The sequence below is a fragment of the Algoriphagus sp. A40 genome (genome assembly GCF_002002735.1).
Taxonomy (GTDB): domain Bacteria; phylum Bacteroidota; class Bacteroidia; order Cytophagales; family Cyclobacteriaceae; genus Algoriphagus.
In genome coordinates this window covers 1-115,343 of record NZ_MUNY01000039.1, presented here as the reverse complement: position 1 = coordinate 115,343, position 115,343 = coordinate 1, and the positions used below count along the sequence as shown (strand labels likewise).

Annotated in this window: 109 protein-coding genes, 1 tRNA gene, 1 other RNA gene and 1 riboswitch; of the genes, 52 read left to right on the top strand and 59 right to left on the bottom strand. The window is 43.5% G+C overall.

Annotated features, from left to right (window positions below):
* Positions 1-409: 409 nt before the first annotated feature.
* The 10 genes from B0E43_RS26360 to B0E43_RS26315 all read right to left on the bottom strand — a co-directional run bounded on the left by B0E43_RS26360 (position 410) and on the right by B0E43_RS26315 (position 10,109).
* Positions 410-991 carry a hypothetical protein gene (locus B0E43_RS26360; protein WP_077347331.1) on the bottom strand — a complete coding sequence of 194 codons (582 nt, stop codon included), beginning with the start codon at positions 989-991 and terminating at the stop codon, positions 410-412.
* A gap of 192 nt (positions 992-1,183) precedes the next feature.
* A complete protein-coding gene (locus B0E43_RS26355) occupies positions 1,184-1,486 on the bottom strand; it encodes a helix-turn-helix domain-containing protein (protein WP_077347329.1) in 303 nt (100 codons plus the stop codon).
* Between the two features lie 2 nt (positions 1,487-1,488).
* Positions 1,489-1,830 (bottom strand): type II toxin-antitoxin system RelE/ParE family toxin, encoded by a 342-nt coding sequence (locus B0E43_RS26350; protein WP_077347327.1) that lies wholly within the window; start codon positions 1,828-1,830, stop codon positions 1,489-1,491.
* 195 nt (positions 1,831-2,025) lie between these two features.
* Positions 2,026-3,057: a YncE family protein gene (locus tag B0E43_RS26345; RefSeq protein ID WP_077347325.1), complete on the bottom strand. Its 1,032-nt coding sequence runs from the start codon at positions 3,055-3,057 to the stop codon at positions 2,026-2,028.
* 308 nt (positions 3,058-3,365) lie between these two features.
* On the bottom strand, positions 3,366-3,857 hold the full coding sequence (gene tssD, locus B0E43_RS26340; protein ID WP_077347323.1) for a type VI secretion system tube protein TssD: 492 nt from the start codon (positions 3,855-3,857) through the stop codon (positions 3,366-3,368).
* 285 nt (positions 3,858-4,142) lie between these two features.
* On the bottom strand, positions 4,143-5,429 hold the full coding sequence (locus B0E43_RS26335; RefSeq protein WP_077347321.1) for a metallophosphoesterase: 1,287 nt from the start codon (positions 5,427-5,429) through the stop codon (positions 4,143-4,145).
* A gap of 315 nt (positions 5,430-5,744) precedes the next feature.
* Positions 5,745-6,125 (bottom strand): PH domain-containing protein, encoded by a 381-nt coding sequence (locus B0E43_RS26330; protein ID WP_077347319.1) that lies wholly within the window; start codon positions 6,123-6,125, stop codon positions 5,745-5,747.
* Positions 6,126-6,403: 278 nt separating this feature from the next.
* Entirely contained in the window at positions 6,404-6,991 is a 588-nt protein-coding gene (locus B0E43_RS26325) for a hypothetical protein (protein ID WP_077347317.1), read from the bottom strand.
* A 134-nt stretch (positions 6,992-7,125) separates the two neighbouring features.
* Entirely contained in the window at positions 7,126-9,429 is a 2,304-nt protein-coding gene (locus B0E43_RS26320; protein WP_077347315.1) for a DEAD/DEAH box helicase, read from the bottom strand.
* The gene (locus B0E43_RS26315) at positions 9,426-10,109 is read right to left on the bottom strand and encodes a hypothetical protein (protein WP_077347313.1); all 684 of its coding nucleotides are present in this window, start codon (positions 10,107-10,109) and stop codon (positions 9,426-9,428) included. Before B0E43_RS26315 ends, B0E43_RS26320 begins: the two co-directional genes overlap by 4 nt.
* 469 nt (positions 10,110-10,578) lie before the next feature.
* Between B0E43_RS26315 and B0E43_RS26310 the strand changes: the two genes are divergently transcribed.
* The gene (locus B0E43_RS26310; protein WP_077347409.1) at positions 10,579-10,926 is read left to right on the top strand and encodes an MmcQ/YjbR family DNA-binding protein; all 348 of its coding nucleotides are present in this window, start codon (positions 10,579-10,581) and stop codon (positions 10,924-10,926) included.
* 276 nt (positions 10,927-11,202) lie between these two features.
* Complete coding sequence (locus tag B0E43_RS26305) at positions 11,203-12,162, top strand: ABC transporter ATP-binding protein (protein ID WP_077347407.1); 960 nt, start codon at positions 11,203-11,205, stop codon at positions 12,160-12,162.
* Between the two features lie 519 nt (positions 12,163-12,681).
* Here B0E43_RS26305 and B0E43_RS26300 read toward each other — a convergent pair.
* The 3 genes from B0E43_RS26300 to B0E43_RS26290 are packed head-to-tail and all read right to left on the bottom strand — an operon-like array spanning position 12,682 to position 16,353.
* On the bottom strand, positions 12,682-13,206 hold the full coding sequence (locus B0E43_RS26300) for a peptidylprolyl isomerase (RefSeq protein WP_077347311.1): 525 nt from the start codon (positions 13,204-13,206) through the stop codon (positions 12,682-12,684).
* Positions 13,207-13,220: 14 nt separating this feature from the next.
* A complete protein-coding gene (locus B0E43_RS26295; RefSeq protein ID WP_077347309.1) occupies positions 13,221-13,952 on the bottom strand; it encodes a methyltransferase domain-containing protein in 732 nt (243 codons plus the stop codon).
* Positions 13,939-16,353 carry a YfhO family protein gene (locus B0E43_RS26290; protein ID WP_077347307.1) on the bottom strand — a complete coding sequence of 805 codons (2,415 nt, stop codon included), beginning with the start codon at positions 16,351-16,353 and terminating at the stop codon, positions 13,939-13,941. Before B0E43_RS26290 ends, B0E43_RS26295 begins: the two co-directional genes overlap by 14 nt.
* A gap of 398 nt (positions 16,354-16,751) precedes the next feature.
* Between B0E43_RS26290 and ffh the strand changes: the two genes are divergently transcribed.
* Positions 16,752-18,092: a signal recognition particle protein gene (gene ffh, locus B0E43_RS26285; RefSeq protein ID WP_077347305.1), complete on the top strand. Its 1,341-nt coding sequence runs from the start codon at positions 16,752-16,754 to the stop codon at positions 18,090-18,092.
* Positions 18,093-18,399: 307 nt separating this feature from the next.
* Here ffh and B0E43_RS26280 read toward each other — a convergent pair whose 3' ends face one another.
* Both B0E43_RS26280 and B0E43_RS26275 read right to left on the bottom strand, forming a co-directional pair.
* Positions 18,400-19,506, bottom strand: coding sequence for an Ig-like domain-containing protein (locus B0E43_RS26280; RefSeq protein ID WP_077347303.1), 1,107 nt, complete (start codon positions 19,504-19,506; stop codon positions 18,400-18,402).
* A complete protein-coding gene (locus B0E43_RS26275; protein WP_077347301.1) occupies positions 19,506-20,624 on the bottom strand; it encodes a hypothetical protein in 1,119 nt (372 codons plus the stop codon). Before B0E43_RS26275 ends, B0E43_RS26280 begins: the two co-directional genes overlap by 1 nt.
* A gap of 313 nt (positions 20,625-20,937) precedes the next feature.
* Here B0E43_RS26275 and B0E43_RS26270 point away from each other — a divergent pair, with 313 nt between their 5' ends.
* Entirely contained in the window at positions 20,938-21,789 is an 852-nt protein-coding gene (locus B0E43_RS26270) for a sugar phosphate isomerase/epimerase (RefSeq protein ID WP_077347299.1), read from the top strand.
* Positions 21,790-21,857: 68 nt separating this feature from the next.
* Here B0E43_RS26270 and B0E43_RS26265 read toward each other — a convergent pair whose 3' ends face one another.
* Positions 21,858-22,562 carry an SGNH/GDSL hydrolase family protein gene (locus B0E43_RS26265; RefSeq protein WP_077347297.1) on the bottom strand — a complete coding sequence of 235 codons (705 nt, stop codon included), beginning with the start codon at positions 22,560-22,562 and terminating at the stop codon, positions 21,858-21,860.
* Positions 22,563-22,724: 162 nt separating this feature from the next.
* Positions 22,725-23,201, bottom strand: a complete 477-nt coding sequence (locus tag B0E43_RS26260; protein ID WP_077347295.1) for a nucleoside deaminase — start codon at positions 23,199-23,201, stop codon at positions 22,725-22,727.
* 142 nt (positions 23,202-23,343) lie between these two features.
* Between B0E43_RS26260 and B0E43_RS26255 the strand changes: the two genes are divergently transcribed.
* Entirely contained in the window at positions 23,344-23,820 is a 477-nt protein-coding gene (locus B0E43_RS26255) for a hypothetical protein (protein WP_077347293.1), read from the top strand.
* Positions 23,821-23,988: 168 nt separating this feature from the next.
* Here B0E43_RS26255 and B0E43_RS26250 read toward each other — a convergent pair whose 3' ends face one another.
* Together B0E43_RS26250 and B0E43_RS26245 are read right to left on the bottom strand one after the other, a co-directional pair.
* Complete coding sequence (locus B0E43_RS26250; protein ID WP_077347291.1) at positions 23,989-24,732, bottom strand: LytTR family DNA-binding domain-containing protein; 744 nt, start codon at positions 24,730-24,732, stop codon at positions 23,989-23,991.
* Positions 24,729-25,814, bottom strand: a complete 1,086-nt coding sequence (locus tag B0E43_RS26245) for a sensor histidine kinase (RefSeq protein WP_077347289.1) — start codon at positions 25,812-25,814, stop codon at positions 24,729-24,731. The genes B0E43_RS26250 and B0E43_RS26245 overlap by 4 nt, the downstream gene beginning before the upstream one ends.
* A 258-nt stretch (positions 25,815-26,072) precedes the next feature.
* On the opposite strand from B0E43_RS26245, the gene B0E43_RS26240 reads away from it, so the two are divergent.
* Complete coding sequence (locus B0E43_RS26240) at positions 26,073-28,607, top strand: TonB-dependent receptor domain-containing protein (protein ID WP_077347287.1); 2,535 nt, start codon at positions 26,073-26,075, stop codon at positions 28,605-28,607.
* Between the two features lie 258 nt (positions 28,608-28,865).
* Here B0E43_RS26240 and B0E43_RS26235 read toward each other — a convergent pair whose 3' ends face one another.
* The 3 genes from B0E43_RS26235 to B0E43_RS26225 all read right to left on the bottom strand — a co-directional run bounded on the left by B0E43_RS26235 (position 28,866) and on the right by B0E43_RS26225 (position 31,695).
* Positions 28,866-29,846, bottom strand: a complete 981-nt coding sequence (locus B0E43_RS26235; protein WP_077347285.1) for a pyruvate dehydrogenase complex E1 component subunit beta — start codon at positions 29,844-29,846, stop codon at positions 28,866-28,868.
* A gap of 86 nt (positions 29,847-29,932) precedes the next feature.
* Entirely contained in the window at positions 29,933-31,303 is a 1,371-nt protein-coding gene (locus B0E43_RS26230) for an NAD-dependent succinate-semialdehyde dehydrogenase (protein ID WP_077347283.1), read from the bottom strand.
* Positions 31,300-31,695 carry a rhodanese-like domain-containing protein gene (locus B0E43_RS26225; RefSeq protein ID WP_077347281.1) on the bottom strand — a complete coding sequence of 132 codons (396 nt, stop codon included), beginning with the start codon at positions 31,693-31,695 and terminating at the stop codon, positions 31,300-31,302. Before B0E43_RS26225 ends, B0E43_RS26230 begins: the two co-directional genes overlap by 4 nt.
* A gap of 69 nt (positions 31,696-31,764) precedes the next feature.
* Between B0E43_RS26225 and B0E43_RS26220 the strand changes: the two genes are divergently transcribed.
* The gene (locus tag B0E43_RS26220; RefSeq protein WP_077347279.1) at positions 31,765-32,268 is read left to right on the top strand and encodes a metallophosphoesterase; all 504 of its coding nucleotides are present in this window, start codon (positions 31,765-31,767) and stop codon (positions 32,266-32,268) included.
* Positions 32,269-32,313: 45 nt separating this feature from the next.
* Here the strand turns inward: B0E43_RS26220 and B0E43_RS26215 are convergent, their stop codons facing one another.
* The gene (locus tag B0E43_RS26215; RefSeq protein ID WP_168171893.1) at positions 32,314-32,457 is read right to left on the bottom strand and encodes a hypothetical protein; all 144 of its coding nucleotides are present in this window, start codon (positions 32,455-32,457) and stop codon (positions 32,314-32,316) included.
* Between the two features lie 166 nt (positions 32,458-32,623).
* Here B0E43_RS26215 and hisS point away from each other — a divergent pair, with 166 nt between their 5' ends.
* Entirely contained in the window at positions 32,624-33,985 is a 1,362-nt protein-coding gene (gene hisS / locus B0E43_RS26210; RefSeq protein WP_077347277.1) for a histidine--tRNA ligase, read from the top strand.
* Here the strand turns inward: hisS and B0E43_RS26205 are convergent.
* Complete coding sequence (locus B0E43_RS26205) at positions 33,982-34,263, bottom strand: hypothetical protein (protein ID WP_077347275.1); 282 nt, start codon at positions 34,261-34,263, stop codon at positions 33,982-33,984. The two genes, hisS and B0E43_RS26205, sit on opposite strands and share 4 nt — an antisense overlap.
* A 191-nt stretch (positions 34,264-34,454) precedes the next feature.
* On the opposite strand from B0E43_RS26205, the gene B0E43_RS26200 reads away from it, so the two are divergent.
* Together B0E43_RS26200 and B0E43_RS26195 are read left to right on the top strand one after the other, a co-directional pair.
* Entirely contained in the window at positions 34,455-34,790 is a 336-nt protein-coding gene (locus B0E43_RS26200) for a YbaB/EbfC family nucleoid-associated protein (RefSeq protein WP_077347273.1), read from the top strand.
* On the top strand, positions 34,787-35,788 hold the full coding sequence (locus tag B0E43_RS26195) for a glycosyltransferase family 2 protein (protein WP_077347271.1): 1,002 nt from the start codon (positions 34,787-34,789) through the stop codon (positions 35,786-35,788). The genes B0E43_RS26200 and B0E43_RS26195 overlap by 4 nt, the downstream gene beginning before the upstream one ends.
* Here the strand turns inward: B0E43_RS26195 and B0E43_RS26190 are convergent.
* Positions 35,785-36,003 carry a PspC family transcriptional regulator gene (locus tag B0E43_RS26190; RefSeq protein ID WP_077347269.1) on the bottom strand — a complete coding sequence of 73 codons (219 nt, stop codon included), beginning with the start codon at positions 36,001-36,003 and terminating at the stop codon, positions 35,785-35,787. The two genes, B0E43_RS26195 and B0E43_RS26190, sit on opposite strands and share 4 nt — an antisense overlap.
* 139 nt (positions 36,004-36,142) lie before the next feature.
* On the opposite strand from B0E43_RS26190, the gene B0E43_RS26185 reads away from it, so the two are divergent.
* The 4 genes from B0E43_RS26185 to B0E43_RS26170 all read left to right on the top strand — a co-directional run bounded on the left by B0E43_RS26185 (position 36,143) and on the right by B0E43_RS26170 (position 47,045).
* Positions 36,143-37,849 carry a hypothetical protein gene (locus B0E43_RS26185; protein ID WP_168171892.1) on the top strand — a complete coding sequence of 569 codons (1,707 nt, stop codon included), beginning with the start codon at positions 36,143-36,145 and terminating at the stop codon, positions 37,847-37,849.
* 470 nt (positions 37,850-38,319) lie between these two features.
* Positions 38,320-41,601, top strand: a complete 3,282-nt coding sequence (locus B0E43_RS26180; protein ID WP_077347265.1) for a TonB-dependent receptor — start codon at positions 38,320-38,322, stop codon at positions 41,599-41,601.
* 51 nt (positions 41,602-41,652) lie between these two features.
* Positions 41,653-43,386 (top strand): RagB/SusD family nutrient uptake outer membrane protein, encoded by a 1,734-nt coding sequence (locus B0E43_RS26175; protein WP_077347263.1) that lies wholly within the window; start codon positions 41,653-41,655, stop codon positions 43,384-43,386.
* Positions 43,387-43,520: 134 nt separating this feature from the next.
* Positions 43,521-47,045: a VCBS repeat-containing protein gene (locus B0E43_RS26170; protein WP_077347261.1), complete on the top strand. Its 3,525-nt coding sequence runs from the start codon at positions 43,521-43,523 to the stop codon at positions 47,043-47,045.
* On the opposite strand, the gene B0E43_RS26165 is transcribed toward B0E43_RS26170, so the two are convergent.
* A complete protein-coding gene (locus B0E43_RS26165) occupies positions 47,046-47,807 on the bottom strand; it encodes a creatininase family protein (RefSeq protein ID WP_077347259.1) in 762 nt (253 codons plus the stop codon).
* An 87-nt stretch (positions 47,808-47,894) separates the two neighbouring features.
* On the opposite strand from B0E43_RS26165, the gene B0E43_RS26160 reads away from it, so the two are divergent.
* The 4 genes from B0E43_RS26160 (at position 47,895) to B0E43_RS26145 (ending at position 51,736) form a co-directional block, all read left to right on the top strand.
* Positions 47,895-48,881, top strand: coding sequence for an isoaspartyl peptidase/L-asparaginase family protein (locus tag B0E43_RS26160; RefSeq protein ID WP_077347257.1), 987 nt, complete (start codon positions 47,895-47,897; stop codon positions 48,879-48,881).
* On the top strand, positions 48,878-49,615 hold the full coding sequence (locus B0E43_RS26155) for a copper homeostasis protein CutC (protein WP_077347255.1): 738 nt from the start codon (positions 48,878-48,880) through the stop codon (positions 49,613-49,615). Before B0E43_RS26160 ends, B0E43_RS26155 begins: the two co-directional genes overlap by 4 nt.
* Before the next feature lie 5 nt (positions 49,616-49,620).
* Positions 49,621-51,159: a VCBS repeat-containing protein gene (locus B0E43_RS26150; protein ID WP_077347253.1), complete on the top strand. Its 1,539-nt coding sequence runs from the start codon at positions 49,621-49,623 to the stop codon at positions 51,157-51,159.
* A 118-nt stretch (positions 51,160-51,277) separates the two neighbouring features.
* Positions 51,278-51,736 (top strand): CBS domain-containing protein, encoded by a 459-nt coding sequence (locus B0E43_RS26145; RefSeq protein ID WP_077347251.1) that lies wholly within the window; start codon positions 51,278-51,280, stop codon positions 51,734-51,736.
* An 81-nt stretch (positions 51,737-51,817) separates the two neighbouring features.
* On the opposite strand, the gene B0E43_RS26140 is transcribed toward B0E43_RS26145, so the two are convergent.
* The 4 genes from B0E43_RS26140 to B0E43_RS26125 all read right to left on the bottom strand — a co-directional run bounded on the left by B0E43_RS26140 (position 51,818) and on the right by B0E43_RS26125 (position 55,615).
* Positions 51,818-52,984 carry a PLP-dependent aspartate aminotransferase family protein gene (locus tag B0E43_RS26140; protein WP_077347405.1) on the bottom strand — a complete coding sequence of 389 codons (1,167 nt, stop codon included), beginning with the start codon at positions 52,982-52,984 and terminating at the stop codon, positions 51,818-51,820.
* Positions 52,985-53,083: 99 nt separating this feature from the next.
* Positions 53,084-53,187: riboswitch (SAM riboswitch) on the bottom strand.
* Positions 53,188-53,248: 61 nt separating this feature from the next.
* Positions 53,249-53,809: an aminoacyl-tRNA hydrolase gene (gene pth, locus B0E43_RS26135; protein ID WP_077347249.1), complete on the bottom strand. Its 561-nt coding sequence runs from the start codon at positions 53,807-53,809 to the stop codon at positions 53,249-53,251.
* A gap of 282 nt (positions 53,810-54,091) precedes the next feature.
* Positions 54,092-54,664, bottom strand: coding sequence for a 50S ribosomal protein L25/general stress protein Ctc (locus B0E43_RS26130; RefSeq protein WP_077347247.1), 573 nt, complete (start codon positions 54,662-54,664; stop codon positions 54,092-54,094).
* 24 nt (positions 54,665-54,688) lie between these two features.
* Entirely contained in the window at positions 54,689-55,615 is a 927-nt protein-coding gene (locus tag B0E43_RS26125; RefSeq protein ID WP_077347403.1) for a ribose-phosphate pyrophosphokinase, read from the bottom strand.
* A gap of 207 nt (positions 55,616-55,822) precedes the next feature.
* Between B0E43_RS26125 and B0E43_RS26120 the strand changes: the two genes are divergently transcribed.
* Together B0E43_RS26120 and B0E43_RS26115 are read left to right on the top strand one after the other, a co-directional pair.
* Positions 55,823-58,855: a hypothetical protein gene (locus tag B0E43_RS26120; RefSeq protein ID WP_077347245.1), complete on the top strand. Its 3,033-nt coding sequence runs from the start codon at positions 55,823-55,825 to the stop codon at positions 58,853-58,855.
* Between the two features lie 116 nt (positions 58,856-58,971).
* A complete protein-coding gene (locus B0E43_RS26115) occupies positions 58,972-61,701 on the top strand; it encodes a M14 metallopeptidase family protein (protein ID WP_077347243.1) in 2,730 nt (909 codons plus the stop codon).
* Between the two features lie 72 nt (positions 61,702-61,773).
* Here B0E43_RS26115 and B0E43_RS26110 read toward each other — a convergent pair whose 3' ends face one another.
* The gene (locus tag B0E43_RS26110) at positions 61,774-62,640 is read right to left on the bottom strand and encodes a dienelactone hydrolase family protein (protein WP_077347241.1); all 867 of its coding nucleotides are present in this window, start codon (positions 62,638-62,640) and stop codon (positions 61,774-61,776) included.
* Positions 62,641-62,725: 85 nt separating this feature from the next.
* On the opposite strand from B0E43_RS26110, the gene B0E43_RS26105 reads away from it, so the two are divergent.
* Complete coding sequence (locus B0E43_RS26105) at positions 62,726-63,487, top strand: EcsC family protein (RefSeq protein ID WP_077347239.1); 762 nt, start codon at positions 62,726-62,728, stop codon at positions 63,485-63,487.
* 28 nt (positions 63,488-63,515) lie between these two features.
* On the opposite strand, the gene B0E43_RS26100 is transcribed toward B0E43_RS26105, so the two are convergent.
* Positions 63,516-63,588: transfer RNA gene (locus tag B0E43_RS26100), tRNA-Gln, on the bottom strand.
* A 212-nt stretch (positions 63,589-63,800) separates the two neighbouring features.
* On the opposite strand from B0E43_RS26100, the gene B0E43_RS26095 reads away from it, so the two are divergent.
* Entirely contained in the window at positions 63,801-64,151 is a 351-nt protein-coding gene (locus B0E43_RS26095) for a hypothetical protein (protein ID WP_371454467.1), read from the top strand.
* Between the two features lie 54 nt (positions 64,152-64,205).
* Here B0E43_RS26095 and rplI read toward each other — a convergent pair whose 3' ends face one another.
* From rplI to B0E43_RS26075, 4 genes are all read right to left on the bottom strand, one after another.
* Positions 64,206-64,649: a 50S ribosomal protein L9 gene (gene rplI, locus B0E43_RS26090; protein WP_077347235.1), complete on the bottom strand. Its 444-nt coding sequence runs from the start codon at positions 64,647-64,649 to the stop codon at positions 64,206-64,208.
* Between the two features lie 39 nt (positions 64,650-64,688).
* The gene (gene rpsR, locus B0E43_RS26085; RefSeq protein ID WP_077347233.1) at positions 64,689-64,940 is read right to left on the bottom strand and encodes a 30S ribosomal protein S18; all 252 of its coding nucleotides are present in this window, start codon (positions 64,938-64,940) and stop codon (positions 64,689-64,691) included.
* Positions 64,940-65,308: a 30S ribosomal protein S6 gene (gene rpsF / locus B0E43_RS26080; protein WP_077347231.1), complete on the bottom strand. Its 369-nt coding sequence runs from the start codon at positions 65,306-65,308 to the stop codon at positions 64,940-64,942. Before rpsF ends, rpsR begins: the two co-directional genes overlap by 1 nt.
* A 150-nt stretch (positions 65,309-65,458) precedes the next feature.
* A complete protein-coding gene (locus B0E43_RS26075) occupies positions 65,459-66,388 on the bottom strand; it encodes a hypothetical protein (RefSeq protein ID WP_077347229.1) in 930 nt (309 codons plus the stop codon).
* A 2-nt stretch (positions 66,389-66,390) separates the two neighbouring features.
* Between B0E43_RS26075 and B0E43_RS26070 the strand changes: the two genes are divergently transcribed.
* Positions 66,391-67,014 (top strand): SAM-dependent methyltransferase, encoded by a 624-nt coding sequence (locus tag B0E43_RS26070; protein ID WP_371454464.1) that lies wholly within the window; start codon positions 66,391-66,393, stop codon positions 67,012-67,014.
* On the opposite strand, the gene B0E43_RS26065 is transcribed toward B0E43_RS26070, so the two are convergent.
* Positions 66,997-67,776: an O-methyltransferase gene (locus tag B0E43_RS26065; RefSeq protein WP_139352661.1), complete on the bottom strand. Its 780-nt coding sequence runs from the start codon at positions 67,774-67,776 to the stop codon at positions 66,997-66,999. The two genes, B0E43_RS26070 and B0E43_RS26065, sit on opposite strands and share 18 nt — an antisense overlap.
* A gap of 1 nt (position 67,777) precedes the next feature.
* Entirely contained in the window at positions 67,778-68,164 is a 387-nt protein-coding gene (gene apaG, locus B0E43_RS26060) for a Co2+/Mg2+ efflux protein ApaG (protein WP_077347225.1), read from the bottom strand.
* A gap of 64 nt (positions 68,165-68,228) precedes the next feature.
* Between apaG and ung the strand changes: the two genes are divergently transcribed.
* The gene (gene ung / locus B0E43_RS26055; RefSeq protein ID WP_077347223.1) at positions 68,229-68,891 is read left to right on the top strand and encodes a uracil-DNA glycosylase; all 663 of its coding nucleotides are present in this window, start codon (positions 68,229-68,231) and stop codon (positions 68,889-68,891) included.
* Between the two features lie 60 nt (positions 68,892-68,951).
* Here the strand turns inward: ung and lepB are convergent, their stop codons facing one another.
* The 7 genes from lepB to B0E43_RS26020 form a co-directional block, all read right to left on the bottom strand.
* Complete coding sequence (gene lepB, locus B0E43_RS26050; RefSeq protein WP_077347221.1) at positions 68,952-70,028, bottom strand: signal peptidase I; 1,077 nt, start codon at positions 70,026-70,028, stop codon at positions 68,952-68,954.
* Between the two features lie 15 nt (positions 70,029-70,043).
* A complete protein-coding gene (gene dapB, locus B0E43_RS26045) occupies positions 70,044-70,766 on the bottom strand; it encodes a 4-hydroxy-tetrahydrodipicolinate reductase (RefSeq protein ID WP_077347219.1) in 723 nt (240 codons plus the stop codon).
* Positions 70,766-71,383 carry a DUF5683 domain-containing protein gene (locus tag B0E43_RS26040; RefSeq protein WP_254423362.1) on the bottom strand — a complete coding sequence of 206 codons (618 nt, stop codon included), beginning with the start codon at positions 71,381-71,383 and terminating at the stop codon, positions 70,766-70,768. The genes dapB and B0E43_RS26040 overlap by 1 nt, the downstream gene beginning before the upstream one ends.
* A 4-nt stretch (positions 71,384-71,387) precedes the next feature.
* Entirely contained in the window at positions 71,388-72,299 is a 912-nt protein-coding gene (locus B0E43_RS26035; protein ID WP_077347217.1) for a ParB/RepB/Spo0J family partition protein, read from the bottom strand.
* Between the two features lie 2 nt (positions 72,300-72,301).
* Complete coding sequence (locus tag B0E43_RS26030) at positions 72,302-73,084, bottom strand: ParA family protein (RefSeq protein ID WP_077347215.1); 783 nt, start codon at positions 73,082-73,084, stop codon at positions 72,302-72,304.
* Between the two features lie 200 nt (positions 73,085-73,284).
* Positions 73,285-75,075 carry a membrane protein insertase YidC gene (yidC, locus tag B0E43_RS26025; RefSeq protein ID WP_077347213.1) on the bottom strand — a complete coding sequence of 597 codons (1,791 nt, stop codon included), beginning with the start codon at positions 75,073-75,075 and terminating at the stop codon, positions 73,285-73,287.
* A 39-nt stretch (positions 75,076-75,114) separates the two neighbouring features.
* The gene (locus tag B0E43_RS26020; RefSeq protein WP_077347397.1) at positions 75,115-76,734 is read right to left on the bottom strand and encodes a CTP synthase; all 1,620 of its coding nucleotides are present in this window, start codon (positions 76,732-76,734) and stop codon (positions 75,115-75,117) included.
* Positions 76,735-77,051: 317 nt separating this feature from the next.
* Here B0E43_RS26020 and B0E43_RS26015 point away from each other — a divergent pair, with 317 nt between their 5' ends.
* A complete protein-coding gene (locus tag B0E43_RS26015; RefSeq protein ID WP_077347211.1) occupies positions 77,052-77,837 on the top strand; it encodes a hypothetical protein in 786 nt (261 codons plus the stop codon).
* A 122-nt stretch (positions 77,838-77,959) separates the two neighbouring features.
* On the top strand, positions 77,960-78,364 hold the full coding sequence (locus tag B0E43_RS26010; RefSeq protein WP_077347209.1) for a hypothetical protein: 405 nt from the start codon (positions 77,960-77,962) through the stop codon (positions 78,362-78,364).
* A gap of 463 nt (positions 78,365-78,827) precedes the next feature.
* Here B0E43_RS26010 and B0E43_RS26005 read toward each other — a convergent pair whose 3' ends face one another.
* Positions 78,828-79,403 (bottom strand): RNA polymerase sigma factor, encoded by a 576-nt coding sequence (locus tag B0E43_RS26005; RefSeq protein ID WP_077347205.1) that lies wholly within the window; start codon positions 79,401-79,403, stop codon positions 78,828-78,830.
* Between the two features lie 112 nt (positions 79,404-79,515).
* Between B0E43_RS26005 and B0E43_RS26000 the strand changes: the two genes are divergently transcribed.
* From B0E43_RS26000 to B0E43_RS25985, 4 genes are all read left to right on the top strand, one after another.
* Positions 79,516-79,851, top strand: a complete 336-nt coding sequence (locus B0E43_RS26000) for a DUF6249 domain-containing protein (RefSeq protein ID WP_077347395.1) — start codon at positions 79,516-79,518, stop codon at positions 79,849-79,851.
* 119 nt (positions 79,852-79,970) lie between these two features.
* Positions 79,971-80,444 (top strand): hypothetical protein, encoded by a 474-nt coding sequence (locus B0E43_RS25995; protein ID WP_077347203.1) that lies wholly within the window; start codon positions 79,971-79,973, stop codon positions 80,442-80,444.
* Positions 80,441-81,889: a CCA tRNA nucleotidyltransferase gene (locus tag B0E43_RS25990; protein WP_077347201.1), complete on the top strand. Its 1,449-nt coding sequence runs from the start codon at positions 80,441-80,443 to the stop codon at positions 81,887-81,889. Before B0E43_RS25995 ends, B0E43_RS25990 begins: the two co-directional genes overlap by 4 nt.
* A 2-nt stretch (positions 81,890-81,891) precedes the next feature.
* Entirely contained in the window at positions 81,892-82,599 is a 708-nt protein-coding gene (locus B0E43_RS25985; protein WP_077347199.1) for a lipopolysaccharide assembly protein LapB, read from the top strand.
* A 593-nt stretch (positions 82,600-83,192) separates the two neighbouring features.
* On the opposite strand, the gene B0E43_RS25980 is transcribed toward B0E43_RS25985, so the two are convergent.
* The 5 genes from B0E43_RS25980 to ffs all read right to left on the bottom strand — a co-directional run bounded on the left by B0E43_RS25980 (position 83,193) and on the right by ffs (position 86,502).
* Complete coding sequence (locus B0E43_RS25980; RefSeq protein ID WP_077347195.1) at positions 83,193-84,572, bottom strand: S41 family peptidase; 1,380 nt, start codon at positions 84,570-84,572, stop codon at positions 83,193-83,195.
* 73 nt (positions 84,573-84,645) lie between these two features.
* Positions 84,646-85,356, bottom strand: a complete 711-nt coding sequence (locus tag B0E43_RS25975; protein ID WP_077347193.1) for a cell division ATP-binding protein FtsE — start codon at positions 85,354-85,356, stop codon at positions 84,646-84,648.
* Between the two features lie 3 nt (positions 85,357-85,359).
* A complete protein-coding gene (locus tag B0E43_RS25970) occupies positions 85,360-85,563 on the bottom strand; it encodes a fructose-6-phosphate aldolase (protein ID WP_077347191.1) in 204 nt (67 codons plus the stop codon).
* A gap of 55 nt (positions 85,564-85,618) precedes the next feature.
* Positions 85,619-86,278 (bottom strand): fructose-6-phosphate aldolase, encoded by a 660-nt coding sequence (fsa, locus tag B0E43_RS25965; protein WP_077347189.1) that lies wholly within the window; start codon positions 86,276-86,278, stop codon positions 85,619-85,621.
* A gap of 137 nt (positions 86,279-86,415) precedes the next feature.
* Positions 86,416-86,502: signal recognition particle sRNA small type (gene ffs / locus B0E43_RS25960), an RNA gene on the bottom strand.
* Between the two features lie 138 nt (positions 86,503-86,640).
* Between ffs and B0E43_RS25955 the strand changes: the two genes are divergently transcribed.
* A complete protein-coding gene (locus B0E43_RS25955; protein ID WP_077347187.1) occupies positions 86,641-88,281 on the top strand; it encodes a M28 family metallopeptidase in 1,641 nt (546 codons plus the stop codon).
* 97 nt (positions 88,282-88,378) lie between these two features.
* Here the strand turns inward: B0E43_RS25955 and B0E43_RS25950 are convergent, their stop codons facing one another.
* Positions 88,379-88,939, bottom strand: a complete 561-nt coding sequence (locus B0E43_RS25950; protein WP_077347185.1) for a pentapeptide repeat-containing protein — start codon at positions 88,937-88,939, stop codon at positions 88,379-88,381.
* A gap of 84 nt (positions 88,940-89,023) precedes the next feature.
* Positions 89,024-89,833, bottom strand: coding sequence for a creatininase family protein (locus B0E43_RS25945; RefSeq protein WP_077347183.1), 810 nt, complete (start codon positions 89,831-89,833; stop codon positions 89,024-89,026).
* Between the two features lie 224 nt (positions 89,834-90,057).
* On the opposite strand from B0E43_RS25945, the gene B0E43_RS25940 reads away from it, so the two are divergent.
* Together B0E43_RS25940 and B0E43_RS25935 are read left to right on the top strand one after the other, a co-directional pair.
* Complete coding sequence (locus B0E43_RS25940; protein WP_371454453.1) at positions 90,058-90,780, top strand: ferritin-like domain-containing protein; 723 nt, start codon at positions 90,058-90,060, stop codon at positions 90,778-90,780.
* A 35-nt stretch (positions 90,781-90,815) separates the two neighbouring features.
* Positions 90,816-91,637 (top strand): ferritin-like domain-containing protein, encoded by an 822-nt coding sequence (locus B0E43_RS25935; RefSeq protein WP_077347181.1) that lies wholly within the window; start codon positions 90,816-90,818, stop codon positions 91,635-91,637.
* A gap of 249 nt (positions 91,638-91,886) precedes the next feature.
* Here the strand turns inward: B0E43_RS25935 and B0E43_RS25930 are convergent, their stop codons facing one another.
* The gene (locus B0E43_RS25930; protein WP_077347179.1) at positions 91,887-92,417 is read right to left on the bottom strand and encodes a GNAT family N-acetyltransferase; all 531 of its coding nucleotides are present in this window, start codon (positions 92,415-92,417) and stop codon (positions 91,887-91,889) included.
* 110 nt (positions 92,418-92,527) lie between these two features.
* Entirely contained in the window at positions 92,528-93,718 is a 1,191-nt protein-coding gene (gene dinB, locus B0E43_RS25925; protein ID WP_077347177.1) for a DNA polymerase IV, read from the bottom strand.
* Between the two features lie 204 nt (positions 93,719-93,922).
* On the opposite strand from dinB, the gene B0E43_RS25920 reads away from it, so the two are divergent.
* The 4 genes from B0E43_RS25920 to B0E43_RS25905 all read left to right on the top strand — a co-directional run bounded on the left by B0E43_RS25920 (position 93,923) and on the right by B0E43_RS25905 (position 95,924).
* Complete coding sequence (locus B0E43_RS25920) at positions 93,923-94,129, top strand: hypothetical protein (RefSeq protein WP_077347175.1); 207 nt, start codon at positions 93,923-93,925, stop codon at positions 94,127-94,129.
* 2 nt (positions 94,130-94,131) lie between these two features.
* Entirely contained in the window at positions 94,132-94,542 is a 411-nt protein-coding gene (locus B0E43_RS25915; protein ID WP_077347173.1) for a type II toxin-antitoxin system VapC family toxin, read from the top strand.
* Positions 94,543-94,587: 45 nt separating this feature from the next.
* Entirely contained in the window at positions 94,588-95,283 is a 696-nt protein-coding gene (locus B0E43_RS25910) for a LexA family transcriptional regulator (RefSeq protein WP_077347171.1), read from the top strand.
* A gap of 176 nt (positions 95,284-95,459) precedes the next feature.
* A complete protein-coding gene (locus tag B0E43_RS25905; protein WP_077347169.1) occupies positions 95,460-95,924 on the top strand; it encodes a methylated-DNA--[protein]-cysteine S-methyltransferase in 465 nt (154 codons plus the stop codon).
* Between the two features lie 74 nt (positions 95,925-95,998).
* On the opposite strand, the gene B0E43_RS25900 is transcribed toward B0E43_RS25905, so the two are convergent.
* Positions 95,999-96,511 (bottom strand): RidA family protein, encoded by a 513-nt coding sequence (locus B0E43_RS25900; protein WP_077347167.1) that lies wholly within the window; start codon positions 96,509-96,511, stop codon positions 95,999-96,001.
* 75 nt (positions 96,512-96,586) lie between these two features.
* On the opposite strand from B0E43_RS25900, the gene B0E43_RS25895 reads away from it, so the two are divergent.
* Both B0E43_RS25895 and B0E43_RS25890 read left to right on the top strand, forming a co-directional pair.
* Positions 96,587-97,048, top strand: coding sequence for a GNAT family N-acetyltransferase (locus B0E43_RS25895; RefSeq protein WP_077347165.1), 462 nt, complete (start codon positions 96,587-96,589; stop codon positions 97,046-97,048).
* A 104-nt stretch (positions 97,049-97,152) separates the two neighbouring features.
* Positions 97,153-97,977 carry a universal stress protein gene (locus tag B0E43_RS25890; protein ID WP_077347163.1) on the top strand — a complete coding sequence of 275 codons (825 nt, stop codon included), beginning with the start codon at positions 97,153-97,155 and terminating at the stop codon, positions 97,975-97,977.
* Here B0E43_RS25890 and B0E43_RS25885 read toward each other — a convergent pair whose 3' ends face one another.
* The gene (locus B0E43_RS25885; RefSeq protein WP_077347391.1) at positions 97,978-98,901 is read right to left on the bottom strand and encodes a hypothetical protein; all 924 of its coding nucleotides are present in this window, start codon (positions 98,899-98,901) and stop codon (positions 97,978-97,980) included.
* Positions 98,902-99,405: 504 nt separating this feature from the next.
* Here B0E43_RS25885 and B0E43_RS25880 point away from each other — a divergent pair.
* The 5 genes from B0E43_RS25880 to B0E43_RS25860 all read left to right on the top strand — a co-directional run bounded on the left by B0E43_RS25880 (position 99,406) and on the right by B0E43_RS25860 (position 105,855).
* Entirely contained in the window at positions 99,406-100,947 is a 1,542-nt protein-coding gene (locus B0E43_RS25880; protein WP_077347161.1) for a bifunctional GNAT family N-acetyltransferase/carbon-nitrogen hydrolase family protein, read from the top strand.
* Positions 100,929-101,504 carry an HAD family hydrolase gene (locus tag B0E43_RS25875; protein ID WP_077347159.1) on the top strand — a complete coding sequence of 192 codons (576 nt, stop codon included), beginning with the start codon at positions 100,929-100,931 and terminating at the stop codon, positions 101,502-101,504. Before B0E43_RS25880 ends, B0E43_RS25875 begins: the two co-directional genes overlap by 19 nt.
* Positions 101,501-102,346 (top strand): 3-deoxy-8-phosphooctulonate synthase, encoded by an 846-nt coding sequence (gene kdsA, locus B0E43_RS25870; protein ID WP_077347157.1) that lies wholly within the window; start codon positions 101,501-101,503, stop codon positions 102,344-102,346. The genes B0E43_RS25875 and kdsA overlap by 4 nt, the downstream gene beginning before the upstream one ends.
* A gap of 12 nt (positions 102,347-102,358) precedes the next feature.
* Positions 102,359-104,008 carry a murein L,D-transpeptidase gene (locus B0E43_RS25865; protein ID WP_077347155.1) on the top strand — a complete coding sequence of 550 codons (1,650 nt, stop codon included), beginning with the start codon at positions 102,359-102,361 and terminating at the stop codon, positions 104,006-104,008.
* 203 nt (positions 104,009-104,211) lie between these two features.
* Positions 104,212-105,855: a murein L,D-transpeptidase gene (locus tag B0E43_RS25860; RefSeq protein ID WP_168171891.1), complete on the top strand. Its 1,644-nt coding sequence runs from the start codon at positions 104,212-104,214 to the stop codon at positions 105,853-105,855.
* A gap of 3 nt (positions 105,856-105,858) precedes the next feature.
* Here B0E43_RS25860 and B0E43_RS25855 read toward each other — a convergent pair whose 3' ends face one another.
* Entirely contained in the window at positions 105,859-106,548 is a 690-nt protein-coding gene (locus tag B0E43_RS25855; protein WP_077347151.1) for a murein L,D-transpeptidase catalytic domain family protein, read from the bottom strand.
* 306 nt (positions 106,549-106,854) lie between these two features.
* Between B0E43_RS25855 and B0E43_RS25850 the strand changes: the two genes are divergently transcribed.
* From B0E43_RS25850 to B0E43_RS25825, 6 genes are all read left to right on the top strand, one after another.
* The gene (locus B0E43_RS25850) at positions 106,855-107,265 is read left to right on the top strand and encodes a 6-carboxytetrahydropterin synthase (protein ID WP_077347147.1); all 411 of its coding nucleotides are present in this window, start codon (positions 106,855-106,857) and stop codon (positions 107,263-107,265) included.
* Complete coding sequence (folE, locus tag B0E43_RS25845; RefSeq protein WP_077347145.1) at positions 107,225-107,929, top strand: GTP cyclohydrolase I FolE; 705 nt, start codon at positions 107,225-107,227, stop codon at positions 107,927-107,929. Before B0E43_RS25850 ends, folE begins: the two co-directional genes overlap by 41 nt.
* A 112-nt stretch (positions 107,930-108,041) precedes the next feature.
* Positions 108,042-108,722: an SDR family NAD(P)-dependent oxidoreductase gene (locus B0E43_RS25840; RefSeq protein ID WP_077347143.1), complete on the top strand. Its 681-nt coding sequence runs from the start codon at positions 108,042-108,044 to the stop codon at positions 108,720-108,722.
* 71 nt (positions 108,723-108,793) lie between these two features.
* A complete protein-coding gene (locus tag B0E43_RS25835; RefSeq protein ID WP_077347141.1) occupies positions 108,794-109,057 on the top strand; it encodes a hypothetical protein in 264 nt (87 codons plus the stop codon).
* Between the two features lie 18 nt (positions 109,058-109,075).
* Positions 109,076-109,519: a hypothetical protein gene (locus B0E43_RS25830; RefSeq protein WP_077347139.1), complete on the top strand. Its 444-nt coding sequence runs from the start codon at positions 109,076-109,078 to the stop codon at positions 109,517-109,519.
* A gap of 101 nt (positions 109,520-109,620) precedes the next feature.
* The gene (locus B0E43_RS25825) at positions 109,621-110,625 is read left to right on the top strand and encodes a phosphotriesterase (RefSeq protein WP_077347137.1); all 1,005 of its coding nucleotides are present in this window, start codon (positions 109,621-109,623) and stop codon (positions 110,623-110,625) included.
* 60 nt (positions 110,626-110,685) lie between these two features.
* On the opposite strand, the gene B0E43_RS25820 is transcribed toward B0E43_RS25825, so the two are convergent.
* The gene (locus B0E43_RS25820) at positions 110,686-112,407 is read right to left on the bottom strand and encodes a M28 family peptidase (protein WP_077347135.1); all 1,722 of its coding nucleotides are present in this window, start codon (positions 112,405-112,407) and stop codon (positions 110,686-110,688) included.
* Between the two features lie 360 nt (positions 112,408-112,767).
* Here B0E43_RS25820 and guaA point away from each other — a divergent pair, with 360 nt between their 5' ends.
* Together guaA and B0E43_RS25810 are read left to right on the top strand one after the other, a co-directional pair.
* Positions 112,768-114,297 carry a glutamine-hydrolyzing GMP synthase gene (gene guaA, locus B0E43_RS25815; RefSeq protein ID WP_077347131.1) on the top strand — a complete coding sequence of 510 codons (1,530 nt, stop codon included), beginning with the start codon at positions 112,768-112,770 and terminating at the stop codon, positions 114,295-114,297.
* Positions 114,298-114,583: 286 nt separating this feature from the next.
* Complete coding sequence (locus B0E43_RS25810) at positions 114,584-115,108, top strand: AraC family transcriptional regulator (protein WP_168171890.1); 525 nt, start codon at positions 114,584-114,586, stop codon at positions 115,106-115,108.
* The last annotated feature ends 235 nt before the right edge of the window (positions 115,109-115,343 follow it).

The window sequence follows — 115,343 nt, the reverse complement described above, 5'->3', positions numbered from 1 at the left end:
CTTCCAGGGGAAATACAGGAAGTGGATAAATGAATAGAAAAAGACGGGAATTGAGCCCTCCGTTTAAGTACCCAACGGAGGGTTAGCTGATAAAGGCCTTGCTGTGAGATACAAGCATCCCCCAGACTGTCCGGCAGAATCTGCGGTCAGTGACCAAAAAGTCGGAAGGGGTTATGTTGTTGGAGGTAAGCATCGGTAAAACCAAAGTAGGCAATGTAATCTCAAATGCCAAACCTTTGACAAATAGGAAGGGGGAAAGGTTCCATTTTAGTGTTCAGTCTCAGTAGGCCGTGATCAGTCTCAGTGATCTGTGGCAGTCGTTTTGGTAAGTGGGAAAAGGTAAGTCGTGAGAAGTAAGTAGTTGAAATATGTCTGGTAATAACTAAAATACATTGCCTTGTCGGTTTGTCTACCTTTCTTTTCCCAAAAGCTGAAAAGAAATCCAAATAACCGCTGCCAAAAGCAAAAAATCAGTCGCATGGGCAATTTCCACTTTCCGGAGAATCCTGCCTACTGGAAAGGAGATTCCTGAAAAAGAGAGTAAAATGCCAGCTGGCCAAGTGACCTTTTTACGGTAAGCAAGGACGATTCCCAGGATCAACAGGGAAAGCGGGAATGCCGGGCCGCTTTGATACAGGACTAGGTTGAACTGGAGGGGGAAAATTTCGGATGCTTCCACTCCTGCTTTTTCTGAAAGATCAAACGTCTCAATAAACAAGCCTTCCATGGCAAAAGCTGCTCCTCCGAAAGTTCCATAAAGGGCATAAAGCAAGCCCAGTTTGGAGTAAATGGGCATCTGCTCGGCGAGCATTCCAAACAAACCCATCCAACCCAAGGCCCAAAAGACCATGGAGAAAAACATCCAGGTGGCAGAATTGACTGAATAGGTGCCCGCATCTATCCAGAAAAAAGTGGAAAGGGCAAAACAAAGCTGTCCTAGAATCAGGCAGATCAGTTGGAATCGGAGGGGAATTGAGGTGGTTTTGGGCATGAGTTAAGTGCTAAGTTGTTAGCTCATTAGATGCCCAATTGACTGGGGAGGTTACAGAGAGGGATCAGGTTTCAGTGATCAGGGTTCAGCTTGCAGTGTTCAGTCTCAGTTGTTTTGGTAAGTGGTTAATGGTAAGTCGTGAGGGGAGGAGGGGTCAACTTTCAGGGATCAGTCTCAGTGATTAATGTTCTGTTAAGCAAGCTCTACATTGAAATTCACTTTTGCACCTAAAGCCTCAAACACTTTTAGGATTGTCTCAAAGCGAGCATTTTTTACACTGTTTTCTATTTTAGAGATTTGCGCTTTTTGTACCCCAACAAGTTCTCCTAATTGTTCTTGAGTCATATTGCGTTCTTGCCGAGCCTTTTTTATAGCTTGTCCTAACAGGTCAATTCGCAACTCATTCTCGAAAGCGTCACGTTTCTTAGTCCCAGGTTTGCCAATATGCTTGTCAATCATTTTGTCAAGCGGCACTGTTTTGAATTTGTCTGCCATGATTAGGTGTTTTTATGCTCTAAATACTGTTTTCTGATGTCTTCGGCCTTTTTGATTTCCTTTGGTGGAGTCTTCTGGGTCTTTTTCAATATCCCGTGAGTTGCAACGACTAAAGTATCTTTTCCTCCAATTTTGTCCCAAAAGGCAAATAGTCTGTAAGCTTTACCATTGTAGAGAGTTCTGAATTCCCAAATCGAGTCATTTAGTTTCTTGAACAATTCGTTGTCGTCAACGAATTGTGATTTTTTTAAATTGTAATAAATCTTTTCTCTGACTTTGGAGTCAAGATCCTCTAAAAACTTAACAGCTTCTTCAAGTAATTCAATCTCAAAGGAAGGCTTCATCCACAGTTTTTTATCGAAAATAAATATTTCCCAATTAGGAAACAAATGCTTTTACCTTCCCTTTTCGAATGGTCAATAGTTTGGTGTATTTAAGCTTGCCTAAGAACCTCTGATTGCATTAATCTGCCGTAGAGGTTAAGGAGGCTGAGAAAGGCTGCTGTTTTCGATATCTGCTTACTGCAAACCCATTGAAATTTATTTCGCACTAAACCAATCCATCCCATCTGGGTTCTGAAGGTCGGGTATTTCTTTGATCACCGTCATCGTGTTGGTGTCAATCACGACCAGCTTGTTGCCGGCGCTTACCGTATAGTATGCCCGGGGACGAACCGGATCGATGAAGATGCCTTCACCACCGGCACCCACGTCAATTCGTTTCACCTCCTTGCGTGTAGCCACATCCCAGACACGCAGCTCGTTGCCCTGAAGCTCATTCATCAAGACATATTTTCCGTCTTTTGTAAACTTAATGCGGTTGTTCAATCCGCCTTCAAACGAAATGGAGCCAACCAGTTTTTTCTCCCGCACGTTGATGATCGATATTTTTTTCGCATTCATGTGCAGGGTCCAAAACTCCTTCCCGTCGGGTGAAAGCGCCATGCCTTCCATGCGGGTGTCACCGGGAAAAGTAGTGAACGTCAAATTTTTCTGGCCTCTTTCATTGCTTACCCGATCGATAATGGCAATCACTTGGCCATTGCTGCTTGCGGTGAAGATCCGCTGTTCGTCGGGAGTGACGAGGAGTAGGTGCGAACCTCCGGGGAGTCCGATGACCTCGTCAAACTTCTTTGTGACCGGATCATAGCGTGAGATCAAGCGGTTGGTCTCATGGCCCACATAAAGATGACTGCCTGCGAAAGTAATGGCATGCCGGTCTCCAAATGCGCTGATGTCAATGGGCTCCACCCGCTTTTGCGCCATCACATCTACCACTGTGATTCCGGGAAGATTGGATCCGATGTACACATACCGCCCGTCGGTGGCCAGTTCATGAAGATTTCCTCCTGCCGGAATACGCGCCACGATTTCAAGCGTTTCGGGATCGATAATCACCAGGCGGCCCCCAGCTTTCTCTCCCACAAGCAAGGCTTCTCTGGGTGTGGGGCCAAAGCTTACTACAGGTGAATCCGGATCAACTGCCCTGCTTCCTCCTTGGGCAAGTAGGGGTTGTACTTCAAAAAGGAAAAGGCTGATCAGGAGCAGTAAAAGACTACTGGTTTTTTGCATGACAGGATTATTGGAAAGCAGTAGTTAGGAAAACTACCTCCAGGGATTGTCCTGTGCTGTCTTGAGTCTTAGGGAGGAACCAGTGATCAGTTTCAGCTCCAGTGGAGGGAATCAGTGATCAGTCGCAGTGATCAGTCGATTTAGTAAGTGGTAAAAATGTAAGTCGTGAGTGGTGTAGGGTGTGTCAGACTGAGCACCTGAGTAACGTGAGTTACGAAGTCGAAGTCAGTAATAAGTCGCAGTGTTCAGTCTGGTCAAAGGATATTGGGCCAAGTTGCCGTGTGGGCAAATCCCACCCAGCGTCAGTATTACCAGTGATCCTCTGCAGTTTTATTTCCAAGATGCCAGTGGAATTCAATTTTTTCATACACAAAGGATATTTCTTCGGTACGCTCATATCTTGTGAGTTCTGGGTTTTTGTTATTCAGCATGGCACTTTTTATTCCCACCATTCTCGCATTGGTTAAGGTGATGCTGTACGAAAGCACTTCCTTCCCTGCGCCACCAACTGTTCCCAGCTTGTTTTGGCTAAAATTTTTCAGTTCTACCGTGGTAAGTAGTTCATTATCGATTAATGCCTGAAAAAGACTGATGGTGCTCTGGTCAATTTCCTTCCATACAATCAGGGGTTGATGCTGTCGTTTACCTGTAGCCATTCCACTCGACGAATCATAAGGCGACTGAATTTCGTGGTTGTAGGCAATAATTTCTATCCACCCCTCCCGGCCTTTTTGGATACTTCCTCCTTTAAATTGCCCCTGATTTTGCCCTTTTACTACGAGGTAACTGCTAAGTGCCATAAAAAATGAGTTTATTCTATTAAGTTAAAAAAGGTGTCCTCAAAAAAAGCATCCTTTGCAATAATAATTTCTCAAGCTTCTGTTCTCTGTACTTTAGGTCAGGCTGTTTTTGATTATGGGAAGTTTAATGAATCCCTGTCCTAACCATTATTTGACTACTCCGAGAAGGGTAATTAATGGATCAAATGTCTTTGACTCCCCACTTCGGCGGGCAAGCAGCTCAAACCGACACAGGTTGGAGTTTGGTTTAATTTCTTGGACTCTTGAATTCCTGAAAATTTCATGCTACTTCCTCTTCAGCGTCAATACCGTAATCTCCGGCCAGATCCCAACCCGACCAGGGAAGGCCAAAAATCCAAAACCCCGGTTCACATGCAGGTAGCGGCCGAGTTCCTCATACAGTCCTGCCCATTTGGGGTAGCGGAGGGAGACGGGGCTCCATTTGATGAGTCCGGGAATTTCGATCCCAAACTGCATTCCATGGGTATGACCACTGAGCGTAAGATGAATATGGTGAGCAAAGGACTTTACTTCCTCGTCAAAGTGGGAAGGATCGTGGCTCATCAAGATTTTAAAACTCTGAGCACTTAGATTGGCCGCCGCTTTCGCCAAGTCTCCATATTGCGCAAAACCTTTCCCCCAGTTCTCCACCCCGATCAGGTCTATGCTGGCTCTGGCCCCTTCGACTCCGCTCCCTTCGACTCCCTGCCTACCGGACAGGCAGGCGCTCAGGGCAGGCTTTTGGAGTTGGATGCTTTCATTGCGCAGCAGCTTGAAGCCCAGTTCGTCCTGAATCTGAAACAAGCGCTGCAGGTTTGCCGCCTTGGCTTCCTTGCTCGGCCAGTCCATATAGTCGCCGTAGTCATGGTTGCCCAGGATGGAGTACTTGCCCATCGGTGCCTTCAGCTTTTTGAAAGTGTCTATCCAGGGTTCCATTTCCTGGGAGTGGTTGTTTACCAGATCTCCGGTAAAGAGGATGATGTCTGAATTTTGCTGATTGATCAGGTCAATGCCGTACTCCAGCTTCTTTTTATTGTCAAAGCTCCCGGAATGGATATCCGAGATCTGGGTGATGGTAAAGCCGTCAAACTCCTCCGGCAGGTCGTCGAATTCCAGCGTGTGGTTGACTACCCGGTAGCGGTATTTCCCGATCAATACGCCATGCAGAATTCCCAGAAAGGGTATGGCGGAAAGCACCAAGGCAGTTTGGCTTATGAATTTTCTGCGTTCGGGCAAAAAGTCCCCCTCGCGGGTTTCGCTAATGGATTGAAAGATCCCGGTAAAAAAGCGGAAAATATCTTCCCCAAAAAGGAAGGTTAAAATAATCAGTTTGGGAAGGATGGAAAGGACCAAAAGGGAAATAAGCCTACCGAAATTTAAGCCGACGCTGCCTCGGTCAAAGGTCAGGAAGACAAAGACGGTAAACAGGTAGATGGCGATGGAAAAGATCCAATATCCAGCCTTAATCCAGGTTTGGGCCGGAAACAGCGTCTTGAAAGCTTGGTAGGAATACCAGTCAATCAAACCTAAAAAGAGCAGGAAGACGAGAATGCGAAAGAGAATTAGAACCACTGGAGCGGGAGCTTATGAAGAGGGAAACTGAAAGGGTGAATCGGAATTTCGGGCTAAAATATCTGAACGGGAAGGCTGAAAGCAAGTTGGGAATTCTGGAAAAAGTAGGCAGACGCTTTGGGCAGTACACAGATTAATCGTGTCAGGCTGACCCTTCGAACTACCCAACTCTCGTTGGTCAGGTGCTCAGGATGCCAGGATTCGAAGCCGGATTTCAGTGATTAATCTCATGAGGCAGAGAACGGCCGGAGGGAAGAAGTTTACAATAGAACCTTCGGGAAAAATCAGAAAGCTGTTTAGTCGCCAGTAGATAGCCTATTTAGCCACATAGTAGGCGAGGACTTTCTGAACCTGATAGACATTGACTGACTTGGTAAACTGCTTGACGATGCTGGGTTCCTGCTCGGATGAAATCCAGATTTTCAGTTCCGCATCCAGTTCAAAAGTTCCGGCAGTTTCGACACTGAATCGGCTGATACTCTTGTAAGGAATGGATTTGTATTCGGTTTTGGATCCGGTGATTCCCTGTTTATTGACCAGGATCAGGCGTCGGTTGGTAAAGAGAAAGGTGTCACGGATCAGCTTAAAGCCCATTTCTATGTCTTCCCCCTCGATCAAGAGTGGTTCAAAAGTTTTCTTCAATTCCGCGACGTTTACTTCGCCGGCATTTCCGATCAGTGCAGAAAAAAGACCCATGGTTTGTTTGGTTTATGTTTTTAGTAAAATACGCAGGATCAGATAATTGAAGCTGATTTTTTCGGAAAATTAGGGAGAAGGAAAATTGCCAATTTGCAATTGGATTATATCCTTGGAATCTCTTTTCATAAACTGAGGCAAATTTCAAATTTGCTAGAATATGAAGGTGTAGTTACAAACTACACCTAGTCCTAACTATATTCCTTCTACTCCCAGAGGGGAGTGGAATTGCAAATCCCACCCAGTCCGAGGTATAGATTACGCCGAGAAGGGTATAGTTAAAACTTGTCTTCGTCATTATTGTCTATAAATCGCAACGCATCAACTGGTACTTTATGAATATAACCGCTTTCGTTTTCAACTAACGCAACTGTTTTGCTAATCCAACCTCTATTTCCACCTGTCAAAAATGGGTCGTCTGCAAATGTGTGAAAATAGCCGTCATAACCATCTATGTCAGCAACATCAAATTTGTGTCTTGAAACACGAACTTTTCTTAATTCAGCTCTCATTGATTTGTTTAAAATTAAAGTGTGGTTTACGGACTCAACAATTTGAGATTTTGGGAAAGTCCAGTCAGGATATTTTGCACTTAGAGCTTTAAAAACCTCATTGGGAATTCTTGTCCCACTAAAACCATCGTGTCCTCGACCACTTTTGTTAATAGAAAATATTTCGTTTTCTTTTTTGTAAACGTGAATGTGATACTCTCCTGTTGGATTATGAGGTTGGTGTTTTATTACTGAATATTGTCCAACAAGTTTGGTCCCTTTGTGTTTGGCTTCCAGCAAAAGCTCCTCACTTGATCCTTCCAAGTCGTGAATGATAAAGTAATAATTGTCTATTTTATCAATTTCAATTTTCATAGTCTGTCAATTAATTACGCCCAATGGTTTCGGGATATGCGTTAGGGCAGAGAGCTAAGCTGCAATGTTCGAGCAAAAGTATTCTAAAGGAGAATTACGAAATGGTAAGGATAGGGGAGATATTGTCAGTATATTTAACTTAAAAATCTCAATACTGAAAATTTGTTTATTTCAGGAACACGATTTATTGATTCTTTAAATACAATCGCTTCTGATGTTATTGACTCAATATGATTATCAAGAAGTTCAATGTCTTCGAACGACAATCCGTATCTGAGCATCCATATATGTCTTTCATTTTCGGTACCGAACTTTATAAATTTGGCTAATGATAAAGATTCTGGATTATTAGTCTTCTCATAATATTTATATAAAGCAGTATAAAAGACATCGCTAAGCTTGAATCCGATAAGTTTGTCGATATAGTCATAAGTGTCATACATTATAAAGTCGTAATCTACATCTTTTGCCTTTACTCCGTTTAAATAACTATATACATTTATTTTCTTATCGGGAAGATCTTTAAATTCCGTATAAAATGATGCTTCTATGTGGTCTGTACTTCTACCAGCCCGTTCCAAAGTTAATCGTTCTCTTGATTTACTTGCATAAGAATAGCGATACCAGCATATATTTTTAAAAGTTCTTCCGTAAACTCTCCACAATATTATTTTTATTGCCGTATTAAATACATTTTGTTCTCCTCTTTCTAACGCTCTTCCTAAATATACCGAATAAAGATTCTGAAATCTTGTATATAAATCTAATCTATTAGCTGAGTCGCTATTAATTTCATCAAGCGGAATTAAAGTGCCACGAATAAAAATTGCCTTAAGAATTCCTTCTATTACTTCATCTATTTCAATAGATGTGAGTTTGGCAATGTCTTTCTCTGTCAAATTGAACTCATCAGAAAAGGTGTCGTTTAAAATAGCTTCTTTAAAATCATTATAATCGTCATCATGTTGCTCATTTTTTTCCAAAGCTGACACATTATCAAGTTCTTCATCTTGATTTATAATATTTCTGAGGACAGTCATCCGACTTGGATTACTGACGATAACGTAACCGAAATCAAATTTAGATTCAAGAGTTGATCGCCCAGCTCTTCCAATAAGGTTTTTGACAGATAATGGCTTACTTCCTTCCAGCCTGTCTAGGAATACAACGTCAAATGGCATGTTAATGCCTTGCTCTAGGGTTGATGTTGCAAAGCAAATACGACACAATCCTTCCTTTGTAAATTCTTCAATTATAACCCTTGTTTGTAATGGCAAAGATCCATGATGTATTACAATTCCTCTTTTTAATAGCGATAGCATTTGTGAGAAATGATTCTTATTTGCAATCGTATCACCTCCAGTAAACTCCTTTAATTGTTCAATGTATGACTCAATTCTGTCATTATTAATTTCGTTACATAGATCAATATATTTACTAAAATCGTTTAAAAAGGACTTATTGTATATTTTTGACTTCGAAACATACAATAAAACACTACCACCTTCCTTAATGGTTTTTTCAATAGGGTCAAATTCACATTTTTGTTTTTTTGTACCCATGATGGTCTTGTCTATCCCAAAGTGAAAGAAATTCCAGTCATCATCAGTTGTGAGAAATAATTGACCAACATTTTTTTGTGTATATTGAATTGAGTTTGCAGTTTCTTTATTGAAATGGTTCTTTTCAATTTGTGATTCTGGATTCTTGACAAATGGATGAGCAAAAACAAATTTTGAGCTGGGATAGGCTTTATAACATCGTCTAACGATACTATCAAAATAGAGACCTCTTTTCGAATCTTCGTTGCTTAGTTGAGCTTCATCAAATAAGAACAATTCGACATTGAACTTTTCTTTTTGTTTGAAAAGTTCTCTGCACCGCTCAGGAGTAACAATAAATACATTTCTTTTAGCTCTGAGTGTATTTATGCTATCAATAAAGGTTAAAACGTTTACAGACTTTTCTTGAATGAGGTTATTTAACTTTAGGAAGTATTCATTTATAAGTGCCCTAGAAGGAACCACGACAACAACATCGTTGGATGTACTCAGTATTTGGTTCATGAACACATAGGACTTCCCCGTGCTTGTTGGTGCAGAAAAGCTAAAACAGTTATTGCTATTTATTCCTTTTACAATACTTGCTTGTACAGGTGTGTAATTATGATTGTATACTTCTTTTAGATGTCTTTTATATTGAGTAAAAACGACATCTTTCAAAGAATTTCTTTCTGTATTTTTATAAAAGACTCCCATGAAATTTAAAATGGAGTCTTTGTAGTTTCCAAAGTAATCAGGGTGATAAAGTTGTAAATAAGATAAAACTTCCATGTCGGACACTGAAACTGGTCCCTTTTTATAGAGTTGATCAAGTACATAATTAAATACTATGTTGATATCTTTACCAACAATAATCTGTTTTATTAGATTAGTCATATGTTAACTGCTACACAAATTATTTCATTATAAGACATTAGAGCCTTGTATTCCTCGTTTTCTTGTATGTTCCTGACTAGAAGTTCTGTGTCTGTATTTTTTGATGCAAATGCAGCTACATAACCTTTCTTCTTATTTATTACATTACTCAAGGAAATCTCGCAACAAAACTTATCAATGTCTTGTAAATCTCCAATATCACTCTCTTCACTGATAAATCTTACGATCTGTTTAAAGGCACTACCATAGGCATTTTGAGCGGCAAGATATTTAGCCTCTCCAAATAGTAAGATATTTGATTTATTCTTTGAATAAAAATCAAAACCTGGATTACCGCTTTTCTGTTTTTTGATTAATTCTGCCAGCGGTATGTCTGAATATTTTAACTCATTTATAATCGATAACCGAGCAAGTTCTGAAATAACATATTCACCTGAGTCACTGGTTATTTTATCATCGCTGGATTTGATTATATTTTCACTAATATATTTTACAGTTGCTTCGGCCCTTACTTGAAAACTTCCTCTAACATAATCTTTGTCAAAGGCGTTTATCCAACTTAAATCTGCAAGCGAAGTAAAAACCTCTCTTAATGTTAGTTCAATATCATTTGGATTAATCCGAATAAAGGTAATATGATCCGCAATTTTTAGGTGATCAACTATACTATATCCTGCCATAGATTTATATTCTGTTTAGAGGTGAGGTAGCTACCCTTGTATTTAGCTGGTTTATTCCCTTCATTTTTTGAATGTTATTTGTCAAAATGAGACTATTAAGAGCAAGGCTTAAGGGTTTTACCAATCAAAATTGCTTGCCATCCCTCTGTTCCAAAATCTTTAGTCAAGATAGGTTTCGACTAGCCTTTTACCAAACCATTCTTCTAGTTTTCTGCATTTATTTTAATTTGAGTTTCGTTTGGATTAATTTTCTTTTTGGAAATCTGGAATAATTAGCAGATTGCTTCGGTGTTTGCGATGACAACAGGAGCAGTTTGCTTTGTCCCTGCGGTCCTCGCAATGACGTTCCTGGGGGATTGCTTCGTCCTTGCAGTCCTCGCAATGACGTTCCAGAAAGAGATTGCTTCGTCCCTCTGGTCCTCGCAATGACGCTAAATCCGAAATCAGAAATCCGACATCCGAAATCCAAATGACTTTAGAATACTTCCGCGACTATTGCCTCTCCCTTCCGCATGTGACGGAAGACACACCCTTTGATGCAGACACTTTGGCCTTTCGGGTGGGAGGGAAGATTTTTGCACTGTTGGGGATGGAGGCTTTCGCCTATGTGAACCTCAAATGCGATCCCGAGCGGGCCATTGAGTTGAGAGAGCAGTATCCTGGAATCACCCCAGGCTATCATATGAATAAAACACTCTGGAACTCGGTCTCTGTAAAGGGAAATGTTCCCGATCCGCTTATTTTGGAACTCGCCCGCCATAGCTATGAGCTGATTAGGGATTCCTTGCCGAAGAAGGTAAGGGAGAGTTTGCAGTGATGGAGAAGTACGATTTACGAAATACGATTTACGAGGTGGCTGGCCGTGTTGTCAGGCTGAGCGGAGTCGAAGCCCCTTTGTTTTCAGATTTACGATTTACAAGGCATCGGGGGAGTTGCAGCACTTGACTGCGGGTGAACTTTGCGTCCTTCCAACTTCCCAACTTCCCAACTTCCCAACTTCCCACTTCCTAACTTCCAATTTTTCAATTAATATCGAACAACGAACGTCGAACATCGAATGTCGAATGTCGAATTTCAAATCTCGAATCCAAAAATGCCCTACTTCTCCATCCGCAAAGTTTCCAAGTCTTACGATTCGCATATTGCACTTCAGGAATTTTCCCTGGAACTGGAGCGTGGAGAGCTGATCGCCATCGTGGGGGAAAGCGGTTCGGGGAAAAGCACCTTGCTCCGCATCGCCGCCGGACTGATGACTCAGAGTAGCGGGGAAGTTTGGTTGGGAGATCAGCAGATCCAGAATCCCAAGCAAAAGTTGGTGCCCGGATACGATGAGATCAAGCTGATTCATCAGGATTATCAGTTGTATCCCAATGCTACGGTGGCGGAGAATATCGCACGGCCTTTGTTGAATTTTGATCCGAAATACCGACAGCAGCGCATAAAAAAACTGATGGAGCAGTTGGGTTTGGAGAATTACAGCGAGCGCTTTCCCCGACAGTTGAGCGGGGGGCAGCAGCAAAAGGTGGCAATTGCTCAGGCTTTGGCTGTGGAACCGGAGGTGTTGCTGCTGGATGAACCTTTTAGCCACCTGGATACCATCCAAAAGCACAAGTTGATCTTTGAGCTGAAGGAACTCCTGCATGAGTCCGGCACCACCGTGATCTTTGTAACCCATGACCTAGATGATGCACTGCGATTGACCGATTCCATTTTGATCCTGCAAAAAGGAAAAGTCGTCCAAAAAGGAAACTCACAGAATCTCTGCGAGCATCCTAAGACACGTTATGTGGCAAGACTTTTTTCCCCGATCAATCTGATTCCGGATCGTTTTGACAGCTATATCCGTCCGGCGGATGTAAGGCTCCGCACTAAGGGAGAACTCCTGGGTCATGTGATCGATCAGCGCTTTTTGGTGCATTACAATTCACTTTTGGTCCGCTTGAAAATCGGTGGGCAAGTTTGGGAAGTCGATGATCCTTTTCGCAAGTATCACGTCGGAGATCGGGTTTACCTGCATTTTGACGAGGAAAGGGTGTTGGTTTTGAAGAATTAGGTTGGAAAAAGCTCCGAAGGAGCCTAACCATTCATGACCCTGTACGAAGTGCAGGGAAGCCATTGAATCTCCTTCCTTTGAGCCCTGAAAGGGTGAAACTTCAAAGTATCGCCCTTTCAGGGCTCCTTTTTTTATTGTGTGACTTTACCCCCGGCTACACCGGGGGTTATGAATTGTTTCGATCCTTTGGATCTAAGACTGCCAAACTTTTACCTACAAATCGACTACTTCAATTAATTTACCTACTGGTGTCATTGCGGACATTCACATTGAAATTTATAAAATCCTCCTAACCCTCCGCCGCGGCGGAGGGAATCGCGTCAATTCAATCTTCAAGAGTTTATTCTTAAAGGTTGCGGCCATAAGTGAAGTGCACTCATAAAAAAAGTGCCCGAGGCCAAAACCCCAAACACTTTTCAAATTCAAGAACTTTAATTTTATATTTCAAGGCTAGGCTAGAGCCAAATTCATAAACACTGGGAGCCACCTCGTAAATCGTAAATCGTCCTTCGTAAATCTCTATTCATGTGCTCCATGCTCCCCGTGCACGTGTCCATGTTGGAGTTCTTCCTTGGTCGCTTCACGCACTTCTATAACTTTTCCCTCAAAGTGCAGATCAAATCCCACCAGGGGATGATTGAAGTCCAGCAACAGGTTTTCACCCAGATCTTTCAGGACTTTTGCCTGCATGCTATATCCGTTTTCATCCATCAGCGGAAGGAAATTGCCTTCTTCCAGCATCTCCGCAGAAAAGCCTCTTTCGCCAGAAAACTGGGTCTTTGGCAATGAAATCACCAATTCATCGTCCGGTTCGCCATACGCATCCACCATGGTGATGGTGAAGGAAAAATCCCCGCCATCCTCTTTTCCTGCCAGCAGTTCCTCAAACTTTTCAGGCAATCCACTTTGTCCAAAAAGGAAGTAGAAAGGATCTTCCTCGTCACGGATTTCCACACTGAAAGGGCTCGACTCGATGCCGTCTTCGTCTTTGCTCACTTTGAGTTCGTAGGTCAGTCCTACCACTGCATTTTCCTGGATTTTCATAGTTCCGGTTTTGATTATTTGGTTAGGCCATATTTCAGGCGAATGCGCATGCGTTCTTTCAGTACCGTCCACTTGCTGCGGGGCGTGGAGGTTTTGAGGGGTTTTGCTGCGCGAAAGATAAAGTACTGGTAGTCTTTTTCAGCAAAGAAGAGAGGATAGGTTTCCATCTTTTCCAGGTAAAAGCCAGTAGCCGAAATGGTTTTTACCAAGTCCCCGGTGTCCAAAGGTTGATCAATGACCTGAAGTTTTTGGGGTTCGTTTTCAATCATCCACTGCAAATACCGAGGTGCCGGAATGTGGATGAAAATCACTGAATCGGCGTGGGTATGCTTGCTGATATTCTGGAAAAGGCGAAGATGTTGCTCAACGGGAATGTGCTCCAGCACGTCAGGGAAGACGAAGAAATCGAAGGTCTTGCCTTTCTTTTCAAAGTCCGACATGTCCGAAACTTCAAAGCTCAGGTTAGTTTGGGATTTCCAGAGAACCTTGGCTTTCTCGATACTTTCCGGGGAAATATCCACCGCCAAGACTTCCCCATTTGGAACTTGAGTGGCCAAGAGATGGGAAACTGTCCCGATACCACAGCCTACTTCGAGGATCCTGTGGTTATCCTGCAAACCGGCAGCTTTCACCTTGTCCAAGATGCTCAGGTGCCGGGAGTTGATGCCGGTCTTCTGCTGTTTTTCGGCAAACTTATCGTAGAAACTGACGACCTGCTCTTTTTGCTCTGACTTAGGCGCTTGCATTGGATTCTTTGTAAGTGAAATAAACTCCGGCAAATAGCGTAACCAAGATAAGATATTGGAAAATCACCATCGGAGTCTTGGTCGCATAGTAGCTGGAGGGTGCAAAGGTAAAGACAACTTCGTGATCTCCGGCCGGAATTTCCAGTCCGCGGAGCAGATAATTCACCCGAAGAATCGGAGCTTCCTTACCGTCAATGGTGGCAGTCCAGCCTTTTGGATAGTGGATTTCAGAGAAAACAGCCAAGCCGCCCTGTGTCATGGAAGCCTGGTACTTCATTTCATTTGGAGAGGTAGAAGTCAAGGTGACCTGTCCCGAACCGGCAGGGATTTGTCCGAATTCCTGAGAATTCAATGTTGCCTGAGTTTTGGTGTTGATTTCTCCCAGCCGCTCGATTTCTTCGTTGTTGGTGCCTACGGGCAGGATTTCAGCGGGCACCCAAGCCGCTCCGTTGGCCATCGGGTTTTCAAATACCCCATTTGCCTCTGTTCCGGCGATCAGGTATTTGGTGTTCAGCATGTTCATAACGCCGGTTCCCTCCCAGTCAAAAGTTCCTTCCTGTGCCTTGGCGATAAAAGCTTCCAGTTCGGGTTGAAGTTGGTTTTCCACCAAGTCCTGGTAGCGTCGGAGTTTGGCGCCATGGTAACCACCCAAGCTGTTGAAGCGATAGGCAGTGCGGGCACCTTGAGTCAATCCTTCAGAAAGCGGCAATACTCGGAAATAGCCTTGGTCTGATGCAATGGACTTTTCGGCGGGAGTTTCTGCGAAAAACTGTCTGGAGGGATTGCCCTGAAAAGACTCATTGTTCAGGTACCTTCTGTTGATCGTCCAGATGTCCAGCGTGATCAAAGCGATCAAAGCAAGCCCAAGAATGAGGTCGGAGATTTTTCCTTTCAGGTGAAAATAGATCAATCCAACCGCGACAGCGACAAAGGCAAAACTTTTCCAGGCAGAAGCGGAAAGCATGGCCTTTCGGTCTGCTTTAATTGCCGAGATAAGCCATTCAGGCAAACCTGCGTCCCCTGCACCTTCGAAGCGGAAGAACGCTCCGGAAGCCACGGCAAGGATCAGCGTCAAACCGCCCACAATTCCACCCGCATAAAGCAGGGGTTTTAGGTCGTTCTTTTTTACCAGTCTTTCCAAGGAAATCATCCCCAAAACCGGGATTGCAAAAAGCGTCATTCCCAAGGCCATGGATACCGCCCGGAATTTGTTGTAGCCGGGCAAAATATCAAATAGCAGGTAGTTGAACCAGGCCAGGTTTTTTCCCCAACTGAGCATAACTGAAAGAACGATGATGACACCAAATGTGATCAGGCTTTCTTTTGGCGCAGCCCAAATCCCCAAAACAGCCAGAAATACCAAGATAACACTGCCATAGATCGGACCGCCTGTGAAGGGCTGATCTCCCCAGTAAGTCGGCGCACCCTGCAAAAATCCGTTGATCTGCGCTGCATCGATTCCCTGTGCGCGGAGTGCTTTTTCGGATGCCGAATCTTTAGAAAGCGGTGTATTACTGCCTCCCCCGTAGAAATCTGGAATGATCAGCGTCAGGGTTTCAAGTTTGCCATTGGACCAGCCAAAGGCGTAATCTCGGTCCAGCCCGGAGGATTTTGTTTCAAGAGTTGTATTGCCGCGGGTAGAGTAGGGACTGTATTCGAGAGCTGTGGCAAGTCTGCCGAGATTTCCTCCGACGGCCAATATCGCTCCGAGAACCAGGAATCCGATGGTTTTGGATAAGCCGGGAATTCCTTCCTTTTTCCAGTCAAAAACCATCCGAACCAACACATAAATCACCGAAATGATCAGCGTGTAATAGGTGATCTGCAGGTGGTTGAATTTCAGTTGGAGCAAAAGGCCCAAAGCCAACAGGGCTGCTCCGAGGATTCTTTTTCGCTCAAAGGCCAGGTGAATTCCTGCCAAAATCAAAGGAATCAGGCAGACCGCCCATATTTTGGCATTGTGTCCGGCTTCGAGAGAAAGCAGGTTGTAGGTATTGAAGGAGAACGCAATAGCGCCTCCGATGGCGAAAACAGGTCTGACTCCAAAGCTCAAAAGCAAAATGTACATGCCCAGCATTCCGAAAAAGAGCCCGTTGATCGGATGGGGAAGTCCCAAGGTCAAGGCCGAAATCAGGGCGTTGGTGATGTCGCCGGGAAACTCCAGACTGATGAAATAAGCTGGCATTCCACCAAACATGCTGTTGGTCCAGAGAGCCTGTTCGCCTGTATTTGCCCGGTGATCCAAGACGGCCTTAGCCGAACCTTCCCACTGAAGGATATCGCCCTGAAAGATGATTTTCCCGTCGAAAACCATCGGGGAGAAATACAGGACCACAATGAGATAGAAAAGAAGAATTCCCAGCAGATGGGGAAGAAGGTCTTTCTGAAAATTGAGCTTCATGAATCGGTTTCGAAATTAAGGCTGCAAAATAGGGATTTCGGGGGAAAGAGCGAGAGGATATGATTTAGGTTAGTTCTCACAGATGCACAATTGGCGCAAGTCTTCAGACTTGTGCTTATCTATATGCAGTCTTCAGACTGCCATTAATTTAAATCCGAAATGAAAAAGCAGTCAAGAGACTACATAATTATAGGTCCAAGTCTGAAGACTTGAACCAAGGGGGTTTCCTGCAGACCTGACTGCCGTCAGGCAAGTTACTCGCAGAATAAGTAGCTGATTTTGTATGAATTTAAATGCTTCGGTCTTCGGTCTTCGGTCTTCCTTCTTTTTTCGCACACATTCACCTTCTCAAAAACCCTTTAATTCATTACTTTTGCACCCTATAGATACCGAGCCGAATGTTTGATAATTTAAGTTTAAAGCTTGACCGGGCTTTCAAAACACTGAAAGGAACCGGAAAAATCACCGAAATCAACGTAGCATCCACCGTAAAGGAGATCAGAAGAGCCCTGATTGATGCCGACGTCAACTATAAAGTAGCCAAGGAAGTTACCGACAAGATCAAGGACGAGGCCATGGGCCGGGACGTTTTGATCTCCGTATCTCCGGGTCAACTCCTTATAAAAATCACCCAAGAGGAGCTGACCAAACTCATGGGAGGTTCCAAAGTCGACATCAAACTTAGCGGTGATCCATCCGTGATTTTGATTGCTGGTTTGCAGGGTTCGGGTAAAACCACCTTCACCGGTAAGTTGGGTAGTTTGCTGAAAAGACAGGGACGCCAGGTTTTATTGGTGGCCTGCGATATTTATAGACCTGCTGCGATTGACCAGTTGAAGGTTTTGGGAGAGCAAATCGGTGTGGAAGTCTATGCCGAACCTGAAAACAAGAATGCCCTTCAGATCGCCAACAATGCGATTGCCTATGCGAAAAAGACTGGTAAAAAGACTGTCGTAGTCGATACTGCGGGTCGTTTGGCAGTAGATGATCAGATGATGAAGGAGATTGAGGAACTGAAAAAGGCCCTTAATCCTTCGGAAACACTTTTTGTGGTCGATTCGATGACCGGTCAGGATGCGGTGAATACTGCAAAGACCTTTGACGAAAGACTAAACTTTGACGGAGTCGTCCTGACCAAACTCGATGGGGATACCCGAGGTGGTGCTGCAATTTCCATCCGTCACGTAGTCAACAAGCCGATCAAGTTTATCTCCACTGGAGAGAAGATGGAAAATCTGGATGTCTTCCATCCGGATCGTATGGCCCAGCGAATCCTCGGAATGGGTGACGTGATTTCACTCGTGGAGCGTGCGCAGCAGTCTTTTGACGAGGATGAAGCCAAGCGTATCAATTCCAAGATCCGTCAGAACAACTTTAACTTTGATGATTTCCTTTCTCAGCTTGAGCAGGTGAAAAAGATGGGAAATATCAAAGACCTGATCGGAATGATCCCGGGAATGGGCAAAGCAATGAAGGGCATGGATATCGACGACGATTCATTTAAACCAATCGAAGCGATCATCCGCAGTATGACTCCAAAAGAGCGTCAGCAGCCTGATATCATTGACGGAAGAAGAAGAAAGCGAATTGCTGATGGTTCGGGAAGAACGATCGTCGAGGTCAATAACCTGATGAAGCAATTTGACGACATGAGAAAGCTCATGAAGCAGATGAACAAAATGGGTGGAGCAAAACAGGCGATGAGCCGTATGATGCCTCCGGGAGCTGGAAAAAGATAAGGAGATTTCCGGTTTCGGATTTCCGATTTGAATGACCCAGTCAGAGATGGCTGGGTTATTTTTTTAAAGGGATTTCAAATCCTATGACCCGGTTTGGTTCAAGTCTTCAGACTTGGACCAATCTAATTGCAGTCTTCAGACTTCTTTGCTAGGAAGATCAGTCACGGAGAATTGAATTCTGGTGTTTTCGATCGGATTGCAAATCCTAGAAACCAAATTCGAGATAACAAATCTCGAATAGCTGGGGATAAAAAGAGGTCCAAGTCAGGAGACTTGAACCAAGGCAGTCATCTTCCATCTTCACTTTTCATTCTTTAATCTCAAATTCCAGCCTTTTGAAGTCCGTTTCGATCGCTGGTTTTGATGGGTTAGAGAGGTCTGTTTCGAACAGTCGGTTTAAATTATTCCCGGCAAGATCTTCTAGCCTGCTTTCTATTTCAAGAACATACTTGCCTTTTTTCCAATCAGTGTCTGGAGTAAATCGAATGCTTTTTTCTTCAATTCCAATATTCCATTTACCGGGAACCTTCTGGTCATTAAGGTCTCTTATCCTAAAAACTTCCCGGAGTAGGCTGTAATCCAAAGCTTCTGAAAAGTCAATTTCAACTGCCTCAATTGTTCCGGCCTTTGGAGCACCAACAATCCAGGAAGTGGGAACTGGAGAGATACTGTCCCGGGCGGTGACGGTAAAGTCTTTGGTATAGCTTTCATTCAAGCTCTCTCCCGATTTACTTTTCCATTTCTCAGAGATGATGAGGTGATAGGATTCGCCCATTTCCAGAGGAGCGCCCATTTCAAGATTTGGAACCAGGTCTCTTTTGATCCTTCCGGGATCCAGCCAAAGGGTAAGCAGAGTCTGGTCCTCGTTCCAAAGCTCAGGCTGAAGATCCAAAAATGCCCCTTTCAAGGTGTCCAATTTACTATTCAAAAGGGTCACGTGGGCAGTAGATTCGCCTTCCCGCATGGGCTTGGAAAACTTGATGAAAAACTTCAATTGGTTTTCGGGAAGTATATCTTGGGTAGGATAAATTTCCAATACCGACAGGTTTGTCTCACCTTCTGTTAGTTGGGGAATGGAAACATTTCCAATGCTTACGTCCTTGTACCTGATCTCGTAGCTCAGTCCTCTGGTGAATGGAATCAGTGGTGAAAACAGAATCCCATTGTCCTCCTCTCGGAGTTCTCCCAAGACCGGAGGATTATTTTCCCCACTTGCCAAATGAATGCTCAGTTGAGCTAAATCAGGACTATCCAGGATATCTGAGGGTACAATTAAACCAATGGCCCGATCATTTTCCCAGATAATGGAAATCTCGCTTTCAGAGGCTGATGAGCAGGAAAGCAAAAAAAATGCACTAAAAAAAATCAGGCTGTGGACTAGGGACAGCCTGATTGGAAATGATTTGGAGTTCATTATTTCAGCAAATTCCCGGATTTTTCAGTACTCCACAAATCCAGTGAACCATTGGATTTGCGCTGCAAGATCACCATCGTATCGTCATTCATCTTGTCCAACTGCAATACATTGGTCATCGGCATGGATACGAAATCAACTCCATCTGTGGCAAAATTTGCGGTGACAGGTTCGGTAAGTGATCCTTCGAAATTCTCAATATCATTAAAATCAACACGGAATACCGGTCTGTTGGAGTTGGCCATCACCAAAAAGGATTTACCGTCCTTTTCCATATTCACCAAATCCAAAGGTTGGTTTCCACTGCCCATTTCTGCTATGGTTCTTCCTTTGACGTGAGTTCCTGCTTTCAATTCATCCATGGGAAAAAGTACCAATGGCGTGCACGTATAGCTCGCAACCAGATATTCTTTTCCATTCACCTGGGCTGTGGTGAAAGTCTTAATTGGCGAGGTCGTTTCATATTTGCCATGAGCCGCGTGGAAGATTTCCAACGAGGCAAAATCCTGCTTATCGGTAAATGGGAAAGGAATACTTCGGAAAGTGGAGCTGAATTCCTGATTTGAAAGCCCGCTTACCAGCAACTTGCCGTTAGCATATCCCAAATCAGAGATAGAGGAAATCCGCAGCGGTCTTCCTCTTCCGTCTTTCGCATCCTCGGCGGGAGAGTTATTCAGCACCACCACATCAAATTCTACATCTTTCAGCGAAACAGGTGCAATAGTTTCTCCTTCAATACTTAGGAGGACTGGAGTGCCATCGCCGGATTGAACAGCCAGATAAACTTTCTTGGAAATAGGATTTACTGCAATATCCAGGATGGAGATATTCTCTTCTGTGGTTCCCAACATGCCCGCTAATTTTTTATCAATTCCGATTGAATTGATAGGCTGTAATACAGAATTGCTTGCGTCTTTGGTGTTCACTGCAATGACTGAGGCACCTTTGGAGTCTCCGATAAACAGGATGCCATCCGGACCAAAGGCCAGGGAAGTAATAGATTTGATCTCAGGTGTCCCCCTTTTTAGATTATAGGGCAATTCCTCAGCGCGAAATGTGAATGCGGTAATACCCGCCACCAGTGCACAAACTCCAAAAATTAATACTGACTTTTTCATGGTAGAAAGGGTTTATGTATTTATCTGATTGTGAATAAGGAATTTATCTATAATTAGCCTCGATTCAAAGTGAAATTTTATAAGCGGAATCCAAAGTGAACGACCTGGTTCAAGTCTTTGGACTTGGATCCAAATTGTTGCAGTCTTCAGACTGCTTTTGTTTGGAAAATCAGTCCCATTGAATTTATCTCAGGTGTTTTTGGTCGGATTTCAAATCCTATGAATAGAATTCGAGATTGCAAATCCCAAACAGCGTTCCTTGCGGGAATGAAAAGTAGGATTAACTTAGAATGTAAATCTTCCCAAAACAGCCATGATTAATAAATCCCTTTTCTCTCTCATCGCAGTGTTCTTTTTTGCCCTGCAGGTTCAAGCTCAGGAGCTGCTCTTTCCTGAGATGCCAGGAATGGTTTCCTATACTTATAGAACCAGCTTTTCAAAAGATCTTCCTGCCACTCTGGACACTTTGCAGAAAATGGGGATTACGGATATGGAGTTTTCCAATCTCTTTGGCCATGCCGCAGCTGATATCAAAAAGGAACTGGACAAGCGCGGTATGCATTGTTCTTCCTTTGGTGTTGGGTACAAAGACCTCATGGAAAAGACCGCTACTGTCGCTGAAAATGCCAAAACTTTGGGAGCAAAGTTTGTCAGAGTAGCTTGGGTACCCCATACCGCACCTTTTACGCTGGAGGTTGCCAAACAGACTATAGCTGATTTCAATGCTGTCGGGAAGATCCTGAAAGAGGAACACGGCTTGACTTTCGCTTACCACAACCACGGTTATGAATTTCAGCCATATGGGGATGGGACATTGTTTGACCTGATGCTCCAGGAAACCAATCCAGCCTACGTAAGCTTTGAGATGGATATCCTTTGGACGTTTTTTCCCGGAGCCGATCCTGCTGCTTTGCTGGCTAAATATGGTAACCGCTTCAAACTGATGCACATGAAAGATCTCAAAAAAGGAGTGAAAGGAAATATGTCAGGCGGAACGCCAACCGAAAATGATGTAGCCCTTGGAACCGGTCAACTAGATCTTCCTTCAATCCTGAAAGCTGCAAAAGCAGCTGGGGTGGAGCATTTTTATCTAGAGGATGAAAGCCCGATCTATTACAAGCAGGTACCGAAAAGCATTGCATTTCTGCACAGTTTGAAGAAGTAGGAAGTCGGGAAGCTGGAAGATTGAGTGTGAGTGGTAAATGGTGAGAGGCGGAGTGCTGGATTTTTTCCTCAATCTGGAAATGCCAAAAAAGCCACTTGCAGCTCGCCTAGTTGCCTGTACCCTTCTGAGTTCATGTGGATGGGGTCGACGTAGTAAAGGTGTTTGTTATACATATTGTAACCGCCGAGCGTGAACTGATCCAGGTAGGGAATGCCGTGGAGTTCGCAGATTTGTTTTTGCATCGCGACATAGGCGGCCATTCCGTCAGCAGCCAATGGATCGTAGGCCCCGCGGTCATTGAAGGCTTTGCTGGAGGTGAAAAAATAGATTTGGGCATTGGGGTTGATCGCGTAGATTTTTTTGATGCAATAATTGATCCCGCCAGCCTGGGTAATCAGCTTGCTGCTGTCATAGCCGTCAAATTCAGTGAAATCGGTATAGCTTCCTACTTCCCGCTTGTTGGTGTAGTCATTTGTAGAGGCCCAAAGGATATAGATGTCAAAGACACCTGCTTCGTCCACTTGCTGCTGGAGGGACTTGCCCTGAAGTGAAGAGAAGCCTGCACCACCCACTCCATAAGTAGTAATTGTCATTCCGAGTCGCTCTTTCCACATGTTTTTGGCGATATCGCTAGGCGGGATCACCGAAACCGAACCTCCAAAAACTGCCACCGACTTGCCGTAGTTATAAGACGCCTTCAAGTCCTGCTGGGCGAAAACGAAGGTTGGCAGCAACAAAAAGAAGAATAGAAAAAAGGTTTTGATCTGGCTCATTTTGGGACGGGTTTAAGGGAAAGATGCTTTGCAGCTATTAATATAATTGGCCTGATTTGAAAAGGGACAGAAGCTGGAAATTGATGAGAGAGCGCTTAGATCAAAGATCCCTTATAGCCCATCATTGCGATTTGAACGGCGTAAATCGTAAATCAAAAATCTTCAATACAAGGTCTTATTCCCTTTTTCCTTCCAAAGCCCAAAAGCTTTTAGGCTTTCCTCCCGCAAAAAGGAGATCATGGGAATCTTGCGAAGCTCCGGCTGGATTTCGATTTCCTGGTAGATAAACTCGTCGTCAAACCCTGCGTTGGCCGCATCCTCTTTGGTGCAGGCATAATAGACTTTGGCAGGTCTTGCCCAAAAAATCGCTCCCAGACACATAGGGCATGGTTCGCAGGAAGTATACACTTCACACCCATCCAACTGGAAATTATCCAGGGTTTTACAGGCATCCCTGATAGCTACAACCTCAGCGTGGGCAGTGGGATCCTTGGTTTTTAATACCATATTAAAGCCTTGCCCGACGATCTTACCGTCTTTGACAACCACGCAACCGAAAGGACCCCCGTTTCCGGTAAGCATGCCTTCTTTTGCCAATTCTATGGCTTTCCGCATGAAATACTTTTGATCTTGGGTCATATTTAATTTTGGATAAAGGAAAAATAATCCTCTTGAACTACGATTTAAAATGATTTTTTTTAATCTATGTAGCCTTTAGTGACCGTATTCCGTAATGGGATTAATTGCAATTTGAACAACTCTTTTTTATAACAACAACCAAATGAAAGCAAAACTATTCCCAATTCTCCTTCTGCTCATCAGTTTATTCGGCTGCAATGATGAGAATTTAAGTCCAGAGGCCAAGGTTCGCGGTAGCTATGAATCGGTGTTTCGAGGTAGTGGATCCTGGGGTTTTGGACTCTATGACTTTGTGAATACTTTTCATTTGAGGGCGGATGGCGGCTTTTATCGGGAAGGTGTGACCAAAGATGCAGAATCAGGCGATTTACTTGGTTACACAAACTATGCGAGCGGAACATATACAATTTCTGATGGCGTGGTTTCTCTCTATTACGATGAGTTCTATTCGATGGGAATTGCAGATATTGATTTTATTCCAAAAGAAGAGCTGACTACTTATGAGATAGAGGGGTATTTCGAGCAGTATGCAGTCAGTGAAAACTACAAGCAATTGGAATCTATTTGCCCATCCAACGCAAATTGCGGTGCTCCGCAAGTCTACACGAGGATCGATTGAAAGAGGATTGAAGCATGGAAAAATGGCCGTTTTTAGTGCTTGAAAACAGGCTTCCGGACTTCCGATGATGTCGCTGCGTTTAGCCCTTGAGACCTTCGAGGTTTAAGAAAACCTCAAAGGTCAGCCCACTGCCCACTGCCCACTGCCCACTTATCACTGCCTATTGAATCAGTTCATCCATTTGGCCAAAAACTCCAAAAACTGCTCTTTGTAGTTTTCTCCAACAGCGATATGGTGATCTCCGATTTGGATGACATTTTTGGATACGGAATCAATGTGATCCAAGGCCACAATAAAAGACCGATGCACCCGCATGAATTTTTCCGAAGGAAGCAATTCTTCCATGTTTTTCATGCTGGTAAGAGACAAAAGGGGATTGGCTTTGGACTTCAGGTGAACTTTCACATAATCCTTGTAAGCTTCCACATGAGTGATGTCTTTGAGCTTTACTTTGACCAGCTGGTACTCGACTTTCAGGAAAATAAAATCCTGCTGAGCTGTTGGTTCTAGGGTTTTTGGAGCAGGAGCATTATTGACCCTGTCGAAATATTGGTAGGCTTTGGTAGCAGCATTGAGGAAATCTTCATAGCTGTAAGGCTTCAGCAGGTAGTCCAAAGCTTCCACCTTGTACCCTTCGATCGCAAACTGATGGTAGGCTGTACAGAAAATGATGCGTGTTTTATCGGAGTTCTTTTTCCCGTCCAAAATTCTGGCGAGCTCCATGCCTGAAAGATCCGGCATCTGAATGTCCATAAAAATGAGCTGAACCTCGTTCTGATTGATAAATCCCAATGCCTCTATTGCGTTGGAAAACCGGCCTTCCAGTTTCAGAAATGCGGTTTGGCTGATAAATTTGCTCAGCAGTTCAAGCGCTAGAGGCTCATCGTCTATGGCAACACATTTCAGAATCATGTGAGATTGATAGTGAGATTGACTGAATACTGATGGGTTAATTCGTCCTTGCCGAATTTAAGCCGGTGTTTATTGGGATAAAGCAAACTCAAACGTCGTTGGGTATTGGTCAATCCAATGCCGTTTTCTTTTGCCTCCGGACTGTCCGGATTGAGTGGGAAGATATGGTTTTTGGTTTCGAAAAAGAGCGTATCGCCCATAACTTCCAGTTTGACCAGAATTTCGCTTTCCTGTTGGGAGCTTACACCGTGCTTGAAGCAGTTTTCCAAAAAGGGCAACAACAACATCGGCGCAATGACCAAATCTTCTTTTGGTTCTTCGATTTCGATTTTGAGTTTGACCTTTTCGGTCATTCTCATTTTCATCAGCTCAATGTAATCTTCGATAAATTTGACCTCTTTGCTAAGGAGAGTTTCATTTTTTTGATTTTCGTAGAGCACATAGCGCATCATTCTGGACAGCTTGAGAAGAGCTTCCTGAGCTTTTTTCACGTCCAGATTGGTGAGTGCATAGATGTTATTGAGTGTGTTGAAGAAGAAGTGAGGATTGATCTGAGCCTTTAAATAAGACAGTTCGGTATTGATCCGCTGTCGATCAAGTTCCCGGCGCAGGGATTCGTCTTTTTGCCATTTCTGTACCAGAGCAAGAGAAGTACTCAAACCGATGGAAATAACATAAAGCATCAGGTGAAAAACATCTCCAGGCATCCATCTTTTTCCACCGGGTATATAAGGCTTGTCGGGATTGAATACCTGATGCATTTTTTCCCCATAGTTGATAAACTGCTCGAAGTAGATTACGAATCCATAGAAAAATACTGCTCCCAAGATTATAACCAAAAGGTATAAGTAGTTCTTACCCCTGAGCAGGATTTTGGGGACTATAATGGCGGCATTGGTATAAAAGATGGAAATCAGAAGGACTACCAGAAAGACCTGTTTCCACCAAAATTGGATGGGCAGTTCCACTTCGCCCATTCTCCATGAAAGTGGAGAAAGCAGCAATAACACAATGCAGAGCATAAACCAACCCAGAATGTGTACTAGTGCCGAAAGACGTTTTTTGGGTGAGAAGGATAGCATGAGGTTGATATTCAGTCTCCAAACTAAAAGAAATTACTGTTAACCCTCAAATCAAATCTACCAATTCGGTGTTTTGGCCTATGGAAACCACTTTTGGGAGGATGAAGCCGGGAATTGACCAGTCTATGGGCTTTGTCTTGGATTTGGGGGTATTTGTCGACAGGATGCACCTGCTGGTCTATTACATTTTTTAGGGCGAAACTTTGCATCCAACTTTGGGGTATCAAATGGCAGAAGCCCTCTTTTGAAAACAAAACCATGAAAAATTTACTCAATCTAGCATTTGCTTTTTTCTTTATCGGAACGAGCATGACATTAGCCCAGCAACCACAGGCTGGAACAACGGCAGGCCGAATCATCGGAACCGCCAAGGATCTTAAGACAGGGGAGGCCGTAGGATATGCCACTGCCGCACTATATAAAGTAGGTACGGACGTGAGCACTTCCGGTGCCGTGGCCGACGGTGATGGTGTTTTTTATATCACCGGATATGATCTGGGAGAATATGAACTTCATCTTACCTTTTTGGGATACGAGACGATCAAGAGAACCGTCAATATTAATTCCCTTTCCACTGACATCAACCTAGGGGAAATCGGGATGACCGACGAAGGGGTGGCTTTGGAAGAAGTAACTGTACAAGGCCAACGTGAACTTATTGAGGAGCGCGTAGACCGCACAATCTATAAGGCAGAAAACGACAAGACCACTGCAGGTGGTGACGGTACGGACGTATTGAGAAGAGTGCCGATGCTCTCCGTGGATCTTGATGGCAACGTCTCCATGAGAGGTAGCTCCAATATCCTGGTATTGATCAACAACAGACCTTCAGCTATCGCAGCTTCCTCTATATCGGATGCGCTTAAGCAGATTCCTGCAGATGAGATTAAGGCCGTAGAAGTAATAACTTCCCCATCTGCCCGATTTGACGCAGAAGGTACCTCAGGGGTCATCAACATTATAACTAAGAAAAACACGCTTCAGGGTGCCACCTTGAATGTCAACACCGGTTTTGGACTGAGAGGCTCAAATCTTGGACTTCAGGGCAGTGCCAGAAAAGGTAAGTTCGGATTCTCGTTGGGCGGATTTGGCAGAGCTGGATACAACATCCTGGGAAGCTTTGAAAACAAGCAGGTGACCAACAATGCTGACGGCACAGTGTCTACTTCAATGCAATCAGCTGATACAGAACGCCGGGATGTCTTCGGTCGATACAACTTCGGTGTGGACTACGATATCAATGAGTATAACTTCCTTACCGGTGCTGTGAACTTTGGTCTGAGAAACTCCGAAAACTGGCAGACCGACTTCCTCACTCAAAACTATTTGGGTGATGTGCTAAGAGGAACTCAAAACCGTGGAACCAACACGATTGACAATTCTAACTCCGTCGACGTCAGCTTGAACTATACCCGGACTTTTGAGAAAAAAGGCAGAGAGTTAAGCTTCCTGACTCTTTACAGTAACAATGACCGTGATAATTCCTTCACCAATACCCTGTTTGACAATGAGGATTTGGACGAAGTCTTTTCCAGAACTAGAAACGTCAACCCAAGCAAGAATGAAGAATTTACCGTTCAGTTGGATTATGTGACTCCTTTGGATGAAAAAGGCAACAAAATCCTGGAATATGGAGCGAAGAATATCCTGAGAAAGGCCTATTCCGATTTCTCCTACTTCTTGGCTGAGGGTGAAGATGGGGAGTTTGTAGAATTGGAAGATCCTTCTCTGAACAACGAGTTTAGCTATGACCAAAATGTGACTGCAGGATATGCGTCCTATACGACTCCTTTCCTGACTAATTATACACTGAAAGCAGGATTGAGATATGAATACACCACGATCAAGGCGGATTTCAAAACTGAATTTGAAGCTGAGATTCCTTCGTATGGAACTCTTGTGCCAAGCTTGAATGCCAGTAGAAAACTGAAAAACGGCAACTTGATCAAGGCTGCTTACAACAGAAGAATTCAGCGTCCTTCGCTGAGATTCCTGAACCCAAACATCGATATCTCCAACCCTCAGCAGATCTCCCAGGGTAATCCAGAACTGGATCCTGAGATGACTGACAACTACGAATTGGGCTACAGCACCTTTATCAAAAGTACTACATTGAATTTCACTGGTTTCTTCAGAAACACTACCGGTTCTATCCAGCCTTTGAGAACAGTTAGAAACGATGGCGTGATCTCCACTACCTACGACAACATCGGTCAGGAACGTGCGGTTGGTACCAACATCTTCTTCAACATCAACATCAGCAACAAGCTGTCGCTGAACGGCGGTACAGACCTTTACTATGCGATGCTTGACAATGGCTTGTCAGATCCACAGTTTGCTGCGAAGAACGACGGATTTGTGATCAGCGGTAGATTGTTCGGTAACTACACACTTCCAAAAGACTGGCAGATCCAGGTATTCTCTTTTGCCAGAGGACGCCAGGTTCAGCTACAGGGTAGCTCAGGAGGTTTTGCGATGTACGGCTTGAACTTCAACAAGCAGTTTGCTGAGAAAAAGGGCTCCATTGGTTTCGGTGCTGAAAACTTCCTGATGAAGGAATTCAAGATCAACAACGAAATCATTACTCCTACAATCATGCAGAATAGCACCAATGCGATGCGAAACATGAACCTGAAGGTGAACTTCAGCTACAGAATAGGCAAAATGAGCATGGATCAGCGTGCCAGACGTAAAAAATCCATCAACAACGATGACTTGAAAGATGGAGGAGACGGTGGCCAAGGTGAAAATCAAAACGCTGGTGGCGGTGCAGCACCAGTCCGAAACAGATAAAACATAAAAAACCCTGATTTAAGATTTCAGGGTTTTTTCTTCGGGGATTTTAATTCCGGGGAAATCAAAGGATTCCAAAACTTTAAAATAGATAGATTGGGTAACAAAAAACCCGGCCACAGTGGGGCCGGGCTTTTTTGTTACAAAAGACTAAACCTTGGAAGGCATTTTTAGTCTAACCTCCATAAGATAGATAATGGACAATAAAAAAACCCGGCTCATAATTGAGTCGGGCTTTTTTGTTTCGGTAGGGTGAATTTAAGCTTTATACGTTACTTTTTTGATTGCATCGATGGTTCGCTTCACATTGGGAAGTGTAGCCTCGATGTAGCTTGGGCCGTAGCTCAAAGGAATATCCATGGAATTGACACGAATCACCGGTGCATCGAGGTAATCGAAGGCATATCGCTGGAAGTGGTAGGTCAGTTCTGAGGAAATTCCGGCAATCGGATTGGCTTCTTCCACGATGACAACTCGATTGGTTTTCTTTACAGATTCCAGGCAGGTCGCATAGTCGATCGGGCGGACCGTTCTCAGGTCAATCACCTCGCACTCGACTCCTTCTTTGGCCATGATTTCAGCAGCTTCCAAAGCCACTTTCATCATTTTGCCGAAGGAAATCAAAGTCACATCTTTTCCTTTGCGCTTGATGTCAGCAACACCAATCGGAAGCAGGTATTCGCCTTCAGGGACTTCGCCTTTGTCGGAATACATCACTTCGGATTCCATGAAAATCACAGGATCCGGGTCACGGATAGCGGCTTTCATCAGGCCTTTGGCATCGTATGGATTAGATGGCACGATCACTTTCAAACCCGGAGTATTGGCAAACCAATTCTCGAAGTTGGAAGAGTGAGTAGCACCAAGTTGACCGGCGTTTCCAGTCGGACCGCGAAATACAATCGGCACGGAATAAGCTCCGCCGGACATCGCATACATTTTCGCAGCAGAGTTGATGATCTGGTCTATTGCAACCAGAGAGAAATTGAATGTCATGAATTCGATAATCGGTTTCAGTCCGCTCATCGCAGCACCCACACCCAAGCCGGCAAAGCCCAACTCGGCGATAGGAGTATCGATAATCCGCTCTGGACCGAATTCGTCCAACATTCCCTGGGATACTTTGTAAGCGCCGTTGTACTCAGCAACTTCTTCACCCATCAAAAAAACGTTTTTATCACGTCTCATTTCCTCGGACATCGCTTCTCTCAAAGCTTCCCGAAATTGTATTTCTCTCATTGGTCTAAGACAAAATTTTGGCTCGTAAAAATAGAAAGGAATCGGGCAAAAGCAAAAGACGCCCTGTTCTTTATCCGGGAAGGTTTTTAGCCCAGATAGACGGTTTTGGTATTGACGAATTCCAGAATGCCCTGCCTGCCCAGTTCCCTCCCAAATCCCGACTTTTTGATTCCTCCAAACGGAAGTGCAGGTTGAGAAGCGACCATAGAGTTTATAAAAACGGCACCGCTTTCGATTTCGACGGCAAGGATTTCTGCCTTTTCCGCATCCTTTGTCCAAAGGGAAGCTCCTAGTCCAAATTCTGTGGAATTGGCGATTTTGATTGCTTCAGCGGTATTTTTCACTTTGAAAAGGATTGCCACCGGGCCAAATAATTCCTCCGAAAAAGCCGGAGGATTTTCCGGGATATCGGTAAGGATGGTCGGTGAAAATTCTGAACTTCCTTCCTTGGGCTTCAGGCCACCAAGCAAGACTTTCGCGCCTAAATCCACGGACTTTTTGACCTGTTCGTATAGCTCGGCGGCAAGATCAGGTCTAGCCATGCAGGCGAAATCGACGGTTTCGTCCATTGGATCACCGCCCTTGAGCAGACCCATTTTTTCTTTGAAAATTTCCAAAAAGGGCTCAAAAACCGATTCCTCAATGATAAATCGCTTCGCCGCGATGCAGCTTTGCCCAAAGTTGACCATTCGGCCTTTGACGGCTGTTTCTGCTGCTTTTTCAATATCAGCATCAGCTAAAACAATGAATGGATCGCTTCCTCCGAGCTCCAGAAGCGATTTTTTGATGTTTTTCCCGGCTGCTGAAGCAACTGCCGCTCCGGCTTTTTCACTTCCTGTCAGAGAGACTGCTTTGATTTCATCTCTTTCCAAAAGTGCCAAAGTAGCCTTGGAATCGATCAAAAAGCTTTGGAAAACTCCCTCCGGAAATCCTGCTTCCCGAAAGACCGATTCGATGGCCAGGGCACATTGAGGGACATTTGAGGCGTGTTTTAGGATGCCGACATTCCCTGCCATCAGCGTAGGAGCCGCAAACCGGAAAACTTGCCAAAAGGGAAAATTCCAGGGCATTACTGCCAGGATCGCGCCCAAAGGCTGGTGAAGGATTTTGGCTTTTTTGCCATCGGGAAGGCTGATTTTTTCGCTGGAAAGAAATTCGGCGGCATTTTCAGCATAATACTCGCAGGCCCAGGCGCACTTTTCAATTTCCGCCCTGGATTCTCGGATTATTTTTCCCATTTCCAAAGTGATGAGACGGGCGTAGGCTTCTTTGTTTTTCCGGAGAATTTCACCTGCTTTTTTCATCAATCCCGCTCTTTCTGAGATCGGTGTATTTTTCCAGGACTCGAAAGATTTCGCAGCTGCTTCTGTTTTGATTTCTATTTCACGGAGTGATAGTGGTTCAAATTCTTTGGTCACTTCTCCGGTCCAAGGGTTGATCGATTGGATTTTATTCATTTTTCTACCGGTTTTCCTGCTTCATTCCAGGCGGTTATGCCGCCTTCCAGCATGTACACATGTTTGAAACCCGCTTTCTCCATCAGATCTGCGGCCTTTCTGCTTTTGTTGCCTGTTCGGCAGTATAGCAAATAAGTTTTCTTCTTGTCAAGTGTTTCAATTTCCTGGGCGAAATTTTCTCCAAGAAAATTGATGTTTAGCGATCCAGCCAAATGGCCTTCTGCAACTTCCTCCGGGGTTCGGACATCGACCACCATATTTGTTTTCTTGTCAGCCATTTTCTCAAATTTTTCTATAGAAATGACCTTAATGGAATCCTTTTCAGCAGTTTGGGCAAAAGAGGATGCTCCGAACAAAAGGAACACAAATAGATATACAAGTTTAGTATTCATGACTTTGGGTTGAATAAATGAATAAGGTCTGCCATATTGAACCGAAAATTAAACCCCTTTCGTTTCAAAATGCCCCAAAAGATCGGATTGATTTCAGACTCCCACAGTTACATTGATCACACAACGCTCAGCTATTTGCAGGAAGTGGATGAAATCTGGCATGCCGGGGATATCGGAAGCTTGGAAGTGATGGAAGCGCTTCCCCAGGGAAAGCCGATTCGGGCCGTTTTTGGAAATATTGACGATCAGGAAGTCCAACAAGAATATCCGGAATGGCAGGAATTTGAGCTGGAAGGTGTGAGAGTTTTGATGACTCATATCGGCGGAAAACCTTCCAGATATGCCAAAGGTGTGAAGGAAAAGATCAAGTCATTTGGCGCGCAACTTTTCATTTGCGGCCATTCGCACATCTGCAAAGTGGAGTTTGATAAGGGGCTGAATTGCCTGTTTATGAACCCCGGGGCAATTGGTCAGCAAGGCTTCCATATTATGCGGACGATGTTGCTTTTTGAACTAGATCGGGGAAAAATCCAGAACCTCCGGGTGGTGGAATTGGGAAAAAGAGGGCAATAAAAAAGGCGACCGATTGGCCGCCTTAATATCTTTAAAGACTGGTGATTACTTAGCGAAAGAAGCCTTAAGCGCTTCTACATCTACGTTTTTGATCACCGGCTTAGCGCTCAATTGCTTGATTTTGATCACGCGAGCTTTCTGACCTTGTCTTTTTCTTTTAAGTTTTCTCTTCAGTGTAGTAACTGCCATGGCCGTATATGTTTAAATTTTTGAATTCGAAACGAAGCGCAAAAGTAAGGAAACAAATCTTTTCTGCCTACAAATCTTCTGATTTTATTCAGGAGTTAAACCGAATTTTGGGCATGCTTTTGCCGATTTTTAAATAAATTTGGCCTTCATTCACCAAAAATCACCCATGCAAAAGCCGAGTTTGCCTAAAGGCACCCGAGATTTTGGACCTGTGCAGATGGCCCGAAGGACTTACATCTTGGATACGATCAAAGAAACATTCCAACTTTTTGGCTATCAGCAGATCGAAACTCCAGCCATGGAAAACCTCAGTACGCTGACAGGAAAGTACGGGGATGAGGGAGATCAGTTGTTGTTTAAGATTCTTAACAGCGGTGATTTTAGTAAAGATGTAAGCGCAGCAGATCTTGAAAAAGGGTCTGGTGCGATTTTGAATAAAGTGTCCGAAAAAGGACTTCGCTATGACCTGACAGTTCCCTTTGCCCGATATGTGGTGATGAATCGAAATGAATTGACTTTTCCATTTAAACGCTATCAGATTCAGCCGGTTTGGAGGGCAGATCGCCCTCAAAAGGGCCGCTATCGGGAATTCTACCAATGCGATGCTGATGTGGTCGGCACAGACAGCCTCGTTTGCGAAGCAGAAATCGTCCTAATGATCCGCAGAGTTTTCACCAAACTCGGGTTGAAAGACTACAGCATCAAACTCAACAACCGTAAAATCCTGACCGGAATTGCTGAAGCAATCGGTGAGGCCGGAAAGGAAGGCCCACTCTGTGTCGCCATCGATAAACTGGATAAGATCGGCTGGGAAAAAGTGAAAGAAGAACTTCTTCAGCGTGGTTTTGAGGAATCTTCCTTGGATAAATTGGCTCCCTTGGTGTCGCTGGGAAGTGATTTTGCCGAAAAAATCGAATTTTTAAAAGAGTTTTTGAAAGATTCACAAACCGGACTGAAAGGTGTGGAGGAGCTGGAGCAGGTTTTTGGTATTCTTTCTAAGATGGGAGAAAATCTGGACAATATTGACTTTGATATCATGCTTGCACGTGGTCTATCGTACTACACTGGTGCGATTTTCGAAGTGAAAGTTCACGGTGTATCGATTGGATCCGTAAGTGGTGGCGGGAGATATGATAACCTGACGGGAGTATTTGGTTTGCCGGGAGTTTCGGGGGTTGGATTTTCCTTTGGAGTGGACAGGCTGTATGATGTTTTGGATGAATTGAAGGCATTTCCTGCCGAAACGCATTCCGGTACCCGATTGCTGTTGACCTATTTTGATCAAAAGGGATTTGAATATGCCCTGAGTTTATTGAATCTGTTTCGTAACGCCGGAATCAAAACGGAGATTTATCCAAACCAGGTGAAAATTCAAAAGCAGTTTGAATTCGCCAATAAAAAAGAAATCCCCTACGTGGGGATTTGTGGAGAAGAGGAAATCAGCACCGGAAAGATCTCTGTCAAGGATATGGTTTCGGGAGAGCAGGTAAAGTTGAGCATCAAAGAAGCGATCGGCAAAATACTTTAATCTACATGGAGGATGGCATGAATGGGTAGATAGACTCCACCTTTCAGGGAAACGAAACTGTTGCCAACAGCCCAAACTGTCGTATCCACCAAGTAGGTTTGTTCGTCTGCTGTTTCAAATGTGATTTTGACTTTTGTCTGTAGCAGGTTTCCTAAAGTTTGTGACCGATATAGATCCGTCATCCTTTTATTTCGTTCTTCGGGATCAGAAATCACTTCCTTTTTAGAAAAAGAAAGCTGGGGAATGTTTTCTTTTTGGATAGTTTCGATGGTTTTCATTTGGAAGCTAGGTTTGGTCAGTAATAAGTACTACATAAGTTAAATAAAAGTTGCTCAAATAGTTAACCTGAGTTATTCTAGAATAGTATTGTGGACTGGAGATTTTCAATAGTCCGGTTACTGAAGAATAAAAGTGAAAAAAAGCCGAGCTTATAGAGTTTTAATTTTGTTGAAAATAAATTTCCAAAGGTATGTTTGATATAATGGGTATGATGGGCAAGGTGAAAGAAGCCCAGGCAAAGATTAAGGAAGTTCAGTCCCGGTTGGTGCACTTGACTGCGGAGGGAGAAGCGGGTGCCGGTATGGTGAAGGTCCTTGTGAACGGAGATCGGAAAGTTCTGAAAATCGGAATGGACGAGTCGCTGATAACACCAAAAGACAAGGAAATGCTGAGTGATTTGATCGTCGCGGCAACCAATAAAGCGATGGAAGCCATTGAGGTGAAAATCAAAGCAGAAATGAAGACAGCCACCGAAGGAATGATTCCAAATATTCCCGGAATGGACCTGGGAAATATGTTCGGATGATGAAGGCAGCCATTGTCATTCTCAATTACAACGGTAGGCAGGTCTTGCCTACCTTTTTGCCTTCTGTGCTTCGGAACAGCAGGTATGAAATTTGGGTGATTGACAATGCCAGCACAGATGATTCAGTGGATTTTTTGGAAAAGGATTTCCCACAAATCCAACTGATTAAACTCCAATCCAACTTTGGATACGCCGGTGGTTACAATTGGGGCCTGGAGGAATTGAGGGATCAATACGAATTTTTCATTCTGCTCAATTCCGATGTGGAAGTCACTCCCAATTGGGATGTGAATTTGATAGCATGGTTGGATCAAAACCGGGATTATTCGGCAATTCAGCCGAAGATTATTTCCTGGCAGGACAGAAAAACTTTTGACTATGCGGGAGCTGGTGGCGGATACCTCGATGAATTGGGCTACCCCTATTGCCGTGGGAGAATCTGGGATTCTATCGAGCAAGACAAGGGACAATATGACGACCCGGTCCAGGTGGATTGGGCATCTGGTGCATGTATGGTTATCAGGGCAGATGATTTTTTTGGTCAAGGTGGATTTGACGCGCATTTTTTTGCCCACATGGAGGAGATTGACTTGTGTTGGAGGCTAAGGAGAGCGGGTGAAAAAATAGGATACTTAGGCACAGTGACCGTTTTTCACCAAGGAGGGGCGACCTTGGACCGGTCTAGCCCAAACAAACTTTACCTTAATATCCGGAACAACCTGAGCATGGTTTATAAAAATGTCTCAGGACCCAGATATTTTGGAATACTTGTGATTAAAGGAGTATTGGAAATGGTGGCGGCACTGGGTTATCTGATTTCAGGAAAAAAAGACTTTGCTTTTGCGGTATTCAGGGGATATAGGGACTTTTTCAACAGGTTGAAATTGTATGAAAACCCAAAAGAAAAACCTGAAACGGAAATTTCCACTTCAGGCCCGGTACGTTTTATATTCTGGAACTATTTGGTTTTGCGAAGGCGGATTTTTAGTCAGCTTTAATCAAAAAGTACCGGATTGTTCATTTTGCGAAAATACTTTCGGATTTTCATCATCATTGCCATGCTCACGTAGAGGATAATGGGAGAGCCCAAAGTCACAAAGGAGGAATAAATGAAAAAAAGCCGGATGCTGTCGATGGGGAAATGCAGTTTTTCTCCCAAGCGTGAGCAAACTCCAAAGGCCCGCTCCTCGAAGAATAGTTTCAGTTTTTCCATGACCTGTGTTGGATTAGTCGTTTAAAATTAAATGAAAATGCGTTTGAATTCTATAAATCAATTCAATATCAGAATGTTTAAACTCCTGCTCATATTGTTTTTGGTCTCAGGAGATTTTTTGTTTGCAAGTTCAATAATAATGCCTGAAAACAAATTTTTAAAGGATGTAGAGCTAATCCCATATAAACTTAAGCTGGAAGGGGACTCAATTCGCTTTACTGTCAAAGGATCGATTCCAATAGAATCCATATTGACACCAAAAAACCCGAAAGTAAGTCTGAAATTCAGAGCTGAACAAAACCAACTCGATTTAGGAGAAATTGAATTGAAACGGAATGTTGCGAATTATGAGTATGAAAAGAAGTTTGCATTGAAATTTGAGTCTTGGATGGCTGGGGCCTCATTGGAGGTTTCATTTTTTCAGGGCAAAAAAGAGGGTTCCCAGGCTCAGGAAATGCAAATACTCGCAAAAGGAGTGATTGCGCCTCAGCTGATGGTGAAATTGGGGGAAGTGTATCCAGATGAGCCGATTCCACTGGTAGGTTTGTTTATTACGACTGGTTCGCGGGTTAAAGAAATTGCCAGGAAAGAGGAATTTGCCTTGATGTTTGATCCCGGTGATTCGGAATACAAATCTAGCATTGCCAATCAGGAGACGCTGAAAAGGATCGATGCTTTCCTGGAGGCAAACCCGGAAGTTCAGGAAATCAAAATCACAGGCATCCAATCACCAGAGGTATCAGAAGGCAAAAACAGCACTTTGGGGATGACCCGGGCTCAATCTGTGAAAAAGGCACTTGGTCCAAGGGTCAACTCTATCCCAGAAGCTTCGCTGAAAATGGATTCCAGATGGAATGATTGGTTTGATTTAAGGTTGTTGCTTCGCGATTACAAAGGCATTTCCACTAATCGCAAGGATGAGCTTTATGCGATCCTGATGAATCAGGAGACCTATTTGGAGCAAAGTGAACGGTTGAAAAAAGTACCAGGCTTTTCCCAAGTGGCGCAGGATCTTTTCCCAAAGTTGCGGGTGGCAAAAGTAGAAATAACAGCAAAGCCGCGAGCGGGATTGAATATGCAGCAATCTATGAAACTAAAAGAGGCACTTTCCAACACAAACGGAAAGAATGAACTTTCTTTTGGAGAATGGTCATTGGCTGCCGAGGCCACTCAAAGTTTGGAGGAAAAAGCGGCGATCTATTCAAAAATGACAGAGTTGTTTCGTTCTCCTTTGCCTTATAATAATATGGCGGTGGTGAGGATACGACAAGCTCAGCGAACTTTGGATCAAGGTTCCAAAGAGGTTTTGTGGGAGGAGGCTTTGAGGCTATTGGTTCAGGCTTATCGGATAGAACCCACACCGCATTCTCTCCATAATCAAGGTCAGATTTTGGCTTTTCAGGGAGATTTTTGGGGGGCTTACAAAAAACTTTCAGACGCTTCAGCGATGACATTGAATCCTGACTTTCTTCAGCACAATGAAGCTCTTCGGGGAGCTTTGGATATTCTAAGGGGAGATTATAAACTGGCGACCCTGCGGTTTGAATACTCTTTTACAGATCCCAAAGACTTTTTTAATAAAGGCCTAGCCTATTTTATGATAGGTGATTATGCCAATGCAACGATGGCCTTTGAGGAATCGGTGGTCCAGGACCGGGAATTTGGATACGGTTATTATGGATTGGCAATGATAGCCGCAATTGGTGGGCAAAGCGAGGTAGCATTGATCCATTTGAAAAAAGCAATTTCAGCCAATCGCCAATTGGCTGAAAGATCCTATCAGGATCCACTTTTTGAAGAACTCCGGAAAAGCCAGGAGTTTTTTACTGAAATTGCAGTTGATTAAAATTTATTTTCATTATGTGTAACGAAGTTTAATTTTTGTTATGGGTTTTTCAAATTAAAGCTCACTTATTTCATGAATTTACAATTATTCACACTTTTTCATGTGTTTTTATTCAGAATCACCGAGTAAAAATTGGGCTGTAGCCGAAAAATCAAAATATTATTTAGGGTAGTCGGTTTGAATTTTGTTTTAGATTATTTAACATTGAAGGTTTACAATTAATAATTAAACCCAAAATTCAAGCCTATGATCTATTTTACTTAGAATCCTTCCTTCTCTCAATCTGCATCTACTGATGCGCTCAAACCTACTGGTTTTATCATGCTGGTCGTTCGACCGCGGTATAATCGCAATAGTTTCCAAAAAATCAACCAATTCACTATTGTCATTATTTTGAGAATAATCGCAAACGATTGCACAATCAATTAACGAATAAGTTTTTGAGATTAATCTTGTTACCCAATCTATCTATGTTTATGAAAAATGTTTACAAAATACTAAGTGTGTGTCTCACACTCTTAGTCTTATCCGCCGGTACTGCCTTTGCGCAAAAAACCGTGACGGGTACGATTCTAGACGAGTTTGGAGTAGGTCTCCCGGGAGTTTCAGTCCTGGTTAAAGGCACTACAACCGGAACTGCGTCTGACATTGACGGGAAGTTTTCCCTCAGTGTCCCAAATGATCAAGCCACTTTGGTTTTTTCTTTTATCGGATATGCTGCCGTTGAACAGGTGGTAGGTTCCAGAAGCGTCATTGACGTGAGTATGGCCCCAGATGAAAGAACCCTTACCGAATTGGTTGTAACCGGTTATTCCATCGATTCCAGAAGGGAAACAACCGGTGCAATTGCAACAGTGGACCCAAGAGATTTGACCGTTATCCCTACCGGTAACATCGAGCAAACTCTTCAAGGCCGTGTTTCAGGGGTTACCGTTATTACAAACGGTCAGCCAGGTACTTCTTCAATTATCCGTGTGCGTGGTTTCGGAGCCTTTGGTGGTAACGAACCTTTGTACATTGTGGATGGATTGCCAACAAGTTCTACGGATTTCCTAAATCCTGACGACATCGAATCTACGACTGTATTGAAAGATGCCGCCGCAGCTTCAATTTATGGTGCGCGTGCTGCAAACGGTGTAATTGTTTACACTACCAAGCGAGGAGCGAGAAACAAAAAGCTCAGAGTGGATTACAATGGCATGTACGGTGTGACCGACCCAGGAACTGGAATTGATATGATGAATCCGGCTGATTTCGCCGAATACACATGGATTGCAGAAGCCAATGCTGCAAAAGCAGCTAACACCCCTGTGGCCTACAACCACCCTCAGTTTGGAACAGGTTCATCTCCTGTCATGCCATACTACTTGAGTTTGATAACTAGAGACCCAGTATCTGGAGCCTATGGAGTAGCCTCGGGCCAATCAGGTCCTCTTTCTGCTGATCAGATTGCACAGCAAAAAGAATGGTACAACATTGATCCTTCAAAAGGATCCGTTCGTCAGTTGACGAGAGCAGCGACTGGAGAAGGTACAGATTGGTATGATGCACTTACAGCACCAGCACCACTTCACAGACATTCACTTGGTTTTAATGGTGGTTCAGAAACCAGCCGATTCTACATTGGCTTAGGCTTGCAGGAGCAAGATGGGATTATGACTGGTAATTCATTCAAAAGATACTCTCTGAGAGCCAACTCTGAATTTGATGTTACTAATCGAATTAGGATCGGTCAAAACTTCCAGGCAACTTACCGTCAGGTATTGGGTCAGCAAGGTGGTGCAGGTGGACGTGGTGTATCAAGAGATGAAAACGATATACTTCAAGCTTTCCGTATGCCATCCATTATCCCTGTTTATGACGAATTTGGTGGTTATGCAGGTACTGCTTCCAGAGGTTTTAACAACCCAAGAAACCCGGTAGCAAACAGAGAAGGTTTATTGGATAACAGAAACTTCAATGCGAATGCCTTTGGTAACGTTTATGCCGAATGGGATATCATGGATGATTTGACTTTCAGAACATCCATTGGTGGGCAGTACAACAACTACTACTATTATGGTTATACAAGGCTTCAATATGAAAACTCTGAAAATAACTCAGCCTTTGGCTATGATGAAGGTTCAGGTTTTTCTTTTGGATGGACTTTCACCAACACCTTAGCTTGGAAGAAGAAATTTGACAAGCATGACTTCAATGTCTTGTTGGGTCAGGAAGCCTTGAACTCAGGTGCTGGTAGAAACATGTCGGCGCTCGGTCAGAATCCTTTCTCAACTGACCCTGACTTTATCACGATTTCTAACTTGCCGGTAAACACCCGTCAAGTAAACTCAGACCAATTTAAAGGTGTAAACTTCAATTCCTATTTTGGTCAGTTACGATATACTTACAATGACAAGTATATTTTCAGTGCCGTGGTTCGTCGTGACGGTTCCTCCAGATTTGGTGAGAATTCCAGATATGGGGTATTTCCAGCATTTTCAGCAGCTTGGAGAATTTCAGGTGAGGGTTTCATGCAGGGACTTGAATTCATCGATGATTTGAAAATCCGCGGAGGATATGGTGAAATGGGTAACTCAAACAACGTGGATCCCAACAACCAATATTCGCTTTACGGCGGTAATGTTGGAGCTTCTTCCTATGATATTACCGGGTCTAATTCAGGGGCACAGATTGGTTTCAGGAGATCCAGAATTGGTAACCCTAATGCGCAATGGGAAACAGCAGTTACCCAAAACATCGGTTTTGACGGTACCTTCTTCAATGGCCGATTGGATGTGATTTTCGATTGGTGGAAAAAGGATACCAAGGACTTGCTTTTCACAGTTCCAATTCCATTGACCGCAGGATCTAACGCTGCAGCCCCTGCTGTAAACGTAGGTGAGATGTTAAACAGAGGGTTGGATCTTTTGGTAACTACCAGAGGCAATCTGACCAGTAATCTGACTTACGAACTGACTGTAACTGGTTCTACTCTGAAAAATGAAATTGTTTCTCTTTCAGAAGGTTTGGACTTCATTACTTCAGTTAACCCAAGTTTCCGAGGCATCGAGCCTATCAGAAACGCAGTTGGGCAGCCTCTTTCTTCTTTCTTTGGATACAATGTATTGGGTCTGTTCAGAGATCAGGAAGATGTTAATTCACATGCTATTCAGGATGGAAAAGCCCCAGGTAGATTCAAGATGGAAGATGTGAATGGTGATGGAACAATTACTCCAGAGGACCGTGTGTTTATGGGGAGTCCGGTTCCTGATTTCACAGGTGGGATGAATTTCACATTAGGGTACAAAGGCTTTGATCTTTCTGCTTATTTATATACCTCAATCGGTGGTGAGATTTTCAATCAGTCTAAGTGGTTTACTGATTTCTACCAATCATTCCTGGGTGCTTCCATGTCTGAGCGTTTAAAGGATTCATGGACTCCTGAAAACTTGGATGCGGAAATTCCGATTATTGAGAGGGTTACTAACCTGTCAACCAACCAGGTTTCCAACTCTTTTTATGTTGAAGATGGCTCGTATCTAAGATTACAAAACTTGACTTTGGGCTATTCAGCTCCAGCAAGTTTGCTTCAGAAGATGAAAATGGAAAGAGCAAGAGTATTTGCTTCTGTAAACAACGTGTTTACAATTACAGGCTATGAAGGTTTGGATCCTGCTGTAGGCGGTGATGCTGATCTTACCTTTGGTATCGACGTAGGTAACTATCCTGTGACCCAGAGCTGGACTTTTGGTCTAAATCTTAGCTTCTAAGCCTAACATGAAAATTTGAATCGTTTATAGACACTATAATAGATTAGACAAATGAAGAATTTTAAAATAAAAATAGGCGCTCTACTTGCATCCACGGCGATGATGGTAGCAGTGAGTTGTAGCGAGGATTTCCTGGAGGTACCACCAGTAGGTCAGTTGGCAAGTGCTCAACTTTCCACTTTGGCTGGACTTGATGCATCCTTGATTGCTGCATATTCCCAGGTTAACGGTCGCGGTAATAGATTAGGGTCTCCTTCCAATTGGGTTTGGGGGAGTATCAGAGGGGGAGAGGCCAATAAGGGCACTGACCCGGGAGATTTTAGCCAAATCAACCCTATCCAGCGCTATGAAAACAACGCTGCTGGTGGAGAGATGGGATCAAAGTACAATGTTTGCTATGAAGGAATTGCCCGGGCTAATTCAGTATTGAGACTGTTAGCCACAGCAGGCCCTGATGTGACAGAAGCTGACAAAATCAGATTGTCCTCCCAGGCAAAATTCCTTAGAGCACACTTCTATTTTGAGCTTTATCGAGATTATAACCTGACTCCCTATGTCGATGAGACGGTTGATTATGGAACTGGTCTTGAGGATGTGAAAAATGACAAGCCCCTTTTACCATTCGTAATTGCAGATCTTCAAGCTGCTGTAGCAGGCTTACCCGCTACTCAACCTCAAGTGGGTCGTGTGAACGTCTGGGCTGCAAAAGCTTACTTGGCAAAAGTCTACATGTATGATAAGAAATTTGCGGAAGCAAAAGCACTCTTTGACGATGTAATTGCAAATGGGGTGACTTCTAATGGTAAGAAGTATGGTCTGGTTCCATATTATGATAATATGTTCCGTGGGGCAAATGACAACCATGAGGAGTCAGTTTGGGCTTATCAGGCTGCTGCTGGTACTGGTTCAGTCAACAATGCTAACCCAGAGTTTGACTTGAACTTCCCATACAATACAGGTCCTGCCGGACCGGGTAACTGTTGCGGATTCTTCCAGCCTAGCTTTACCTTCGTAAACGCATTCCGTACTACTGCTGCTGGCCTTCCTTTGTTGGATAAGTCATACAATAGCCCGGCAAATGAGGTGAAGAGTGACATGGGTGTAGCTTCCGGAGCTGCTTTCACACCAGATGCAGGTCCGTTAGATCCGCGTTTGGATCATACTGTAGGTAGAAGAGGACTTCCTTATTTGGATTGGCAAGACCACCCGGGCAATGCCTGGATTAGAAACCAGCCAAATGGCGGACCTTATTCTCCAAAGAAGTATATCTATGCTGAATCCGAAAAGGGTACCTATCAGGATAACTCTTCTTGGACTCCGGGTTACACAGGTATCAACTTCATGATCATCCGTTTTGCAGATGTTCTTTTGTTGGCTGCTGAAGCTGAAATCGAAGTAGGTTCCCTTGAAAAAGCCAGAGAATATGTAAACAGAGTGCGTACCCGTGCTATAAATTCCAAGATTAAGCGAGAAGATGGTACCATGGCTGCGAACTACGTAATCAGTACCTATTCTGCACCTTGGGCTGACAAAGCTGCCGCTCAGACGGCTGTTCGTCATGAGAGATTGCTTGAATTGGGTATGGAAGGACACAGATTCTATGATCTTCAGCGTTGGAGTACAGTTCAAGCTGAGCTTGACTTCTATCTCGCTTATGATGGGGTGAAGCTTCCTGCCACCCTAGGAGGAGCGAAATATACAGATAAGTTCAAATGGGTTCCAATCCCTCAAGATCAGATTGATTTGGTGGGTGCCGATATTCTTAAACAGAACGACGGTTTCTAATCCTTTTTGGATATAATCTATAAGAGGAGGCTTTTGGCCTCCTCTTTTTTTGTGTTTTTTATTATCGCCCATTTTTTTTCTACCAAAGGGAAAATGCTAATTTGAACACTCCTAGTCTTACCCGAAATCACCCTATGAAGTATTGCTTTCCTGCCTTGATTCTGTGTTCCGTTTTTCTATTCACTTCTTGTAAAAAAGATTCCACCCTATACACTTTGAGGTCTCCGGATGAAACCGGAATTGACTTTAACAATGAAATTATAGAATCTGACTCCTTCAATATTCTGACCGATGAATACATTTTCAACGGAGGAGGAGTGGCTGTTGCAGATTTTGACCAAAACGGACTTCCTGATTTGTTCTTCACAGGAAATCAGGTACCGAATCGGCTCTACCTAAATCAGGGGAATTTCAAATTCAATGATATCTCGGAAAATGCTGGAATCCTCGCTTCAGATAATTGGTGTACCGGGAGTGTTATCGTAGATATCAATCTCGACGGCTGGCCAGATATCTATATAGCAACAGCTATGAAAAAAGGTCTAGGTGAACGCAATAACCTTCTCTTTGTAAACCAGGGAAAAGATGCTTCAGGCAATGTTTCTTTTAAAGAAATGGCTGCTGACTATGGAATCGCAGATCCAGGAAACAGCATGGGGGCTGCTTTTTTGGATTATGACCTGGATGGAGACCTGGATCTCTATGTCTTGAATAATGAGCAGTTAACGGCCAAGCCAACTAATTTCCGGCCTAAAGTGACTGATGGATCTGCGATTAACAATGACAGTTTTTATCGTAATAACGGGGACGGAACATTTACCAATGTTACGATTGAAGCAGGAATTACATTTGAAGGATTTGGCCTTGGTTTGGTTGTTTCAGACTTGAACAATGACGGCTGGCCTGATATCCACGTCAGCAATGATTACATCACCAATGACATCTTGTACATCAATAATCAGGATGGGACTTTTTCAAATAAGACAAAAGAGAATCTAAGGCACCAAAGCCAGTTTTCCATGGGTTCGGACATTGCTGATTTCAACAACGACGGGTTGCCGGACCTGATTACGATCGATATGTTGGGTGAGGACAATTACCGAAAAAAGACAACCATTGGGAAAAATGTCTATCAAACCTACATTAACAACGAACAATTCGGATATGAATATCAATATGTCCGAAACATGCTCCATGTCAATAACGGTCCTGGTATTCCGTTTTCAGAAGTCGGTTTGATGGCCGGAGTTTACCAAACGGACTGGAGTTGGGCGCCACTTTTTGGGGATGTGGACAATGACGGTTTGCGGGATTTGTTGGTTACCAACGGCTTCCCAAGGGATATCACGGACAAGGATTTTGCCAATTACCGAGCCGATGTTGGTAACATTGCATCCACTCGCCAGCTTTTGGACTCCATTCCTATTGTGAAAATCCCCAATTACGCTTACCGAAATACCGGAAATCTTGGATTCGAGGACAGTGGAGATATATGGGGATTGAATAAACCTTCCTTTTCCAATGGTGCTGCCTTGGTGGATTTAGATCAGGATGGTGACTTGGATTATGTGGTCAACAATATCAATGACCCTGCTTTTGTGTTTGAAAACTTGCTGAATGAGCAGGAAATGGTTCCCAATTTTCTTCGAGTAAAGCTTAAGGGTCCAGCCAAAAACCCTCAGGGATTAGGCGCGAAAGTTTTGCTTAAGCCAACTTCAGAGAGTCTTCTTTATCAGGAAATGCAGGTTGTGAGAGGATACATGTCATCTGTTGAGGATATTCTTCATTTTGGGTTGGATTCAGTTGCAACCGTATCTGAATTGACAGTGATTTGGCCGGATGGAAAGGAGTCAAACCTTTCGAATATTTCTTCAAATCAGGTAGTGCAGATCGATTATTCCTCAGCCAATGTGGGTAAAGACTCAGTTGCAATTTTAAATTTAGGAAGCACTCCAAAGCTTCTTTCGGAAGTTTCTGACCAATTGGGAATTTCATTCATCCATCAAGAGGAGGATAAAATTGATTTCAACATCCAACGGACTCTACCTCATAAACTGACACAATTCGGCCCAGCTTTGGCTGTCGGAGATTTGGACGGGAATGGACATGAGGATTTGGTCATCGGGTCGGCATCGGGATTTTCACCGGTTTGGTATGCCCAACAGGAAAATGGGGGATTCATTCAAAAGGAACTTCTACCTGGAGAAAATCCGATTTTTGAAGAAACAGGAATTCTGTTGTTCGATGTGGACAATGACCGTGATCTTGATTTGTATTTGGTGAGTGGAAGTTCTGAATTTTTACCCGATGCGGCTGAATATCTGGATCGGATTTATCTCAATGACGGCAAGGGTAATTTCTCCCCGGATCAAAATTTCTCAGCAGTCAAAGCCAACGGAAGTACAGTTCGGGGTGCTGACTTCGATGGAGATGGGTTTATGGATCTTTTTGTGGGTGGCCGTTCTCCAATCGGTAAATTTCCTCTTCCTGAAAAAAGCTTCCTTCTGAAAAATCAAAACGGCCAAATGACTGATGTGACGGATCAGGTTGCACCGGGACTTCGCGAGGTTGGTATGTTGACGGACGCAATTTGGTCTGATATCAATGGTGACGGAAAAGTCGATTTGATTGTCGTGGGCGAGTTAATGCCTATCTCAGTTTTTGTCAATCGGGGAGACAAATTTGAAAAACTTCCTGATACCGGACTTGAAAACTACCTGGGTTGGTGGAATTCCATTTCCTCTGCCGATTTTGATCAGGATGGAGATTCGGATTTTGTGGTCGGAAACCTCGGTGCAAATAATTCCCACCATCCAACTTTTGAAAGACCGGTAAAAATCTATGCCAAAGACTTTGACAACAACGGCAGTGTGGATCCGGTGACTTTCGCATTTTACAAAGACAAACCGGGTGGAATCTACAATTCGTTTCCAAGCCATTTTTGGGATGATCTTAACGGTCAAAGTCCTATGTTCAGGAGGAAGTTTGACCGGTACAAATACTTTGCGCTGAGTACTGAGGCCTCATTTTTCACTGAAGAAGAAAAGAAAGACGTCCTGATTCTGACCGGAAATTACGATCGGACTGTTTGGGTGGAAAATCTTGGGAACGGAAAATTCCAAGTTCATGAATTGCCAGTGATGGCCCAAATCGCACCAACCAACGGAATCGTCACCGATGATGTCAATTCAGACGGCTTTTTTGATATCCTTATGGTGGGAAATGATTACGGAAATGAAATCTTCATCGGAAGGCTTGATGCATCGATAGGTCTGCTTTTGCTGGGAGATGGAAAAGGTAATTTTAAAGCTGCCAATCCACGGGAAAGCGGTTTCGTGGTACCTGGAGATGCAAAAGCACTGGTGAAACTCAGTTCCGCTCAAGGTGCTCCGATCTATTTTGCCTCGCAAAACCGTGGAAAACTCTTGGCTTTTAAAACTGCGAGTTTGGAGGGGAAAACCCTCTCTTTCGGTCAGGAAGCCATGGCTTTGATTCTGGAATTGGAAAACGGGAAAAGGCAGCGTTACGACCTGAGTCTTGGAGCTGGTTTTGGTTCACAATCTTCCAGAGAAATCACCCTGCCCAAAGGCACTAAATCGGCAGTAATGATCGATTACAAAGGACAAATGACTCCGGTCGGAATATTCACCAGAAATTGATCAACGATAAAGTTGATCCGGTTTTGCCTCACAAATCGAGGTGATCAACTCCCCGACTTTATCTGTCACATCCTCAAAATATCGCCTCCCTTTCTCAGGGGAGGCTTTTTTTGGATTTCCAATTCCGGTGTCCTCCGTAACTTGAGACCATTTTCTTTCCATCCAAGCCCATTTTTCACGGATTCCGGGGATCACGGATTTCTTTTCTGCCCCATCTCCTGCTTCCTCCAAAGGCAATACCAGTACCGGGTGCAGATATTGAATCAGTGCCGTTTCCATTTCGTCAGCATGATCGCCAGCTTCTTCAAAATACTTGGACTTGTCCAGAGCTTGAAACCAGTTGCAGGTAAAAAGCATCATTTCCGGATATTTCAATCCAAGTTCGCGAAGGAGAGGCTGGAAGTTATTTCCTCCATGACTGTTTAAAATCAACAGTTTTTTGATCCCTTGGCGATTGAGGACTTCGATGATATCGCTCAAAATAATCAGCTGCGTGCTTGGATAAATGTTGATATCCAGATAGATGTCGCTCTGCCCGGTATTTACTCCAAAAGGAATGGTCGGAAGAACCACGACTTTTGAGCCCTTTTCCCATGCTTTTCTTGCTCCTTCGGCACCGATGGCATCCGCTTCAAAGACATCTGTCCCATAAGGCATGTGATAGTTATGCGCTTCTGTAGCTCCCCAAGGCAAAACTGCCAGTTCAAATCGAAAAGTTTTCAGGTCTTTCCAGTTGGCTTCTTTCAGGATATATGGTCTCATAGGAATAGTTTTTCAGGAAATGGATCGGTGGCAGAGGGATTTGGATCAAAATTGATAATTTGAATCCCAGATTCTAAAATAGTCCCAATGTCTCAAAGAAGAAAGTTTATCAAGCAATCCCTTATGGGTTCCGCTCTATTTTTACCTGGCCTGTCTGCAGCATGTGCCCAAACCAATGAAAAAACAGCTCCTGCCGGAGAAAAACCCCTCATTTTATCCACCTGGAACCATGGTGTCCCAGCAAATGCAGCAGGTTGGACCAAACTTAACGAATCCGGAAGCATCCTTGATGCTGTAGAGGCGGGTGTCAGAGACACTGAGCTTGACCTCACCAACCTATCAGTGGGCTTGCAGGGCCTGCCGGATAGAGAGGGGATTACGACCTTGGACGCCTCAATTATGACTGGTGATGGCTCTTGTGGCTCAGTTGCTTTTGTACGTCAGGTAAAGCATCCGATTTCTTTAGCCAGAGCTGTAATGGAAAAGACTCCCCATGTAATGCTCGCAGGAGAAGGTGCAAGGCAGTTTGCCATTGCTCAGGGGTTTCCGATGGAAGAAGAAAAGCTGAGTCCAAATGCTCAGATTGAATACGATAAATGGAAAGTAACCAGCGAATACAAGCCTATCATCAACATCGAAAACCATGACACCATCGGGATGATCGGGATTGATGCCAATGGAAAACTTGCAGGAAGCTGTACCACCAGTGGTCTTGCTTATAAAATGCACGGTCGGGTAGGCGATAGCCCAATAATCGGTGCAGGGCTTTATGTCGATGATGAAGTCGGGGCGGCCACTGCAACCGGACTAGGGGAAACGATCATCCGGATTTGCGGAAGTTTTCTGATTGTGGAATTGATGCGTCAGGGAAGAACTCCCCAAGAAGCCTGCGAAGAAGCCGTAAAAAGACTGGTCTCGAAAACTAAAAACATCAAAGATATCCAGGCCGGATTTCTTGCTGTTAACAAATATGGGGAAACCGGTGCTTTTGCCGTTCATCCTGGATTCAATTTTGCGAAAGCCACTGCTTCAGGCAATGTTTTGATCGATTCCAACAGCCATTTTAAGCCATGAGTAAAGTTCTGCTGGAAGCCCCAGTTTTCAATTTACAGGGGGCGCTTGAGGCCTCTCAATTTGGTGTTGACCGTCTGGAATTGTGTGCAAATTTTCCCGAAGGCGGAGAAACTCCCAGCGCAGGAATGCTTCGCTTTTTGAAAAGTGAGGTGGATATTCCTGTATTTGTCATGATTCGGCCACGTGGTGGTGATTTTGTTTACTCTCAAAAAGAACTGATCGTGATGAAGCAGGACATTCAGCTGTTGGGTGAGCTTGGAGCCGACGGTTTTGTTTTTGGAGTTTTAGACGAAAATGGGAAAGTAAATGAAGCTGCATGTCAGATGCTACTCCGGGCAGTGGGAAATAAGCCCTGTACATTTCACCGTGCTTTTGATGCATCTTCGGATCTGGAGGATTCTTTGGAAAAAATCATTCGTTTGGGATTTCAGCGGATCTTGACCTCTGGAGGAAAAAATTCACTGGCTGAAGGATTGCCCGTGATTCAGGATTTGCTCTTTAAAGCCAATGACCGGATTATCATCATGCCTGGTGGCGGCACAAAAGCTGAGCATGTTCCGATCCTGAAAAAAGGCGGATACCTGAAAGAAGTCCATGCTTCCTGCAAAATAGCCAGAACTTCTCCCAATCAGTTTATTAATTCCGGGCTTTCATTTTCCGGAACCCCCTTGGATTTTTCAATGCGCTTTGGGGTGGATCAAGCCTTGGTCAATGAGTTTAAAGCAGTATTGTAATAAAGATGCGCAGTTATATAGGTTTGGGTCTGGGGTTGTTGATGTTGAGTTGTGGGCCTATTTCGGAGCGAAAACAGCCGCCACCTAATTTGCAGGAGTTGGCGCAATCGGATCTGGACCTTTCGGGGGAGCAATTGGCAAATGGGTACTGCGCGGCATGTCATCTCAAGCCTGAGCCTTCGGTTTTGGATAAAAAGACTTGGGAAACCAAGGTCCTTCCGGATATGCGAAAGCGCATGGGTTTGTATCTGGAAGAGGATTTTGGAACAGCCCTTCCTCAGGATGAAGGTGTGCCTGATGGGATTTATTCTAAGACACCTCTGATTTCAAGGGAAAACTGGGCAAAACTTCTGGCCTATTATCTGGAAAATGCTCCGGAAAATCCTCTTCACCAAGCAGATAGGCAGACTCCTAAAAATGGGATTCCGGGATTTGAACTTGAAATACCAAACTTTCCATTTGTCAGATCAAGCCTTACCACAATGCTGGAGATTCATCCCCAGACTGGTCATCTTTGGTTGGGTCACCGGTTTCGTTCACTTTTTGTTCTTGATTCTAAAAACAATTTTCAACAACTGGACTCCATCCCAACATTCGTAGGTCCTGTGGGAATTAAATGGGGAAATGACGACTCCTTTCAGCTTCTGTCCATGGGATTGATGGATCCGGCAAATGATTCCCTGGGTGTTTTGAGCAGCTTTTCCAAACCAGGCCAAACTTGGATTGCTAATTCTATTCAGGAGAACCTGATGAGGCCTGTCCATGTGGAATATTCGGATTGGAACGGAGATGGAGTTGAGGATCATTTGATCAGCCATTTTGGAAATCATGTGGGGAAATTGAGTCTGTATTTGTCATCTTCGGGAGGTTTTGAGGAAGTGATTCTCAAAAAAGATCCAGGAGCTAGAAGGTCTATTGCTGTCGATTTTGATAAGGATGGAGACATGGATATCCTTGCGTTGATGACTCAGGCCAAAGAGGCAATTGTCCTTTTTGAAAACCAGGGCACAGGAAAATTCAGGGAAGAAACTTTGCTGGCTTTTCAGCCAGCTTTTGGTTCAAGTGATTTCCGATATCTGGACATGACAGGCGATGGTCATTTGGATTTGGTTTTGGTCAATGGGGATAATGCTGACCAGTCACAAATCCTGAAAAATTACCATGGAGTAAGGATTTTCGAAAATGACGGATCGGGAGCTTTTAAGGAAACCTGGTTTTATCCGATGCATGGAGCAAGCGGATTGGAAGTGGGAGATTTTGATCAGGAAGGGATGTCTGATTTGATTGCGATTTCGTTTTTTCCGGATAAAAATCAAAAGCCAAAACAAGATCTGATTTATTTCCGACAAGTTTCCAAAGGAAAGTTTGAACCTTTTGTGGTCGCAAATGCTCCGGATTTCCATTGGTTGACCATTTCACAAGGTGACTTGGATCTGGATGGGGATATGGATATTCTGGTTGGGACTTTTGCATTTGACCAGCTATACAAGGCCCCTACATCAAGGTGGTGTCCATTTGTAGTTTTGAGGAATAAATTGAAATAATAATCTGCACTAGAATAGATGTGCGGAATAATTGATTGAATATTTTTTTATTTCCACTTATTGATTTCTCTTGTCTTTGAAAATCAGTATCTTATTATTCTTCCTTAAATATTGAGCTATGGTTAAAAGTTATCAAGGGGTCAGAGAGGTGGAGCCTAAAGCCCCAATCCAGCAGATTTTGGTCAAAGATCACATGAGTACCAATTTGGTCACTTTCCACCCTGAGGATTCAATAGACCAGGTTTTGGAAGTCCTTACAAAGAGAAAAATTTCCGGCGGACCTGTCTTGGATGAATCCGGTGCTTTGGTTGGAATTATTTCTGAAGGGGATTGTTTGGCGGAGATTATTCGGGGGAAATACACGAATACAGTGAGGTTTCCGGCCAAGGTCAAAGAATATATGAGTACCAATGTAATTACGATGTCTCCTGACATGTCGCTTTTTGATGCCGCACAAAAATTCCTGGAGTGCAAAATCCGGCGTTTTCCTGTCATAAAGGACGGTCACTTATTAGGTCAAATTAGCCTTAGTGACGTTATTCGAGCTTTTCCTAAACTCAAACATACTACCTGGTAGAACAAGAAAGGCCCCGAAATTTTGGGGCCTTTCTTGTCTTTAGACTTTTCTCTTTTAATTCTAAGGAAACCTTTTTTGGTATTATTTAGACTTGCTTATCGCCTGCTCCACGTCTTTGATGATGTCTTCGTAATGTTCTAACCCGACAGAAAGTCTAACCAGTCCATCTGAAATTCCAACTTTAGCACGTTCTTCTGCGGAAAGTTTGCTGTGGGTGGTGGATGCCGGATGGGTGACGATGCTTCGGCTATCTCCCAGATTAGGGGTGATCGAGATCATTTGGAGCTGATCAATGAATCGCTGAGCTCTCGTCAAACCACCTTTTAGGGTAAGTGTGATGATGCCTCCCCCGGCTTTCATCTGCTTCAATGCAAGTTCATGCTGCGGATGTGATTTAAGAAACGGATATTTCACCCCTTCGAGCTCTTCGTTTCCTTCAAAATAATTGGCCACTTTCAGGGCATTTTCACAATGGCGGTCCATTCGCACAGCCAGGGTTTCCATGCTTTTGGCAAGGATCCAGGCATTAAATGGGGAAATCGATGGTCCTGTATGACGGGTGAAGAATTGAACCTCTTTAATCAGTTCTGATTTTCCCAAAATCAAACCTCCCAAAACCCGGCCTTGACCATCAATGTATTTGGTAGCGCTATGCGCCACAATATGTGCTCCCCACTTTGCCGGTTGCTGGAGATAGGGAGTTGCGAAGCAATTGTCCACTACCAAAATTAGATTGTGAGCAGCTGCAAATTTCCCTGCCCATTCCAAATCAATAATTTCCAAACCGGGATTGGATGGTGTTTCGATGAAAAGCATTTTGGTATTTGGCTGAACCAGCTTGTCCCAGTTTAGATAATCTGAAATATCTCCATAGGATGAGGTGATGCCCCATTTTGGAAATACCCGAGTCAAAAGCTGGTGTGTGGAACCAAACAAAGATCGGGAAGCCAAAATATGGTCTCCCTGCTGAAGCAAGGAGGCAATACTTGCAAACATGGCTGCCATTCCTGAGGCTGTTGCAATCCCGTCTTCAGTTCCCTCTGCTGCACAGACTTTGGCGATTAGGTCAGAGGAATTTGGATTGGCATAGCGGGAATAAATGTTTCCGGGGATTTCATCTGCAAACATGGCGCGGGCTTCTTCCGCCGATTCAAAGGTGAAGCTTGAAGTCAGGAAAATGGGAGAGGAGTGCTCCTTTTGATTTGAACGCTGCTGAATTCGGATCGCATCGGTTTCGAAATGACTCATAGGTTGGTCGGTTTGAATACAATTGAAATTTCCGGGACTGAAAAAGAATTTTCCCAAAGACAGAAACCGAACCAGAATTGAGGCAGTACTAATTACGCCAATTTATAGTTCCCGCTGAGGGTAGGACTTGGCACCTTTCTCCTTGGCAGGGATGGTTGCCAGAGGGTCATCGAGCCTATTCTCTCGCCTCTTCTTTATAAATCAGTCTCCTGAAGTGGTGCAAAGAAAAAGGGAGAATTGGTCATTTCCAAATCTCCCCTAAAATCAATCATTGAATTGTGTCATGGTCTGGGCAATTCCTGTGGTGCAAAAGCTGAAAATCATGTCTATTGCTTTGTCCATGATTACAGGAAGCTCATCAAACTCCTGTTGGGAAAACCTTCCCAGAACATAATCGACTTGCCTTCCTTTGGGGAAATTGTCTCCGATTCCCATCCGGAGTCTGGGGTAATCCTGGCCCCCGGTTAGGTCTTCAATGTTTTTGAGACCGTTGTGTCCTGCGGCGCTCCCTTTGGCCCGCATTCTAATTTTTCCGAAAGGAATAGCGACGTCATCCACTAGCACCAGCATGTTTTCCTTTGGAATGTTCAGTTCTTTCATCCAATAATTCACAGCCTTTCCACTGAGATTCATGTAGGTGGTCGGCTTGATGATGTGAAGCGTCCTCCCTTTGTGTTTTGCCTCGGTTTTAAAAACGAGGCGATCACTTTTCCAGGCTGCTCCCTCTTTATCAGCAAGTCTGTCGACTGTCAGGAATCCAATGTTGTGTCGGGTGAGTTCGTATTCCGGGCCGATATTGCCCAATCCGACGATCAGGTATTTCATGTGTTTATAAATTGTTTTTAAATGGCCACATGGAATCTCGCAGGTGTTGTAATTATCCCGGTGTTTGTCGCTTTCGATATGCTCGATTTCATGTGTTATAATTTGTTTTTAATCTGCCACATAGCCTGTCCCGAACTTGTTTCGGGAGAATGCCCAAAATAAATGTCCCCTGTTTATAAGACTTTTCTTATGGGCATTTCATAAATATTGCAATCCAGGGCTGCGAAAATAAAAAATCCTGCCCGGAAAGGGGCAGGATTTGTAAAATCAATTAAGGTTGGATTATTCTCCTTTCTTGCCTCTGAGTGCTCTTGGAATACCAACAGACACGATTGAAACATTTGGAGAAGTAAGGATTTCGTATCCTTCAGCCTGCAATTCGCCTACTTTGAAAGACTTACCAAGATCCAAGTTTGAGATGTCGGTTACAACGTAATCAGGCAAGTTTTTAGCCAAACCCTTTACTTTTAACTTTCTTGTTTTGAATTCCAGCTTACCACCTTTTGCAATACCTGGAGAGCTACCTTCGATTTTCACAGGAATTTCAAATTTGATAACCTTGTCTTCGGTGTAAGCCATGAAATCTGCATGAAGCAAAGTTTCACTTACCGGATGATATTGAGCTTCCTTCAATACCGCTTTGATGATTTGGCCTTCGATGTTCAACTCAACCAAGTGAACTTCAGGAGTGTAGATCAAATCGCGGAAAAGGATAGCAGGAGAGTAGAAATGAACTTGCTCAGGGATACCAGGTCCGTAAACTACGCAGGGAACATTGCCTGAATCTCTGATTTCATTCAAAGCAGCACTGTCGAGATTTGCTCTTTTAAACCCTATAATCTCTAGTGTTTTCATAAGTATTTATATTTAAAATTGATTTTAGATAAAGAGAGAACTGATCGATGTGTTGCCGGTCACTGCATGAATTGCTTTTGCAAACAGGTCGGCTACGGTCAGAACTTTGATTTTTGAAGACTGCAGTCTTGGCGAGATGGTGTCAGTAATCACCAATTCTTCCAACACAGAATTTTCAATGTTTTCATAGGCTTTTCCGGAAAGCACCCCGTGTGTCACGATGGCTCTTACCGAAGTAGCTCCTTTTTCTTTGATAATCTGGGCGGCCTTGCAAAGTGTACCTGCAGTATCGACCAAATCATCTACGAGAATCACATCTTTTCCTTCCACATCACCGATCACCTGCATTGATGCGATTTCGTTGGCCCTTTTTCTGTGCTTGTCACAGACGACCATTTCTACTTCAAAATGCTTGGCAAAAGACCTGGCTCTGGCAACTCCTCCTACATCAGGAGCTGCGAAAATCATGTCCGGAAGCCTAAGTGTATTCAAATAGGGTGCAAAAATAGCTGATCCGTTCAAATGATCCAAGGGGATATCAAAAAAACCCTGAATCTGTCCAGCATGAAGGTCGCAAGCCATGATCCGGTCAGCACCAGCCGAAGTAATCATATTGGCTATCAACTTGGCTGCGATGGAGACCCTAGGGCGATCTTTTCGATCCTGCCGGGCATAACCAAAATAGGGGATTACTGCACAAACTTTATAGGCACTGGCACGCTTGGCTGCATCGATCATTAGGCAAAGCTCCAGAATATTGTCACTTGGAGGGTTGGTGCTCTGAATGATAAAAACGGTACATCCTCGGATGGACTCGTCGAAACTCGGTGACATTTCTCCGTCACTGAATTTGGACATGGTCAAATCGCCGAGCTTTTTCCCGTAATTTTTGGCGATTTTTTCTGCCAAACCTAGGCTATTCGTGCCTGCAAATATTTTGACCTCAGACATGGTGGATTTTTTTGGATGAAAGAAGGAATTGAAGCAAAAGTAAGGATTTTTGACTGATGGGCTAAGTTCTAATGGATTCGAATCAGAATTATATTCCGTAGCCATGTTTTGTTTGGGTAGGTAAACAAAATTCCATTTTTCGTGGGGTGGGCTCACTGATTTTGTATCTTTAAGACGTTTCGTTTTTTACGATTTAACTGATTTTTTATGAGCCAAGACAAACCATTACATCTATCCATTGAATTAAATTCTCAGGATGGAATTCCAGTTAAAATCGCATCCCTTATGATAAATGGGGAGGAGTTTTTACCAAAAGAAATAGCAGGTGATTCTGAAACTATACCTCTTGAAAACCCTCACAATCCATTGCCTGAGGTGGCAATTGTCGCAGTTACGTCATTGACTCCAAACAATTCTGATTCAAGCTCTACCGAGCCAAAGCCGCAAAATCCCGCTCCAGTAATCGAAAATTTGGTGGGTGATAGCAATTCTAACACCCTTGAGGAATTTGGCGGCAATGCCTTTTACCGGCAGTTTTGGGGAAAGCTGAGTTATAATTCAATTGATGACAAAAGGACTATAGTTTCATATCAGGGAAACGAAGACGTTTTCGATCAAAGTTTTGTTGGTAAGTGGCTTGAGCCTTCACGGATACATAAATGTTCCCCCATGTATCCTTCGAATGGGAGAAATTATTTCCCCTCAGCGTTAGCTGTAGTATATTCAAGGGTGCTGGAAGTCAGGGATGGAAAAAACTTAATTGTTGATTTTTCTTATAATGGCGGTTCATTTTCTAATCCTTCACAAGTGACCGACCAAGACGGTACTTTTTTCTTTGACAATAAATTTGCAATTGAGGCTTGGGCTTCTTCGGTTAACCGAAAAATCAATTTGATTGCTAAATCTGGGCTGATCTACGGATGTCTGGGATTTCCTAAGATTTCGGTGGCACCTGATTCAGTCATCAAATTTAAATGGACTGGTGATGGTGAAAGACCGGCAATCCATTTAATGGTTTCTGATGGATTTACTGGAGATGAGCATGGGACTGGGGATAAGATTCCCGAGAGCTTTAGGGAGACGTTTGGAGATAATGGAAAAATCTTTGACCTTCCAGGGTGTGGCCGGGTTGAAATAGATTTTGATTGGCAATTACTTCCTCCCACTTATGCTCAGAAAGTAGTTCAATATGGAACTCCTACCGGCGCGATATTTTTTGATGGAGCAGCCCTTAGCACTCAATATGGACTTAAGAGATTTTCAAATTTTGACCAATTCCGGATTAAAGACCAAATGGTCAAGGGCTTGGGATTTGTTAGGCCTGGTGTCAGTTGTTCAATGCCAAACCAGGGTTATTGTAACGGGGGAGGAATTCATGACGGAACTGATGTCAAGGAGTTTTGCACCTACAGGTTTGAGGGGGATTGGTTTGCCAAAGATCCCAACAACATGAAGGCACGGACCAGTGGAGGACTAAGGCTAGAATGGATTGGAAAGTCACCTGAATCTCCCGGTCGATTTGTAGAATTGGAATCCCAAAAGGCTTTCAAATTTGAAAACTTAAAGTTGAAGTTTATTTCAAATTTTGAGATTGAAGTAGATAGCCCTGATTTCACATGGTTCCACCTAGCCTGTCAAGAATGGACTGGTGGGACAAGCACAGGATCAGAATATACTTATATTGAAGTCGAAGGGAAAAGAATCGGACTGAATTCCAATGGCGATTTTTGGTTGGTCAACGGGGAAGGGGACTTGATTGGGAGGTCATTCAGTTCCAAGAAAGTAAGACTTTTTGATAAAATACCCGCCCCAGGGAATGTGATCAAGCAGGATTTACAAAATCTCAAAGAGTGCGGTCTGATTGGAATGATTTCGGAAACTCAGTTTGAGGTTTGGGGCTGGGTAATCCAGCCTGAAGACCAGATTTCCTTTGCCGGCGAAATTTTTACAGTGAAATCTACTGAGAGAAAATGGAAAACTTGGGATCAATTTGCTTCCCAAAATGCGTTGACTGACCCCAAATTAAAGCGGGGAGACAGAAAGATTACTTATACGGAGATCAAATTGGATAAACCGGTCTCTGGGACTTTGGGTACGGTCCAGTTTAGGGTAGAAAAGAGCGAATGCCAGGGACTGTTGGATGGGCAATTCAGAGAAAAATGTAAAGCGGGTTGGGGGATTGGCAACGAAGCACCGGGACATCTGATGTATATCGATTACAATGTTAATCTCATCCTTCAAAACGTGGATATCCATGGGATGATTCGAAGCACGGCTCGGCCACTTTGGTCAGAAACCACCAAATCACATTCCGGTTCTATCAATTCTATTTCCGTAAATGCCCTTGGTGCTCAAATTTGGAATAAAGGAGATAAACTTTTACTGGCACATCCAGAGTCAGGCAAACTTCAGCAGGTCGAGCTTTCTGAAAATTTTAACGGAAACCGAGGCGATGTTAGCATTATTCCGATAAATCTTTCAGTGGAGTTTCCACAAGATTCACTTCTAGTCGGTATGTTTTCATTGCCTTTAGAGGCCAGATTTGAGCACGTCAGATTTATCAATGAAGATCTTTCCCCATGCTATTCTGAGCGGATCGATTATCGTCCGCAAGGATTGAGATTGAGGCAGCTTCTGACCAATGATTCCTCCAACCGTGTTCAGATCAAAGGAGGTAGGATTAGTTGGTACAGCAACTTGGAAAATCGTTTTGAGCCTGAAATCGAATTTTCCGAAATGCCCCAATTAGTGAACACCAAATCCTCCGTGCCCATTCTGTTGAATCCTATCGTCAATGACAATAAGGGGATTCATTTTGGATACCAATTCAAAGAATCAGGCAAAGAAGAATGGTTTATTGCCTATCGAATTGTGGTGTCCAAAGGAAAATCTCTCGATTTGAGTAACTCAGTGCTCGGTGCTGACCTTTATTTGGAAGGTAACGGAGAGTTTATTCTAGATCATCTCGTTTCAAAAAATTACATCGATAATAGCCGCGACTCAGGTGTTGGATTTAGTATGGTCATCCAGGATAAATTTCAAAGATCTGATTCTTTATTATTGAGAGGAAAGTCAGGAAATGTAGGCCTGATGGTGAATTCGGCCTATCCGATTGGAGCGTTGAAAATTGATTTCCAAAATTGGGAACTTAGACCGGGGCTTTTCAATGGAGGCGGATTCCAGTCAGCACAAAATCAAAATGACCCGAGGTACGGTGAGTTTATAAAAATTTCAAAGTAGTAAACACTCACCTAGCTTATACTTATTTCCTTTCCTGTAAAAATTCAATCGCTGGCAGCTTTTAGTCATTGATAGGAGCTTAAATAGGCTATTTTTAGAAAAATAAATTTTGGCTTATGAAGTTTTCAGTTTTAAGAAATGCAGGATTTTTCCTTTCCATGGTTTTTTTGGTTTCACTATCCCAAGCCCAAACTGTCCCTACTCCTAAATCTCATTTTGGCTTTGAAATCGGGGATGAATACATGCTTGCGAATTTCAGCCAGACTGAGGCCTATTTCAAAAAGGTAGATGAAGCGAGTGATCGTGTAAAACTGGTGGAAATCGGCAAAACCGAATTTGGCAGGTCCCAGCCCATGCTGGTGATCACAGCGCCTGAAAACTTTGCTCAAATCGACCGATATAAGGAGATTTCACAAAAACTTGGCCGCGCAGAAATTACTGAAGCTGAAGCCAAAGCTATGGTGAAAGAAGGTAAGCCCGTAGTCTGGATAGATGGTGGACTTCACGCCAATGAGGTTGTGGGTGCTCAGCAACTGATCGAGACGCTCTACCAGCTAGCATCCAGAAATGATGAGGAAACGCTCAAAATTCTGGATGAAGTAATTATCCTTTTGGTACATGTCAATCCTGACGGAATGGAAATCATGTCTGACTGGTACATGAGAAATGAAGACAAAACCAAGCGTAACCAGGACATTCCGGTTTTGTATCAGAAATATGTAGGGCATGACAACAACCGGGACTTTTACATGAACAATATGTCTGAGTCCACCAATATTTCCCTTCAACAATATGTGGAATGGCTTCCTCAGATTATTTACAATCATCATCAGGCGGGTCCTGCGGGCACTGTTGTTGCTGGACCTCCCTACAGAGATCCCTTCAACCATGTCTTTGATCCTTTGATCATCACAAGTCTGGATGCAGTCGGTGCAGCGATGATTAACAGATTGCATGTAGAGGACAAGCCTGGCTATACAAGATTGGACGGATCGGTGTTCTCCACCTGGTGGAACGGTGGCTTGAGAACTACCCCATATTACCACAATATGATCGGTATACTGACTGAGATTGTGGGCAGTCCCTCTCCCTATTCTATTCCATTGGTTCCAGATAGGTTGATTCCTAATAATGGGACTCCTTATCCGGTGACTCCAGGGCCATGGCCATTCCGAAGATCTATTGACTATTCGGTTTCTCTGAACTATGCAATTCTAAACCATGCAGTGCGCCATGGAGATGAACTTTTGTACAATTTTTACCTGATGGGTAAAAAGTCCATTGATCGTGGAAATACAGACACCTGGACGAGGTATCCTAAAAATGCCCAAGCGATTCAAAATTCCTATGATGCTGCGCAAAAGAAAAAGGTGACAGAGGATGAGGATGCGGCTTATTTTGGTTTTCGCTCAGGTATACCGATTCAGTTTTATGATTCAGTTTATAAGGATCCTACAAAAAGAGATCCTCGCGGATATATCCTTTCTGCTGATCAACCGGATTTTTCAACAGCCATCAAATTTCTGAATGCGTTGATCAAATCTGGTATTTCGGTTCAAAAGGCGACAGTTGACTTTTCGGTCGCTGGTAAAAATTATCCAAAAGGTTCCTATATCGTGAAAACTGCACAGGCATTCAGGCCACATGTCCTGGATATGTTTGAGCCTCAGGATCACCCAAATGACTTTTTGTATCCGGGAGGCCCTCCAATCAGACCTTACGATGCAGCGGGCTGGACACTTGCATTTCAGATGGGAGTTGAGGTTGATCGAATTATGGAAGGATTTGAAGGGCCGTTTGAACAGGTGGCGTATGGTCAACTTCTTTCTCAGGAACCTGTTTCAGTCACTTCAGCTTCTGGTTACCTATTGGATGCTCGCGTGAATGATTCATTCATGGCAGTCAATGATCTGCTTAAAGCAAAAGTGAAAGTCTATCGAACTTCCTCTGAGACCGACGGCTTACCTGGAGGATCTTTTTATATTCCTTCTTCTGGAAAAAAAGGGCTTGAGTCAGCTGCTAAGACTTATGGCATCAAGCCTGTGTCAGGAAAAGGAATGCCTACTGGTGCCAAAGAAATCAAACCTTCCCGAATTGCGCTTTACGATGTTTACGGTGGATCGATGCCATCTGGCTGGGTGAGATGGATGATGGAGCAGTTCCATTTCGATTACCAGCTGATTTTCCCCCAAGAAATTGACGGCGGAGATCTCAATGCCAAGTATGATGTAATCCTCTTCATAGGTCCAGGAATGCCTGGAGGAAGCGGTGGATATGGTGGCGGAGGTCAACCAAAGAAAGAGGATATTCCTTCAGATTATCATCACATTCTTGGCAGGTTGTCAATGGACAAGTCGGTTCCTCAGTTAAAATCATTCCTGGAAAACGGAGGGGAAATCATTACCGTGGGAGCAGCGACATCGCTCGCTTATCATTTGAACTTGCCGGTTTCAAATGCCCTTGTGGAAATCGTGGACGGAAAAGAAAAAACCCTGACAGGGGATAAATATTACATTCCGGGCAGTGTACTGGAAATGCACGTGGACAATTCCGCTCAGGCTAATTACGGGATGGGGGACAAAGCTAATGTCCTTTTCAACAACAGTCCTGTCTTCAAACTTTCTCCCGGAGCTGCCCTTCAGGGAATTAAACCTTTGGCCTGGTTTGGAACAGAAGCGCCCCTAAAAAGTGGATGGGCTTGGGGTCAGCAATACCTTAAAAACGGGGTGACGGCTTTTGAAGCTCAAGTTGGAAAAGGAAAGCTTTATGCCTTCGGACCTGAGATTACTTTCCGGGCTCAGTCGCACGGAACCTTCAAGATGCTTTTTAACGGGTTATACCAGTAAGTTAAAATTGAATAAAACAGAAAAAGCCGCCTTTTTAGGGCGGCTTTTTCTGTTTTTAAACTGATAGTCAGATCAAACTCCAAACTTCTCTTTCAAATATCCGATAGCCATTGCATAAGCCTCTTTGCTGGCAGCTTCATCGTATTTAGGATTGCTTGGGTTAGAGAATCCGTGTACTGCGGGGAAAATTTTGTAGGTCAATTTCTTTCCGGCTTTTTCCATATTGGTAGCAAACTCTTTGATGATGGCTTCTGAGATGTATTCTTCCGTGGCAAAAAGTCCCAACACATCTGAATTTAATGTCTTTAACTTTTCCACATCCCTGACAGGCATGCCATAGTACATGACCGATCCGACATTTTGCTCACCGTTTAAAAGGGCTGATTTCAAAGACCAGCCGCCCCCAAAGCACCAACCTACATTTGCAATTTTCGCATTTGGGCCGGCCATTGTTTTTGCACCTTTTACAATGTTTTCCAATCGTTCTTCCTTCATTGATTGCATAAATTGCCCTGCTTCCTGTGGATTTGAGGTGACCTTTCCGTCATACATATCCAAGGCAATTACATTTACTTTTCCACCCAGATCATCGTAGAATACTTCTGCCTGATGTTTGATATGGTCATTGAGTCCCCACCATTCCTGGTAGACAAATAGCCACTTGTCGGTGGGTGCTGAAGCTTTGATGAGGTAGCCTTTTCCCTGCATCCCATCTGAGGTCGGAAAACTGGTCATTTCGCCTTTTGCATCAAATTCAAAAAAGATAGGAGATGGGTGAAAGGATGCAAAACCGGGTGCGTTAACAAACTGGGACATATCATCTGAAGGTGTATGACAGATAGTGATGTCGGCAAATGGATCTTTAGGCAATTCTTCTTTTTCAGTGAGGAAATAGAATCCGCTTAAAACCAAAATCAGAGATAAAAAGAGCTTGATCATAGCTGTTGGGTTTGGTGAGGATTGGTTTATATTGGAATAACTTGGTTGGGAAAATTAAGTTTAATAGGCTAATAAATAGAAAGATATGGATTCATATCAGCATTACATAGATGCCGAATTAGGACTTTGGCTGATGGAGATGAAAAAATCTCCTAGCTTATTTAGTAGGCTGACTCATGGATTTCAGGGAAAAATCAATGAAATCATACCTGAGAAAGTCCACAAAGCGATAACAGTTGCCATAGAAAATATGGTCAAGGTAGTGATCACAGGCTCAGGCTGGATAGTGCCCACTGCCAATCCAAAGATGAAGCTGATTGACCGGGAAACGAAAGTCCGTGAGCGAATCAAGTGGTACAGGAATACGGCTTCAGTAGAAGGGGCATTGACAGGTGCTGGGGGGATACTATTGGGGTTTGCTGATTTTCCGGCATTCCTGTCCATCAAGATGAAAATGCTTTTTGATATCGCAGCGCTTTACGGGGCAGACACCAAGGATTACCACGAGCGGCTTTTTCTGCTATATATTTTTCAGTTGAGCTTTTCGAGCCAAAAGCGGAGAAATGAACTGATCGGACTGATCGAAAACTGGGAAAGTTATAAATCGCAATTGCCAAAGGATCTAAGCCAATTTGATTGGAGGACGTTTCAGCTGGACTATAGGGATTATATTGATTTAGCTAAGCTCGCACAGCTGATTCCGATTATCGGCGCCGGAGTGGGAGCGATAGCCAATTACAGGCTTACTGAGCATTTAGGAGGATTTGCGATGAACGCCTATCGACTTAGGATGTTAAAAAATAATCCTAAATATCTGGAAACAGGAACCCCTAACCTCCTGAAATGAAAAAAGCTTCCGGTTGGAAGCTTTTTTGTTGGCCGACCAGGGCTCGAACCTGGACTCTTCTGAACCAAAATCAGACGTGTTGCCAGTTACACCATCAGCCAATTTTGCTATAAGAAAGCCATGGCTTTTCTTAAAGTGTCACAAAGGTAGATTCTTGACTCTTTTTTTCCAAATAGCACTTCAAAGATTTTTGATTGATATGTGTAATTTACTTGAAGTCAGATAGAAAAAATATTTTTGGAACTGACAGAAGGGTATTAGGAAACCATTCCAAATTAAACCTTTCGAAGCAATTATTTCCAGTCGGAATCGATTGAAAATTGCTTTTTTGTTAATTTTCAATCAGTTATATTGTTCGGATGGGAATATTTGCATTGTTTTGTTTCGAAATTTGAAAACTAAACTAAAATTACATATTGCAATGAAAGTAGACAAAATGGAAAAACTGGTGGCTGAGGTTATCGAAAAACTTGAGAAACTTAAGCAAACTGAACTTGCAGCTGACCTTAGCTGGTGCTGGGTAAGTTTTCAAAATGATCAAAATCCCACAGGAGTAGTAGCAAAAGCAACTCAGGCTTTGGCCGCTTTCAAGGAAGCTCGTGAAAAAAATGCCAAAGCTGTAGCCAAGAAATTGGTTGAAGATTTAGAAAAAGCATTGGCTTAAAATAAGAAAGGCTCGCAGTGATGCGAGCCTTTCTTTTTTCAGTCTGAAGAGAGCTTATTCTCCTACTACTACAAACTTCACTTTAGTTTTCACTTCTCTATGAAGATCAATGTCAGCAGTGAATTCTCCGGCACCTTCTACAGGAACACTGATGGAGATTTTCTTTCTGTCAATTTCGAATCCTTGAATAGCCAAAGCATCTGAAATCTGTAGAGTCGTCACTTTTCCAAAGATTTTGCCGGAATCACCGATTTTCGCTTTGATTTCGAGTGTTACTTCAGCAAGTTTAGCAGCAGTGTTTTCTGCTTCAGTCTTGATTTTTTCAGCTTTGTGAGCCGCTTGCTTGATGTTCTCAGCAAGGATTTTCTTGTTTGAGCCGGTAGCAAGTACAGCGAAACCCTGAGGGATCAGGTAATTTCTGCCATAACCTGGCTTTACGTCTACCAAGTCATTTTTATAGCCAAGACCTTTGATGTCTGTTTTTAGAATGATTTCCATTTGTAATGATCTTTTGTGATTGGACGATACAAGACCGAATTATTTCAAACCATCGGTTACGAATGGCAACAAAGCCAAATGTCTTGCTTTTTTGATAGCCTGGGCTACTTTTCTCTGGTATTTCGCAGAGTTTCCGGAAAGTCTTCTTGGAAGAATTTTACCTTGTTCATTTACGAATTTCAAAAGGAAGTTAGGATCCTTGTAGTCGATATACTTGATACCGTGCTTCTTGAATCGGCAATATTTCTTTCTGATTTCGCCTCTGTTGATTGGTTCGTTTACTAGTGTCATTAGGCTTGTTCCTCCTTAACTTCTACTTTTTTATTAAATTCTCCTTTTCTTCTCCTGTCTGCATAAGCAATAGAATGCTTGTCCAGAACAGTAGTCAAGAATCTCATAACTTTCTCATCGCGTCTGAACTCAAGTTCAAACTTGCGGATGATAGTCGGATCAGCCTTGAACTCAACCAATACATAAAAACCAGTAGTCTTCTTTTCGATGGTATAAGCCATCTTTTTCAGACCCCAATTCTCCACATTGATAACTTCTGCCCCCTCTTCTTTTAACAAGTTCACAAACTTGTCGACAGTATCCTTCATCTGAATATCAGACAAAACGGGAGTTAAAATGAATACCGTCTCATAATTTCTTTGGAACATTTTTTTAATGTGTTTAAGGAATTTGAATTAACAGACCGCAAAAGTAGGAGAATCAGGGCTGTAATCCAAATCATAATCATAATTCACTCATAGTATATAACAAAAAAAGCCTCCCGTTAAGGAGGCCTTGCTCGAATTCGTTGGATAAGTTTACTTCACGGTGAATGTCTTGGAGCCGACTTGATAGTTGTCTACAAAGATTTTTATTTCATGTGTGCCTGAAGTATAATCAGATCCTTTTTCGTAGTAGAATACCAAATCCTGCTCAGAGTTGTCGAAGATAATATCCTGCTTGACAGTGTAAAATTGCTCCGCCCCGTTAATCATGAAAGTTCCTGATCCTTTGGCCACGTCGAAAATAGGCTGGGAGTTCGGACCCAAAACCTGCACATAAACGTTTCTCGGGCCTTTTTCTGCCACTTTGTTGTCAGCAAGGTTGAAGCTTACTTTCAATCTTTCCATTTGTCTGTTTCGGAAATCTTTGGTGGTTTCGATCCGCTCTTTTCCTTTGGAATTGACAGCAGCGATGCTGATGTTTTCTGCTTTGAGCATGGAAGCTACGTCCACTTTGGCCTGAAGGTCCTGCTTCTGAATGTTTAGCTGTGCTACCTCTTCTTCGATCTCAGCTTGTGTTGTTTTCAAACCCTCATTTTCAGCAAACAGCTGTTGGTTTGCAGCTCTCAGTTCCAGAATCTCCTGGTCTTTTTGGGCAATCAGTCCATTGAGGTTGGTGATTTTGCCGTTCAATGCTGCAATTTCGGAGGAGCTGCGCTGCTTGGTAGAATTCCTTTCGGCGACTAATTGATCCCTCACGGCTTCAAGAGCCTGAATGTCTCCACCCAATTTTTCAATTTCCTTGATTCTGAGGTCAAGTTGGAATGTTACCGAATCCAGTCTCTGATTCAGTTCGTTATTTTCGGTAGAAAGAAGAAGTATTTCTTCAGTTTTCTTAGTTCGGTCTACATAATCAGTGTAGAGTTTAATCCCGCTGATGATGACCAAGAGGACAAGAACGATAATAATTATGTTCTTATTTTGGTCTTTCTTTTGACCGGATTCATTTTCGAAATTTGTGCTCATGTTTGACAATCTGTTTAGGAGCTTATGATATGCTGAATTTAGACGAAGATTTCTGGTCCTTCAGGTACCAAAATGGGGCAACTGGTTGGGACATAGGATATGCTTCCCCACCACTTTATCAATATCTTTGCCAAATTCATACTAAAACTATTGACATCCTCGTTCCCGGAGGTGGCAATGCCTATGAAGTGGCTGCAGGATGGGCTTTGGGCTTCCAAAACCTTCATTTACTGGACATTTCGAATTTGCCCATTCACAATTTTTTGGAAAAGAATCCGGCCTTTACCAAATCCCAAATACATCACCAGGATTTTTTTGAGCATAAGGGAAGCTATGATCTGGTTTTGGAGCAGACTTTCTTCTGTGCATTGGAGCCTGGACTTCGGCCTGTTTACGCCAAAAAGATGCATGAATTGCTTAATCCGGGAGGCCGGTTGGTTGGGGTTTTATTTGATAGAGAATTCCCACAAATGGGCCCACCATTTGCCGGAAGTGCTGAGGAATACAGAATCTATTTTGAGCCGTATTTTGAGTTGGAAAAGTTTGAACCTTGCTACAACTCCATACCTGAGCGGCAAGGTTCGGAGCTCTTCATAAAATTGAAAAAGTCAGATATCAAGGATTAAATCGGACTTTTCCCCAGGATAATCAAAGAAGAGAATGCCGCATTCGAAAAAGTCTAAACTTAATTTAACATTTGGATGTGCTTTGATTTCATTCCAAGCTTGCTGCATTTCTGGTGTCCAATGAATATCTCCGATGGCGATTATGGAACCCGAATGGACTTTTGGCAGTAGGGTGGTGAAGGAATTGATTGTTCCATTATAGGTGTGATTGGCGTCGATTAAAGCAAAATCTACATTGGGGATTTTCTTTAATATTCCCGGAAGGGTTTGGTCTATGGGGCCCAGAATAAATTCTGTTCTTTCTGCAAGAGGTTGACTTTGCGCTACTTTTTGGATTTCAATCGAACCCTCAAATGTGAAAAGTTTCCCAATTGTAGATTTGCTTAAGTATCGGGTGGAAATTCCTACACAAGTGCCGAATTCAAGAACATTTTCAGCCGGAGTAAGGCTGCAAAAGTATTGATAGAGTTGAGCGAACTTGGCTCCGCTAGTTGAATATCGGGTGATTTTGGAAATTGGCCGAATGGCTTGTTGGACTTTTTTAGATCCTGCTCCAAGATCAAGTACCTGAATGGGAGTAGGATTTTTCAGGAGGCTTCGCCTGAATTTTTCAATTTCAGGATCACCATTTTTATGTTCTTTTAAGAAATGGATAAGCTTGGAATAGAGCTGAAAAACAAAAGTAGATTGCTGACTGTATCGGTCTTCCTTACTTAACCAATAATTGAGGAAAGCTCGGATTGAGAAAAAAAAATCCCCCAAATCAATTATGGAATATATTGGCAATCATTTGAAATTCAGGGACAGAGACCTCCACGAGTTTTCCGTCAAAAAGCTTTTCCATGGTGTAGGAGCCTTTCATTTTGCCAAGTCCAGATTTAAGATTGCAGCCGGATACATAAGTGTGGGAATCTCCCGGTTCCAAAATCGGTTGTTGTCCAACTACTCCATTTCCTTCCACAATTTTGGAATTTTCTGCAGCGTCAAATACTTCCCATTTTCTTTTTAAAAGTTGGTAAGTATGTTGGCTTTTATTCTCAATGGTTACCTTGTAGGTGAACACATAGTGGTGCTGGTGTGGATTGGAAAATTCCGCCTGATAGCTGACTTCCACACTCACTTTTATACCTCTCGTAACTGCAATGACCATTGGATTATAGGCTAAAAGGAATATAATTTACAATTTGGAAATACTAATTCAATAATCAGAATAAATGGAGGTAAGAATTAATGAGAATTGGAAAATACCATTGAAAAAGGTGTTTGAAATGGATTTTTTCAAGCAGTTAGCTTCTTTTGTCAGATACGAATATCAAAATCATCTGGTTTTCCCTCCAGGAAAAGAAATATTCAATTGCTTTGATCACTGCCCTCTAGAATCTGTAAAGGTAGTAATCTTAGGTCAGGATCCCTATCATGGCCCAGGTCAAGCGCATGGTTTGTCCTTTTCGGTTAAACCAGGAATTCCTTTTCCGCCAAGTCTTTTGAATATCATGAAAGAAATTAAAGAAGACATCGGAACAGCTATGCCTCCAAATGGGGATCTCACAAGGTGGGCAGACCAGGGTGTTTTTCTCCTAAATGCCACACTTACAGTGCGGGCCAACCAAGCAGGTTCTCATCAAAACAAGGGCTGGGAGATTTTTACTGATGAGGTGATCCAAATCATCAATTCCCACCGGGAACATGTCGTATTTATGCTTTGGGGAGCTTATGCCCAAAAAAAAGCAGAATTGATTGATTCCAAAAAGCACCTGATACTTAAGGCTCCTCATCCCAGTCCGCTCTCTGCCTACAGAGGATTTTTGGGTTGCCGGCATTTTTCCCAAGCAAATACTTACCTAAAGGAAAAAGGAATTGAACCGATATACTGGTAAAAAAAAATGTCCCCAAAAAGTAGGATACGTTTTGGGGACAGATCAAATCGGAGTTTTTTGTTAATTGATTCCTTTCAGGAATCTATTCCAGCGGATTTTATTGAACATCGATTCATACTTGTCCAAGGAAAGCCATAGGAACCAGGCTTTGCCGACGATGTGATCTTCCGGCACAAAACCCCAGAATCTGGAATCCAGAGAATCATGACGGTTGTCGCCCATCATGAAATAATAATTTTGCTTGAACGTATAGCTTTCCACTTTTTGTCCGTCAATGAAAAGCTCACCTTCACGCATATCCACCTGATCGTGTCCTTCATATTTTTCAATGGTGAAGCCATATCGCTGTACATTGTCAGCGGTCATATCTATGGTCCAGTCTTTGGCAGGTACCTGCAATGGACCAAAATTGTCAGCATTCCAGCCATAATTTGAGCCATTTGGGAATATTCTTGAATCATTCACCCCAGGACTCTCTATACGCTTGGTGATTGAAACAACCACTGGTGAGGATTTAAGTGTTTCCATCATCTGGTCTGTTCCAAAAACCATGTATCCTGAACCGTTTGAAAATGCCATGAAACTTTCGGCATTAATCCCATATCCGGCAAAGAAATCAACAGTCAAGGGTCGATTGGAAATCACATCATAGGAATATTGCATTTCCTCGGGTTTTGGAGAAGCCTCGCCATTGACAAACAATTCACCTTCCTTGACCTCGATTATATCTCCGGAAATTCCAACTGCCCGCTTGATGTAGTTGGTTTTTAGATCACTGGGATATTGGAACTCCACCGGGTAATTGAATACAACTACGTCATTTCTTTCCACGTCACTAAACCCAGGCAGTCTATAATAAGGCAGTTGGATAGCGTCTGAAAAGGAGGGGATTTCTGTTCCCCAGATTTTTTGGTGGGTTAATGGTACCTGGAGGATTGTTTTAGGAATTCGAGTCCCATAGTGCATTTTGCTTACGAAAAGGAAATCGCCAACCAAAAGTGACTTTTCCATGGAAGCAGTAGGGATCGTAAAGGGTTCAAGCAAAAGCCATCGGATCAAGCTGGCCGCTACAACTGCAAAAACCAGCGCATCCAGCCATTCCCGGGTTGCTGATTTTTTCTTTTTAGTTTGACTCATGTTTTAATGTTAGTTTCAGAAAGATAGAAAATCATCCATGGTAAGCACTCCTTTTCTGCCTTGGATCCATTCAGCCACCAAAACTGCGCCAAGGGCAAATCCTTGTCTGCTGTGGGCGGTGTGTCGGATCTCAATTTCGTCGATTTCAGAGCTGTAGCGGATTATATGGGTGCCGGGAGCAGGGTCGATTCTTTTGGCGGTGATTGGCAAAGAATGTTCATATTCGGGCGAGTGTCCGACCAGGTTCCATTCTTTCAATCTGTCCATATTTCGAAAAATACCCTCGGCAAGAGTTATTGCCGTGCCAGAAGGTGCATCTTTCTTTTCGGTATGGTGGATTTCTTCCAAGGAAGCTTTATAGCCAGGAGTTTCATTCATCAGTTTAGCCAAAAATTCGTTGACTTTGAAGAAAATATTGACTCCGATACTGTAGTTGGAGGCATAAAAGAATGCTCCATTTTGTTTCGAGGTCAGTTTTTCAATTTCAGCCTTTCGGGAAAGCCAGCCAGTAGTTCCTGAAACAACGGGGATTCCACGTTCCATTGCCCAGCTGATATTCTCAACGGCAGCCTCCGGTTGACTGAACTCGATAGCCACATCAATTTTTGAAGGATCAAGAGTTTTTAGTTCTTCCCTGTTGTCTATATTGATTTTGGCTGCAAGGGAATGGCCCCGGGACTCGGCGATTTCACCGATGATTTTTCCCATTTTGCCATATCCAAGGATTAAAATGTTCATTATTTAAATTGAAATTTCAGGGTTAGTCCCATTGATGTACTTGAAGCTGCGAAAGTACCGACATTTGGTTCAATTTTCATGGCGAGATCATCGGAAATATCAAATCCGGACAAATGCGCATCTACATTGGCATCAATTAAGTTGAGCGCATAAATGGCTGCCAGCAATAAGATGGTCAAATCTCTGTTTTGCCTCCAATAGTCCACGTTCCTTACCAAAGCTTCCCTGTTCAGTGAGGGAAACTGCGATTGGTCTCCGTCATCGTAGGCGAAAAGTGCCTCACGAAAGGTCTGGTAACGTTTGTTATTGTATCCGATAAAATATACATCGGTCATGAAGCCGGCGTAGAGTAAGGGCACTTTCCATGCTTTGCCATTATAGACTTGTCCGGCACCGGGTAATACTGCTGAAAGGATAGTGGCCTTTCGGGGATTTTTGGGAAGGGAGGAGTAGTCTGGTTTTTCTTTTTTCTCTTTAGGTCGCGATTCTGTTGTTTCAGATTCAGTCTGGGTTTGAGACAAAGCCGGACTTGTCCAAAGAAATACCAAAAGCAAAAGCCCCAAGGAAATCCATGGGGTCGTGATTTTTGTTCCAGTATCGAAAAGGTACGCTTTCAATTTTTCAGATGATTTCGAGAATTTCGAGGATTCTGTTGAGGTCTGTGGCTGAATTGAAGGGGATTTTTATTTCTCCACGGTTTTTTTCATCCGCTTTCAAAGCGACTTTAGTACCAAAGTGAGAAGCCAATCGATGTTGAATTTTGTTCATTTCATACTTACGGACAGGGTCAAGGCCTTTGGTGGGAAGTTCCTTTTCCTGTTTTCCCTCATTGAGAGCCTTCACTAATGCTTCCACTTTGCGGACACTGAGTTCCTCATCGATAGCCTTTTTGAAAATGGCCAATTGCTTGTCCACGTCCTCAATATTGATCAGCGCACGGGCATGTCCCATGGAAAGTTGCTGGTCGCGGATTGCCGCCTGAATGGTAGGAGGCAACTTCAACAACCTGAGATAATTGTTGATTGTTGTCCTGTTTTTGCCAACTCGATCGCCCAGTTCTTCCTGCTTCAGATTACATTCTGCCAACAAACGCTGGTAAGAATGTGCGATTTCCAGTGCATTAAGGTTTTCCCGTTGAATATTTTCAATCAGTGCCATTTCCAGCATTTGCTGGTCATTGGCAGTGCGGACATATGCTGGGATCTGTGTAAGTCCCGCAATTTTGGAGGCTTGAAAGCGGCGCTCCCCGGAGATCAGTTGGTACTCATTCGGGGCAAGTTTTCTTACCGTAATAGGCTGAATGATCCCTTGGACGATGATGGATTCTGCAAGTTCTTGTAGGGAATCTTTGTCAAAGTGAACTCTCGGCTGATAGGGGTTGACCTGGATCTCTCCCAGAGGAATTTCGAAAATCCCTGTTTTGGCTACTTCAGGTAGGATTTCATTGGATTTATGCTTTGCAGGGCTGTCTTCTAACAGAGCCCCAAGACCTCTTCCTAATGCGTTTTTCCGATTGGGCTTATTTTCCGACATGTTTAATTTGTCACTTTTTGGAGGCCATTTTTCTGGGCGATTTCGCCGGCCAGGTTGAGATACGCAATAGAACCTTTCCCCTCAGCATCAAAAGCAATTACTGGAAGTCCAAAACTTGGAGATTCAGAAAGTCTGACGTTTCGAGGGATAATGGTGTTGAAAACCATGTTTTTGAAGTGAAGTCTGACTTCTTCCACAACTTGGTTGGAAAGTCTCAGACGGACATCGTACATGGTTAGGAGAATTCCCTCAATTTCCAAATCGGGGTTAAGGCGCGTCTGGATGATTTTAATCGTATTGAGAAGTTTACCCAAACCTTCCAAGGCAAAATATTCGCATTGAACAGGTATAATTACTGAATTTGCTGCTGTGAGGGCATTGATTGTAATCAAACCCAAAGATGGTGAGCAATCGATGATGATGAAATCATACAGGTCTTTGAGCGAGGAAATTACCTCTTTCATTTTTTCCTCCCGATTGTCCATATTAATCATCTCCACTTCTGCTCCGACCAGGTCGATATGTGAAGGCACCAGCTCGAGATTTTCGATGGATGTCTTGCGAATAATGTCTTTGACACTGATACCGTCCACCATGCATTCATAGATGCTGGTGTCAATGGACTTTGGATCGTGGCCAAGCCCAGAAGTAGTATTGGCCTGCGGATCAGCATCGATGACCAGGGTTTTAAACTCCAATACAGCCAAGCTGGCAGCAAGGTTCATTGCAGTGGTGGTTTTCCCCACTCCGCCTTTTTGGTTGGCTATGGCAATTATTTTTCCCATGGTTTAGTTAGAGGGTATTTGGATTCCAATATTAATCAAATTCAGGTCTTTTCCTTTGGAAGGGTTTTCTTTTTTTGGTCCCAGTCTAAGGTTAAAAAAAGCTAAACATTTTATTTTCAATTAGATAAGGTGATTCTAGTAAGCTTTTCTTTCAAAAAAAACAGCCTAAAAAAAGGAGCTTTAAAAAAGCTCCTTTTCATTTATTTTTTTCTGTTGGTGTCAGCGGCTTTCATCGCATCCTCCAGTTTTTGCTGAAACTTAGACTTCTTTTTGTTTACGTTTTTGGCCTTACTTTCTTCTACTTTCGCCCGTATTTTTGAGTCATCCACGAAGAGTTTTATGACACCCTGCTGGCCAAAGGTCACAACGTTGGATACGAAATAGTAAAAGCTCAGACCAGCCGGATAGGAGTTTAGGATAAACATAAACATCACAGGCATGATGTAGCCCAGGTTTTTCATCGGGCCGGTAGCTGTAGTTAACTGATTGTTGAAATGGGTGTACACGATCTGGGACACTGTCATCAATAAGGTGAACAAGCTGACATGGGATCCATAGAAAGGAATCGTAAACGGCAATTTGATGAATTCGTCGTACGTAGAAAGGTCGTTTGCCCAAAGGAAAGATTCCTGACGCAGTTCCACTGCATTGGGGAAAAAGAAGAACATCGCAAACAAAAATGGCATCTGAAGCAATAAAGGAAGACATCCTGAAATCGGGCTTACGCCTAATTGCGAGAAGAGCTTCATCTGTTCCTGCTGCATTTTGGTAGCATCCTCACCGTATTTCTCCTTCAGTTCATCAATCTCAGGCTTGATGACACGCATTTTTGCCATCCCGATATAGGATTTGTAGGTCAACGGTGACAGGGCCAACTTGATGATCAAAACGATCAGGATGATGATGATTCCATAGCTGTTGAAATACTTTTCCAGGAATTCAAACAGGTGGACCACGATATACTTATTGACCCAACTGACGAAGAAATACCCCATGTCCACATTGTCTTCGAAGCCATCGGTTACCATTTTTAGCGTCTTGTATTTATCCGGTCCGAAATAAAAGCTTACCTCGGCCTTCCCGTTTTCCATAGGAATGCCAAATGCGGCCTTCATACTTCGGACAATTGAAGAATCTGTCGGAGTGGATTGGGCTATACTTACATTCTGAAATACAGAATCAGCGATAATCCCTGCTGTAAAAAATCTCTGGCTAAATCCAATCCATTTTACCGGTTCAGCTACCAGTTCTTCCTCAGGATCATCGCCAACTCCCAGATTTTCAAATGATTCTGAAGCGAGATAATAGTTGAGTTTTGTTTGTCGTCTGGATTCAGCCAGGTCTTTTTCTTGGGCTTTGATCTGATCATCCCAGGTGAAATTGATAGTGTTTCCTGAGAAAACTCCCTGAAACCGGTCAATTTCAAGAGACTTCTTAACGATATAACTTCCCTCTTCCAGTGAAAATGTTTGAATAATCTGGCCGGACTCTGTGCCAGCAGTCAGGGTCAAAACCTGGGTTTTTACGCCTTCCACATCCACTTCTGTCAGATTTGGACTGAAGAAAAGTTCAGACATATCCAATGTTCCCTTGGAGCTTTCAAGTGAGAATGCCATTTTGGAGCTATTCTCATCCAGCAAAGCCAAAGGCTCCATATTCCAACTCTTATATTCCTTTAGAATGACTTCTTTGAAGGCTGCTCCCTGAGTAGAAAGGGTGACTTTTACTTTGTCATTTTCAAGGATTATTTCCTTCTCTTCTCCAATAGTCAGAGGAGCAAGTGCACCATATTTTAAAGAGCGCTGAATGTCTACCAAACTGTCCGGAAGAACTTCAGAGGGGACTTCTTGTGAACTTGCCGAAATCTGGGTTTCGGTTTGCTGAGGTATTTCTTCTACTGGCGGGATTTCAGGTCCACTCGCAAAAAACAGAGAGTAGATCAGGATTACCGCTGCAAAGAGGATCAAACCTGTTGCTTGATTTTTATCCATAGGTATTTTTTTCCTCGCTAAAGGTCTTAGCGTAATTCTTTACTTTACTTTTTTATTGTCAATGGCCGCTTGGATGAATTTCACAAACAAGGGCTGAGGATTCAAGGCAGTGCTTTTGTACTCTGGATGGAACTGTACGCCAACAAACCACGGATGGTTTTTCAGTTCCATTATTTCTACCAATCCCGTATCCGGATTTTTTCCTGTGGCGATCAATCCGGCGTTTTCTACTTGCTCCAGATAATCGTTGTTAAACTCATATCTGTGGCGATGGCGCTCATGGATCTTGGTTTTTCCATAGGCTTGGGCCGCTTTGCTTCCTTTTTTGAGGTCGCAAGCATACGAACCCAATCGCATAGTTCCGCCCATTTGGTCAATTTTCTTTTGCTCCTCCATCAAGGCTATGAGTGGGAATTGCGTTTCAGGATCCATTTCAGTAGAATTTGCACCCTTGAGACCCATTACATTTCTGGCGAATTCGATAACAGCCACCTGCATTCCCAGGCATATTCCGAAAAACGGTACTTTTTGTTCCCTCGCATATCTGACGGTTTCGATTTTACCCTCAAATCCTCTTTCTCCAAATCCTGGGGCTACCAAAATACCATCAAGTTCTTCAAGTTTTGACTTGAAATTTTCCGTGTGGATTTCCTCCGAAGAAATCAACTTCAGGTTCACCTTACATTCGACGGCAGCACCTGCGTGAGTGAAAGATTCGATGATAGACTTATAGGAATCGGGGAGGGAAACGTATTTTCCGATCAATCCGATAGTCACTTCTTGGGTGGGGTTTTTCAGCCTTCCCAAGAAATCCTTCCAATGTTCGAGGTCAGTATTTGTTTTTGAGGTAAGTTTTAGCTTTGTCATTACCCGCTCGTCCAGTTTCTCTTTTTTCATCAAAAGAGGCACGTCGTAAATGGACTCAGCATCCATAGCTTCGATGACACTGTTGAGTTGAACGTTGCAGAAGAGTGCCAATTTTTTCTTGACATCTAAAGGAAGGTGGTGCTCTGTACGGCAAACCAGTATGTCCGGCTGAATCCCCGCCTCCAACAATTGCTTGACAGAATGCTGGGTTGGTTTGGTTTTCAGTTCTTTGGCAGCGCTCAAATAAGGAATGAGGGTCAAATGAATCACCAAAAAGTTGTTCGGCCCAAGGTCCCATCTTGCCTGACGAACAGCTTCTATAAATGGCAAAGACTCGATATCACCGACGCAGCCACCGATTTCGGTGATCACGACATCGTATTTTCCGTCTTGTCCTAGTTTATAGAAGTTGCTTTTGATCTCATCGGTAATGTGGGGAATAACCTGCACGGTTTTACCGAGAAATTCACCTTTCCGCTCTCTTGTGATTACGTTGTTGTAGATTCTTCCGGTAGTGATGTTGTTGCTTTGGGATGTGGTGACATTCAAAAACCGCTCATAATGTCCCAAATCAAGGTCTGTCTCCGCCCCATCATCAGTCACGTAGCACTCTCCGTGTTCATACGGATTGAGCGTGCCCGGATCAATGTTGAGATAGGGATCGAATTTTTGGATTGTCACACTGAAACCCCTGGACTGAAGCAATTTGCCTAATGAAGCAGCAATAATGCCTTTTCCAAGAGATGAGGTAACACCTCCGGTGATGAAAATGTACTTTGTGGATGAGCCCATAAGAATGGAGACGGATGATTTTGATTGGAATCTTATGGGGTTCAAAATTAGGGAAATTTCCTGACTTGGCTTGGGGAATTGAGATTGAATTTTGAGGTTTCTCAGACTTTTGGGTTTGGAATCGAAAATCGCATTCCAAAGTATTGGCGACAATATGTGTCAAATCTATTTTTCGTGTTTCTCTTAAGCCTACTTTAGCATTGTGATATCAAGCCAGTTGGGTGAAGAGTTGGATCTGTAGATAAAAGTTACTTCTGCTCTATTTATACCAACTCATTTCAGCTTGGATCATCCTCTGAAATAATAATTAAATCAAAATGGAAATTGCTATGAACTTAAGAGACAAAAGTATTGCATTGATGGATTGCCTGGTGGGCAACACTTCAGATTGGTTGGGAAATTTGGATCATCCCAAACGCGACATTGTGGTCTTGGATCCCATCCAATTGTTTTCGGAAATAGATTGGACTTGCTTCGAGGAAGATGTTCAAGTTATAAATAGAATTTATTCCAAACTATTTGATGAGGTTGTAATAACCCATAAAAAATTGGTGTGCTTTTGGCCACTTTCTGGACAATTAGGAAACGACTGGTTTGAATTAGCTTCATTGTGTAAAGCAAATCATTGGGAGCTTGAGATTTATAAAAGTGTCCAATACTCTGATGAAAAATATGGATTCAGTGATGAGATAATTCAGACATGGAAAAAGTTTGTTTATTTTTTGATTGAGTCTCTTATTGAAGACATTCAATTAAATGAAGAATTTGAGGAAATAGGCACACTCACTTCCGACCAAGATTCTATTGTTTTATTCAAACTGGAGCAAGGTGGAAAAGTAATTTATTCTTTTGCTTTTGAATCTTTACCTTTCGAATTGTTTCCAAGCCAAAGCGCTGAATTAACAAACATTCAAAATCTCCATCCCTCCTTTGATACATTTAATGAAATGCTTGACAAATTATTGGATGAAAATGACTTAAGTCTATATCAGACCAAATTCTCTGACCCACAGTTGGAAAAAGCCTATTTCAATGTTTTGGCTCGGGAATTCAAAACGAAAAACCTGATAACAGGCTGGATAAATACCTATTCATTGAATTAATTTGTTAGCTAAGTAAGGCTGTGTATTTTATTTTGTAAATATTTATTAAATATATTTATTGAGTTAAAATCAATTTATATCTTGCAAAAGATTTTTATAAACACAAATTAATCTTCACAGAAATGAGAGAACTAATTAAAGAAGCTATTACTGATCTTAAAAGACCAGATGGCTTTATCTATGTAACTGCAGACGGTAAAAAAATTGACCTTCATGAAGCGGCAGCACGAGGAATTGCAGTGACTCCAGTAAACCCAAAAGATGTAGTTATCAAAAAATTGGAAGCTGCTGGTTTGTTTTTGACAGACGGAAAATTTGTAAGCGAATTAAATGATCTTATAGCAGCATTGAGCGGTGGTTCTTCATCCAAAGGTGCTGGAAAAAGAAGATCTTTTTCCGATTCTGAGAAAAGCAAAATTGTAGAAGAGTGGCAAAAGGTAGAAGCCGCAGGTAAAAAAACTAAAGCAGCTTTCGCAAGAGAAATTGGTGTTGGTTATCAGACATTTATTAATTGGCTAAAAAGCTAAGTAATTCTGAAAACGATAAAAAAAGACAGCTTTTAAGCTGTCTTTTTTGTTTATACTCCGGCTTGTTTATTTCGTAAGGTTCCCCATATCATAATAAAACCCAAACTAAAAAACGCACTTATTCCTATCAGGAATTGGGGGCTTAGATTAGGAACAGGAATATTGAAATTCAACAGGTTCCTATCTAGGGATGGGAGGTTTACCGGAGGAATTTTATCAAATAGAGAAGTGGTTTCCTGTTGAGATGGAATCATCAAAATACTCCAAAAGAAAATTGCAAAAATAAATCCAAAGATCAGCTTCCAGCCCAAGGGTGAAATTATCGGTTTGTAAACCAAAGTTGATTTTGGCAATGCTTCAATTTTTTTCAATACTGACAAATGAAACCCCTCTCCCGGAAACTCGGAACCGGCTTCTTTTATCCATTTTTTCATTGGATCCTCTGAGTTAACAATTTCATTTTTCATATCAGCCCGATTAATTCCTTGTTGGTCAATTTTCTTAATGCGATTTCCAAATGTTTTCTTCCCCGGTGCAATTGAACCTTGATATTGGATTCAGAACTTCCCGTGATCAAAGCAATTTCCTTGATAGCTTGATCTTCAAGATAAAACAGCGTCAAAACTATGGCCTCTGAAGGATTGAGCATTTCGATTCCTTTTTTTACCAAAGCAGATCTTTCCTCCCGTTGCATAATCTCCAAACCGTCCAGAAAGTCAGCAGGTTCATCATGGTTTTCAATAATATCTTCAACCAAGGTGAAATGCCGCTTTGTTTTCCTCAATCTCCCAAGGCATTCATTATATACTACCCGGTACATCCAAGTGGTAAATTTAGACTTGCCCTCGAATCCTGAAAGAGATTGGTAAACTTTAACAAAGGTATCCTGCGCTGCTTCCTGTGCTTCTTCGGGGTTTTTGAGCATCCGATGTGCCAAGGTATAGACCAAGCGCTGATGCTTTTGTACCAGCATACCAAAGGCCTGCATGTCGCCTTGGCGGGTTAGCTTGATGTAATGATTGTCTTCCAGGAATTGCATTCAGAAATTAGATGCAGGTTGTCCCAAAGAAGTTACAAATTATTTTTTTTAAAAAATCCTGTAACCTCTTCCGGAGTGTTTGCATCCAAATGACAAACAAAACAAAAACGACATGCAAGAAGAAATCTTAATTCCGCTGATTATTTTCTCAGCCATTTTCGGAATGGTCTATGTATACCTGACAACCAGAAATAAAGAGCGGCTCGCGCTCATCGAAAAAGGTGCAGATGCCTCCCTGTTCAATACAGGAAAAAAGAAAGGATTGGGCAACATTATCCTAAATCTTGCCCTTCTGGCAATCGGAATCGGGATTGGTGTATTGGTAGGGGCCGGTTTGGAGCAAGCTGGGATGAACGAGGATGTATCCTTTCCCGCAAGTATTTTCATCTTTGGTGGATTGGGCTTGGTAGCCAGCTTTTTTATCAACAGAAAATTGGAAAACGAGTAAACTAAACCAACCCTGATTTGCAATTTGCCTCTTCTCTAAAGGAAGAGGTTTTTTTGTGTTTGAGATTTTAGCCGCTAAGGCTGGATAATCTGATTATTTTTGCAATAAAAATCAACGTTTTGGATCAGCAAGCAATCGTAAAAACTTTCCGCGACAAAGGAGAGGTTACCATCAAAGAAGGAAATGGCAAAATCCTCACATTTCTGAAATCGGACAATTGGAAGCCGGAATCTGGATATGACTGGACTTACCTCCTGTTTGATTTATTTCAAATCCGCTCAGTTTGTGAGCCTTTTTCAGAGGTTTCCTTAGATATTGTTGAACTTGGAAGCAAGCCGACCATATTTCACAGTCCGGTAAATCCTGTCATCAAAAATGGTCCTATCCACCATGGGAATATCCGTTTTTCCCTGATCCGGGAGCCAAACTGGAACAAATTGCTTTTCCAGATTTCCCAGCCAGTCCTAGTAAAAATAGATTCGGGAACCCTACAGGCTGATTTTCAGACCGAACTGTTCTTCCCACTTTTGGGTCCAAATACCAAAGAAATGTTTTTGGGACCTGATGGCGATGTAAAAATTATCAATCGATGAATTTAAAGTCCAGGCTAGACGAAAACGAAATTTTTGAAAAAGTAGGAGCAGCAGCTTCCCGACTGGGCATTAAATCTTATGTGGTGGGTGGCTTTGTCCGTGATCTTATTCTCAACCGTCCCAGCAAGGACATTGATTTTACCTGTGTTGGAAGTGGGATCAGCCTAGCCCAGGAGGTTGCCAAATCCTTTGACCAGCATGTGCCTCTTTCTGTTTTCAAAAACTTCGGGACCGCCATGCTCAAGCTTGAGGATTGGGAATTGGAGTTTGTAGGTGCCAGAAAGGAATCCTACAGACTGGAATCCAGAAAACCTATTGTAGAAGACGGAACGCTGGAGGAAGACCTGGAACGCAGAGATTTCACGATCAATGCCATGGCCATTTCTCTGAATCCAGAGGATTATGGGGAATTGATAGATCCATTCGACGGAATGGGGGATATCAGGCGAAAATCCATAAAAACTCCATTGGAACCGGGAATTACCTTTTCGGATGATCCACTGCGGATGATGCGTGCGGTGAGGTTTGCCGCCCAATTGACATTCGATATCGATGCGGACACTTTTTTTGCTTTATCTGAAAATGCGGCAAGACTTCAGATTATTTCTGCGGAGCGAATCATCGACGAGCTCAATAAAATAGTAATGACCCCAAAGCCATCCTATGGGTTTAAGTTACTTTTTGCATCTAAACTTTTGCATGAGTTTTTCCCTGAAATGGTAGAACTGCAGGGGGTTGATTCGGTCGATGATAAGTCTCACAAGGACAATTTCTACCACACCCTTCAAGTCCTGGATAATGTCTGCCAAATGACCGATAATCTCTGGCTTCGCTGGGCGGCGATTATGCATGATATTGCCAAACCTGCCACCAAGCGCTTCAATCCAAAAGTCGGGTGGACTTTTCATGGACATGAGGACAAGGGTGCCCGCATGACACCTGCGATCTTTCGGAGGTTGAAACTGCCCATGGATGAGCGGATGAAATATGTCCAACAGCTAGTCCGCTTACACCTACGGCCCATTGCATTGGTGAAAGACGAAGTGACTGATTCGGCTTTGAGAAGACTTCTTTTCGATGCAGGAGACGACATTGATGATCTGATGAAGCTTTGCCGGGCAGATATCACCTCCAAAAACAACAAAAAAGTCCAACGCTACCTTGAAAACTTTGGTAAGGTGGAGGAAAAGCTCAAGGAAGTAGAGGAAAAGGACCAGGTCCGAAACTTCCAGCCACCGGTTAGCGGAGAAGAAATCATGGAAACTTTCGGCCTTTCTCCTTCTAAAATCATCGGGGAAATCAAGGAAGAAATAAAAGAAGCTATATTGGAGGGCAAAATTCAAAACAATCCAGAAGCCGCCCGAAAACTTATGTTTGACATTGCCCGTACCAAGGGCATTGCTCCGCTGGACAACAAATCAAATCACCAAGAAAACAAAGATTAACAATGAAGCGCGCCCTATTACTGCTGCTCCTGGCCATTGGTGCCGGAAATCTGTCTGCCCAGACAGCAAATGACTCACTTCCAAAATTGGATCCGAAATTAAAAGCCTCACTGAATGCTGTTGATCAAATCGGCTATCAAATGGCAATGAGATACAGTGACCCACAGATGGCCAAGACGAAATTATTCGAACTGATGGTTCGTAATCCGGAAGATCTTCGCTACATGGAAGCTTTGGGAAGCCTATATTTTGATGGGGGACAATTTGCCTCTGCGGCTCTCGTTGCCATGGACATCCTTCAACTCAATGACAAAAATGTTGGAGCACTGGAAGTTGCTGCCTATTCCTTGGAACAATTGGGAGCTTTGGATCGCGCATTGCCGCATTTCGAAAGCCTCTATCTGTTGACCGGGGATAATTTCAGTCTTTACAAATCAGCATTTATCCAATATAATTTGAAGCGCTATGATGAAGCAATGAATTCCGTCACCATGCTTGTGAAGAATGCAAAGGCTGACGAGAAAATCGGCTTCCCAAAATCACAAACCGAAACACAGGAAGTGAGCATGAAAGCTGCTGCACTTAATCTGAAAGGACTGATCTATTTGGATCAAAACTCCATGGCTGAGGCAAAAACTGCATTCAATGAGGCAATTTCGCTGGATCCGGCTTTTGATCAGGCAAAAGAAAACCTGAAGAAGACGAATTGAAATTGACCAAATCGACAATCTAAAAAACCGGCCTTATCGCCGGTTTTTTTGTTCAAAGTCTTTTTTGAAATCCTAGACCTTAGAATTGGTTTGTTTTCCGTGGAAGAATTTGAAGAATCAGATTCAACATGCTTATAGCTGATAATAAAATCTTTTGAATACAGCCATTCCAATTCTATTCCCTAGAGGAATTGATTAAGGAAAAGCAATAAATGCAATGGTGGTGGTAATTAGGGTTAGCAAAAGACTTACCAGCAATATTTTGGAGTAATTGGTCTCCCAATGTTTGCTGTTACCCGAGGAATCATTGACTAGCCTTTTCATCGGTCTGATCGCTAATTGTACAATAGCCAAACATCCCAGAAAGTAGATGATGAATAATAATAAAAAAGTGGCTGCAGCTTCCATGTGGTGAATATAAAGGAGTCAGATTTTTAAAAAAATGACTTTTGGCAGGCTTAACAATTTGATAACCTTGGACTTTCATAAAAGAAGGGCCAAACTGATCTTTTCTCATCCGGTCCGCGTCTATCCCTTTTACCCATAATAATTGAAATTCTAAAAAAAAAACGCCCCGATTTGGGGCGTTGACTTTATTTCAAAATAGGATTTTCAATCATCACACCAGACCTTATTTTTCCTTCTAGGGAGCTCCCAACATCCAGACGGTCGAGCTGCTGAAATCTGGCTCCGGATGTTATTCCGGTGATTTGCCCGATGGCAGTCCTCAAAAGCAATTCATTAATATCTCCCAAAGGACGGAGACGTTCCTGAGACTCTTTCAAAGTGATATTTGGTACAAATCCTTCGGTGTAATCCGATTGATCCAGACTGTTAAAACTTTGTGAAACTATCGGCAAAATGCCATAGTTGTTTTGGTCATTTTCTTCATCCTCAAAGGGAATCGAACCCACATTTTTCCCTGTGGTCGTGTCACCAACAATCGCAACGTCCATGTAGGGTTTAAGACCGTTGATGATCAATTCGGAAGCTGAGGCTGTTCTGGAAGTAGTCAAAATATAGACTCGATTTCCTTCCATTGTATTTCCGAGGTTTTGGTTTTTTGCCAGAAAAGAAGTCTGAACATTTCTGAGCTGTTCAAGCTCTTCCATGAGGTAACTATTGTATTTGGTTTTGGAAAAAATACTGCTGGAACTGACCCCTGGAGCAATCAAACTGGCCAAATTTACAGCAGAGGAAACGTACCCACCGCTGTTATATCGGAAATCCACAATCAGGTGATCAATTCCTTCAGCTTTGAATTTTCCGAAAATCCCATCCATTTCATTGTCATAGGCGGTGCTATTTTCGCCTGGCCCCGGAGCAAAGAAATGGTAAACGACATACCCGATTTTCTCCCCATTGACCGTATAAATCGTATCAAGAAAGTTCGGATTTTCAGCCAGTTGAACTGCTGTGAGCGTGACATCGGGTTTTGCAACAAATCCCTCGGATTCTTCATCAAACCTGGAGTAGGATAAGGTGTGCATGCCATCTATTTCTCCCAAAAGTTGCTGGTAATTTCCAATAGTCAGGACCGTTCCGTTGATTTTGTTGATCACATCACCTCTTTGCAAGTCTACGTTTGAGGCAGGGCTGTTTTTTTTAATGTAGGAAACTTCTGCGACCACATTGTCGCTGGTGGGATTTTCTCTGTAAAGAATGAATTCATAACCTGCCTCCAAATTCACACCGTTGAGGGCATTGATCAGCTCTTGGTAGTCTGGATAAATAACCGAAAACCGATCTGTCGGGCGGAAAAGCAGTGCTTCGAAATAGTCCTCAGGGTCGGAATTTTCTGCAATCGGTGTCCCAAGATCATCCAACCAGAGGTATACTTCATCCATTACATTCAGAATCCAGCTGTTGGCAGCATTGTTTGACGCTGGATCCAATTTGGGGACTTCCTCTTCTTGACAAGAAAACGAAAAGGTTGCCAAAAGCAGAATGAGGAGGGAGTTGTAATATCTCATAATTGATTAATTGGATACTTGGAAAACGGCTGTATCAGGGAAGATGTTTTACCTGGCCTGTTTTTTCGAAGTTTCAAAAAGATGAACCAAAGGAAACGTCATGCATCTGACTGTCCAGTAATTTTCCTTTCTCACATTTCAAAACCCGATAAGGGAATTTGCGGAGCAATTCATGATTGTGAGTTGCCATCAGAATGGCAGTGCCTTTTTTGTTGATTTCCTGAAAGAGTCTGAAAATCCCGTCGGCAACATCCGGGTCGAGATTTCCGGTAGGTTCATCGGCCAAAAGTATGGAAGGCTCATTGAGCAAGGCCCTGGCAATCACCACACGCTGTTGCTCGCCCCCCGAAAGCTGATGCGGCATTTTCTGCAAGGAATCGACCAGACCAACCTGGATCAAAACTTCACTGATCCGTTCTTTGATTTTGACAGGATCAGTCCAGCCGGTGGCTTTGAGCACAAAAGACAGGTTTTCCCGAATGGTCCGGTCGCTGAAAAGCTGAAAGTCCTGAAAGATGATTCCGATTTTTCTACGGAGATATGGGACCTCACTGTTTTTTATTTTGGTAAGGGAATAGCCCACGATTTCGGCGAGACCTGATCGGAGAGGAAGGTCTGCATAAAGGGTTTTTAGAAGAGAACTTTTACCACTTCCCGTCCGGCCTATCAGGAATACGAATTCATGCTGCTCTACTGAGAAATTGACATCGGACAATACAGGGTTTTCTCCCTGAAAAATAGTGGCCTGCGTTACCTGAAGCACAGGTTTGGTACTGAAATCCATGGTTTAGAGTTCTAATTTTTGAAGTTTACCGAAAGGAAGATTTTTAATCACTTCCTCCAGCTGATTTTCTTTGCCTTCCAGTCCGAATTTCTCAATGTTTTTGAGGGGTCTGTCTGCCCGGAAATAAGCCACCAAAACGAAATTTTCATCTCGTATCTGGATATAGTCGGGGATTTTGGCTTTTCCTTTTACTTTGATAATGTACATGCTGTGGGATTGAAAAAGAGGCTGAATCCGGGAAGAAACAGCCTCTTTTGATTTTTTACTTTCCGGCTGCTTTCGCGTGATCAGCCAGAAACTGTGCCAGACCTGAATCCGTAAGTGGATGCTTGAGCAATCCGGTGATTACTTTAAGTGGACAGGTGACCACGTCTGCACCAAGTTCAGCACATTTGATCAAGTGCATGGAGTGACGGACAGATGCTGCCAGGATTTCGGTTTCAAATCCGTAATTCTGATAAATATGAACGATCTGGCCAATCAACTCAAGCCCATCGTAAGAAATATCATCCAATCTGCCGATAAATGGAGAAAGGTATGATGCTCCGGCTTTGGCTGCAAGGATCGCCTGACCTGCTGAAAAAACCAGGGTACAGTTGGTACGGATACCTTCGCTGTGGAAGTATTTGATGGCTTTGATTCCGTCTTTGATCATCGGGATTTTCACCACGATTTTGTCGTCGATTTTTGCAAGTTCTTTGCCTTCGCGGATCATTCCTTCAAAGTCTGTGGAAATCACCTCTGCACTTACTTTGTCGTCGACGATATTGCAAATGGCTTTGTAATGGGCTCTTACATTGGCATCTCCACTGATGCCTTCTTTGGCCATCAGAGAGGGATTGGTAGTCACGCCGTCCAATACGCCAAGGTCATAGGCTTCGCGGATTTCGTCCAGATTGGCGGTGTCGATAAAGAATTTCATGAGAATAGGTTTTTGGTAAAGACTTAAACAGAAGCTTAAGCTTGAGTTTGATTTATTTTAGGCTAACGGACAAAGTTAGAAGATAAATCAGGATTAGGAATTCCTAAAAATTGAGGATTTGGAAATTTAGGGCAAAAAAAGAAGCGGCATCGCACCGCTACAACCGCTTACCCTTGCTTCCTTCCGGACCTGGGGGATTTAGCAGGAGCTGGTCGTGCCGCTAGGTCACAAAGGTAGGGCAAATTTCACTTGATGCAATGCCTCTTTTTCAATTTGATCCTATGCCTCAGAAAATCAACTGGTAAAAGTTTTAACTTGGGCTTCCTTATCTGATTTATCACCACAAACCCAAATCAGTCTTTATGAAAAAAACACGTATAGTCACTTTTGTAGCATTGGCTGCCCTTTCGGCTTGTCAGGCACCACAAAAGCCGAATTACAAGTTTCAGGTTTCAGACTTGGAGCCAAACCTAATCACTCTTTCCTCGGATGAATTCATGGGCCGGATGCCCTTCACAGAAGGGGAATCAATCACCACTTCCTTTTTGGAATCTGAATTCAAAGCCTTGGGTTTGGAGCCGGGAAATGGGGATTCTTACTTTCAGGACGTGCCCATGGTATCGATTGTCAGCAAACCATCTGGGACAATGGAGTTGAAAAATTCCGGTACCAGTGTCTCCTTGGAGGGATTTAAAGACTTTGTAATTTGGACTCAGAAAACCGATTCCCTAGTCGAGGTGAAGGATGCTGAAGTGGTCTTTGCCGGCTTTGGAATTGTAGCTCCGGAATATGGCTGGAATGACTACCAGGGCTTGGATGTAAAAGGAAAAATCGTAGTCGTCTTAGTCAATGATCCCGGTTTTGGGACGGAGGATTCCACTTTTTTCAAGGGAAACACCATGACTTATTATGGTCGCTGGACCTACAAATACGAAGAGGCTGCCCGACAGGGAGCTTTGGGTTGCCTGATTGTGCACAATACGATTCCGGCTGGCTATGGATTTAATGTGATTCAAGGAAAGCACAATGCCCCGATTCTTTACCTGGATGACCGGGGAAATGAAGCCTACAAAATGGGTTTTGAAGGATGGATCACGCTTCCCTCAGCCAAGAAACTATTCGACCTAGCAGGGATGAATGATGGGGAGCTGCTTGCAAAGGCCAGAAAAACAGGGTTTCAGGGTATTCCTTTGGGAGTGAACCTCTCAGCGACTATCCAGGTGACAGCAGAATATAATGTCTCTCAAAATGTGGTGGCCAAAGTCACCGGTAAAACCAAACCCGAGGAAGTAATTGTCTATTCCGCGCATTGGGATCACTTTGGAATTGGCAAACCCGATGAAACCGGAGATAGCATTTACAACGGTGCACTGGATAACGCCTCCGGAACTGCGGCTTTGATCGCTTTAGCCAAGGCCTTCAAAGCGGATGCTCAACCCGACCGAACCGTGGTTTTCTTATCTGTCACAGCCGAGGAGCAGGGACTTTGGGGTTCGGCGTACTATGCACAGAATCCGATATATCCTAAAGAAAAAACCGTGGCAAACATCAATATGGATGGAATCAATCCCTATGGTAAAATGAAGGATGTGTCTATCATCGGTTCGGGCCAATCCGAAATGGAAGATTTGCTCAATGTCGAATTGGAAAAATTAGGCCGCTACAGTGCTCCCGAACCCAATCCCGTGGCTGGTTATTATTTCCGCTCGGATCATTTCAATTTTGCCAAAATCGGAATTCCGGCCTTGTATTTCGGGACAGGGATCGACCATTTCGAAAAAGGGAAAGAATACGGAAAACAACTTCAGGATGACTACGTGGCAAATTATTACCATAAGCCCAACGAAGAATACGATCCTGCCCGATGGAATCTCGATGGCGCAGTGGATGATGTCCAGTTACTTTATAATGTTGGGCGAAGCCTGGCCAACTCAGACAAGTGGCCCGGTTGGAAGGAAGGCTCGGAGTTTAAGGCTGTGAGGGACAGTTACATGAAGAAGTAACCAATTTCCAATGATCAATTACCAATGGTCAATGCTCAATTATTGATACCCGGGTGGTTTCCTTGAACATTGACCATTGAATTTGCTCATTGCTCATTTACCCAATTTTTATCCCCCACTTCCCAAGCAACCCTGGCAATCCTTCCAAGTCAAATCGTGCACCTTTAATCCGGTTTGTCTCAGGATCGAGGCGGTAGTTTTGGGCTTCGCGAAAGTCGGCTTTCTCCAGATTACTCCGGTCAAAAACGACTCCCATAAGATCTGAACCCTGAAAATCACAGCCTGTCAGATCAGCCTGTGAAAAATCCACCTCCCGCATTCTGCAATTTTTGAAGAGGGATTTTTTTAGCTGCAGGTTGAAAAAGTTGCAATAGTCCAGTTGACTGTTCTGAAAATTGAATTCAAGGAGAAAGGGGTTGGCAGCGTTGAAATGCACTCCGAGAATTTTGCATCCTTCAAACTTTATCTGGCGAAAACTGACCCCTGAGACTTTTGAGTTGCTTAGGTCACAGTTTTTGAAAGAACAATTTTCAAAACTGCAACCATGAAAATTTAGGTTGGAAAAGGTGCATCCTGTAAACGTGCATCCCTCATATTCTCCGGTTTGAAAATCAGAAGCTTGAAGGTTTTGGAATACTTGGTCTGAGAAATAGGTCATCTTTATAAATGAGTAGCGGCCGAGTTGGGTGATGGGTTTTAATTACCATTGAGCCTCGTAAATCGTATTTCGTAAATCGCAATTCTAAATTCCTGCCAAATCCCACTTCCGTATCGTCTCTTTGATCAATCCGGCGACTTTAGCATTGACTTTTTTGAAATATTCATCCGCCTGAGCCTGGTCAAAGTTGGGATAGCCCTGACCTTCTTGATAGAGTCCGATGGAGGAAGGGAAGGGTACCGCTGACCAGGTGTTGGGCTTGGGATAGGCTGTGGCTTGATCGGGATTGTAACGCTCCTTATGGACCAATGTAGGATCAATCGCCTGAATGTAGGCCGTCTCATTCAATCCGGCATGGCCACCGTCTTCTTTGAAAACTTCCAACGTCACGTCAGAGGCAAAGGACCACCAGTTGATTACGAGCGTGCGGACTCCCAGTTCATTGGCCACTTCAGCGGCTACTTTTTGGAGTACTGCAGTTTGACCTCCGCCATGGCCGTTTAGGATGATGATGTTTTTGAATTTGTTTTTTGCCAAGCCTTTCAGAATGTCCCGGACAAAAAGTGCGTAGGCTTCTTCGGAAATCTGGAATGCTCCAGGATAAGCAGCCATCGAACCGGTAATTCCATAATTCAAAGTCGGAGCAACCATGGCATTCAATTCTTCTGCCATGTCCATTGCCATTGCAAAAGGAGCCGTATTATCTGCGCCGTTGTTGATAACTCCATGTGGCTCCAATGTGCCGGTTGGTAGCAAAACTGTGGTTATTTTCTCCGGGACAAATTCCGCAAACTCCATCCAATTGATGCGGTCCATCTCCCGGGTAGAAGGGGATTGTGCGAATAGGAGGAATGAAATAAAACAAAAAGCCAAGCTTAGGACCAAGTTCTTCATTTACGGGACGATTTGAGTTCAAAGTAAGACAATCTCCAATTTCGATTGATCGATTCAAAGAGATTAATTGATGTTTTTGGATTTGTTTAAAAAACAGACTGGAAAAGATTTTCATTTTTTTCAACAGACCAAAATCCAATCCTTTTCCCCACTTCGTAATTCCTTCAAATCAATCAAAGTTGAGCATGTGCCTGCTTTGATTTTTTGGAGAAAACTAAAACCGAATGATTAACCTAAAACACACCAAAATGAAAAATGAACTGATCAAGCCACAGGGTTTGGTGAAAAATGCAAACAGACGTCAGTTTCTCAGGATGGGAACGATGACCGTAGCAGGAGCGGGTTTGCTCTTGATTGGATGTAATAATGACGATGACATGGTGCCCGCCATGCCCGGGATGGTCAGTCTCGGTACTGGAGATATAGGGATCTTGAATTACGCCTATGCTTTAGAGCAACTTGAAGCAGCTTTTTATGCCGAGGTAATAAAGGGAAGCTATTTCGCCAATGCATCTGCTGAGGAGAAAACTATCATGGGAGACCTTGAAAAACACGAAAGAGCACATCGGGAATTTTTCAAGGCAGCATTGGGAACCAATGCGATCGGAGCCTTGGAAGTGGACTTCAGTAGTATTGATTTCAGCAGTAGGACTTCGGTATTGGGAGCTGCTAAGACTTTTGAGGATTTGGGAGTGGCAGCTTATAACGGTGCCGGTCAGTTTTTGGAAAGTGCGGATTTATTGCTGATCGCAGGCAAGATTGTCTCGGTTGAGGCCCGTCATGCGGCTGCAATTAGAGATTTGATCAATCCAGGCTCTGCGGATTTTGCAGGGGATGATATCATCGATTCCAATGGCTTGGAGCGGACCCTGAATTTTACACAGGTACTGACAGCTGCCAGCACCTATGTCAAGACAGAAATTGACTTCAGCCAGCTTCCAAGCTAATCTCTCACTTTAAATCACGCTAGAATCATACTGATATGAACTTGATCAAATTATTAGATACTATTTGTCCGGACACGAAAAGTGCAGAGGACAGAGATCGTTTTTATTCCCGCAGAGATGCCTTTAGGCAGTTTGGGGATTTTGGAAAAAAAGTCGCACTTGCTGCTGTGCCGCTTTCCATTTTGAATTCAATTCCACATGTAGCCAAAGCAGATACTGCCAGCTTGATCGGTGTATTGAATTATGCGTTGACATTGGAGCATCTGGAGTACAGGTATTACCAGATGGGTTTGGATTCTGGAGTGATTGAGGCACCTGACCGCGTTATTTTCCAGAAAATCAGAGACCACGAATTGGCACACGTGCGGTTTTTGCAAGAGGTAATCGGGAATGTCCTTAATGGCACTCCGGTAGCTGAGCCGGGATTTGATTTCACTGCAGGAGGAAATTTCACGCCTTTTTCTGACTACCCTACTTTTTTGGCACTTTCTCAAGCCTTTGAAGATACTGGCGTAAGGGCGTATAAGGGACAGGCCGCAAATGTGAAAGAGAGCGATGTGGTGTTGACAGCGGCTTTGTCCATTCATTCGGTAGAAGCTCGTCATGCCTCGATGGTAAGAAGGCTTCGCACCAAAAAAGGACTGGATACTGTGAAGGGCTGGATTACCAATGGCTCGATCGGATCACTTCCCGCGGCCACCACGGCGATCTATGCGGGTGAGGAAAACCTGAGTCATGGCGGAGTAAATGTCGCAAACCTAACTGGTATCGACGCCGCTGCTGTGTCGGAGGGTTGGGATGAGCCTTTGGACATGAATCAGGTTTTGGGAATCGCGAGCCTGTTTTTGGCAAATTAAACTCTGACAAATGCTGGGTTAGTGGTTGGAGTAGGTGTCATTTCCTCAATGGGGTGGCACCTTTTTTTGTATGTTGAAGATAAAAATGATCAATAAACAATTTTCAATTTTCAGGGCTCAGCTGTGAGAAACCTTGATCCTTGAGTTTGGTCACATAAAATTTTCAATGTGCAATAAACAATTTTCAATAATCAAGTCTTGATAATGAGAATCCTTGATCATTGAATTTGAACATTGATCATTGAAAATTCAAAAGTTAATTCGATACAAACTACAGCGCTGAATGTCCGGAAAGTTGCTGAGTTCGGAATGGAAAAATTCCTTCCAATAGCTCATTCCGATTTTTTTCATCACTTGGATGGAAGCAGTATTGCCGGTCGAAGCCATGGAAAGCACTTCCCGGATTCCTTTTTGCTTTGCAAAATCCAGGCAGGCCAAAGCCCCCTCTGTGGTCAGGCCTTGATTCCACCACTTTTTGCCAATTCTCCAGCCGATGTCCACGCAGGGAGTAAAGTCTGCTTCGAAGGTTTTCCAACCCAATCCGATTGTCCCGATCAGTTCCTTTGTCTCCAGCTGATCTACTGCGAAATAGCAATAGCCTTTTTCCTCAAAAAGGCGAAGCATCCGGTCAATCATGGCCTGGGTTTCCTCTCTTGAGAGCGGTTTTTGGAAAAAACGCATGACTTCCCGGTCGGCATTGATCGCCGCAAAATCATCCAGATCAAAAGCTTGCCAAGTGCGGAATCCGAGTCGGGGTGTGGTGAAGAGGTAGGGGTTCATTTCGGTCTAAAATCTGAATTTTCTCGATCCTAATCGAAAAATCACCTATTTATTTTCGGTTACAATCGAGAATTTACACCTTTTCGATATTCCTGATTTTAATCCTCCCACTAAATGGCCATCCCATTGAAGGGATTAAATCGCCGTCTTCCCACGCCCATAGCCACGGCACGGCAGACGGTTTTGTCGCCGTATTTGACATTCAGTTTATCGAGTGCCTGATAGAGGTTGATCTGCTCTTGGGTGTCTTCGAAAAGCTTGATTTGGTAGTTGCCATACACGAGCGAACTGAAGCGCACTCCGATCAGGCGGATCAGCAGACGGCGGTTGTAGAGTTTGCGGAAAAGTTCCTTCACGATCGGGATCAGCGTATGATCTGCCGAAGTGTAGGGGATGCGCTGCTGTACGGTATGGGTATCGAAGTCCGAATAGCGGATTTTCACACTCACGCAGGCCGTGAGCTGTCGGTTTTGACGGAGTTTGCTGCTGAGCTGTTCGGTCATGGCGACCAGAGTAGCTTCGAGCATTTTCACGTCGATGGTGTCCTGCTCAAAGGTGTTTTCGGAAGAAACCGACTTTGCTTCTGAGTAAGGCGTGACCGGGGAGCGGTCGATGCCGTTGGCTTTTTCCCAGATCATGGTTCCGTTCTTTCCGAAAGTGGCTTCCAGAAGTTCGGCGGGCATCTGCTGGAGCGTATGGACTTTTTTGACGCCCATATTGTAAAGCGTCTGGGTGGTTTTTTCTCCGATCATGGGGATTTTTCGCACCGATAGCGGGGCGAGAAAGGGTTTTTCCTCTCCAAAAGGCACCTGCTTTTCGTTGTTGGGTTTGGCTTCTCCGGTGGCGACTTTGGACACTGTTTTGTTTTCTGACAGCCCCATGGAGATGTTCAGGCCGCTTTGCTTGATGATTTTTTGACGCAGTTCATGCGCCAGTTTGAAGCAGCCAAAGAAGCGGTCCATTCCCGTGAGATCGATGTAGAATTCATCGACGGAAGATTTTTCAAAAAGCGGGACACTTTCCCGGATGATCTCGGTGACTTCGTGGGATTTTTGGCTGTATTTCTCAAAATCTCCCCGCACGAGGATGGCCTCCGGGCAGAGCTGCCGGGCTGTCCGCATGGGCATGGCGGAGTGCACACCGAATTTTCTCGCCTCGTAGCTGCAGGAAGCCACGACTCCGCGGTCGCCCAACCCCCCGATCAGGACGGGCTTGCCATTCAGCCGACTGTCAAAAAGCCGCTCCACCGACACGAAAAACGTGTCCAAATCCATGTGCACAATACTCCGCTCCCCTTTCATGACTTTTTGTTTATTAAATTGACATTTTTGTGTCTATAATTTAATCAAAAAGAGTAGATTTGATTTCAGGAAATCTTTTATAAATGACGGATAGTGTCAAGGAGAGAAATGGAGTGGGAATACACCTTGGGATTGGGGCTTCCAACAACTCTGAAGAAAAAGCGTAATTTGTAGATATAAAGCCTTCAAAATCAAAAATCAGCCATGTCAAAAGTTGAGATTTTAATTCAGGAAATCAGATCCTTAGAGCCTGAGGAACTTCAGAGAGTCCTTCAGGAATTGTTAAAGCAGGCAGATCGTCTGCAGTTGGCAAAAGATGCTCTTGGGGAATTTGCAGGAGCTGGAAAGGGAGTCTGGAACACGGATGCTCAGGAATATACCCGTCAGCTCCGGGCAAACGATAGGCTTTGACTATGAAGTTGTTTGTTGATACATCTCCCTTCATTTATCTGGTAGAATCTCACCCTAGTTACGGCGAGCAGGTCAGTGAATTTTTCTTAAGTAGTATTGCTAAAAATGATCAGTTGATCACGAGTGTCATTACCTGGATGGAGTTTAGTGTTGTGCCACAAAAGACCGGTAGATTGGATCTGGTGAAAAAGTACCAAGATCTTTTGAACCAGCTTGGAATTCCTTTAATCGAAATCACCCAAGCTATTGCTGACCGAGCAGCAATTCTGCGAAGCAAATACGATTTTTTGAAAGCTATGGATGCTCTCCAACTTGCTGTTGCTCTTGAGTCAGGCTGTACTCAGTTCTTTACCAATGATAAAGGGCTTCTTCGGATTTCAGAAATTCAACTGGTTACACTTGATCAACTTTGAAATATTGATCGATAAATTTTGCAAATACTTTCTTTGAGAAGTTAAATGTTAGTCCAAATCAACCTCAAATTCCTCCGGAAAAAGAAAAACCTCACCCAGGAATCCATGGCGGAGGCTTTGGGAATATCCCGATCCAAACTTGCCGGATACGAGCTGAATATCAATCCTCCGATTGAGACCTTGGTGAAAATTTCCGATTATCTAGGGGTGTCCCTGGATATTCTCGTGAAGGAGGATCTTTCATCCTACACCGAATACAAGCTCCGGGAGATGCTCGAGACGGATCAGTTTCTTCGGGGACGAAAGCTCCGAATTCTTGCTACTACTGTAGATGAACACGGGAGGGAACTGATCGAAGTGGTCTCACAGCGGGCCAAAGCCAGCTATTTGGCCGGATTTTCGGATCCGGAATATATCGCGGAGCTTCCCAGGTTTTCTTTGCCTTTTCTGCCGATGGACAAAAAGCACCGGGTATTTCAGGTGGATGGGGATTCGATGCTGCCGATTCCGGATGGGGCCTGGATTGTCTGTGAATACATGGACGACTGGACCGCAATCAAGGACGGGGAACGATACGTGATTGTGACCGAACAAGACGGGGTGACTTTCAAAATCGCCTACAACCGGATACCTACTGAACGAAAATTACTCCTTTGCTCAGCCAATCCGATCTATGTTCCGTTTGAAGTAGAAGCAGAGCAGATCAGGGAAGTGTGGAAGTATCGGCTTGCCATGTCTTGAGGGAGAATACCGTAGAAATAAACTCGGCTTGCTACCTGAAATTAGAGACAATTATCATTGGCCAATTTTCAATGAGCTAGGATCAAGGTTTTGGTTCCTTGAAAATTGATACTTGAGTTTGATCCTTGAAAATTTTGCATTATCCAATTAACCCTTAACCCTTAACTTTCCTCCCCATGCCCATTATCTCTTCTCCAATCGGAAATATCCGCATCAGCTCCAAGGAAGGCTGTCTTTCTGAGTTGACGTTTACGGATGAAGAACCGGACGGGGAAATCTTGGATCAGGTGCTTTTGAGTACCAGGCAGCAGTTGGAAGAGTACTTTGAGGGAAAAAGGAAAAATTTTGACATGCCAATCGGCCTCGGAGGGACTGATTTTCAGCGGAGAGTTTGGATGGAAGTAGCAAGTATCCCTTTTGGGCAGACAACCACTTACATGAAAATCTCCCAAAAACTCGGAAATCCCGCTGCAATCCGCGCTGTGGGTGCGGCAATCGGTGCAAATCCGATTTTGGTCATTCTTCCCTGCCATCGGGTCTTGGGAAGCGACGGTAATCTGACAGGCTATGCCGGAGGTCTTAATAAGAAAAAGGCCCTCCTGGAAATGGAAGGTCATGCTTTTCAGGGAAGTCTGTTTTAGTAATCAGTTTTCAGCCTCAGTGATCAGTTTTACAATTTGCCATTGACAAACTGCAAACTGCGGCTGACCTCTGCCTACTGATCTTCCAATTCCACAATCACTTCAATTTCTACAGCCATATTATTGGGAAGTGAGCCCATGCCCACGGCTGATCGGGCATGTTTCCCTTTCTCACCGAATACCTCCACCATCAGATCTGAAAATCCATTGATCACAGCAGGATGAGCCGTGAAATCAGGTGTTGCATTGACCATCCCAAGAACTTTGACAAACTGTTTGATCCGGCTGAGATCTCCGGTGGCAGCTTGGAGTGCGGCGATGACTTCCAGTCCAGTTTCCCTCGCTGCGGCATAACCTTGCTCTTTGGTCAGATCGGCCCCTACTTTTCCATAGACTTTGGGCCCGGTGCCTGCGAGGTACAGCAAGTTGCCTACCTGCCTCCATTTGACATAGTTTGCGATGGGTTGGCTGACTTCCGGTATCACCAGGCCGAGTTGTTTGATTTTTTCTTCGGGAGTTTGAGCATTTGCAGATTGAAGTGCCAGGGTGAAAAACAACAGCCCGAGAGCAAGTAGGGTCTTTTTCATAAATTGAGGATGAGTATTATCGTTTCTAAGCTAATCGATTCTCCCTACTTTTGGTAGTTTTTTAAATCTATTGCAATGTCAACTATTGAGATTATTCCCTTTTCCCCGGAATTACAGCCCTATTTTGAATCCATCAACAAAGCCTGGGTCACTCAGTATTTTTCCCTGGAACCCTTCGATATCGACCAATTGGAGCACCCGGAGGAGACCATTTTGGAGAAAGGTGGCACCATACTTTTTGCCAAATTGGGGGATAAAATCATCGGTACAGTGGGACTGATTCCCAAGGACGAATTGACCTGCGAAATGATCAAAATGGGAGTTGATCCGTCTGCTCAGGGGAAAGGTGTGGGGCTGGCACTTGGAATTGCCTTGATGGATGAGGCGAGAAAAATGGGATTTTCCAAAATGTCCCTTTATAGTAACTCCAGACTTTTGGCTGCCCTGAATCTTTACAAAAAACTGGGATTCAGTGATGTATTCATTGAGTGTGGAGCCTATGGGCGCTGCGATATCAAAATGGAGAAAATGCTTTGATATCATTCCAGATTCCTAACTTTTATCAGGTTTTTCCCTGATTTTTTACAAGTGGATTCATTTATTGATTTGGGAAATTGTTGGCTTGTTAACAGACTCCTGCTATGAAAATTATTCTGGTTCCTTTTGATTTTTCTGCTTATTCATTGGCTGCACTTCAGACAGCCCAACGGATCGGAGCCAAAAATCAGGCAAAAATTATATGTGTCACCGTGATACCCTCTGAACTTGACTGGGATTTGCTTTCCGAAGAGGCTAGGGCAAAGCATTCTGAGCTGATAGAACAACAACAAGAGGCCATCAGTGTGTTGCCAGGGTACATCAAATCTGTGGCACCGGCCAAATCACAAATTGAACAGGTTGTCAAAATTGGAGTTCCTTTTGAACAAATCCTCAGAGAAGCTGAAAGATTTCACGTCAATATGATTGTGATTGGGGCATATGGCAAGGGTTATTCGGATGGTAATTTTGTCGGCTCTACACTTCAAAAAGTTATCCGGTTTTCACACTGTCCGGTTCTGGCAGTGAAATTTGCCCTTGACGGAAACGCTTTCAGAAAAATCGCCTTTGCCACTGTGTTCAATTCCGCAGGCAAAGTTGCGTTTGAAAAAATCCTGCCACTTGCCAAGGTATTCAAATCCTCCATCCATTTGCTTTATGTGAACACTCCTGAACATTTCACCAATTCTTCACAATCCGAACAGGATATGGCGGAATTTGGCAAGGGGCATGAGCAGTTTGTAATTCACCGCCACGTCTTCAATCACACCAATGCCGAAACTGGCATCATGGAGTTTTGCGACAAAAGCAATATTAAGCTGATTGGGATTGTATCTGGCGACCACTCGCATGCCCCATCTTATATGGTAGGCACTACAGAAACGCTGATTTTCAAATCGGAACTTGGGATATTGAGTATCAAGGCCTGATTACCAGAATCTAAACCGCTTTTCGTATATCCTGTCTCTGAAGATCCAGTTATCCCAAATGTCCGGAGAAAGGTAGATTTCCAATCCCAAACTTATAGTCATGTAACCATCGTACCGGTGTTCGAGACCCGATCCGCGTCTGACTCGCCCGTTGTTTCTCAAAATTGCATCTACATCCGGTTCGCCGTTGTCCAATACAAATTGGGGATTACGGATGGCAAGCTTTAGTCTGTCAGGGTTGGTGCCCGTGACATAATCATCCACTAAGTCCAGGTAAAACTCCTTCACATTGTAGGCTGAAATGTCATCCATGTAATCGGTCACAGTAAACCGATAATTCCCCTCAAACTTCATGTCCATGTAAACATTGAGTTTGTATTTGAAGCCCAAACCCATGGGGAAAACCACAATTCTGTCATTGTAGGGATTGTTTTCCAACTGGAGTGGACGCAGGTCTACCCAAGTCCCGTTGAGTTCGGCCTGTGGGTTGTTTGTCGACATCCCAAGTCCAAAAAAGATATAGGGATTCCAGAGGTGTCTTGTGATGTTGTTTACCTTGACCGGATGCCAATAATACTCTACCAAAGCAGCTACTTCAATATTTGAGGCCCGAAAATGCAGATTCCTGGGTGTCCGATAGGCTCTTGGATCTGAAGGAGGATCTGATCCCGACATTTTGTAATAAGTACCTTCTAGTCTCGCCTTGAGGTGTGTTCCAAAAATATAATTTACGGCAAAATTTGCATGCCAGTCGGGCTGGATCCCTTCGTTGTATTTCCAAAATGAATAAAGCTCACCAAAATACTGGGTAGGTCCGATTCCGGCTGAAATAGACCATGGCTCCTCAAATCTGTAGCGGTAGAAGCTTTGGGAAGTGGCTTCCAATGATATCAGGATCAGAAAAACGGGTAGTAATCTTTTCATTTTCGGCCCGATAGACATTTACCGGAGTAATCTTTGGGTAAAAATTAGCTTAATTTCCCAATTTTTCAAACCCTGGACAGCCGGCAGAGTTTGAAGGAGTGGCTGGATTCTAAGTTTGGACATCATAAATCCGTTAACAAAAGCGAATAATACCACCTATTTCCTGGCTTATAGAGACCAAAAGCAATCCTTCGTATTTTACTGCTAGCATGGTGTTAGAAAGAATTTAAAGGAAGCGGGTTTTTCGGCCTTAGGATTTTTTGGAAAATGAATCAAATTGAATGACTATTGGACACCCGGGAATTATCAGACTCTTTTTTTCATTTGGTTCAAAAGATGCCGGTATTCTGATCGCACCAAATTATAAGGGCTAACCGAATTGTTCTTAGCGAGTTAATGCAATTTTGTTTCCCTTCTGAATCTAACTCGAAAGAATGTTTCGATTTTGTGGAGGCTAAGACTCTGTTTTAAAATATTTGACTGAATATCTTTAATTTTGTAGCCATGAGTAAGCAAAGAGAAGAATTAGAACACCGCCTCAAACTTAGAAATATTAAGTTGTCAGATTATGACGATATCCGGGAGATGATGGTGTCGATTTATAAAAATCAAGGTGGAGCCTGGACCAAGGCTGAGCTTAAAAACCAACTCAAGGCTTTTCCCGAAGGGCAAATCTGCATTGAGGACAATGGGAAAGTCATCGCTGCAGCTTTGAGTATCATTGTCGATTATGGGAAGTTTGGAGACAATCATACCTATGATCAGATTACCGGTTTTGGCAAGTTTGACACCCATGATGAGGATGGGGATACGCTATACGGAACAGATGTTTTCGTCCATTCAGACTATCGTGGGATGCGTCTGGGACGCAGGCTTTATGATGCCAGGAAAGAACTTTGTGAGAATTTAAATCTCCGTTCTATCATTGCCGGAGGTCGGATTCCCGGGTATTCAAAATACGCCGATGAGATGACTCCTCGGAAATACATCGACCTGGTGAAAAACAGGGAGATTTTTGATCCCGTTCTTTCTTTTCAATTGGCAAATGAGTTTCACGTCCGAAAGGTGATCACCAAATATTTGCCTCAGGATACGGATTCTCGTGCTTATGCCACGCTTTTAGAGTGGATCAATATTTATTATGAAAAGGATGAAAAACTAATCGGTAACAAGAAATCAATCGTCCGCTTGGGTCTGGTGCAGTGGAAAATGCGCCGCTTCTCCAATGTGGATGACCTGATGCAGCAAGTGGAGTTTTTTATTGATACCGTTTCGGGATACAAATCTGACTTTTGCCTCTTGCCCGAGTTTTTCAATGCACCGCTTTTGGCCGAATTCAATGACATGGATGCCTCTGAAGCCATCCGAAATCTTGCCGACTATACCGATGAGATTGTTGGAAGAATGAGTGAATTGGCAGTTTCCTACAATGTGAACATCGTGGCAGGCTCGATGCCGGAATATGACGGAAAGAAACTTCGAAATGTCAGCTACCTCTGTCGACGAGACGGCACGCAAGACAAGCAATACAAGCTGCATATCACTCCCGATGAGGCCGCCTATTGGGGTTTGCAGGGCGGAAACGGCATCCATGTGTTCGATACAGATGCTGGCAGGATTGGGATTTTGATCTGTTATGATGTGGAATTCCCCGAATTGGGCAGAATCTTGGCCGAGCAGGAAATGGACATCCTGTTTGTGCCTTTTTGGACCGATACCAAAAATGCCTTCCTTCGGGTCAATACCTGTGCAAAATCCCGGGCTATCGAAAACGAATGCTATGTGGCGATCACCGGATCGGTTGGGAATCTTCCCAAAGTTGAAAATATGGACATCCAATATTCCCAGGCGGCTATTTTTTCGCCCTCGGACTTTTCATTTCCTCACGATGCGGTGGTGGCGCAAGCTTCCGAAAACGAGGAGACCATCATCGTAGCCGATGTGGATCTTGATTTGCTCACCAAGCAGCGGAAAGCAGGAAGTGTGAGAAATTTGGAGCAACGCAGACTGGACCTTTACTCAGTTCAATGGAAACAGAAAAAATAATCAGCGAATACTTTGCTCATGTGCCCCAAGCGGTATTCGAAAGAGCAAAATCCATCAAAGTCCTCATCACCGACATCGATGGGGTGATGACGGACGGTGGGATCATATATGATGATCTGGGCACGGAATACAAAAAGTACGATGTCAAAGATGGACTGATCGTCCAACATCTCCGCAAGGCAAAAATCCTAGTCGGAGCCATCACAGGCAGAACCTCCCAGGTGGTGGAAAACCGCTGTGAGGAACTGAAATTTGATTTTCACTACCACGGAGTAAAGGACAAAGGAAAAAAACTCGCAGAGGTTCTTCAAATCATGGAAGTGGCTGTAGAAGAGGTCGCTTACATTGGAGACGATCTGATTGACCTGCCTATATTGGCCAATGTCGGTTTGGCTGTTTCACCTGCGGACGCATTGCCTTATGTGAAGATGCATGCGCATTATGTTTCTCCTTTTTCTGGCGGAAAGGGCGTTTTCAGAGAAGTGGCTGATATCCTGCTCCATTCCAAAGGTCAACTTATTCCCCTGATTGAAACTTTATCCAAAAAGGAATTATGAACAGAACTTCCCAACTTATGAAGATCCGTGAAGGTGTCGTCTTGGGATCAGATAAACCTGTACTTTTCTCAGGCCCCTGCGCTGTAGAAAGCTTTGATATTTGCATTGAGATCGGGACAAAAGTCAAAGCCTGGGCCGATGAAAATGGCTTTTCCTACGTTTTCAAGGCCTCTTTTGACAAAGCCAACCGTACTTCTTCCGGTTCTTTTCGCAGCATTGGGATGGACAAATCACTGGAGGTACTCCAACGGGTAGGCAAAACACTGGACGTCCCACTAGTGACTGACATTCATGAAAGCTACCAGGCAGCAGAAGTTGCTGAAGTGGTGGATGTGCTTCAGATTCCGGCATTTCTTTGTCGTCAGACCGATTTGCTTTTGGCAGCAGGGAATACGGGAAAAGCAGTCAAGATCAAGCGTGGCCAGTTCATGGCTCCGGAGGATATGCAATATGCGGTAACCAAAGTTCGATCCACCGGCAATGAGAACGTCTGCCTGACCGAGCGTGGGTTTTCATTGGGTTATCACAATCTCGTCGTGGACATGCGTGGGCTTCCGATAATGCGGCAGTTTGCTCCGGTGGTTTTTGATATTACCCATTCGGTCCAGCAGCCCGGAGGTCAGGGCGGCAGCAGTGGAGGTCAGAGGGAGTTTGCTCCGATTTTGGCGAGAGCTGCAGCTGCTACAGGAATAGACGGCTTTTTTATCGAAACTCATCCCGAGCCTGCAAAAGCCCTGAGTGATGGGCCAAATTTGATTCCGCTTCACAGAATGGGAGATTTCCTTACGATGCTCAAAGAGGCTTGGACTTTAGGAAGAAAATATCAGGATTTTACAGTTTAATCGGTTTCCAATATGAATAGAAATCTACTCTTAGTCATCTTTTTAGTTGTGTTTTCATCAGGATTTGCCGACGGCAGATCCTTTTTTGCAAGTCCAGTTTCCGATCAGCTTCGGACTATTTTGGAACAGGAAAATCAAGGAGGTCAGCTTATCCTCCAAGGGAAGGCACTCGCCAATATGGCTGAGATCCATGTCTTTTATGACGGCAGAAATTTTGAGGAAGCATGGTCTGCAAACGGGATTTTGCTGGAAAGAGCCTATGAACTCCGCTTTGAAATCAGACAGTCGAAGTTTGACGGATTGAACCCTGAGGACTATTATTCGACGCTGATTGATTCTTTTTTCCAAAAGTTCGAGTCAAACAAGAAATCAGGAGTGGCGAATGATCTTGGTGAAGTAGCCCAGCTTGATCTACTCCTTACGGATGGCTTTTTTAAGCTTGCCGCCCATTTGGAGCGGGGCAAAGTCGATCCCGGCCAATTGGGTTCCGATTGGGAGATTTCCAGAAAATCCCAAAAAGCTGACCTGACTGCACTCCTTCTACAGGCTGTTCAATCCAATGAAATCCGGAGAAACCTGGAAAGTCTCTATCCTGATTTCACCATCTATCGAAAAGGGCGTGAGGTAATCCGAGCGCTAGATGAGTTGAGAAAGCAAGATTCCCTTGATTGGAAAAACATCAAAGTGGACAAAGCAATCAAAGTCGGTGATTCTCACAATGCCATTCCGGCGATCCGCGAGAGACTTCAGTTTTGGGGACATTTGAGCGCCTACACATATGCCGATCCCAAATTTTACGATTCGACACTATTTATCGGAGTGAAAAGTTTTCAGGCCAGAAATGGGATGGAACCTGACGGGGCAATTGGCAAAAACACCGCGGCAGGGCTCAATTCCTCGCCTACTTCCCTGATGGACAAGGCCGCTGTCAACATGGAGCGCCTTCGCTGGCTGCCCGATACTGTCAGAGAGGCGGAGTTTATCCTGGTCAATATTGCCAATTACCAGCTCGATTACCTAAAAAATCTGGACACCTTACTCTCTGCCAAAGTGATCGTAGGCAAGCAGTATCACGAGTCTCCGATTTTTACGGCGCCGATGAGCTACATCGTTTTTAGCCCTTATTGGAATATTCCTCCTTCGATCACCAAGTCCGAGATTATTCCTGCCGTTCGGAGAAATCCCAGTTATTTGAGTCAGAAAAACATGGAAGTTGTGACCAATGCTGGCAAGCATGTCGATCCGAATTCAGTGAATTGGTCCTCACGGTCTTTTCCATACATGATCCGCCAAAAACCCGGCGGAAGTAATTCCTTGGGTTTGGTCAAATTTATGTTCCCCAACAGTCACAACGTCTACATCCACGATACTCCAGCGCGCACGCTATTCGCAAAAGAAGATCGGGCGCTGAGCCACGGCTGTATTCGGATCCAGGATCCCGCCAAGTTTGCGGAGATTCTATTGAAAGATGTGCCCGGATGGACACCCGAAAAAATCGACAATGCCATGCATCATACTGAGGAGCAGATCGTAAGGTTGCCTCGTAAAATCCCCGTGGTGCTGGTTTACCTCACCTTTTGGGCGGATTCCAAGGGTCAGCCGCATTTTAGGCAGGATATTTACGATCGGGATGAAGAAGTTTTGGAGTTATTGAAGAAATAAAGTGACCAAAAATATTTTCTTCGAATTCCACAAATTGGGTAACTAATACCACACTTCATGATTTAGCCTTTTTAACTGGTAATAAGTCACATTCTATAACTTATTGATAGTTAGGTGGATGTTGTCTTTTTATGACTTTGCCACTTGGCAATTCAAAAGTGTACGGACTTTGGGAATTAAAATACCAGACTAACCTACATTTTATGAGTAAGAAGATAATTATCCCCATTGCTTTGGTATTGATTTTTGGCATCGGATTGTACTGGTTTTTCAATCAAAGAAGATCCGATCTGACTGATGAACTGGAGCAAAATTTCAATGGAGACGAAACTGGTTTTTTGGCCAATTCCGAATTTGCTGAGCAAATTGAAGCTTTTTATGTCGAAAGAGATTACCTGGAAGTTTGGCTGTTTAACGGTACCCTTTCGAATGAAGGAAAGACATTGCTGACTCGGATCGAAGAGTCGAAATACGATGGTCTTTTGCCTTCTGACTATCACCTCGAGGAGATTTATGAGTTTTCATCCAATCCAAAAACAGCCAACAAGAAATTTCGGAACCTTCAGAAAGAGGAGAAAATCCGCCTGGAATTGCTGATGACAGATGGATTTTTCAATCTGGCTCATGACTTGGAAAAGGGTAAAGTAGATCCCACACAGCTTGATTCCAGTTGGAAGTTCGAGGAGAAAGATGGAAGTACTGATTACGCTGCCATGTTGAAAGAAATCGCCGCGGGTGCTTCTGTGGAAAAGACTTTTGAGAATTTATATCCCAACTCCGATCTATATGCACAGGGAAAAAAGGCCATCAAAGAACTCTATGAAATTCAGGCAAGAGATACGCTTACTTGGGATTTTGAACCTGTGGAAGGAGCAATCAATGTGGGAGAGAATCACCCTGCCATTGCAGCCCTTCGGAGACGCTTGATTTTTTGGGAGTTTTTGTCGCCCTATGAGACAGAAGATCCGACGCTTTTCGACTCGACTATGTTTGCAGGCTTGAAGGACTATCAGAAATCCAACGGAATGAATCCCGATGGAGTGATCGGTTCGCTGGTGGCGGAAGCGCTCAACAAATCGCCCGAGAATCTCCTCGAAATCGCGGCTGTCAATATGGAAAGACTCCGCTGGCTGCCGGGAATCGATTGGGATCAGGAAATGGTGGTGGTGAATATTGCAAATTACCAGTTGGATTATATGCAAAAGTCTGATACTGCTTTTACTGGTAAAGTGATCGTGGGCAAGGAATACAGTGAATCACCGACTTTCACAGCCCCAATGAGCTACATCGTGTTTAGCCCCTATTGGAATATTCCACCGTCTATTACCAACGAGGAGATAATTCCTTCGGTAAAAAAGAACAAACGGTACCTGACTGAAAAAAACATGGAAGTGGTCAGTACTTCAGGCGAACCTATAAATGCTTCGGAAGTGGACTGGAATTCAGGAGCTGAGGGCGAGTTTCCCTATCGTGTCCGTCAAAAGCCGGGCGGTGACAATTCCTTAGGGTTGGTGAAGTTTATGTTTCCCAATGACTACAACATTTACATTCACGATACTCCGGCACGTAATCTTTTTGAAAAAGAAGTCCGGGCTATGAGTCACGGTTGCATTCGTATTCAAAATCCGGATCAATTTGCCAAGATATTGTTGGATGATCCTTCTTGGACTGATGAAAAGATCCAGGAAGCGATGCATCAGGATGAGGAAGAGGTCGTCAAATTGGGGCGGGAAATCCCTGTGGTTATCCTTTATATGACTTTCTGGGCGGATAGGGACGGGAAAGCCAATTTCAGGTCAGACGTGTACGAGCGCGATGCGGCTCTTTTGAAGGCTTTGCTCAACTAATAATCAGGGCTGGAGTAAAGGGGATTTGCTGAGGTAATTTTGGTCTTTTCCAAAAATAAAAAGCAGGCTACCGTTTTTGATCAGGTCGATTACTTTGGCCGAAAGTTCTGTGGGAAGGGCCGGGCATCCAAGGCTTCTGCCGAGGCGGCCAGTCACTTTGGCAAATTCCTCGCGGGCATAATCTGCTCCGTGGATCACAATGGCTCGAGCTCTGGCCTTATCATTAAATCCTTTTTCCAATCCATCCAATCTTAGCGAATAGCCATGTTTTCCCTGATAAGTCTCTGCGGTTTTGTAAAAACCCACGCTGCTTTGGAAGGATTCAGGCGTATTTGAAAACTTCTCAGCCATCAGCTCTCCGGAATTTCTCCCGTGGGCCACGACTGTGTTGAGCACGATTTCCTGCTTATCCACATCGATTACCCAAAGGCGCTTTTCAGTAGAGGGCATCGTGAAATCGATGACAGTCAAAAGTGGCTTTTTAAGCTCATTCTCTAGCTTTTCCCAACCTTCAAGTGCCAAAGAAATGGCGTCAAGGTGGGGTACATTGGTATATCTTTTCGCCAGAGATTCAAGTAGAACCTCAGGAGAATGGCTGGCTTCGGGTGCCGTAAATGGGCTGGTCGGTCCTGAAATTGGATTTGTAAAGGATAATATCCAAATCAGGGAAAACACTATTCCTGGGGAAATCATAAGGGGGAATCTACTTCTTGGGTGTTGTTGCAAAACTAAGCTATTCCATTAACAGTCAAAAACATTGCCACAGATTATGGGGTTATTTTTGTCATTCGGAGAAAAATGCCAATTGGAACCTCTTCGTTGGTTTGGGAGTTTTGACGTTGGTTTGCAAAAGAGGAATATTGGGTAGGCAGCCTTTTATCCGTACTTTTGCAGTCTTTGGAGAAATTAATAAATTGAATTGCAGTGGTTTGAAATTTTTGTTCAATTAAAAATTTCAATAATTAAACAAAAGATTAAAAATCACAGTTTCACTTCACAATGAAAGTATCTGTTTATCGCAAAGAACACTTCAACGCCGCGCACCGTTTGTACAATCCCAGCTGGTCTGAGGCGAAAAATGAAGCTGTTTTCGGCAAATGCAACAACCCCAGCTTCCATGGTCACAATTATGAATTGATTGTCCAACTTAGAGGGGAGATTGATCCTGAAACAGGATACGTTTATGATATGAAGCTACTCAGTGACCTGATCAAAGAGTATGTTTTGAATAAGTTTGACCACAGAAATTTAAACTTGGATACTGATGAATTTAAGAATCTCAACCCCTCCGCTGAAAACATTGCAGTGGTTATTTGGAATATTTTGAGGGAAAAAATTGATCGGAAATTCGAATTAACGATTCGGCTTTATGAAACAGAAAGGAACTTTGTTGAATACGATGGGAATTGAAATAGCACGCCCTTCATTCGAAGAAATCGGTGAAGAGCACGTGAGTTCCTCTCTCGAAACTCCCATCCGGGAGGATGCTTTTGCCATGACAGATGAGCTAAAGATCGAATTGATTGAAAAGCATTTTCGTGAAATCATGAACATTCTTGGGCTTGACCTGACAGATGACAGCCTAAAAGGCACCCCGCACCGCGTGGCCAAGATGTACGTGAAGGAAGTTTTCAGCGGCTTAAATCCTAAAAACAAGCCCGCAGCCAAACTTTTTGAGAACAAGTTTAAGTACAATGAGATGCTGGTGGAAAAGGATATCACTTTTCATTCTCATTGCGAGCATCATTTTGTGCCGATTTATGGCAAAGCCCATGTGGCCTACATTTCCAATGGACATGTGATCGGTCTTTCCAAGATTAACCGGATTGTACAGTATTTCTCCAAGCGGCCTCAGGTACAGGAGCGACTTACTATGCAGATCGGCAATGAACTGAAGCAAGCTCTCGGCACAGAGGACGTGGCCGTGATCATGGACGCTTATCACATGTGTGTGAGTTCCCGTGGCGTTCAGGATACCAACAGCTCCACGGTCACTTCCTTTTACTCAGGGAAATTTGAGCGGGACGAGCAAAGCCGAAATGAGTTTTTGAAGTATATCAGTTTGGAAAAATAAGCTTAGCACAATAAGCAAAACCATCTAAACCGGGTCAATAGCCCGGTTTTTTTATTTTCCCATCAAACAAAATATATCGACAAAGGCTTTTAATTCAAAGTATGAAGGATATATGAAAGACAAAAATATCGTGATTGTAGGAGGAAACTCAGGGATTGGAAAAGCTACGGGCTCCCTTCTTCGAGAAGCGGGGGCAAATCTCTTTTTATATTCTAAAAGCGGAAATGGGACCACCGAATTGGATGTCACTTCTGACTTTTCTGAAATCCCAGGTCTTCCCGAGGTGATAGATGGACTGGTTTTTTGTCCGGGCACAATCAACCTAAAACCGTTTCACAGAATTTCAATGGCCGATTTTCATCAGGAAATGGAAGTCAATTTTTTCGGAGCGGTTCGCGTGCTTCAAGCTTGTCTGAAAGGATTGAAAAAATCCTCCGAGCCATCAGTCGTTTTGTATAGTACAGTTGCAGTGCAGACAGGTATGGGTTTCCATTCAGGTATAGCCTCCGCCAAAGGAGCAATTGAAGGGTTGACCCGATCACTTGCCGCCGAATGGGCTCCTTCCAAAATCCGAGTCAATGCAATTGCACCATCTTTGACAGAGACTCCTTTGGCCAATGCCTTGCTTTCAACCCCAGAAAAAAAGGAAGCCTCAGACAAAAGGCATCCGCTTGGTCGAATCGGAACTGCTCAGGATATCGCCGAGGCAACTGTCTTTTTGCTTTCTCCCAAATCATCTTGGATGACAGGACAAATTCTCCACATCGATGGAGGAATGTCCAATTTGAAGTAAAGCCCAAAACAATTTACCCCTAAATGTTGTCCTATCTCAGGGTACGGTCCCGAGATGAATGAGCTGTGACTATGAAGACTCCACCTGAATCATTCCTGATTTTCAAGGAAGAATTGAGGAAAGCCCAACTTGAAAAAGAAAGGCTAAAACAACACTACGAAGAGAAATTGGCAGATGTCAACCGCGAACTTTGCCGCCTAAAGGAGCAGATCCAATCCCAGCAGGAGATGATGCGGACTACATTGGAATATGCTTCCAATCTTGAAATCCGCCTTTCGGAATTCAAAGAAGAGGTGGCGCTTGCTACCTCTAGCCGCAAAAATCCCGTTTACTAATCTGAACCCCAACTGACCATGAGCGAAACCCTGAATCCATCTGATATCCAAGACTTTGATGTTGCCTTTGAAGAGAGTTATGCCAAGGTTTGGATGAATATTGAGCGGAAAGTAATTATTTGTGAATTACTGGCTGATTATATCCCAATCGGGGATTTCAAGGAGATATTTTCCCAAATCGGAGAAATTATCAAAGCTGGGGGTTTCGAAAAATTCATTTTTGACAAGCGTTCCCTTCGCGCATTTCACCAGCCTACCATGGAATGGTATTTTATTCATTGGAAAAAGGATATGCTCGGATTTGGACTCAAGGTTCATCGCAAAATTCTTCCTTCAGAAAAGTGGTTTGAAAAAATGGTCAAAATCGCCAAAGACCAAATCATGCAAAATTATCCAGACAATATCATCGACCAGTTGGATATCCGCTACTGCGAGTCGATCGAAGAGGCTATTCGTCTGTAATCCTTGTTTGATTCTTGGCTGAAGCTTACTTTTTGTTGATCAGCTGGACTAGTATCTTCCAAAGCGATAACTTAATTATTTCAATCATCGCTGACTCAACAATGCTCAAAACTCTAAAGCTCGTTTTTATTCTTTTTATCGTTTTCGCTTGTCAGAAGCCAGGAAAAGAGAAAGAATCTACTGCATATTTCAATGCTGTTTCCGGAAGTTTTCCAATCGATTCTCTTGGTCTTACTTTGATCCATGAGCACATGTTGGTTGATTTCATTGGAGCAGATTCGGTCAGTCCCGATCGTTGGAATCGCGATTCTGTGGTTGCGAAGGTTCTTCCCTTTCTAATTGAAGTGAAGAAATATGGGGTAAAAACCATCTTTGACTGCACGCCTTCCTATCTGGCCAAAGACCCACTTTTGCTGAAAGAGCTCTGTGAAAAGTCCGGAATTCGAATTGTCACCAATACCGGGTATTATGGTGCGGTTGGCGGAAAATATTTGCCTGAACATGCCTTTTCTGAAACTGCTGAGGAACTTTCAACCCAATGGATTTCGGAGTTTGAAAACGGAATTGAAGGCACTGGGATCAAACCCGGATTTATCAAAATCTCCGTCAACGAAGCCGATACGCTCTCAGAAATAGATCAAAAACTTGTTAGAGCTGCCGGTTTGACCCATCAGCAAACCGGTCTGCAGATTGCGTCTCATACCGGAACCTGGAAGACCGCAAGTCAGGAAGTGACCATCCTGCAGAAGATGGGGATTGATCCATCGGCTTTTGTCTGGGTTCATGCCCAGGCGGAAGAAGACTTTCAGAACTATTCAAAAGCTGCTGACTTGGGGGTTTGGATTAGCCTGGACGGTATTGGCTGGGCGATCGATCCTTATGTGGATCGCCTACTTTTTGCCAAGGAAAACGGTTTTTTAAATCAGGTTTTAATTTCCCACGACGCAGGCTGGTATGATCCTGCCAAACAAGGCGGAGGTGATTTTCAGCCGTTTACCAATATCTTCGAAAAGCTGATTCCGGCCTTAAAAGCTAAGGAGTTTACTGATTCGGACTTCGAGATGTTGTTGATCGAAAACCCAAAGAGGGCTTTTGGCTTGGATTGATTAAGAGGTTTTTCTCGCCGAGACGCAAAGGCGCAAAAAACACTTTGCGTCTCATGCGCCTCAGCGAGCAAATGGTGTGTTTTCAATTTGTGTTTTGAGCAAGATCTTCGCCATCTCAATATTCTTTTCCGTCTTTTCGTCCCCTTTCGGCACCAAATCCTTGACCGTGTCAAGCGTCTTCAGGTAGTAGTCCAGCCAAGTATCCAAAATCTCCTGTTCCGCTTTTGCGTCTCCTCCGGCAGCAATTGCCTTTTTGCTGAGTTGGCTTTCGACAATAAGACGATTAGTGGCTTTTAACACCAGCATTTCCAGCATCTTTTCAGCGGTTTTTTCATCGGCGTTGAGGAGGGTATAGGCACTCACCAAAGCCGCCGTGCCTACATTGACCATAGTTTGCTGGGATACTTTGTCGAGCCGATCCAGATCTGTGTGGTAAAACTGATCGGTAAAATGCCAGAGTAAAAGTCCTGGAATATCTGCTTGAAGAAACGGCGTGTGGTCAGATCCGCCCTCGAAAGGGTTGGTTTTCACGACCCAATCGGCGTATTTTCCCTGTTCCTCAAAAGTGCTGATGATAAAATCGTTGAGATAGTGGGGCTTCATCTGGTCGATGGTCATCGGGTCTCCGCCCCATTCGCTGTGTTTGTCTTCTCCACGGGTCCAGATCGCACTGGGGTCAGGCATTTTTTCGATCAGAAACGTTCCTCCCGTAACTGCCGTGTTTTCACCCACCATGTCGAGGGAAATTCCCCAGTTGATTTCAGCGTCTCTTTTGTCTTTTTCGGCGACATAGCGCCGGGTAGAGATGATCTCATCGCCCCAAAGAAATGTCAGCGTTCGATCGAGGTCCAGTTTTCCCTTTTGCATCAAGTCGGCAGTGATGGTAGCCATCTCCAGCTGCATACCCACACCCGTCGCGTTATCATTTGCGCCGGGCTCCTGGATATGGGCGGAGAAAACCAAGCTTTCCAGAGGAAGTTCGCTTCCACGGATATTAGCTACCACGGTCAATTCCTCCGAATCGTAGATCTTGGTTTCTACTTTTGCCAACACTTCGACTTTGCCTTTGGCCAAGGCGGCTTTTAATTTTTCTTTGGCTTCGAAAGAAAGTGCGATGGCCCAAGACGGATTTTCCGCATCATACCTCGAGCTTCGAAACTGGATCGAAGTGGTGTTTTTCTCTGGCTGCAAATACTCCGGCATATCATAGGTCAAAATCCCCAATGCGCCTTTTTCCTTCGCCGTAGTTTGAAGGTTTCGGTAAGGAACCTGATCCGAAAAAATTATTTTTCCGGAAAGTACTTTCGAATCGAGTTCTTCTTTACTCTCGATGTAAACGACCTCCGCGCTCACGCCAGCAGGTGTCGTAGAGCTGGAATACTGATAAATCATATTCCTGTTTGTCTCTGAAGAAAGTAGATTTTCATCGCTTCCTACGATTTTCAGCGAAGCAGTGACAGGCTCCCAGGTTGGTCGGTCCATCTTCCGGGTTTCAATCCGATAGGTGAAGCGATCCGTGCCTTTCGCTTTTTCCTCGAGGATATAGCCAGCTGATTCCAGCTTTTCAGCGATCCGATAGACAGTTTGGTTGAATCCAGTATTTCCCGCAACCCTCCAGTATTTTTCCACAAAAGCAACGGTCTCATAGGCCAAATCACCTTTGAACTCTGGTCGGACCATTTTAAAATAGGGATTTATGACTTTGTATAAAGGAGTCTTTTGGGCGAAGGAATGGATACAAGTTGCCAGGAAAAAAAGGAAAAAGAATACTTTGATTTTCATGTAGAAAGCGGGGACTTATCTGATTTGGGCTGCTAAATACGATTTCGATTTCGGATTTTGAAACCGAAAAGATTTTCACAAGACTTTTTCTGTTTTAATTGGTGTCGCAACATTTAAATTGTTCAAAAAATCCCCCTAGCCCCCTTGAACAAGGGGGAATCTCGTCAAAAGAACCTCAAAGTCCTTAAGGAGTCTCTAACTTTCCCGCCATACAAATTTATCCTTCGATTCCGAACACGGTGAAAGAGCCAATTTTCCAATCTTTCAATTTTCCAATTTTGAAATCTCTTCTCGCCAAACATTATTCTGAAATTTTTCAACAAGACTTCGTCAATTTGGCTGACCTGCTTACCTTTGCGCATGGCAGAACAAATCCTCATCCTCGATTTCGGTTCTCAGTACACGCAACTCATCGCCCGAAGAGTTAGAGAACTGAACGTTTATTGCGAAATCCACCCTTTTAACAAAGTCCCGGAAATCACGGCAGACATCAAAGGAATCATCCTTTCCGGATCTCCTTGCTCGGTTCGTGATGCAGGTGCTCCTGATTTAGATCTGGGCTCTTTTAGAGGCAAGCTTCCCCTATTGGGAGTGTGCTATGGAGCTCAACTTTTGGCAAGCAAATTTGGAGGTGAGGTTCTTCCATCGACCATCCGAGAGTATGGTCGGGCAAACTTGGATCAGATCGATCTGCACCACGATCTTTTGAAAGAAATGACCCATGGGTCGCAGGTTTGGATGTCGCATGGGGATACCATCAAGACCCTTCCGGCAGGATTTGAAGTGATTGCAAGCACGGCATCAGTGCATGTGGCGGCATTCAAAATAGAAGGCGAAAAAACTTACGGAATTCAGTTTCACCCGGAAGTAACCCACTCACTTGAAGGCAAAAACCTACTCAGAAACTTCGTGGTAGGCATCTGTGGATGCGCTCAGGATTGGACTTCAGATACTTTTATTGATTCTACGGTTGCAGGTTTGAAAGCAAAAATCGGTTCAGACAAAGTGGTGATGGGATTGTCAGGTGGGGTTGATTCCTCCGTAGCTGCGACCTTGATCCATCGGGCGATCGGCGATCAGCTGACTTGCGTTTTTGTAGACAACGGTCTGCTCCGCAAAAATGAATTTGAAGAGGTGCTCGATTCTTACAAGCACATGGGCTTGAATGTGATCGGAGTCGATGCCAAGAAGCGTTTTTACGACGCACTGGAAGGTTTGACTGACCCGGAAGCCAAACGAAAAGCAATCGGAAAGGCCTTCATCGAGGTTTTTGATGCCGAAGCACATAAAATTGAAGGTGTGAAATGGCTGGGTCAGGGCACCATCTACCCGGACGTCATTGAGTCTGTCTCTGTCAAAGGCCCTTCGGCGACGATCAAGTCACACCATAATGTGGGCGGCTTGCCTGATTTCATGAAGTTGTCTGTTGTGGAACCATTAAACACACTTTTCAAAGACGAGGTGAGGGAAGTTGGACGTGCTTTGGAGATCGTCGAGACGATAATCGGGCGTCATCCATTCCCTGGGCCAGGTTTGGCGATCCGGATTTTGGGAGATATCACCGAAGAGAAAGTAAAAACTCTCCAGGAAGTGGACCATATTTTCATTCAGGGATTGAAAAATCACGGACTTTACGATCAAGTTTGGCAGGCTGGAGCGATTCTATTGCCGATTCAGTCGGTTGGTGTGATGGGTGATGAAAGAACCTATGAGCGCGTGGTTGCTTTAAGAGCGGTGGGTTCTGTGGATGGGATGACCGCTGACTGGATCCACCTTCCTTATGAGTTTCTTGGAAAAATGTCAAATGAAATAATCAACCGTGTAAAAGGTGTTAACCGAGTGGTATATGACATTTCCTCCAAGCCACCAGCAACAATCGAGTGGGAATAGGAGGTAATTGGAATAATTGAATATCAAGGTAAACCGGGCTATTAAAGCTCGGTTTTTTTTATTTGTTATAGATTTTGCAATTCATTTACAAATTGATTCAAGTAGAATATAAGAAGAAATTATCCGATTATTTTTATCCCGTCAGAAGAAATGAGTTTTAGAAAAATCTAACAATTCAAAAAAGAAAAAATTGAAAAGGGATTTAGTGATTAGCCAGAAATGAGCTTCTAAAATCCCATAACTGAAAGAGAAAATGGAGTTAACATCCTCAAACCTTATTCTTTTTTTGAGCGTAGGAGTCGCCTTATTGGTTGGTTTGGGGATTTATTTTCTCATTAATTCAAAAAAACATATTCCTTCTCAGGAATTGAATTTTGTAGGAACCGATTCCAAGGAATCTATAGATATCTGCAGTGAAAATATTAGGAGTGATTTTGAAAACGTCCTAGATCAATTTGATGAATTGGAATTGACCCAAAGAATCTATCAGTTGTTGGTTGTGGAAGAAATATACCTTCAACAGGGATTGACTGTAGGGGAATTTGCAAAAAAACTTGGAGTCCAGGCAAGGATCGTCACGGAGATTCTGAATAAGCTTTATGGGCATTCATTTAAGGAATTGACTAATATGTATCGCGTAGAATACGCCAAAGAGAAGATTGAGGAGGGTTTTCTGGATCTATATACGGTGGAGGCTTTGGGGAATGAGGCAGGATTTAGCTCGAGAACCACCTTTTTCAATGTGTTCAAAAGGGAAATCGGAGTATGCCCGAGTGAATTCTGGAAAAACTACCTGGCAGAAGCCGCATAGAAAGACAATTGATTGGGTTGTTTGTTAATTTTTCATATAAGCCTGTGTTTGCTGGAACACAGGCTTTTTTCTATTATAAGTATGTATATTGTTATATTTTGAAAATCTGAAATTCGTCTATTTCTTTTTTATTTACTTATACATAAGTGTTTGTTTTTTGAATTTCAAAAGAATTGGATTTCTATTTTCACAAATCTTTTTATAGAAGTTATGAAATTTAGGATAAATATTGAGC

Coding starts and splice junctions, on each gene's coding strand:
- lepB (WP_077347221.1), bottom strand. CDS start 70,028: ATGAGTCAAACTAAAAAGAAAAAATCAGCAACCCGGGAATGGCTGGAT.
- B0E43_RS26110 (WP_077347241.1), bottom strand. CDS start 62,640: ATGATCAAGCTCTTTTTATCTCTGATTTTGGTTTTAAGCGGATTCTAT.
- B0E43_RS26350 (WP_077347327.1), bottom strand. CDS start 1,830: ATGAAGCCTTCCTTTGAGATTGAATTACTTGAAGAAGCTGTTAAGTTT.
- B0E43_RS26030 (WP_077347215.1), bottom strand. CDS start 73,084: ATGGGAAAAATAATTGCCATAGCCAACCAAAAAGGCGGAGTGGGGAAA.
- B0E43_RS25950 (WP_077347185.1), bottom strand. CDS start 88,939: ATGACCTATTTCTCAGACCAAGTATTCCAAAACCTTCAAGCTTCTGAT.
- B0E43_RS26205 (WP_077347275.1), bottom strand. CDS start 34,263: ATGAAAACCATCGAAACTATCCAAAAAGAAAACATTCCCCAGCTTTCT.
- B0E43_RS26240 (WP_077347287.1), top strand. CDS start 26,073: ATGAAAAATTTACTCAATCTAGCATTTGCTTTTTTCTTTATCGGAACG.
- rpsF (WP_077347231.1), bottom strand. CDS start 65,308: ATGTTCCAAAGAAATTATGAGACGGTATTCATTTTAACTCCCGTTTTG.
- B0E43_RS26115 (WP_077347243.1), top strand. CDS start 58,972: ATGAAGTTTTCAGTTTTAAGAAATGCAGGATTTTTCCTTTCCATGGTT.
- B0E43_RS25885 (WP_077347391.1), bottom strand. CDS start 98,901: ATGAAAAGATTACTACCCGTTTTTCTGATCCTGATATCATTGGAAGCC.
- B0E43_RS26140 (WP_077347405.1), bottom strand. CDS start 52,984: ATGAGTCATTTCGAAACCGATGCGATCCGAATTCAGCAGCGTTCAAAT.
- B0E43_RS26160 (WP_077347257.1), top strand. CDS start 47,895: ATGTCTCAAAGAAGAAAGTTTATCAAGCAATCCCTTATGGGTTCCGCT.
- B0E43_RS26200 (WP_077347273.1), top strand. CDS start 34,455: ATGTTTGATATAATGGGTATGATGGGCAAGGTGAAAGAAGCCCAGGCA.
- B0E43_RS25905 (WP_077347169.1), top strand. CDS start 95,460: ATGCCCATTATCTCTTCTCCAATCGGAAATATCCGCATCAGCTCCAAG.
- B0E43_RS26020 (WP_077347397.1), bottom strand. CDS start 76,734: ATGGGCTCATCCACAAAGTACATTTTCATCACCGGAGGTGTTACCTCA.
- B0E43_RS25820 (WP_077347135.1), bottom strand. CDS start 112,407: ATGAAAATCAAAGTATTCTTTTTCCTTTTTTTCCTGGCAACTTGTATC.
- B0E43_RS25985 (WP_077347199.1), top strand. CDS start 81,892: ATGAAGCGCGCCCTATTACTGCTGCTCCTGGCCATTGGTGCCGGAAAT.
- B0E43_RS26190 (WP_077347269.1), bottom strand. CDS start 36,003: ATGGAAAAACTGAAACTATTCTTCGAGGAGCGGGCCTTTGGAGTTTGC.
- ung (WP_077347223.1), top strand. CDS start 68,229: ATGGAGGTAAGAATTAATGAGAATTGGAAAATACCATTGAAAAAGGTG.
- B0E43_RS26195 (WP_077347271.1), top strand. CDS start 34,787: ATGATGAAGGCAGCCATTGTCATTCTCAATTACAACGGTAGGCAGGTC.
- folE (WP_077347145.1), top strand. CDS start 107,225: ATGAAACAGAAAGGAACTTTGTTGAATACGATGGGAATTGAAATAGCA.
- B0E43_RS26175 (WP_077347263.1), top strand. CDS start 41,653: ATGAAGAATTTTAAAATAAAAATAGGCGCTCTACTTGCATCCACGGCG.
- B0E43_RS26270 (WP_077347299.1), top strand. CDS start 20,938: ATGATTAATAAATCCCTTTTCTCTCTCATCGCAGTGTTCTTTTTTGCC.
- B0E43_RS26220 (WP_077347279.1), top strand. CDS start 31,765: ATGCCCCAAAAGATCGGATTGATTTCAGACTCCCACAGTTACATTGAT.
- hisS (WP_077347277.1), top strand. CDS start 32,624: ATGCAAAAGCCGAGTTTGCCTAAAGGCACCCGAGATTTTGGACCTGTG.
- rpsR (WP_077347233.1), bottom strand. CDS start 64,940: ATGACACTAGTAAACGAACCAATCAACAGAGGCGAAATCAGAAAGAAA.
- apaG (WP_077347225.1), bottom strand. CDS start 68,164: ATGGTCATTGCAGTTACGAGAGGTATAAAAGTGAGTGTGGAAGTCAGC.
- B0E43_RS26165 (WP_077347259.1), bottom strand. CDS start 47,807: ATGAGACCATATATCCTGAAAGAAGCCAACTGGAAAGACCTGAAAACT.
- B0E43_RS25860 (WP_168171891.1), top strand. CDS start 104,212: ATGAGTAAGAAGATAATTATCCCCATTGCTTTGGTATTGATTTTTGGC.
- B0E43_RS25945 (WP_077347183.1), bottom strand. CDS start 89,833: ATGAAGAACTTGGTCCTAAGCTTGGCTTTTTGTTTTATTTCATTCCTC.
- B0E43_RS25955 (WP_077347187.1), top strand. CDS start 86,641: ATGAAAAAAACACGTATAGTCACTTTTGTAGCATTGGCTGCCCTTTCG.
- B0E43_RS26000 (WP_077347395.1), top strand. CDS start 79,516: ATGCAAGAAGAAATCTTAATTCCGCTGATTATTTTCTCAGCCATTTTC.
- B0E43_RS25910 (WP_077347171.1), top strand. CDS start 94,588: ATGTTAGTCCAAATCAACCTCAAATTCCTCCGGAAAAAGAAAAACCTC.
- kdsA (WP_077347157.1), top strand. CDS start 101,501: ATGAACAGAACTTCCCAACTTATGAAGATCCGTGAAGGTGTCGTCTTG.
- B0E43_RS26235 (WP_077347285.1), bottom strand. CDS start 29,846: ATGAGAGAAATACAATTTCGGGAAGCTTTGAGAGAAGCGATGTCCGAG.
- B0E43_RS26290 (WP_077347307.1), bottom strand. CDS start 16,353: ATGAAGCTCAATTTTCAGAAAGACCTTCTTCCCCATCTGCTGGGAATT.
- B0E43_RS25825 (WP_077347137.1), top strand. CDS start 109,621: ATGCTCAAAACTCTAAAGCTCGTTTTTATTCTTTTTATCGTTTTCGCT.
- B0E43_RS26315 (WP_077347313.1), bottom strand. CDS start 10,109: ATGGCAGGATATAGTATAGTTGATCACCTAAAAATTGCGGATCATATT.
- fsa (WP_077347189.1), bottom strand. CDS start 86,278: ATGAAATTCTTTATCGACACCGCCAATCTGGACGAAATCCGCGAAGCC.
- B0E43_RS25930 (WP_077347179.1), bottom strand. CDS start 92,417: ATGAACCCCTACCTCTTCACCACACCCCGACTCGGATTCCGCACTTGG.
- B0E43_RS25920 (WP_077347175.1), top strand. CDS start 93,923: ATGTCAAAAGTTGAGATTTTAATTCAGGAAATCAGATCCTTAGAGCCT.
- B0E43_RS26265 (WP_077347297.1), bottom strand. CDS start 22,562: ATGAGCCAGATCAAAACCTTTTTTCTATTCTTCTTTTTGTTGCTGCCA.
- B0E43_RS25865 (WP_077347155.1), top strand. CDS start 102,359: ATGAATAGAAATCTACTCTTAGTCATCTTTTTAGTTGTGTTTTCATCA.
- B0E43_RS25935 (WP_077347181.1), top strand. CDS start 90,816: ATGAACTTGATCAAATTATTAGATACTATTTGTCCGGACACGAAAAGT.
- B0E43_RS25915 (WP_077347173.1), top strand. CDS start 94,132: ATGAAGTTGTTTGTTGATACATCTCCCTTCATTTATCTGGTAGAATCT.
- B0E43_RS26250 (WP_077347291.1), bottom strand. CDS start 24,732: ATGATTCTGAAATGTGTTGCCATAGACGATGAGCCTCTAGCGCTTGAA.
- B0E43_RS26255 (WP_077347293.1), top strand. CDS start 23,344: ATGAAAGCAAAACTATTCCCAATTCTCCTTCTGCTCATCAGTTTATTC.
- tssD (WP_077347323.1), bottom strand. CDS start 3,857: ATGGCACTTAGCAGTTACCTCGTAGTAAAAGGGCAAAATCAGGGGCAA.
- B0E43_RS25830 (WP_077347139.1), top strand. CDS start 109,076: ATGAGCGAAACCCTGAATCCATCTGATATCCAAGACTTTGATGTTGCC.
- B0E43_RS25980 (WP_077347195.1), bottom strand. CDS start 84,572: ATGAGATATTACAACTCCCTCCTCATTCTGCTTTTGGCAACCTTTTCG.
- yidC (WP_077347213.1), bottom strand. CDS start 75,075: ATGGATAAAAATCAAGCAACAGGTTTGATCCTCTTTGCAGCGGTAATC.
- B0E43_RS26130 (WP_077347247.1), bottom strand. CDS start 54,664: ATGAAAACACTAGAGATTATAGGGTTTAAAAGAGCAAATCTCGACAGT.
- B0E43_RS25900 (WP_077347167.1), bottom strand. CDS start 96,511: ATGAAAAAGACCCTACTTGCTCTCGGGCTGTTGTTTTTCACCCTGGCA.
- B0E43_RS26125 (WP_077347403.1), bottom strand. CDS start 55,615: ATGTCTGAGGTCAAAATATTTGCAGGCACGAATAGCCTAGGTTTGGCA.
- B0E43_RS26275 (WP_077347301.1), bottom strand. CDS start 20,624: ATGAAAAAGTCAGTATTAATTTTTGGAGTTTGTGCACTGGTGGCGGGT.
- B0E43_RS26150 (WP_077347253.1), top strand. CDS start 49,621: ATGCGCAGTTATATAGGTTTGGGTCTGGGGTTGTTGATGTTGAGTTGT.
- B0E43_RS26300 (WP_077347311.1), bottom strand. CDS start 13,206: ATGAAAATCCAGGAAAATGCAGTGGTAGGACTGACCTACGAACTCAAA.
- B0E43_RS26330 (WP_077347319.1), bottom strand. CDS start 6,125: ATGGGTCTTTTTTCTGCACTGATCGGAAATGCCGGCGAAGTAAACGTC.
- B0E43_RS26230 (WP_077347283.1), bottom strand. CDS start 31,303: ATGAATAAAATCCAATCGATCAACCCTTGGACCGGAGAAGTGACCAAA.
- B0E43_RS26225 (WP_077347281.1), bottom strand. CDS start 31,695: ATGAATACTAAACTTGTATATCTATTTGTGTTCCTTTTGTTCGGAGCA.
- B0E43_RS25880 (WP_077347161.1), top strand. CDS start 99,406: ATGAGTAAGCAAAGAGAAGAATTAGAACACCGCCTCAAACTTAGAAAT.
- B0E43_RS25835 (WP_077347141.1), top strand. CDS start 108,794: ATGAAGACTCCACCTGAATCATTCCTGATTTTCAAGGAAGAATTGAGG.
- B0E43_RS26345 (WP_077347325.1), bottom strand. CDS start 3,057: ATGCAAAAAACCAGTAGTCTTTTACTGCTCCTGATCAGCCTTTTCCTT.
- B0E43_RS26145 (WP_077347251.1), top strand. CDS start 51,278: ATGGTTAAAAGTTATCAAGGGGTCAGAGAGGTGGAGCCTAAAGCCCCA.
- pth (WP_077347249.1), bottom strand. CDS start 53,809: ATGAAATACCTGATCGTCGGATTGGGCAATATCGGCCCGGAATACGAA.
- B0E43_RS26355 (WP_077347329.1), bottom strand. CDS start 1,486: ATGGCAGACAAATTCAAAACAGTGCCGCTTGACAAAATGATTGACAAG.
- B0E43_RS26075 (WP_077347229.1), bottom strand. CDS start 66,388: ATGAGCACAAATTTCGAAAATGAATCCGGTCAAAAGAAAGACCAAAAT.
- B0E43_RS26215 (WP_168171893.1), bottom strand. CDS start 32,457: ATGGCAGTTACTACACTGAAGAGAAAACTTAAAAGAAAAAGACAAGGT.
- B0E43_RS26280 (WP_077347303.1), bottom strand. CDS start 19,506: ATGAACTCCAAATCATTTCCAATCAGGCTGTCCCTAGTCCACAGCCTG.
- B0E43_RS25990 (WP_077347201.1), top strand. CDS start 80,441: ATGAATTTAAAGTCCAGGCTAGACGAAAACGAAATTTTTGAAAAAGTA.
- dapB (WP_077347219.1), bottom strand. CDS start 70,766: ATGAACATTTTAATCCTTGGATATGGCAAAATGGGAAAAATCATCGGT.
- B0E43_RS26260 (WP_077347295.1), bottom strand. CDS start 23,201: ATGACCCAAGATCAAAAGTATTTCATGCGGAAAGCCATAGAATTGGCA.
- B0E43_RS26185 (WP_168171892.1), top strand. CDS start 36,143: ATGCCTGAAAACAAATTTTTAAAGGATGTAGAGCTAATCCCATATAAA.
- B0E43_RS25940 (WP_371454453.1), top strand. CDS start 90,058: ATGATTAACCTAAAACACACCAAAATGAAAAATGAACTGATCAAGCCA.
- B0E43_RS26035 (WP_077347217.1), bottom strand. CDS start 72,299: ATGTCGGAAAATAAGCCCAATCGGAAAAACGCATTAGGAAGAGGTCTT.
- B0E43_RS26170 (WP_077347261.1), top strand. CDS start 43,521: ATGAAGTATTGCTTTCCTGCCTTGATTCTGTGTTCCGTTTTTCTATTC.
- B0E43_RS26105 (WP_077347239.1), top strand. CDS start 62,726: ATGGATTCATATCAGCATTACATAGATGCCGAATTAGGACTTTGGCTG.
- B0E43_RS25875 (WP_077347159.1), top strand. CDS start 100,929: ATGGAAACAGAAAAAATAATCAGCGAATACTTTGCTCATGTGCCCCAA.
- B0E43_RS26325 (WP_077347317.1), bottom strand. CDS start 6,991: ATGAAAATTGAAATTGATAAAATAGACAATTATTACTTTATCATTCAC.
- dinB (WP_077347177.1), bottom strand. CDS start 93,718: ATGAAAGGGGAGCGGAGTATTGTGCACATGGATTTGGACACGTTTTTC.
- B0E43_RS26015 (WP_077347211.1), top strand. CDS start 77,052: ATGGAAATTGCTATGAACTTAAGAGACAAAAGTATTGCATTGATGGAT.
- B0E43_RS26120 (WP_077347245.1), top strand. CDS start 55,823: ATGAGCCAAGACAAACCATTACATCTATCCATTGAATTAAATTCTCAG.
- ffh (WP_077347305.1), top strand. CDS start 16,752: ATGTTTGATAATTTAAGTTTAAAGCTTGACCGGGCTTTCAAAACACTG.
- B0E43_RS26180 (WP_077347265.1), top strand. CDS start 38,320: ATGTTTATGAAAAATGTTTACAAAATACTAAGTGTGTGTCTCACACTC.
- guaA (WP_077347131.1), top strand. CDS start 112,768: ATGGCAGAACAAATCCTCATCCTCGATTTCGGTTCTCAGTACACGCAA.
- B0E43_RS26295 (WP_077347309.1), bottom strand. CDS start 13,952: ATGCAAGCGCCTAAGTCAGAGCAAAAAGAGCAGGTCGTCAGTTTCTAC.
- B0E43_RS25855 (WP_077347151.1), bottom strand. CDS start 106,548: ATGATTTCCCCAGGAATAGTGTTTTCCCTGATTTGGATATTATCCTTT.
- B0E43_RS26320 (WP_077347315.1), bottom strand. CDS start 9,429: ATGACTAATCTAATAAAACAGATTATTGTTGGTAAAGATATCAACATA.
- B0E43_RS26245 (WP_077347289.1), bottom strand. CDS start 25,814: ATGCTATCCTTCTCACCCAAAAAACGTCTTTCGGCACTAGTACACATT.
- B0E43_RS25850 (WP_077347147.1), top strand. CDS start 106,855: ATGAAAGTATCTGTTTATCGCAAAGAACACTTCAACGCCGCGCACCGT.
- B0E43_RS26005 (WP_077347205.1), bottom strand. CDS start 79,403: ATGCAATTCCTGGAAGACAATCATTACATCAAGCTAACCCGCCAAGGC.
- B0E43_RS25840 (WP_077347143.1), top strand. CDS start 108,042: ATGAAAGACAAAAATATCGTGATTGTAGGAGGAAACTCAGGGATTGGA.
- rplI (WP_077347235.1), bottom strand. CDS start 64,649: ATGGAAATCATTCTAAAAACAGACATCAAAGGTCTTGGCTATAAAAAT.
- B0E43_RS26360 (WP_077347331.1), bottom strand. CDS start 991: ATGCCCAAAACCACCTCAATTCCCCTCCGATTCCAACTGATCTGCCTG.
- B0E43_RS25975 (WP_077347193.1), bottom strand. CDS start 85,356: ATGGATTTCAGTACCAAACCTGTGCTTCAGGTAACGCAGGCCACTATT.
- B0E43_RS26010 (WP_077347209.1), top strand. CDS start 77,960: ATGAGAGAACTAATTAAAGAAGCTATTACTGATCTTAAAAGACCAGAT.
- B0E43_RS26310 (WP_077347409.1), top strand. CDS start 10,579: ATGACTTTAGAATACTTCCGCGACTATTGCCTCTCCCTTCCGCATGTG.
- B0E43_RS26155 (WP_077347255.1), top strand. CDS start 48,878: ATGAGTAAAGTTCTGCTGGAAGCCCCAGTTTTCAATTTACAGGGGGCG.
- B0E43_RS25890 (WP_077347163.1), top strand. CDS start 97,153: ATGAAAATTATTCTGGTTCCTTTTGATTTTTCTGCTTATTCATTGGCT.
- B0E43_RS26305 (WP_077347407.1), top strand. CDS start 11,203: ATGCCCTACTTCTCCATCCGCAAAGTTTCCAAGTCTTACGATTCGCAT.
- B0E43_RS25970 (WP_077347191.1), bottom strand. CDS start 85,563: ATGTACATTATCAAAGTAAAAGGAAAAGCCAAAATCCCCGACTATATC.
- B0E43_RS25895 (WP_077347165.1), top strand. CDS start 96,587: ATGTCAACTATTGAGATTATTCCCTTTTCCCCGGAATTACAGCCCTAT.